108 protein-coding genes and 1 riboswitch (1 of these 109 cut by a window edge) are annotated in these 112,000 nt (G+C 73.6%); of the genes, 48 read left to right on the top strand and 60 right to left on the bottom strand.

Translation table 11 applies throughout. The features are described from left to right. Positions 1-52 carry the 3' portion of a hypothetical protein gene (locus ACIBEC_RS35525; protein WP_360499676.1) on the top strand. 176 nt of this gene lie to the left of the window's left edge, so 52 of the gene's 228 nt are visible here — the last part of the coding sequence; the start codon falls outside the window, past its left edge; the stop codon is at positions 50-52. Between the two features lie 20 nt (positions 53-72). Here ACIBEC_RS35525 and moaA read toward each other — a convergent pair whose 3' ends face one another. The 4 genes from moaA to ACIBEC_RS35505 all read right to left on the bottom strand — a co-directional run bounded on the left by moaA (position 73) and on the right by ACIBEC_RS35505 (position 4,414). After that, the gene (gene moaA, locus ACIBEC_RS35520) at positions 73-1,062 is read right to left on the bottom strand and encodes a GTP 3',8-cyclase MoaA (protein WP_360499674.1); all 990 of its coding nucleotides are present in this window, start codon (positions 1,060-1,062) and stop codon (positions 73-75) included. Between the two features lie 75 nt (positions 1,063-1,137). After that, positions 1,138-2,757, bottom strand: coding sequence for a cation acetate symporter (locus ACIBEC_RS35515; RefSeq protein ID WP_360499672.1), 1,620 nt, complete (start codon positions 2,755-2,757; stop codon positions 1,138-1,140). Continuing rightward, positions 2,754-3,110: a DUF485 domain-containing protein gene (locus ACIBEC_RS35510; RefSeq protein WP_360499670.1), complete on the bottom strand. Its 357-nt coding sequence runs from the start codon at positions 3,108-3,110 to the stop codon at positions 2,754-2,756. Before ACIBEC_RS35510 ends, ACIBEC_RS35515 begins: the two co-directional genes overlap by 4 nt. 260 nt (positions 3,111-3,370) lie before the next feature. Then, on the bottom strand, positions 3,371-4,414 hold the full coding sequence (locus ACIBEC_RS35505; protein ID WP_360499668.1) for a zinc-dependent alcohol dehydrogenase family protein: 1,044 nt from the start codon (positions 4,412-4,414) through the stop codon (positions 3,371-3,373). A gap of 126 nt (positions 4,415-4,540) precedes the next feature. Between ACIBEC_RS35505 and ACIBEC_RS35500 the strand changes: the two genes are divergently transcribed. Continuing rightward, on the top strand, positions 4,541-5,524 hold the full coding sequence (locus tag ACIBEC_RS35500) for a DEDDh family exonuclease (protein WP_360499666.1): 984 nt from the start codon (positions 4,541-4,543) through the stop codon (positions 5,522-5,524). Between the two features lie 31 nt (positions 5,525-5,555). Beyond that, positions 5,556-6,353, top strand: coding sequence for an SURF1 family protein (locus tag ACIBEC_RS35495; protein ID WP_360499664.1), 798 nt, complete (start codon positions 5,556-5,558; stop codon positions 6,351-6,353). Positions 6,354-6,387: 34 nt separating this feature from the next. Here ACIBEC_RS35495 and trxA read toward each other — a convergent pair whose 3' ends face one another. Further along, complete coding sequence (gene trxA / locus ACIBEC_RS35490; RefSeq protein WP_360499662.1) at positions 6,388-6,720, bottom strand: thioredoxin; 333 nt, start codon at positions 6,718-6,720, stop codon at positions 6,388-6,390. 3 nt (positions 6,721-6,723) lie between these two features. Beyond that, a complete protein-coding gene (locus ACIBEC_RS35485; RefSeq protein ID WP_360499660.1) occupies positions 6,724-7,131 on the bottom strand; it encodes a MerR family transcriptional regulator in 408 nt (135 codons plus the stop codon). A 123-nt stretch (positions 7,132-7,254) separates the two neighbouring features. Here ACIBEC_RS35485 and ACIBEC_RS35480 point away from each other — a divergent pair, with 123 nt between their 5' ends. Then, the gene (locus ACIBEC_RS35480) at positions 7,255-8,016 is read left to right on the top strand and encodes an SDR family oxidoreductase (RefSeq protein WP_360499658.1); all 762 of its coding nucleotides are present in this window, start codon (positions 7,255-7,257) and stop codon (positions 8,014-8,016) included. Between the two features lie 31 nt (positions 8,017-8,047). Here the strand turns inward: ACIBEC_RS35480 and ACIBEC_RS35475 are convergent, their stop codons facing one another. From ACIBEC_RS35475 to ACIBEC_RS35435, 9 genes are all read right to left on the bottom strand, one after another. Next, on the bottom strand, positions 8,048-8,692 hold the full coding sequence (locus ACIBEC_RS35475; RefSeq protein WP_360499656.1) for an alkaline shock response membrane anchor protein AmaP: 645 nt from the start codon (positions 8,690-8,692) through the stop codon (positions 8,048-8,050). Further along, positions 8,689-9,369, bottom strand: coding sequence for a DUF6286 domain-containing protein (locus ACIBEC_RS35470; protein WP_360499654.1), 681 nt, complete (start codon positions 9,367-9,369; stop codon positions 8,689-8,691). The genes ACIBEC_RS35475 and ACIBEC_RS35470 overlap by 4 nt, the downstream gene beginning before the upstream one ends. Further along, positions 9,366-9,713, bottom strand: coding sequence for a hypothetical protein (locus tag ACIBEC_RS35465; protein WP_360499652.1), 348 nt, complete (start codon positions 9,711-9,713; stop codon positions 9,366-9,368). Before ACIBEC_RS35465 ends, ACIBEC_RS35470 begins: the two co-directional genes overlap by 4 nt. Beyond that, positions 9,713-9,904 carry a hypothetical protein gene (locus ACIBEC_RS35460; protein ID WP_360499650.1) on the bottom strand — a complete coding sequence of 64 codons (192 nt, stop codon included), beginning with the start codon at positions 9,902-9,904 and terminating at the stop codon, positions 9,713-9,715. Before ACIBEC_RS35460 ends, ACIBEC_RS35465 begins: the two co-directional genes overlap by 1 nt. 73 nt (positions 9,905-9,977) lie before the next feature. After that, on the bottom strand, positions 9,978-10,490 hold the full coding sequence (locus tag ACIBEC_RS35455; RefSeq protein WP_360499648.1) for an Asp23/Gls24 family envelope stress response protein: 513 nt from the start codon (positions 10,488-10,490) through the stop codon (positions 9,978-9,980). A gap of 234 nt (positions 10,491-10,724) precedes the next feature. Continuing rightward, on the bottom strand, positions 10,725-11,531 hold the full coding sequence (locus ACIBEC_RS35450) for an enoyl-CoA hydratase/isomerase family protein (protein ID WP_360499647.1): 807 nt from the start codon (positions 11,529-11,531) through the stop codon (positions 10,725-10,727). 252 nt (positions 11,532-11,783) lie between these two features. Next, positions 11,784-12,017, bottom strand: coding sequence for a helix-turn-helix domain-containing protein (locus ACIBEC_RS35445; RefSeq protein WP_030059940.1), 234 nt, complete (start codon positions 12,015-12,017; stop codon positions 11,784-11,786). A 327-nt stretch (positions 12,018-12,344) separates the two neighbouring features. Further along, positions 12,345-13,943 (bottom strand): ABC-F family ATP-binding cassette domain-containing protein, encoded by a 1,599-nt coding sequence (locus ACIBEC_RS35440; protein ID WP_360499645.1) that lies wholly within the window; start codon positions 13,941-13,943, stop codon positions 12,345-12,347. A 204-nt stretch (positions 13,944-14,147) separates the two neighbouring features. Continuing rightward, a complete protein-coding gene (locus ACIBEC_RS35435) occupies positions 14,148-15,233 on the bottom strand; it encodes a hypothetical protein (protein WP_360499643.1) in 1,086 nt (361 codons plus the stop codon). Between the two features lie 367 nt (positions 15,234-15,600). Here ACIBEC_RS35435 and ACIBEC_RS35430 point away from each other — a divergent pair, with 367 nt between their 5' ends. Next, the gene (locus tag ACIBEC_RS35430; protein ID WP_360499641.1) at positions 15,601-16,815 is read left to right on the top strand and encodes a glycosyl hydrolase; all 1,215 of its coding nucleotides are present in this window, start codon (positions 15,601-15,603) and stop codon (positions 16,813-16,815) included. Between the two features lie 4 nt (positions 16,816-16,819). Here the strand turns inward: ACIBEC_RS35430 and ACIBEC_RS35425 are convergent, their stop codons facing one another. From ACIBEC_RS35425 to ACIBEC_RS35385, 9 genes are all read right to left on the bottom strand, one after another. Further along, on the bottom strand, positions 16,820-17,980 hold the full coding sequence (locus ACIBEC_RS35425) for a GNAT family N-acetyltransferase (RefSeq protein WP_360499639.1): 1,161 nt from the start codon (positions 17,978-17,980) through the stop codon (positions 16,820-16,822). Beyond that, positions 17,977-18,927 carry a Wzz/FepE/Etk N-terminal domain-containing protein gene (locus ACIBEC_RS35420; protein ID WP_360499637.1) on the bottom strand — a complete coding sequence of 317 codons (951 nt, stop codon included), beginning with the start codon at positions 18,925-18,927 and terminating at the stop codon, positions 17,977-17,979. Before ACIBEC_RS35420 ends, ACIBEC_RS35425 begins: the two co-directional genes overlap by 4 nt. 49 nt (positions 18,928-18,976) lie before the next feature. Next, positions 18,977-20,092: a glycosyltransferase gene (locus ACIBEC_RS35415; RefSeq protein WP_360499635.1), complete on the bottom strand. Its 1,116-nt coding sequence runs from the start codon at positions 20,090-20,092 to the stop codon at positions 18,977-18,979. Then, positions 20,089-20,979, bottom strand: coding sequence for a polysaccharide deacetylase family protein (locus ACIBEC_RS35410; RefSeq protein WP_360499633.1), 891 nt, complete (start codon positions 20,977-20,979; stop codon positions 20,089-20,091). The genes ACIBEC_RS35415 and ACIBEC_RS35410 overlap by 4 nt, the downstream gene beginning before the upstream one ends. Beyond that, positions 20,969-22,744, bottom strand: a complete 1,776-nt coding sequence (locus ACIBEC_RS35405; RefSeq protein ID WP_360499631.1) for a lipid II flippase MurJ — start codon at positions 22,742-22,744, stop codon at positions 20,969-20,971. The genes ACIBEC_RS35410 and ACIBEC_RS35405 overlap by 11 nt, the downstream gene beginning before the upstream one ends. After that, the gene (locus tag ACIBEC_RS35400) at positions 22,741-24,105 is read right to left on the bottom strand and encodes an O-antigen ligase family protein (RefSeq protein WP_360499629.1); all 1,365 of its coding nucleotides are present in this window, start codon (positions 24,103-24,105) and stop codon (positions 22,741-22,743) included. The genes ACIBEC_RS35405 and ACIBEC_RS35400 overlap by 4 nt, the downstream gene beginning before the upstream one ends. 5 nt (positions 24,106-24,110) lie before the next feature. Further along, the gene (locus ACIBEC_RS35395) at positions 24,111-25,634 is read right to left on the bottom strand and encodes an exopolysaccharide biosynthesis polyprenyl glycosylphosphotransferase (RefSeq protein WP_360499627.1); all 1,524 of its coding nucleotides are present in this window, start codon (positions 25,632-25,634) and stop codon (positions 24,111-24,113) included. A 394-nt stretch (positions 25,635-26,028) separates the two neighbouring features. Continuing rightward, complete coding sequence (locus tag ACIBEC_RS35390) at positions 26,029-27,183, bottom strand: glycosyltransferase (RefSeq protein ID WP_360499625.1); 1,155 nt, start codon at positions 27,181-27,183, stop codon at positions 26,029-26,031. Between the two features lie 210 nt (positions 27,184-27,393). Then, positions 27,394-27,834, bottom strand: coding sequence for an SRPBCC family protein (locus ACIBEC_RS35385; RefSeq protein ID WP_360499623.1), 441 nt, complete (start codon positions 27,832-27,834; stop codon positions 27,394-27,396). 91 nt (positions 27,835-27,925) lie between these two features. Here ACIBEC_RS35385 and ACIBEC_RS35380 point away from each other — a divergent pair, with 91 nt between their 5' ends. Then, positions 27,926-28,825, top strand: a complete 900-nt coding sequence (locus ACIBEC_RS35380) for a HipA family kinase (RefSeq protein WP_360499621.1) — start codon at positions 27,926-27,928, stop codon at positions 28,823-28,825. A gap of 30 nt (positions 28,826-28,855) precedes the next feature. Here the strand turns inward: ACIBEC_RS35380 and ACIBEC_RS35375 are convergent, their stop codons facing one another. From ACIBEC_RS35375 to ACIBEC_RS35355, 5 genes are all read right to left on the bottom strand, one after another. Beyond that, positions 28,856-29,203 (bottom strand): hypothetical protein, encoded by a 348-nt coding sequence (locus tag ACIBEC_RS35375; RefSeq protein WP_360499619.1) that lies wholly within the window; start codon positions 29,201-29,203, stop codon positions 28,856-28,858. A gap of 158 nt (positions 29,204-29,361) precedes the next feature. Then, the gene (locus tag ACIBEC_RS35370; protein ID WP_360499617.1) at positions 29,362-30,852 is read right to left on the bottom strand and encodes a S8 family serine peptidase; all 1,491 of its coding nucleotides are present in this window, start codon (positions 30,850-30,852) and stop codon (positions 29,362-29,364) included. Positions 30,853-31,135: 283 nt separating this feature from the next. Continuing rightward, positions 31,136-32,254, bottom strand: coding sequence for an amidohydrolase family protein (locus ACIBEC_RS35365; RefSeq protein ID WP_360499615.1), 1,119 nt, complete (start codon positions 32,252-32,254; stop codon positions 31,136-31,138). 3 nt (positions 32,255-32,257) lie between these two features. Further along, a complete protein-coding gene (locus ACIBEC_RS35360) occupies positions 32,258-33,721 on the bottom strand; it encodes a glutamine synthetase family protein (RefSeq protein WP_360499613.1) in 1,464 nt (487 codons plus the stop codon). A gap of 76 nt (positions 33,722-33,797) precedes the next feature. Next, positions 33,798-36,509 (bottom strand): MXAN_6230/SCO0854 family RING domain-containing protein, encoded by a 2,712-nt coding sequence (locus ACIBEC_RS35355; protein WP_360499611.1) that lies wholly within the window; start codon positions 36,507-36,509, stop codon positions 33,798-33,800. A 541-nt stretch (positions 36,510-37,050) separates the two neighbouring features. Here ACIBEC_RS35355 and ACIBEC_RS35350 point away from each other — a divergent pair. The 9 genes from ACIBEC_RS35350 to ACIBEC_RS35310 all read left to right on the top strand — a co-directional run bounded on the left by ACIBEC_RS35350 (position 37,051) and on the right by ACIBEC_RS35310 (position 48,613). Further along, positions 37,051-38,826, top strand: a complete 1,776-nt coding sequence (locus ACIBEC_RS35350; protein WP_360499609.1) for a 3-hydroxybutyryl-CoA dehydrogenase — start codon at positions 37,051-37,053, stop codon at positions 38,824-38,826. A 176-nt stretch (positions 38,827-39,002) separates the two neighbouring features. Then, positions 39,003-39,932 (top strand): TetR family transcriptional regulator, encoded by a 930-nt coding sequence (locus ACIBEC_RS35345; RefSeq protein ID WP_360499607.1) that lies wholly within the window; start codon positions 39,003-39,005, stop codon positions 39,930-39,932. 379 nt (positions 39,933-40,311) lie between these two features. Further along, positions 40,312-41,649 (top strand): crotonyl-CoA carboxylase/reductase, encoded by a 1,338-nt coding sequence (gene ccrA / locus ACIBEC_RS35340; RefSeq protein WP_360499605.1) that lies wholly within the window; start codon positions 40,312-40,314, stop codon positions 41,647-41,649. 10 nt (positions 41,650-41,659) lie between these two features. Next, the gene (locus ACIBEC_RS35335) at positions 41,660-43,708 is read left to right on the top strand and encodes a protein meaA (RefSeq protein ID WP_360499603.1); all 2,049 of its coding nucleotides are present in this window, start codon (positions 41,660-41,662) and stop codon (positions 43,706-43,708) included. A 43-nt stretch (positions 43,709-43,751) separates the two neighbouring features. Beyond that, on the top strand, positions 43,752-44,714 hold the full coding sequence (locus ACIBEC_RS35330; RefSeq protein WP_360499601.1) for a CoA ester lyase: 963 nt from the start codon (positions 43,752-43,754) through the stop codon (positions 44,712-44,714). Positions 44,715-44,717: 3 nt separating this feature from the next. Further along, on the top strand, positions 44,718-45,221 hold the full coding sequence (locus ACIBEC_RS35325) for a MaoC family dehydratase (RefSeq protein ID WP_360499599.1): 504 nt from the start codon (positions 44,718-44,720) through the stop codon (positions 45,219-45,221). 142 nt (positions 45,222-45,363) lie between these two features. After that, entirely contained in the window at positions 45,364-46,566 is a 1,203-nt protein-coding gene (locus ACIBEC_RS35320) for an acyl-CoA dehydrogenase family protein (protein ID WP_360499597.1), read from the top strand. A 489-nt stretch (positions 46,567-47,055) separates the two neighbouring features. After that, positions 47,056-47,748, top strand: a complete 693-nt coding sequence (locus tag ACIBEC_RS35315; RefSeq protein WP_360499595.1) for a phosphatidylserine decarboxylase — start codon at positions 47,056-47,058, stop codon at positions 47,746-47,748. Beyond that, positions 47,735-48,613: a CDP-alcohol phosphatidyltransferase family protein gene (locus ACIBEC_RS35310; protein WP_030059975.1), complete on the top strand. Its 879-nt coding sequence runs from the start codon at positions 47,735-47,737 to the stop codon at positions 48,611-48,613. Before ACIBEC_RS35315 ends, ACIBEC_RS35310 begins: the two co-directional genes overlap by 14 nt. A gap of 87 nt (positions 48,614-48,700) precedes the next feature. Here the strand turns inward: ACIBEC_RS35310 and ACIBEC_RS35305 are convergent, their stop codons facing one another. The 3 genes from ACIBEC_RS35305 to ACIBEC_RS35295 all read right to left on the bottom strand — a co-directional run bounded on the left by ACIBEC_RS35305 (position 48,701) and on the right by ACIBEC_RS35295 (position 52,534). Then, positions 48,701-50,215, bottom strand: coding sequence for a hypothetical protein (locus ACIBEC_RS35305; RefSeq protein WP_396289771.1), 1,515 nt, complete (start codon positions 50,213-50,215; stop codon positions 48,701-48,703). A gap of 386 nt (positions 50,216-50,601) precedes the next feature. Then, positions 50,602-51,738, bottom strand: coding sequence for a prolyl oligopeptidase family serine peptidase (locus ACIBEC_RS35300; RefSeq protein WP_360499591.1), 1,137 nt, complete (start codon positions 51,736-51,738; stop codon positions 50,602-50,604). Positions 51,739-51,850: 112 nt separating this feature from the next. Then, positions 51,851-52,534 (bottom strand): helix-turn-helix transcriptional regulator, encoded by a 684-nt coding sequence (locus ACIBEC_RS35295; protein ID WP_360499589.1) that lies wholly within the window; start codon positions 52,532-52,534, stop codon positions 51,851-51,853. 195 nt (positions 52,535-52,729) lie between these two features. After that, positions 52,730-52,864, top strand: a riboswitch (cobalamin riboswitch). A 167-nt stretch (positions 52,865-53,031) separates the two neighbouring features. On the opposite strand from ACIBEC_RS35295, the gene ACIBEC_RS35290 reads away from it, so the two are divergent. Genes ACIBEC_RS35290 through cpt form a run of 6 tightly spaced genes read left to right on the top strand, consistent with a single transcriptional unit; the run spans position 53,032 to position 60,248 of the window. Then, positions 53,032-54,018 carry a cobalamin biosynthesis protein gene (locus tag ACIBEC_RS35290; RefSeq protein WP_360499587.1) on the top strand — a complete coding sequence of 329 codons (987 nt, stop codon included), beginning with the start codon at positions 53,032-53,034 and terminating at the stop codon, positions 54,016-54,018. Continuing rightward, positions 54,015-55,553: a cobyric acid synthase gene (locus tag ACIBEC_RS35285; RefSeq protein WP_360499585.1), complete on the top strand. Its 1,539-nt coding sequence runs from the start codon at positions 54,015-54,017 to the stop codon at positions 55,551-55,553. The genes ACIBEC_RS35290 and ACIBEC_RS35285 overlap by 4 nt, the downstream gene beginning before the upstream one ends. Next, on the top strand, positions 55,550-57,679 hold the full coding sequence (locus tag ACIBEC_RS35280; protein WP_360499583.1) for a putative cobaltochelatase: 2,130 nt from the start codon (positions 55,550-55,552) through the stop codon (positions 57,677-57,679). The genes ACIBEC_RS35285 and ACIBEC_RS35280 overlap by 4 nt, the downstream gene beginning before the upstream one ends. A 3-nt stretch (positions 57,680-57,682) precedes the next feature. Next, entirely contained in the window at positions 57,683-58,288 is a 606-nt protein-coding gene (gene cobO / locus ACIBEC_RS35275; protein ID WP_360499581.1) for a cob(I)yrinic acid a,c-diamide adenosyltransferase, read from the top strand. 4 nt (positions 58,289-58,292) lie between these two features. Continuing rightward, the gene (locus tag ACIBEC_RS35270) at positions 58,293-59,681 is read left to right on the top strand and encodes a cobyrinate a,c-diamide synthase (protein ID WP_360499579.1); all 1,389 of its coding nucleotides are present in this window, start codon (positions 58,293-58,295) and stop codon (positions 59,679-59,681) included. Positions 59,682-59,711: 30 nt separating this feature from the next. Continuing rightward, a complete protein-coding gene (gene cpt / locus ACIBEC_RS35265) occupies positions 59,712-60,248 on the top strand; it encodes a chloramphenicol phosphotransferase CPT (protein WP_360499732.1) in 537 nt (178 codons plus the stop codon). A gap of 71 nt (positions 60,249-60,319) precedes the next feature. On the opposite strand, the gene ACIBEC_RS35260 is transcribed toward cpt, so the two are convergent. Further along, on the bottom strand, positions 60,320-61,942 hold the full coding sequence (locus tag ACIBEC_RS35260; protein ID WP_360499578.1) for a serine/threonine-protein kinase: 1,623 nt from the start codon (positions 61,940-61,942) through the stop codon (positions 60,320-60,322). A gap of 75 nt (positions 61,943-62,017) precedes the next feature. Continuing rightward, complete coding sequence (locus ACIBEC_RS35255; protein ID WP_360499576.1) at positions 62,018-62,617, bottom strand: TetR/AcrR family transcriptional regulator; 600 nt, start codon at positions 62,615-62,617, stop codon at positions 62,018-62,020. Between the two features lie 117 nt (positions 62,618-62,734). Between ACIBEC_RS35255 and ACIBEC_RS35250 the strand changes: the two genes are divergently transcribed. Then, positions 62,735-63,916: an FAD-dependent monooxygenase gene (locus ACIBEC_RS35250; protein WP_360499574.1), complete on the top strand. Its 1,182-nt coding sequence runs from the start codon at positions 62,735-62,737 to the stop codon at positions 63,914-63,916. 45 nt (positions 63,917-63,961) lie between these two features. On the opposite strand, the gene ACIBEC_RS35245 is transcribed toward ACIBEC_RS35250, so the two are convergent. Both ACIBEC_RS35245 and ACIBEC_RS35240 read right to left on the bottom strand, forming a co-directional pair. Beyond that, a complete protein-coding gene (locus ACIBEC_RS35245) occupies positions 63,962-64,318 on the bottom strand; it encodes a hypothetical protein (protein ID WP_360499572.1) in 357 nt (118 codons plus the stop codon). Further along, positions 64,315-64,776 carry a prevent-host-death family protein gene (locus tag ACIBEC_RS35240; RefSeq protein ID WP_360499570.1) on the bottom strand — a complete coding sequence of 154 codons (462 nt, stop codon included), beginning with the start codon at positions 64,774-64,776 and terminating at the stop codon, positions 64,315-64,317. The genes ACIBEC_RS35245 and ACIBEC_RS35240 overlap by 4 nt, the downstream gene beginning before the upstream one ends. Before the next feature lie 88 nt (positions 64,777-64,864). On the opposite strand from ACIBEC_RS35240, the gene ACIBEC_RS35235 reads away from it, so the two are divergent. Continuing rightward, positions 64,865-65,563 carry a class I SAM-dependent methyltransferase gene (locus ACIBEC_RS35235; RefSeq protein ID WP_360499568.1) on the top strand — a complete coding sequence of 233 codons (699 nt, stop codon included), beginning with the start codon at positions 64,865-64,867 and terminating at the stop codon, positions 65,561-65,563. Between the two features lie 127 nt (positions 65,564-65,690). On the opposite strand, the gene ACIBEC_RS35230 is transcribed toward ACIBEC_RS35235, so the two are convergent. Both ACIBEC_RS35230 and ACIBEC_RS35225 read right to left on the bottom strand, forming a co-directional pair. Then, on the bottom strand, positions 65,691-66,158 hold the full coding sequence (locus ACIBEC_RS35230) for a hypothetical protein (protein WP_360499567.1): 468 nt from the start codon (positions 66,156-66,158) through the stop codon (positions 65,691-65,693). A gap of 201 nt (positions 66,159-66,359) precedes the next feature. Next, entirely contained in the window at positions 66,360-66,872 is a 513-nt protein-coding gene (locus tag ACIBEC_RS35225; RefSeq protein ID WP_360499565.1) for a MarR family transcriptional regulator, read from the bottom strand. Positions 66,873-67,008: 136 nt separating this feature from the next. Here ACIBEC_RS35225 and ACIBEC_RS35220 point away from each other — a divergent pair, with 136 nt between their 5' ends. Both ACIBEC_RS35220 and ACIBEC_RS35215 read left to right on the top strand, forming a co-directional pair. Beyond that, positions 67,009-67,953 carry an EamA family transporter gene (locus ACIBEC_RS35220; protein ID WP_360499563.1) on the top strand — a complete coding sequence of 315 codons (945 nt, stop codon included), beginning with the start codon at positions 67,009-67,011 and terminating at the stop codon, positions 67,951-67,953. 22 nt (positions 67,954-67,975) lie between these two features. Further along, the gene (locus tag ACIBEC_RS35215; RefSeq protein ID WP_360499561.1) at positions 67,976-68,272 is read left to right on the top strand and encodes a DUF1330 domain-containing protein; all 297 of its coding nucleotides are present in this window, start codon (positions 67,976-67,978) and stop codon (positions 68,270-68,272) included. Between the two features lie 70 nt (positions 68,273-68,342). Here ACIBEC_RS35215 and ACIBEC_RS35210 read toward each other — a convergent pair whose 3' ends face one another. From ACIBEC_RS35210 to ACIBEC_RS35195, 4 genes are all read right to left on the bottom strand, one after another. Continuing rightward, entirely contained in the window at positions 68,343-69,164 is an 822-nt protein-coding gene (locus tag ACIBEC_RS35210) for a hypothetical protein (RefSeq protein ID WP_360499559.1), read from the bottom strand. 93 nt (positions 69,165-69,257) lie between these two features. Then, positions 69,258-70,265 carry a TolB family protein gene (locus ACIBEC_RS35205; protein WP_396289802.1) on the bottom strand — a complete coding sequence of 336 codons (1,008 nt, stop codon included), beginning with the start codon at positions 70,263-70,265 and terminating at the stop codon, positions 69,258-69,260. Positions 70,266-70,285: 20 nt separating this feature from the next. After that, positions 70,286-71,650, bottom strand: coding sequence for an MFS transporter (locus ACIBEC_RS35200; protein WP_360499557.1), 1,365 nt, complete (start codon positions 71,648-71,650; stop codon positions 70,286-70,288). Between the two features lie 5 nt (positions 71,651-71,655). Then, complete coding sequence (locus ACIBEC_RS35195; protein ID WP_360499555.1) at positions 71,656-72,606, bottom strand: alkaline phosphatase family protein; 951 nt, start codon at positions 72,604-72,606, stop codon at positions 71,656-71,658. A gap of 282 nt (positions 72,607-72,888) precedes the next feature. Between ACIBEC_RS35195 and ACIBEC_RS35190 the strand changes: the two genes are divergently transcribed. Beyond that, a complete protein-coding gene (locus ACIBEC_RS35190; RefSeq protein WP_360499553.1) occupies positions 72,889-74,226 on the top strand; it encodes a cobalamin biosynthesis protein in 1,338 nt (445 codons plus the stop codon). Continuing rightward, positions 74,223-75,269, top strand: a complete 1,047-nt coding sequence (gene cobC, locus ACIBEC_RS35185; protein ID WP_360499551.1) for an Rv2231c family pyridoxal phosphate-dependent protein CobC — start codon at positions 74,223-74,225, stop codon at positions 75,267-75,269. Before ACIBEC_RS35190 ends, cobC begins: the two co-directional genes overlap by 4 nt. A 35-nt stretch (positions 75,270-75,304) precedes the next feature. Here cobC and ACIBEC_RS35180 read toward each other — a convergent pair whose 3' ends face one another. The 7 genes from ACIBEC_RS35180 to ACIBEC_RS35150 all read right to left on the bottom strand — a co-directional run bounded on the left by ACIBEC_RS35180 (position 75,305) and on the right by ACIBEC_RS35150 (position 81,937). Next, complete coding sequence (locus ACIBEC_RS35180; protein WP_360499549.1) at positions 75,305-76,150, bottom strand: MOSC domain-containing protein; 846 nt, start codon at positions 76,148-76,150, stop codon at positions 75,305-75,307. Further along, the gene (locus tag ACIBEC_RS35175; RefSeq protein ID WP_360499547.1) at positions 76,147-76,683 is read right to left on the bottom strand and encodes a hypothetical protein; all 537 of its coding nucleotides are present in this window, start codon (positions 76,681-76,683) and stop codon (positions 76,147-76,149) included. The genes ACIBEC_RS35180 and ACIBEC_RS35175 overlap by 4 nt, the downstream gene beginning before the upstream one ends. After that, a complete protein-coding gene (locus ACIBEC_RS35170; RefSeq protein WP_360499545.1) occupies positions 76,680-77,258 on the bottom strand; it encodes a hypothetical protein in 579 nt (192 codons plus the stop codon). The genes ACIBEC_RS35175 and ACIBEC_RS35170 overlap by 4 nt, the downstream gene beginning before the upstream one ends. 328 nt (positions 77,259-77,586) lie before the next feature. Continuing rightward, positions 77,587-78,609: a glutamine synthetase gene (glnII, locus tag ACIBEC_RS35165; protein WP_360499544.1), complete on the bottom strand. Its 1,023-nt coding sequence runs from the start codon at positions 78,607-78,609 to the stop codon at positions 77,587-77,589. A 233-nt stretch (positions 78,610-78,842) separates the two neighbouring features. Further along, positions 78,843-79,847, bottom strand: a complete 1,005-nt coding sequence (locus ACIBEC_RS35160) for an SCO1860 family LAETG-anchored protein (protein WP_360499542.1) — start codon at positions 79,845-79,847, stop codon at positions 78,843-78,845. A 143-nt stretch (positions 79,848-79,990) separates the two neighbouring features. Beyond that, on the bottom strand, positions 79,991-80,668 hold the full coding sequence (locus tag ACIBEC_RS35155; RefSeq protein ID WP_360499540.1) for a uracil-DNA glycosylase: 678 nt from the start codon (positions 80,666-80,668) through the stop codon (positions 79,991-79,993). Between the two features lie 177 nt (positions 80,669-80,845). Continuing rightward, positions 80,846-81,937 carry an amidohydrolase family protein gene (locus ACIBEC_RS35150; RefSeq protein WP_360499538.1) on the bottom strand — a complete coding sequence of 364 codons (1,092 nt, stop codon included), beginning with the start codon at positions 81,935-81,937 and terminating at the stop codon, positions 80,846-80,848. 110 nt (positions 81,938-82,047) lie between these two features. Here ACIBEC_RS35150 and ACIBEC_RS35145 point away from each other — a divergent pair, with 110 nt between their 5' ends. Next, a complete protein-coding gene (locus ACIBEC_RS35145; protein WP_360499536.1) occupies positions 82,048-83,133 on the top strand; it encodes an aminotransferase class V-fold PLP-dependent enzyme in 1,086 nt (361 codons plus the stop codon). A 61-nt stretch (positions 83,134-83,194) separates the two neighbouring features. Here ACIBEC_RS35145 and ACIBEC_RS35140 read toward each other — a convergent pair whose 3' ends face one another. The 3 genes from ACIBEC_RS35140 to ACIBEC_RS35130 form a co-directional block, all read right to left on the bottom strand. Further along, on the bottom strand, positions 83,195-84,838 hold the full coding sequence (locus ACIBEC_RS35140; protein WP_360499534.1) for an APC family permease: 1,644 nt from the start codon (positions 84,836-84,838) through the stop codon (positions 83,195-83,197). A 97-nt stretch (positions 84,839-84,935) separates the two neighbouring features. Continuing rightward, the gene (locus ACIBEC_RS35135) at positions 84,936-85,259 is read right to left on the bottom strand and encodes a DUF6087 family protein (RefSeq protein ID WP_360499532.1); all 324 of its coding nucleotides are present in this window, start codon (positions 85,257-85,259) and stop codon (positions 84,936-84,938) included. An 84-nt stretch (positions 85,260-85,343) separates the two neighbouring features. Further along, the gene (locus tag ACIBEC_RS35130) at positions 85,344-85,718 is read right to left on the bottom strand and encodes an ATP-binding protein (protein ID WP_360499530.1); all 375 of its coding nucleotides are present in this window, start codon (positions 85,716-85,718) and stop codon (positions 85,344-85,346) included. Between ACIBEC_RS35130 and ACIBEC_RS35125 the strand changes: the two genes are divergently transcribed. Next, entirely contained in the window at positions 85,669-86,445 is a 777-nt protein-coding gene (locus ACIBEC_RS35125) for a GNAT family N-acetyltransferase (protein ID WP_360499528.1), read from the top strand. The genes ACIBEC_RS35130 and ACIBEC_RS35125 overlap by 50 nt on opposite strands. 13 nt (positions 86,446-86,458) lie before the next feature. Here ACIBEC_RS35125 and ACIBEC_RS35120 read toward each other — a convergent pair whose 3' ends face one another. Continuing rightward, complete coding sequence (locus ACIBEC_RS35120; RefSeq protein WP_360499526.1) at positions 86,459-87,088, bottom strand: hypothetical protein; 630 nt, start codon at positions 87,086-87,088, stop codon at positions 86,459-86,461. 184 nt (positions 87,089-87,272) lie between these two features. Between ACIBEC_RS35120 and ACIBEC_RS35115 the strand changes: the two genes are divergently transcribed. Continuing rightward, positions 87,273-88,862 carry a TauD/TfdA family dioxygenase gene (locus ACIBEC_RS35115; RefSeq protein WP_360499524.1) on the top strand — a complete coding sequence of 530 codons (1,590 nt, stop codon included), beginning with the start codon at positions 87,273-87,275 and terminating at the stop codon, positions 88,860-88,862. A 52-nt stretch (positions 88,863-88,914) separates the two neighbouring features. Here the strand turns inward: ACIBEC_RS35115 and ACIBEC_RS35110 are convergent, their stop codons facing one another. After that, positions 88,915-89,649: a GntR family transcriptional regulator gene (locus ACIBEC_RS35110; RefSeq protein ID WP_396289800.1), complete on the bottom strand. Its 735-nt coding sequence runs from the start codon at positions 89,647-89,649 to the stop codon at positions 88,915-88,917. 459 nt (positions 89,650-90,108) lie between these two features. On the opposite strand from ACIBEC_RS35110, the gene ACIBEC_RS35105 reads away from it, so the two are divergent. The 10 genes from ACIBEC_RS35105 (at position 90,109) to ACIBEC_RS35060 (ending at position 98,483) form a co-directional block, all read left to right on the top strand. After that, a complete protein-coding gene (locus ACIBEC_RS35105) occupies positions 90,109-91,272 on the top strand; it encodes an extracellular solute-binding protein (RefSeq protein WP_360499520.1) in 1,164 nt (387 codons plus the stop codon). Between the two features lie 6 nt (positions 91,273-91,278). Continuing rightward, entirely contained in the window at positions 91,279-92,250 is a 972-nt protein-coding gene (locus tag ACIBEC_RS35100) for an ABC transporter permease (RefSeq protein WP_396289758.1), read from the top strand. Further along, positions 92,250-93,059: an ABC transporter permease gene (locus ACIBEC_RS35095; protein ID WP_396289799.1), complete on the top strand. Its 810-nt coding sequence runs from the start codon at positions 92,250-92,252 to the stop codon at positions 93,057-93,059. Before ACIBEC_RS35100 ends, ACIBEC_RS35095 begins: the two co-directional genes overlap by 1 nt. Before the next feature lie 54 nt (positions 93,060-93,113). Further along, entirely contained in the window at positions 93,114-94,199 is a 1,086-nt protein-coding gene (locus tag ACIBEC_RS35090; RefSeq protein ID WP_360499518.1) for an ABC transporter ATP-binding protein, read from the top strand. A 50-nt stretch (positions 94,200-94,249) separates the two neighbouring features. Then, positions 94,250-94,957: an HAD family phosphatase gene (locus ACIBEC_RS35085; protein ID WP_360499516.1), complete on the top strand. Its 708-nt coding sequence runs from the start codon at positions 94,250-94,252 to the stop codon at positions 94,955-94,957. A 7-nt stretch (positions 94,958-94,964) separates the two neighbouring features. Next, on the top strand, positions 94,965-95,285 hold the full coding sequence (locus tag ACIBEC_RS35080; protein WP_360499514.1) for a multidrug efflux SMR transporter: 321 nt from the start codon (positions 94,965-94,967) through the stop codon (positions 95,283-95,285). A gap of 145 nt (positions 95,286-95,430) precedes the next feature. Continuing rightward, positions 95,431-95,922 carry a hypothetical protein gene (locus tag ACIBEC_RS35075; RefSeq protein WP_360499512.1) on the top strand — a complete coding sequence of 164 codons (492 nt, stop codon included), beginning with the start codon at positions 95,431-95,433 and terminating at the stop codon, positions 95,920-95,922. A gap of 159 nt (positions 95,923-96,081) precedes the next feature. After that, positions 96,082-96,414 carry a WXG100 family type VII secretion target gene (locus ACIBEC_RS35070; protein WP_360499511.1) on the top strand — a complete coding sequence of 111 codons (333 nt, stop codon included), beginning with the start codon at positions 96,082-96,084 and terminating at the stop codon, positions 96,412-96,414. Positions 96,415-96,444: 30 nt separating this feature from the next. Continuing rightward, entirely contained in the window at positions 96,445-97,968 is a 1,524-nt protein-coding gene (locus tag ACIBEC_RS35065) for a hypothetical protein (protein WP_360499509.1), read from the top strand. Next, on the top strand, positions 97,965-98,483 hold the full coding sequence (locus ACIBEC_RS35060; RefSeq protein ID WP_360499507.1) for a hypothetical protein: 519 nt from the start codon (positions 97,965-97,967) through the stop codon (positions 98,481-98,483). Before ACIBEC_RS35065 ends, ACIBEC_RS35060 begins: the two co-directional genes overlap by 4 nt. A gap of 58 nt (positions 98,484-98,541) precedes the next feature. Here the strand turns inward: ACIBEC_RS35060 and ACIBEC_RS35055 are convergent, their stop codons facing one another. The 3 genes from ACIBEC_RS35055 to ACIBEC_RS35045 all read right to left on the bottom strand — a co-directional run bounded on the left by ACIBEC_RS35055 (position 98,542) and on the right by ACIBEC_RS35045 (position 100,572). Beyond that, on the bottom strand, positions 98,542-99,057 hold the full coding sequence (locus tag ACIBEC_RS35055; RefSeq protein WP_360499505.1) for a pyridoxamine 5'-phosphate oxidase family protein: 516 nt from the start codon (positions 99,055-99,057) through the stop codon (positions 98,542-98,544). 178 nt (positions 99,058-99,235) lie between these two features. Beyond that, entirely contained in the window at positions 99,236-99,904 is a 669-nt protein-coding gene (locus ACIBEC_RS35050; protein ID WP_360499503.1) for a phosphatase PAP2 family protein, read from the bottom strand. Next, positions 99,904-100,572 (bottom strand): DedA family protein, encoded by a 669-nt coding sequence (locus tag ACIBEC_RS35045; RefSeq protein WP_360499501.1) that lies wholly within the window; start codon positions 100,570-100,572, stop codon positions 99,904-99,906. Before ACIBEC_RS35045 ends, ACIBEC_RS35050 begins: the two co-directional genes overlap by 1 nt. Before the next feature lie 253 nt (positions 100,573-100,825). Here ACIBEC_RS35045 and ACIBEC_RS35040 point away from each other — a divergent pair, with 253 nt between their 5' ends. From ACIBEC_RS35040 to ACIBEC_RS35030, 3 genes are all read left to right on the top strand, one after another. Next, the gene (locus ACIBEC_RS35040) at positions 100,826-101,278 is read left to right on the top strand and encodes a BlaI/MecI/CopY family transcriptional regulator (protein ID WP_360499499.1); all 453 of its coding nucleotides are present in this window, start codon (positions 100,826-100,828) and stop codon (positions 101,276-101,278) included. Beyond that, entirely contained in the window at positions 101,275-102,393 is a 1,119-nt protein-coding gene (locus ACIBEC_RS35035; RefSeq protein WP_360499497.1) for a M56 family metallopeptidase, read from the top strand. The genes ACIBEC_RS35040 and ACIBEC_RS35035 overlap by 4 nt, the downstream gene beginning before the upstream one ends. Before the next feature lie 175 nt (positions 102,394-102,568). Beyond that, entirely contained in the window at positions 102,569-104,008 is a 1,440-nt protein-coding gene (locus tag ACIBEC_RS35030; protein ID WP_360499495.1) for a GAF domain-containing protein, read from the top strand. A gap of 62 nt (positions 104,009-104,070) precedes the next feature. On the opposite strand, the gene ACIBEC_RS35025 is transcribed toward ACIBEC_RS35030, so the two are convergent. Further along, complete coding sequence (locus ACIBEC_RS35025; RefSeq protein ID WP_360499493.1) at positions 104,071-104,571, bottom strand: SsgA family sporulation/cell division regulator; 501 nt, start codon at positions 104,569-104,571, stop codon at positions 104,071-104,073. Positions 104,572-104,895: 324 nt separating this feature from the next. Here ACIBEC_RS35025 and ACIBEC_RS35020 point away from each other — a divergent pair, with 324 nt between their 5' ends. The 4 genes from ACIBEC_RS35020 (at position 104,896) to ACIBEC_RS35005 (ending at position 109,386) form a co-directional block, all read left to right on the top strand. Next, the gene (locus ACIBEC_RS35020; protein WP_360499491.1) at positions 104,896-106,191 is read left to right on the top strand and encodes a hypothetical protein; all 1,296 of its coding nucleotides are present in this window, start codon (positions 104,896-104,898) and stop codon (positions 106,189-106,191) included. A 233-nt stretch (positions 106,192-106,424) separates the two neighbouring features. Next, complete coding sequence (locus ACIBEC_RS35015) at positions 106,425-107,756, top strand: TerD family protein (protein ID WP_360499724.1); 1,332 nt, start codon at positions 106,425-106,427, stop codon at positions 107,754-107,756. A 128-nt stretch (positions 107,757-107,884) separates the two neighbouring features. Next, positions 107,885-108,850 carry an SGNH/GDSL hydrolase family protein gene (locus ACIBEC_RS35010; protein ID WP_360499489.1) on the top strand — a complete coding sequence of 322 codons (966 nt, stop codon included), beginning with the start codon at positions 107,885-107,887 and terminating at the stop codon, positions 108,848-108,850. 47 nt (positions 108,851-108,897) lie between these two features. Next, entirely contained in the window at positions 108,898-109,386 is a 489-nt protein-coding gene (locus tag ACIBEC_RS35005) for a GNAT family N-acetyltransferase (protein ID WP_360499487.1), read from the top strand. Positions 109,387-109,404: 18 nt separating this feature from the next. Here ACIBEC_RS35005 and ACIBEC_RS35000 read toward each other — a convergent pair whose 3' ends face one another. Then, on the bottom strand, positions 109,405-110,097 hold the full coding sequence (locus ACIBEC_RS35000; RefSeq protein WP_360499485.1) for an RraA family protein: 693 nt from the start codon (positions 110,095-110,097) through the stop codon (positions 109,405-109,407). A gap of 147 nt (positions 110,098-110,244) precedes the next feature. Here ACIBEC_RS35000 and ACIBEC_RS34995 point away from each other — a divergent pair, with 147 nt between their 5' ends. Beyond that, entirely contained in the window at positions 110,245-110,838 is a 594-nt protein-coding gene (locus ACIBEC_RS34995; RefSeq protein WP_360499483.1) for a Uma2 family endonuclease, read from the top strand. Between the two features lie 66 nt (positions 110,839-110,904). On the opposite strand, the gene ACIBEC_RS34990 is transcribed toward ACIBEC_RS34995, so the two are convergent. Continuing rightward, a complete protein-coding gene (locus tag ACIBEC_RS34990) occupies positions 110,905-111,834 on the bottom strand; it encodes a proline dehydrogenase family protein (protein ID WP_360499481.1) in 930 nt (309 codons plus the stop codon). Positions 111,835-112,000: the final 166 nt, after the last annotated feature.

Raw genomic sequence — 112,000 nt, 5'->3', positions numbered from 1 at the left:
GGAGGTCGTCGCCTTCGCCGACTGGACCCCCGAGCCCGGCACCGCTTCCTGACCGCCGAGCCCTGCCCCGCCCTAGCCGCCGATCGCGGACATCGGCCGCTCGGGCTGGTGGAACTCCGGGTCGTCGATCCCGGCCCCGGCCTTCTTGCCCCACATCGCCGCCCGCCACAGCTCGGCCAGCTCGGCGTCGTCCGCGCCCGAGCGCAGCGCGGTGCGCAGGTCGGTCTCGCCCGTCGCGAACAGGCAGTTGCGCACCTGGCCGTCGGCGGTCAGCCGGGTACGGTCGCAGGCGCGGCAGAACGGGCGGGTGACCGAGGCGATCACGCCAACCCGGCCCGGGCCGCCGTCCACCAGCCAGCGCTCGGCGGGCGCCGCGCCCCGGCGGGCGGACGGCTCCGGGGTGAGCGCGAAGCGGGCGCGGAGCAGTTCGAGGATCTCCTCCGCGGTGACCATCGAGGTGCGGTCCCAGCCGTGCTGGGCGTCCAGCGGCATCTGCTCGATGAAGCGCAGCTCGTAGTCCCGTTCCAGGCACCAGGCCAGCAGGTCGGCCGCTTCGTGGTCGTTGACGCCGCGCATCAGCACCGCGTTCAGCTTCACCGGCGCCAGCCCGGCGGCCTCGGCGGCGGCCAGCCCGTCCAGCACGTCCTGGTGGCGCCGGCGGCGGGTGAGGGTGTGGAAGACCTCGGGGTCGAGGGTGTCCAGTGAGACGTTGACCCGGTCGAGGCCGGCCTCGCGCAGCGCGGTCGCGGTGCGGGCCAGCCCGATGCCGTTGGTGGTCAGCGAGAGCTCGGGGCGCGGTTCCAGCTCCGCGCAGGCGGCCACGACGGCGACCAGCCCGGGGCGCAGCAGCGGTTCGCCGCCGGTGAAGCGGACCTCGCGGACGCCCAGGTCCCGCACGGCGACCGTGACCAACCGGACGATCTCCTCGTCGGTCAGCAGGTCCGGTTTGGCCAGCCACTGCAGGCCTTCCTCCGGCATGCAGTAGGTGCAACGCAGGTTGCACCGGTCCGTGAGGGAGACCCTCAGGTCGACGGCCTGTCGTCCGAAGGTGTCGAGCAGCACGTGCGTCCTTCCCGAAATGCGGCCGGCCCGGCCACCGTCACGGCGGGCCGGGCCAGCATAGTCATCACGGGATGATCAATGGGCGCCCAGTCCGGTCAGCGAGCGGACCTCCAGTTCAGCGTACTTCGCCGGGTCGGGACGTTCCCTGGACAGCAGGGTGCCGAGCCAGCCCGCCAGGAAGCCGATCGGGATGGAGACCAGGCCGGGGTTCTCCAGTGGGAACCAGTGGAAGTCGACGCCCTGGAAGAGGGAGTTCTTGGCCCCGGACAGCACCGGGGAGAAGATCACCAGCACGACCGAGGAGATCAGACCGGCGTAGACCGAGCTGACCGCGCCGACGGTGGTGAAGCGTTTCCAGAACAGCGAGTAGAGCAGGGTCGGCAGGTTCGCCGAGGCGGCCACCGCGAAGGCGAGCGCCACCAGGGCGGCGGTGCTGAGCTTGCCCGCGTAGAGGCTGAGCACGATGGCGACCGCGCCGATCGCCACGGCCGCCCACTTCGCCGACCGCACCTCCTCCTTCTCGCTCGCCTTGCCGCGCCGGATCACGTTGGCGTACAGGTCGTGCGCGAAGGAGGCCGAGGAGGCGAGGGTGAGCCCGGCCACCACGGCGAGGATGGTGGCGAAGGCGACCGCCGAGATCACCGCGAGCATGATCGCCCCGCCGGTGGTGCCGGCCCCGCCGCCGAGCTGCTCGGCGAGCAGTGGCGCCGCGGTGTTCCCGGACGGCGTCTTGCCCTCGACGGCCACCATGCCGCTGCGGCCGACCAGCGCCGCCGCGCCGAAGCCGAGTGCCAGGGTCATCAGGTAGAAGACGCCGATGATGCCGATCGCCCAGAGCACCGACTTCCGGGCCGCCTTGGCGGTGGGGACGGTGTAGAAGCGGACCAGGATGTGCGGCAGGCCGGCGGTGCCGAGCACCAGCGCGATCCCGAGGCTGATGAAGTCGAGCTTGGAGGTGTTGGTGGCCCCGTACTTCAGCCCGGGTTCGAGGAAGGCCGAGCCCTTGCCGCTCGCGGAGGCGGCCGCGCCGAGCAGTTCCGAGGGGTTGAAGTGGTACTTGGCGAGCACCAGGACGGTCATCAGCGCGGCGCCGGCGATCAGCAGCACCGCCTTGACGATCTGCACCCAGGTGGTGCCCTTCATGCCCCCTATCACCACGTAGATGATCATCAGCGCGCCCACCGCGAGGATGGTCCACCGCTTGGCGCCCTCCCCGGTGACCCCCAGCAGCAGGGCCACCAGCGCCCCGGCGCCGACCATCTGGGCGAGCAGGTAGAAGATCGACACCACGATGGTGGACACGCCGGCCGCGGTGCGCACCGGGCGCTGGCGCATCCGGAACGCGAGGACGTCCGCCATGGTGAACCGGCCGGAGTTGCGCAGCGGCTCGGCGATCAGCAGCAGCGCGACCAGCCAGGCGACCAGGAAGCCGATCGAGTACAGGAAGCCGTCGTAGCCGTTGAGCGCGATCAGCCCGGCGATGCCGAGGAAGGAGGCCGCGGACATGTAGTCGCCGGAGATGGCCAGGCCGTTCTGGAAGCCGGTGAAGCCACGGCCGCCGGCGTAGAAGTCGGCGGCGCTGCGGTTCTGCCGCCCGGCCCAGACGGTGATGACCAGGGTGGCCAGCACGAAGGCCCCGAACAGGGTCATCGTCAGGCCGCGGTGCTCGGTGGCGGAGCTGGCGAGCAATGTCATTCGGCGGACTCCCGGGGGGCATGGAGGACGGCGCCGTGCGCCTCGCGGATCGCGGTGGCGGCCGGGTCGATCCGCCGGTCCGCGTAGCGGGCGTACCAGGCGGCGATCGCGAAGGTGGTGGCGAACTGCAGCAGCCCGAGTACCAGGGCCACGTTGACGTGCCCGGCGACCTTGGCGCGCATCAGGCCGGGGGCGTAGCAGGAGAGCAGGACGTAGAGCAGGTACCAGAGCACGAAGCCGATGGTGACCGGGAAGGCGAAGCTCCGGAACGAGCGCCGCAGGGTACGGAACTCCTCGCTGTCGTCGATGAGTTGGACTTCCGTGGTGGAAGTGGTGATCGGCGGCGAATCCACTCTTTCTCCTCACTCCTTCGGCGTAGCTGTCACACGGGGGGAACGATCGAGCGTGAGGGGCGTCACATGTCGCGGACGCGCCGCGCAATGCTAGGAGCGTCGTGCCCGCCCCGAAAGGGGTTGACCGCGATCAGCCGGTCGTTCACCCCCTCGCGCCATCCGAATGGCCGAAAACCACCACCCGCGCCACTTCGGACCACCCCCACCCCATGCGAAGAGGGGCGGCACCGACCAACAGTGCCACCCCTCTTGACGATGCGTCAGAAGGCGATCCGGACCTTCAGCGCCGAGCGGTCGTCCATCGCCCGGTAGCCGTCCGGCACGCCGTCCAGGCCGACCGTGCGGTCGAAGACCAGGCCCGGCTCGATGGCCCCGGAGAGCACGTCCGGCAGCAGCTCGGGGATGTACGCGCGGGCCGGCGCGACACCACCGTTCAGCGAAACGTTTCGGCCGAACATCTGACCGATGTCCACGCCCGCGCTGCCGCCGTGCGGCACGCCGACGTACCCGACCGCGCCGCCGTCCCGGGTGATCGAGATGGCCGTCCGCATCGACTCCTCGGTGCCGACCGCCTCCAGCACCGCGTGCGCGCCCTGGCCGCCGGTCAGCTCCTTGACCGCCTCGACGGCGGCGTCCCCGCGCTCGGCCACCACGTCCGTCGCCCCGAAGCGCCGGGCCAGCTCGGTCCGGGCGGTGTGCCGGCCCAGCGCGATGATCCGGCCCGCGCCCAGCCGGTGCGCCGCCAGGACGCCGCACAGGCCCACCGCGCCGTCGCCGACCACCGCGACCGTCGCCCCGGGCCGCACCCGCGCCGAGACCGCCGCGTGGTGCCCGGTCGCCATCACGTCCGACAGCGCCAGCAGCCCGGGCAGCAGCTTCTCGTCGCCCGCCGCCTCCTTCGGCAGCTTCACCAGCGTCCCGTCCGCGAACGGCACCCGCACCGCCTCGCCCTGGCCGCCGTCCGAGCCGACCTGCCCCCAGAACCCGCCGTGCGGGCAGGAGGTCTGCAGGCCTTCGCGACAGAAATCACACGTCCCGTCCGACCAGACGAACGGCGCCACCACCAGATCGCCCTTGGCGAAGCCGCGCACCTCGGCGCCGGCCTCCTCGACCACCCCCAGGAACTCGTGCCCGATCCGCTGTCCGGCCACCCGCTGGGCCACGCCGCGGTAGGCCCACAGGTCGCTGCCGCAGATGCAGGCGTTCACCACGCGGAGCACCACGTCCGTCGGATGCTGGATCACCGGGTCCGGTACGTCTTCGATCCGGATGTCGTTGGGGCCGTGAATCACGGTGGCACGCATGCGCTGTTCCTTCACTGAAACGATCTCGACCAGGTGTACGACACCCCCGCCGACCACTCTATTCCGGCCGGTCGGTCGGAACATTCCGGCCAGGCCCCTCCGCGGCGCCCCTTATCCTGTTGGACCATGCAACCGATCCAGCCCGCGCCGAGGACCGCCCCGGTCCCCGCCCAGCGCTCCGCCGCCCCCGACGAGGGCTTCGCGGTCGTCGACGTCGAGACCACCGGCCTCGGCCGCTCGGACCGCGTCATCTCGGCGGGCGTCTACCAGCTGGACCCGGACGGCGAGGTCACCGACCACTGGTACACCCTGGTCAACCCCGAGCGGGACCCGGGACCGGTCTGGATCCACGGCCTGACCACCGAGCTGCTCTCCACCGCCCCGACCTTCCCGCAGGTCGCCGACGAGCTCGCCGACCGGCTGCGCGGCCGGGTCCTGGTCGCGCACAACGCGCTCTTCGACTGGAACATGATCTCCCGCGAGTTCTCCCGGGCCGGCCTGCGCGCCCCGGTCGAGCAGCGGCTGTGCACCATGGTCCTCTCCCGCGACCTGCGCCTGCCGCTGCCCAACGGCAAGCTGTCCTCGCTCGCCGCCCACTTCGGCGTCCAGCAGCGCCACGCCCACAACGCCCTGGACGACGCCCGGGTGCTCGCCGAGGCCTTCCGCCCCAGCCTGCACCTCGCCCGCCTCGGCGGCGTCCCGCTGCCGCTGCAGAACTGCGTCGCCGTCACCGACCTCGGCGAGGACGAGCCCGCCGCCCCCGGCCGCGCCTCCTGGACCGGCGCGAGCTACCGCCAGGCCAAGAAGCGCCCGCCCTGCCCGTACCCCAACCCCGGGCGCTGGCTGGACGGAAAGCCGCTGGTCCAGGGCATGCGGGTGGCCTTCACCGGCGACACCTCGACCGACCGCGAACTCCTCGAGGACCGCGCCGTCGAGGCCGGCCTGCACATCGCCGGCTCGGTGAGCCGCCTCACCAGCCTGCTCGTCACCAACGAGCCGGACAGCTGGAGCGGCAAGGCCCGCAAGGCCCGCGAGGTCGGCACCCCGGTGGTCACCGAGGACGCCTTCCTCCAGCTGCTGCGCGAGGTCGCCCCGCACCCCGGTACGTGAGCCCGTTGTGAGGTCGGCGTACCGTTCCCATGTGTACCGTTTTCTGCTGACCCGCCAGTGGCTGATCACCATGCTGATCGCTCTGCTGCTGATCCCCGCGACGATCAAGCTGGGCTTCTGGCAGCTGCACCGCCACGAGGCGCGGGTGGCCCGGAACGAGCTGATCGGCAAGGCCCTCACGGCCGCCCCGGTGCCCTTCGACACCCTGTCGCCGACCGCCGGCTTCGCGGTCCCCAGGGACCTGACCTGGCGCGCGGTGACCGCCACCGGCCGGTACGACGTGGCGCACGAGTTCGTGGTCCGCAAGCGGACCGACTCCAACGGGAGCATCGGCTACTTCGTCGTGACCCCGCTGAAGCTCTCCGACGGCAAGGGCACCGTCCTGGTCAACCGCGGCTGGGTCGCCTCCGGCGACGGCGCCACCCAGTACCCGCCCGTCCCGGCCGCCCCGACCGGCGAGGTCACCCTCACCGGCCGTCTGCGCGCCGAGGAGACCTACGGCGCCAGCGGTATCAAGGACCGCGCCGGCCTGCCCGACCGCCAGTTCAACCTGATCAACACGGACGAGCAGGCCAAGGAGAGCGGCACCGCCCTCCTCGGCGGCTACCTCGAACTCGCCGCCACCACCCCGGCCCCGGCCGACCAGCCCGAGCTGATCCCCGAGCCCAACCACTCCGACATCGGCCCGCACATGGCCTACGCCATCCAGTGGTGGCTGTTCACGGCGATGATCCCGGTCGGCGTCTGGATCCTCGCCCGCCGCGAGGCCAAGGACCGTGCCAAGCAGGCCGCCGAACCCGAGACCGTCACCGAACCCGTCCCGGCCTAGCCCACGGGCTCCAGCACATCGCCTGGCCCACGGCCTACAGCACGTCCTCCAGCTCCCGGAGCAGCCGGGCCTTCGCCCGCGCCCCCACCACCGACCGCACCGGCTGCCCGCCCCGGAACACCATCAACGTCGGCATCGACAGCACGCCGTACGCCGCCTGGGTCCGCGGATTGTGGTCCACGTCGACGCTCACCACCCGCAGCCGGTGCGCTTCCTCCCGCGCGACGTCCGCCAGCACCGGCGCCATCATCCGGCACGGCGGGCACCAGTCCGCCGTGAAGTCCACCAGCACCGGCCCCTCGGCCGCCAACACCTCCGCGGCGAACGTCTCGTCCGTCACCGCCGGCACACCCGCGATCTGCACCATCGCCTACTCCTTCGCCAGTTCACACAGTGGTGGTTGCTCGGAAGCCGCGAGGTCGTCCCGCGCCCGCACCGCCCGCTCGAACTGACCGGCCACCCGCGCCCGCACGTCCTGCAGTCGCGCGAGGCAGTCGTCCAACTCGGCGAGCTTGCGCTCGTACACCTCCAGCGAGGCCGGACACGAGTCCCCCTCGGGGTGCCCCGCCCGCAGACACTCCACGAACGGCCGGGTCTCCTCCAGCCCGAACCCGAAGTCCTGCAGCATCCGGATCTCCCGCAACAGCCGCAGGTCCCCCTCGTCGTACGCCCGGTACCCGTTGCCCGCCCGCCGGGCCGGCAACAACCCCAACTGCTCGTAGTACCGCAACGCCCGCGTGGTCGTCCCCGCCCGCTCCGCCAGCTCCCCGATCCGCATGCTGAACCCGCTCCTCCCGCGCTTCCGGCAACGACCGTAAACGTTCCCCCGGACGTCAACGCCAGCCCCCGGAACGACCATCCCCTTCTCCGGCCAGCGACCCCACCCGGCACTATGTCCCTCATGGATCTCGGACTGAAAGACAAGGCCTACATCGTCACCGGCGCCACCCGGGGCCTCGGCCTCGCCGCCGCCCGCGAGCTCGCCGCCGACGGCGCCCGCGTCCTCGTCAGCGGCCGCACCCGGCAAGCCGTCGACCGAGCCGTGGCCGAACTCGGCGCCCTCGGCACCGCCCGGGGCCTGGTCGCCGACAACGCCTCCCCCGACACCCCCGAGCGCCTCCTCGCCGAGGCCCGGCAGCACTTCGGCCGCCTCGACGGCATCCTGATCAGCGTCGGCGGCCCGCAGGCCGGCCCGGTCGAGACGACCCCCGAGGAGGCCTGGCGCGACGCCTTCGAATCCGTCTTCCTCGGCGCCCTCCGCCTCGCCCGCGCGGCCGCCGCCACCCTCTCCGACGGCGGTGTGATCGGCTTCGTGCTCTCCAGTTCGGTCCGCCAGCCGATCCCCGGCCTGGGCATCTCCAACGGCCTGCGTCCCGGTCTCGCCATGGCCGCCAAGGCCCTCGCCGACGAGCTCGGCCCCCGCGGCATCCGGGTGGTCGGCCTGCTCCCCGCCCGGATCGACACCGACCGGGTCCGCGAACTGGACTCCCTCGCCGCCGACCCGGAGGCCGCCCGGGCCTCCGCCAGCGCGGGTATCCCGCTCGGCCGTTACGGCACCCCCGAGGAGTTCGGCAAGGTCGCGGCCTTCCTGCTCTCCCCCGCCGCCTCCTACCTGACCGGCCTGATGGTCCCCGTCGACGGCGGCGCCCTCCGCACCCTCTGACCCACCCCCAGGCCCCCTGCTCCACCCTCGATCACTCCACCCTCGACTGCCTCCGCCGCCGAGTCCGCCGGTGCCGCGGCTCGGCGGGGGCGGCCTGCAACACCCGGATCCGCAGGTCCGCGGGCAGCTCCGGCAGCCCGAGGCTGCGGCACGCATCGGCCCGGGGCCCGTCCTCGAAGTGCTCCACCAGCGCGGCCGGGTCCCCGCCCGGCGTCAACCGCACCGCCCCGCGCAACCGCGGGTGTCCGGGCGCCCGGACCAGCCGGACCCCCGCCCGCTCGACCTCGGGCAGCACCGCCGTCCCGGTCTCCAGCGCCTCCTCCAACGCCCGTGCGCCGACCCGCAGTCGAAGCCCGCTCACCCCCGGCGTGGGCACCGCGATGCTCGACAGCCCGGTGCGCCGCAGCTGCGCCACCAGCCACCACACCATGCCCACCAGCAGCACGGCCAGCCCGCCGATCACCGTCGGCCACCACCACGTCGAGGACACCCACCGCCCGCGCGTCCGCGCGCTCACCACCGGCTGGTCCGGTGACGTCAGCGGCCACGACTCCGGCGGATGCACGCCCAACCGCCGGTACAGGTCGAGTCCGCCCGCCAGCACCAGCACCCCCACACCCAGCAGCACCACCCCCGCCGCGCCCAACAGCACCCGGTTGACGATCACCCGCCTCATCCGACCACCCCCGGTCCCGCCCCTGCGTCCGCCGCCGGGCCCTCCGCCGCAGCGCCGTCCGACTCCGGGCCCTTCCCCGCGTCCCCACCCGCCCGGCGCCCACCCGCCGTCCGCACGTCCAAGCGCAACGGCCGCGCCAACCCCACCCGATCCAACTCCTCCCGCAACTGCCGCTGCACCGACGCCGGATCGGCCGGCCCGGCCAGCGAGACCCGGACCCCCCGCCGCCCGACCCGGATCCGCAGGTGGTCGATCCCGGCCAATGCCGCCGCCCGGTCCGCCAGCAGGTGCCCGATCCCGGCCCGGTCGACGGCCGCAGAGGTGCCCCCGTACGGCCGCAGCACCAGCCACCGCCGCAGCCCGGGCGCGATCGCCAACCACAGCAGCCACCCGCCCAGCAGCGCCGCCGCCCCGGCTCCCACCAGCACCCACAGGTCGTCGAGGTGCCGAGTCGCCAGCTCGTCCACGATCTGCGCCCGCCACCTGCGGGCCGGCTGTCCGGCCCGGACCGCGATCACGTCGTACAGCAGCGCCCCCGCGACCACCAGGACCGCCGTCGCCACCAGCGCGGCAGCCACCGTCCGCGGCGCCCGCAGCCTTCGTAACCTCCCCGAGCCCGCTCCGTCGGCCACCCCGTCGGCCGACCCCTCGACGGCTTCGGTCCTCAGGTCGCTCATGAGGTTCCCCCCGGCACCAGCTTCTCGACCACGATCACCACGTCCGACACGCTGGTCCCGGTCAGCCCCACCACCCGCGCGGCGATCGCCTCCCGCATCGCCACGGCCAACCCCGCCACGTCCGCAGGGAAGGGCAGCTCGACCTCGACCCGGACCGTCACCGTGCTCCCGGGCACCGCCACCGAGACGCGCGGCGGCGCGCCCTTCACCCGCCCGGCGGGCCACGCGCCGGCCAGCACCTCCCGGGCCGCCCGGGCCGCGATCCGGGCGTAGACCCGGTCGGCGACCCGCAGCCGCCCCCGCCGCCCCGAGAACGGGACCGGGCCGGAGGCAGAGGCCGCCATCAGCGGCGCCGGTCGCGGCCGCGGAGCAGGTCCCCGAGCTCGCCCAGCTCGATGTCGCCCTCCAGCAGCCGCCCGACCACGAAGCCGACCAGCCCGAGCGCACCCACCAGCAGGAACGCCGCGAACCCCCCGAAGTACCCGGCGAAGCCGAGGGCCATGCCCACCACCAGGCCGACGATGGCCAGGTTCATCCGCTACTCCCTCGTTCCGCGCTGCCTCGTTCGGCCCTGCCTCGTGCTCCGCTGCCTCGTTCGGCCGTGCCCGCTACTTGAGCTTGGGGCGCTGCCCCGGCGCCGACGCCGGCTCCTCTTCCTCCTCGTACTCCGGTTCGTCCGGGAGGTGGACGTCGTTGACCGCGATGTTGACCTCGACGACCTCGAGGCCGGTCATCCGCTCGACCGCGTTGATGATGTTCTCCCGTACCTGGCGGGCGAGTTCGGGAATGACGACGCCGTACTCGACCACCAGGGCGATGTCGATGGCGGTCTGCCGCTCGCCGACCTCGGCCTTGATGCCCCGCCCGACGCTCGGCCTGCCGCCGGGCACCCGGTCCCGCATCGCACCGAACGTACGGGCGAGCCCGGAGCCCAGTGCGTGGATCCCGGGGACCTCCCGGGCGGCCATCCCGGCGATCTTCTCCACCACGCCGACGGCCAGCGCCGTACGGCCGCGCTCCTCGACCGGCTTCGCTCCGCCGGAGGCGCCCGGCGGCGGGCCGGGGGTCGGGGCACCGCCGGCGTTCTTGTGCAGGGTCGCGGGCGTCGGAGTGTCAGGCATGGGCATATCTCCCGTCGTACGGCTCCAGCTATATCGCAAACCTCCCCAACTCTGGCATTTCGCCACGTTCCGCGCCCGCCGAAGGGCACCCGCCCGGCGCCCGCCCGACCCCGCGACGGACCCGCGACGGACCCGCGACGGACCCGCGACGGACCCGGGAAACGCCGAAGGCCCGCCCCGGACATCCTTGGGGGCAGGCCTTCGATCAGAGACGGGCGGTCGAACGATGCGAGGTCAGTCGTCGATCCCGGCGAGCTCCCGCAGCCGACGGGCCTGCGCCACCCGTTCGGCCGAGCGCTGCTCCTCGAAGGAGCGCCCGGCGGCGCCCTGCAGCAGGGCCTTGGTTTCGATCACCGCGCCGCGCGGAGCCGCCAGCAGGGCCGCCGCGAGGTCCCGGGCGGCGGCGTCCAGTTCCGCGCCCGACACGGCCAGGTTGGCCAGCCCGATCGCGGCGGCCTCCTCGGCGCCGACCCAGCGGCCGGTCGCGCAGATCTCCAGCGCGCGGGCGTAGCCGACGAGTTCGGTGAGCGGCTTGGTGCCGGCCAGGTCCGGGACGAGGCCGAGCGCGGTCTCCTTCATCGCGAACTGGACGTCCTCCGCGACCACCCGCAGGTCGCAGCCGAGGGCCAGCTGGAAGCCCGCTCCGACGGCGTGGCCCTGGACGACGGCGATGGAGATCAAGTCGGGGCGGCGCCACCAGGTGAAGGCCTCCTGGTACGAGGCGATGGTGTCGTCCAGTTCCTTGTCGCTCGCCGCGGCGAGCTGCAGGAAGTTGGGCTCGCCCGGGATGCCCTCGGCGGTGAACATCGCCCGGTCCAGCCCGGCCGAGAAGGAGACGCCCTCGGCACGCAGCAGGACGACCCGGACGCTGCCGGGCAGGTCACGTCCGGCGTCGGTGAGCGCGCGCCAGAGGGCGGGCGACTGCGCGTTGCGCCGCTTGGGCTGACAGAGGGTGACGACGGCGAGTTCGCCTTCGATCTCCAGGCGGACGCCGTCCCGCTCCCAGCTCGGAGCCTGCGGGTCGGTGGCGGGGGCGGTCATGCGGGGACCTCCGGTGGCGGGGGATGTGGCTACCGGAGAGTAACAAAACTGGACGCGCGAGGGCAGGGGGCCCGGCCCGGAAAGATCGACCGGGCCCGCAGGAAAGGAGGACGGGGGCGGACGGCGCCCCGGACATGACGATCGGCGGCCGGTCCACACGACCCGAGGGCACACGTCCAGCTGTCGGCCAGCTGCCGTCTCCTCAGTCGGCGCCCTGCCGCCGCGTCATCCCAGCAAATGGCTGACGAACCGTCAGGAACCGGCCCCGGCAGTCGCCTTGTTCTTGCCCCGCGTGGCACCGCCGCGGCCCCGGAGGATCACTCCGGACTCGCTCAGCATCCGGTGCACGAAGCCGTACGAACGACCGGTCTCCTCCGCGAGAGCGCGAATGCTCGCCCCGGAGTCGTACTTCTTCTTGAGATCGGCCGCGAGCTTCTCACGCGCGGCACCGGTCACCCGGCTGCCCTTTTTCAGAGTCTCGGCCACCCGTGCCTCCTCGTAGCGTTGCTCGGTCAGATTCCCATGATCACCCATCCACCGCGTCCTGGCCACCCATTCGACAAGGTCGATGCCGGAAATGCGTGGTCCTGCGGTGGTGATCCGAGCGCATCAGGGCGCTCACGCAGAGTGCACGCCCCCGGGCGGTTACCGCCATTCGCCGTGAAAGGGCTGATCAGCAGCGTCGGCCCGACCACGATCGAGTGGCGGGCCGACGGGAAGTCCTTAAACGGAATCCGGGTCTACTTCATTCCCGGACACGCCGTAAGGACTAGTTTTTCTGGTCCGAAAAGCGGATGCCGCGTCTACTTCCGGTCAGGCCAGCGAGACCAGATCGGCGTAGGACGGGTTCCAGAGGTCCTCCACGCCGTCCGGCAGCAGGATGATCCGCTCCGGCTGGAGCGCGTCGACCGCGCCCTCGTCGTGGGTGACCAGCACGACAGCGCCGGAGAACTCGCGCAGCGCGCCCAGGATCTCCTCACGGCTGGCCGGGTCGAGGTTGTTGGTGGGCTCGTCGAGCAGCAGCACGTTGGCGGAGGAGACCACCAGGCTGGCCAGCGCCAGACGGGTCTTCTCACCGCCGGAGAGCACCCCGGCCGGCTTGTCGACGTCGTCGCCGGAGAACAGGAACGAGCCGAGGATCTTGCGGATCTGCACCAGGTCGGTGTCGGGCGCCGAGGAGCGCATGTTCTCCAGCACCGTGCGGTCCGGGTCCAGGGTCTCGTGCTCCTGGGCGTAGTAGCCGATCTTCAGGCCGTGGCCCGGGATCACCTCGCCGGTGTCCGGCTGCTCCACTCCGGCCAGCATCCGCAGCAGGGTGGTCTTGCCGGCGCCGTTGAAGCCCAGCACGACGACCCGGGAGCCCCGGTCGATCGCGAGGTCGACGTCGGTGAAGATCTCCAGCGAGCCGTAGGACTTGGACAGGCCGCTGGCGGTCAGCGGTGTCTTGCCGCAGGGGGCCGGGTCGGGGAAGCGCAGCTTGGCGACCTTGTCGTTCATCCGGACCTGCTCCAGGCCGGACAGCAGCTTGTCGGCGCGGCGGGCCATGTTCTGCGCGGCGACCGTCTTGGTGGCCTTGGCGCGCATCTTGTCGGCCTGCGCGTTGAGGGTGGCGGCCTTCTTCTCGGCGTTCGCCCGCTCGCGCTTGCGGCGCTTCTCGTCGTCCTCGCGCTGCTGCTGGTACTGCTTCCAGCCCATGTTGTAGACGTCGATCGCGGAGCGGTTGGCGTCCAGGTAGAAGACCTTGTTGACGACCGTCTCGACCAGGTCGACATCGTGCGAGATGACGATGAAGCCACCCTTGTAGGTCTTCAGGAAGTCCCGCAGCCAGACGATCGAGTCGGCGTCCAGGTGGTTGGTGGGCTCGTCGAGCAGCAGCACGTCGGAGTCCGAGAAGAGGATCCGGGCCAGCTCGACGCGGCGGCGCTGACCACCGGAGAGGGTGTGCAGCGGCTGGGCCAGGATCCGGTCCGGCAGCCCCAGCGCGGCGGCGATGGTGGCGGCCTCGGCCTCGGCGGCGTACCCGCCCTTGGTGAGGAACTCGGTCTCCAGCCGGGCGTACTTCTTCATCGCGTTGTCCCGGGTGGCGCCCTTTCCGTTCGCCATCCGCTCCTCGTTCTCGCGCATCTTCTTCAGCACGGTGTCGAGGCCGCGGGCGGACAGGATACGGTCCTTGGCAAGGACGTCGAGGTCGCCGGTGCGCGGGTCCTGCGGGAGGTAGCCGACCTCGCCCGAACGGGTGACGGTCCCGGCGGCGGGCATACCCTCGCCGGCCAGCACCTTGGTGAGCGTGGTCTTGCCGGCGCCGTTGCGCCCGACCAGGCCGATCCGGTCGCCCGGGGCGACCTTGAAGCTCGCGGACTCGATCAGGATCCGGGCACCGGCGCGCAGCTCGAGGGCGTTGGCGGAAATCATGGCTGGGAACTACTCCTGGGACGTGGGCGGGCGGCCGGGCGGGGACCCGGGGCCGGGCGAGCGGAAAGGGGCTTTCATCGGCGGTCGGCGCAGCACACTGGGCGCCGCCGCCCGCTATTGCCCGGAGGAGATAGCCATGACGGCAAGTCTACCGGGCCGCACGAAACACCCCGGGGGGACTACCGCCCCGGGGTACCCGCCGGCTTACGGCTGCTGCGCGGCCGGCTGGTCGCCCGCCGGAGCGGAGGGGGCCGGGGTGTCGGTCGCGGCCGGGGCATCGGTCGCGGCGGGAGTGTCCGGAGCGGCCGGGGCGTCGGTCGCGGCCGGGGCCACCGGGGCCGTGGGAGCCGCCGGGGCGTCCGCGGCCGGGGCCGCCGACGGGTCGACGCAGTTGCCCTGCGGCCGGACGGCGGCGAAGGGTACGTCGAGGGTGCCGCAGGCCGTCTCGGGCGCGGCCGCCTTGGTGTCGAAGACCTTGGGCGGCATGACCGGGCCGTCGGTGATCTCCACCCGGCTGGCGTCCAGCACCTTGACCGTCGCGGCCGGGCCGGTGCTCATCGCCCAGCCGTTGCTGTCCAGCCGGTAGCCGGTGATGGCGCCCGAGACGGCCTGCCCGCTGCTGTTGGTGCAGGTGCGCGGGATGAGTACGGCGTAGTCGGTGTGCACGGCGCGCAGCGGGTCGAAGGCGCAGCCGTTGGCCGGCTTGTCGTTGTAGCGCAGGTCACCGTCGGCGTCGCGCAGACCCATCGTCAGGTTCGGGGTCATCAGGGCCAGCCAGGGCGAGCCGTTCCGCTGGACGGGGTGCAGCGCGGCCGCGGCCCGCTGCTTGGCGAGCTGCTTGCGCTGGGCGTCGGTCCGCTTGTCGGCGCCGGGCTCGCCGTCGCCGCGCAGCCAGTCCGCCAGGCCCGGCACCGCGCGGTGCCAGCGCACCTCGTGGTCGCCCGGGCGCACCGAGGTGACGATGCCGTCGTCCCAGACCACGATCGCGTTGTCCCCGGCCATCGCCAGATAGAGCGCCTCGGCTCCCTCGCGGCGGTAGGACCAGGCCTGCTCGCCGGTCTGCTTGTGGAAGGCCTCCAGGCCCGGGCCCACCCGCAGGTCCAGGTCGGCCGCGCTGAGCGACTCGGAGTTCACCGGCGTCGCCTCCGCGTCGCCCGGCCCCGCCACCCGGTCGCCGAACGGCACCGGCTTGTTCGCGTGGGCCGCCGCGCCGGCCGCAAGGACCAGCATCACCGCCAGGGCAGGCAGGATCGAGCGGGGGGTCAGTACACGCAGCGGCTTCCGGGACACGGCCGGAGCGTACCTTTCGCCGGGCACGCGAGTCAGCCCGGTTCCGGGCCCCGCCCGTACCGCGAACCGCGCGCCCGGCCGCGCGCGCCCCGCCCGCACGCCCACCCGCCCACCTGCGTCGTCGGCTCCCCGGCCGCTCCGCGGGGCGGGGCGGGCCGGGCCGCGGGGGCCCGGTCGGACCGTTACAGATCTGATACACGGCGGCCGGTCGGCGGCCATTGCGGCAGACGGCGTTCGAATATCGCCCACTTTAGGGTGACATTCGGCTTTTCTGTCCTCCGGCGGCCCTACTGTCGGCGAGCGGGGCGCCACGGTCCGTCCACGCCGAGACCGGGCGCCCCTCCCACGCGACGTCGGAGGAGAGACCATGCGAATCGGCCGCCTGACGCTGGCCGCCGCCGCCCTGCTGCTGATGGCCACGGTCGGCGTCCCGGCCGGGACTCCGCTCAGCCAGACCGAACGGCGCGCCCTCTCCTCGGACGCCTTCGAGCCGCGCGGCGCCGCCCCCCGCCCGCCCGCCCAGCGGCCGAAGCACGAGCCGCCGTTCGGCGCCTTCGTCGGCTCCTGGGACAACTACATCCCGCAGATCGGCCGGTACGCCCAGTGGCTGGGCGACGCGAACCTGCAGGTCGGCCACACCTACCTGGCCGGCAACGACTGGGCCGACATCGACGGCGACCCGGTGGTGCTCGGCATGTGGTCGCAGTGGCGGCTGGCCGACCCGTCCCGGCTGCTCGTGCTCGGTGTGCCGATGCTGGTGCCCAACGAGGAGAACGTGCCGGACGGCGAGGTGGCGAAGCTGCTCGCCCAGGGCGCGCACGGGGACTACGACGCGCACTTCCTCAGGCTCGCCCGACAACTGGTCGCGCTGGGCGGCGCGGACACCGTGCTCACCGTCGGCTGGGAGATGAACGGCACCACCTACACCCACCGCTGCAAGCCCGACCCGTCCGCGTGGAAGGCCTACTGGCGGCGGATCGTCGGAGTGATGCGCTCGGTGCCCGGGCAGCGGTTCCGCTTCGACTTCGCCCCGAACCGGGGCCCGGACGCCATCCCGTGGACCAAGTGCTACCCCGGCGACGACGTGGTCGACATCATCGGCATGGACAGCTACGACCAGCCCGCCGGGGGCACCTTCGACGACTACGTGCGCGAGCCGTACGGCCTGCAGGACCAGGTGGAGTTCGCCGCCAAGCGCGGCAAGCCCGTCTCGTACCCGGAGTGGGGGCTGTTCCGCAACGGCGACAATCCCGAGTTCGTCCAGCGGATGGTCGACTGGATCCGTACCCACGACACCGCTTACCAGACCATCACCGACTACTGCCCGCACGGCTTCTTCCAGTGCGGCAGCAACCCGCGCTCGGCGGCGCGGTTCAAGCAGCTGATGTCCGGGTCGAAGGGGGCGCCGGCCGTGGTGCCGACAGCGCCCCCGGCGCCCACCGCTCCGGCGGTGCCGACCGTACCCGCGGTGCCGAGCATTCCGGCGCTGCCGACCGCGACCGTCCGGCCGAGCGCGACCGCGACGCCGCCGACGGGCCCGGCCGCGAGCCCGTCGGCCGGTTCGACGCCCACCCGGCGTTGAACGGTCAGCTGCGGCGGCGGGCCAGCAGCGCCTCCTTGAGCCTGGGGAAGCAGGTGCGCAGCTGGTGCGCCGCCGCCTGCCGGGCGCGCACCGCCCCGGCCCGGACGAGCACCGCCGGCGCCGGCCCCGACGGGCCCAGCAGCAGCCGCTGGTTGGGCAGCCGGTCCGGGCGCCAGCGCTGCTTGTACGGCTCCTGGCCGCGCAGCAGGCCGAGCAGCGGGATGCCCGCGCCGACCGTCTCGTCCAGTGCCGCGCCGAACAGCAGCCCGGCGATGTCCAGCCGCTCGCGCAGCACCGGGTGCGCGCCGTACAGGTACAGCCCGCCGAAGGAGGGGCAGAGCAGCAGCAGGTTCACCGCGACCACCTGGCCGTCCAGGTGGAACTGGTGGACGGCGGCCCTGCCGGTGGCGACCAGGCCGGTGGTGGACTCGGTCAGATGCCGGGCGAACCGCTCGGTGCGGTGCTCCGGGGTCACACCGCGTACCTGCCACTGCAGGAAGTGCAGCCGCAGCAGTTCCTCCAGCGCCTCCGCCACCTCGGCCGGCGGCGTCGAGCGGACCTGCACCCCGGCCTCGGCGATCTTGCGCAGCTTCACCCGGCTGCGCTGGGCGGTCTTGCCGGGCAGCCGCTTGAGCAGCCGCTCCATCGGGACCGCCGGCAGGTACTGGCAGAGCGAGTCCTCGAAGCGGCGGCGGTCGCCGCGCCAGTGCGCGTACACCCGCTGCACCGCCGCCTCGGGGTGGACCTCGCGCAGCTCCAGCCAGTGCCAGGGTCGGGTGAGCGGGAGCGCGGCGGCGAACTCGGCGGCAGCCCGGTCGGCGCACTCGTCGTCGAGCAGGACGTCGGTGTAGTCGGCCAGCCCGGCGCCCAGGCCGGTCAGGCCGCCGAAGGGGCCGCCGCGACGCCGGAAGGCGCCCGCGCCGACCAGCCGGCCGTCCCGGCGGACCAGCACCACGACCAGGCCGCCCGGGCGGCCGTAGTGGCGCCACCAGGAGCGCTGCCAGGCGGCGGCCTGGAAGAAGGTGGCGGTCCGGCAGCGGGCGGCCAGGTCGTCCCACTCCTCGGCGAGGGTGTCCAGGGCGTCGTCCTCGCAGCGCAGCTCGGTGGTCCAGGACGACGCCGCCGACCGGGCCGTCCGGCCTGCGCTGCGGGTCTCGGTGCTCATCGGCCGCTCCCGGCCGCGCTCTTCTCCTTGGCCGCCGACTTCTCCTTCGCCGCCGATTTCTCCTTCGCCGTCGGCTTCTCCGTGGCCGGGGGCTCCTCCGCCGCTTCGGGCTCGGCCTCGGCCTCGGCGGCGGCTGCGGCCTTCGCGGCGGCCTTCGCGGTGTCAGCCTTCCGGGTGTCGCTCCTCACGGCGTCGCTCTTCGCGGTGGCGGCCTTCACGGCGTCGGCCTTCACGGTGCTGCCCTTCACGGCGTCGGCCTTCGTGTCCGGCCCGGCCTTGGCCGGCTGGTCCTCGCTGCGCGGGCGCGGCGTCGTCGGGGCCTCGGCCGGTCCGGCGGCCGCAGGGGTCTGCGGGGTCCCGGTGCCCTCGGCGGCCTGCGGTGCCTCGGCCTCGCCCCGGCGGCGGGTCATCATCGCCAGCGCGCCCAGCAGCAGTCCGGCCGCGCCGCCGACCGCGACGTCCAGCTTGGCGGAGGGTGTGGTCGGCGTGTCCGGCGCGGCGGCGGGGGCGAGCGTCACCAGCCGGACGTTGGTGTCCTTGCTGCTGGTGTTGGCGAAGGCGACCAGCGAGCGGGCCACCGCGTCGGCGGTCCGGGCGGCCTCCTGGGCGCGCGTCCCGGTGCCGGTGATCTCGATCATCGGGGCGTCCGGGGAGGTCGTCCCGTGCACCAGGGACTCCAGCTCGCCCCGGGTATGGCCGGTCTCGGCGGCCGCCACCGCGAGCACCTGCGGCTGGCCCGCCAGCCGCCCGTACGCCTGGGCGAAGTTGGTCGCGGTCGCGGCCTCGCCGGGGTTCTGTGGGACCACGAGGACGTAGGCGTTGGCGGCGTACGAGGGGTGCGAGACGACGGCGTACCCGGCGCCGGCCGCGGCGCCCAGCGGAACCGCGAGCGCCACCGGCCACCAGCGGCGGACCAGGCGGCGGGCGCTTCGGCGCGGTGTGGTCATGGGTGTGGCTCCTTGGGTATGGGACGGCGGTTCCGGCGGTGGCGGGCGGTCAAGCGCGGGCCAGCCGGTCGTAGAGGGCGCCCAGGTCGGCGGCGACCCGGGCGATGTCGTAGTGGCCGACGGCCGGCGGGTGCGGCAGCGGGTCGGCGGTGTGCTCGCTCAGGTGCCGCAGGTCGCGCAGGGCACCGGCGTAGGCGGCGGGCTCGGACGGGATCCGGCGGGCCTGCGGGGCGGCGCTGGGCGGCAGTTCGTCGAGCGCCGGGCAGGCGCTGTGCCGCACCGGCAGCCCGGCCGCGAGGCCCTCCAGGACGCCGAGGCCGAAGGTCTCCGCGGTGGAGGGCGCGGCCAGCACGTCCAAGGCGGCCAGCAGCTCGGGCACGTCGTCGCGCTCGCCGGTGAGCACCAGCCGCTCCCGGACGCCGAGTGCGGCGGCCCGGCGCTCCAGCGCGGCGCGCTCCGGACCCTCGCCGACCAGCACCAGCCGGGTCGCCGGGTCGAGTTCGGCGAGTGCCTCGACCAGGACCTCGAAGCGCTTGCCGGGGACCAGCCGGCCCACTCCGCCGATCACCCAACTCCCCTCCGGCAGGCCGAGTTCGGCCCGCAGCCGACGTCGGGTGACGGCCCGGTCGACGGGTGGGAGGCGGTAGCGGCCGGTGTCGATGCCGTTGGGGATCAGCTCGATCCGGGCCGGCGGCACGCCCCAGGAGCGCAGCGTCTGGGCGACCTGCCGGGAGACCGCGACGGTGGTGCAGCCGAGCCGCTCGGCCGCCAGGTAGAGGCCCTTGACGCCCCGGGTGACCGGGCGGCCCTCGATCACCCCGGCGTGCAGCGAGTGTTCGGTGGAGACCACCGCGCGCACCCCGGCCAGCCGCGCGGCCAGCCGGCCGTACAGCTGTGCCCGGTAGAGGTGGGTGTGCACCAGGTCGTAGCGGCCGGCCCGGACCAGCCGGACCAGCCGGGGCAGCGCGCCGAGGTCCCGGTTGCCGCGCATGCCGAGGTGGTGGACGGTCACGCCGTCGGCGCGCAGGGCGGCGGCGACCGCGCCCGGGTTGGTCAGGGCGAGCACCTCGCACTGCTGGTGCGCGGGCAAGTGCCGGAGCAGCAGGTGGAGTTGGCGCTCCGCTCCGCCGGAGGCGAGCCCGGTGACGATGTGCAGCACCCTCACGGCCGACGCTCCGTGACCGCCCGCTCGCCTCCGGGGCGCTCGGGGCGCGCCGTGCGCGCGCGGCGCAGCTCGGTGAGGGCGTCGCGCAGTCGGTGCCGGCCCTTCTTGGCGCGCAGCCGCCAGGCGCCGTCGCGGTCGCCGACGTAGCAGCGGGGCAGGGCGAATCGGCCGGTGAGCGGGGAGTGGGCGATGGCGCAGGCGTAGTCGTACCCGGCGTCACGGATGGCCAGGGTGGCGGGCAGGTCGACGGCGCCGTACGGGTAGCAGAAGCCGGTGACCGGGCCGCCGACGACCTCCTCCAGCAGGCGCCGGCTCTCCCGGGCCTGCACCGCGAGGGCCTCGGCCGGCAGACCGGGCAGCGCCTGGTGGCCGAGGCCGTGCGAGCCGATCTCCCAGCCGGCGGCCGCGAGTTCGGTGACCTCCGGGACGGTGAGCAGCTTCTTGCGCGGGCCCTCGGTGTCCCAGTTGTTGTCGCGGCCGAGCAGGTCGGCGACCACGTACGCGGTGGCGGTGAAGCCGTAGGCCTGGAGGATCGGTACGGCGTACCGGGCGAAGTCCGCGTAGCCGTCGTCGAAGGTGAGGCCGACCAGCTTGTCGTCCCGGCCGAGGGCGCGGGCCCGCATCAGCTCGCGGACCGAGACACCCCGCCGGCCGCGCCGGTGCAGCCAGGCGATCTGCTCGGCGAACCGCTCGGGGCTGACGGTGAGCCGGTAGGGGTCCTCCTTCTCGACCGCCACCGAGTGGTACATCAGGATCCACGGTGAGGCGGGGCCGGGAATCGGCGGTTCACCGACCGGGTGACGGCTCCTGGGCAGTCGCGCCCGGTGCGGCGAGGCGTTGCTGACGCCCGCCTGGGCCGAACGAACGGTGCCCCGTTCATTGTCCATGGGGACGCTTCCCTTCTTCGGCGACGGTGGCGACGGTGTGCGGGTTCAGGGCCCGGGCGGCGGCGAGGACCGGACCGCGCACCTCGTGGGCACCGAGACCGGTGCCCAGGGCGGCGAAGGCCAGCGCCACGGTGAGGCCCCCGAGGAGGGTCGAGAGCAGGGGGTCGGCGGCCAGTCCGGCGGCGGCGGTGCCGAGCACGGTGGCCCCGGCGGCGGCGGCCACCAGCCGGCCGTGGCCGCCGAGGACCCGGCGCAGCCGTAGCGGGATGCCGCGCAGCACCAGGCCGCGCAGCAGCAGCGCGGCGGTGGTGGTGATGCCGGCCGCGTTGCCGGCGGCGAGTCCCAGGGCGCCGAAGGTGGGCGTGGCGAGCAGGCCGGTGGCGACGGTGACGCCGAGGCCGAGCACCATCGCGGCGGCCGGGAACCAGTCCAGCAGCCGGCGGCGGCCGTCCTCGGTGCCGGGGTCGTCGGCCCGGCGGACCACCGGGCGCAGCGAGAAGTACGGCCGGATCATCACGCCGATCAGCGCCTGGGCGGGCAGGCCGAAGCTGTACACCCGGATGACGTCGGCGGTGGCGGCGGTGTCGCGGGGGCCGAAGGCGCCGCGCTCGAACAGCAGCGCGACGACGGAGGGGGCGCAGGCCATCAGGAAGGCGGTGCCGAGCAGCACGACGGCCGCCGCCTGGCCGAGGTCCTTCTCCACCCGGTCGCGGGCGCCGGCGAGGTCTCCGGCGGCGAGCGCCCGGGCGACCAGCGGGAAGGTGACGGTGCAGATCAGGATGCCCGCCGTCATCGCGAGTTGGGAGACCTTGGCGGCGTAGTTGAGGTGCGAGATGGTGCCGGGCGGCAGCGCCGAGCCGAGGTAGCGCTCGACGAAGACCTGCGACTGGCGGGTCAGGGTGAAGGCGCCCACCGGCAGCAGCGCGATCGGCATCAGCACCAGCGCCTTGCGCGAACGGCGGGCGCGGCCGGCGCCGCTGCCGCCGCCTGTACCGGTGCCGGTGCTGCTGCTGCCGGGGTGGCCCTGGCGCAGCCCGCGCAGGAACGGGCCGACCAGCAGGCCGGCCATCAGCAGGCTGCCGGCCGCGACGCCGAGGGCGGCGGAGCGCACCCCGAGGGAGGCGTGGAAGCCGAGCAGGACGGCCAGGATGCCGAGGTTGTAGACGACGTAGATGCCGGCCGGGGCGGTGAAGCGGTGGTGCGCGCGCAGCGCGGCGGCCAGGTAGCCGGCCACGCCGAAGGGCAGCACGGTGATCGCGGTGATCCGGGTGCAGGTGACGGCCAGGCCGGGGTCGGGCAGGCCGGGGGCGAGCAGCTCGACCAGCTGCGGGGCACCGAGGGCGGCGGCCAGGGCGAGGCAGCTGAGCGCGAGCAGCAGCCAGGGCAGGGTGGCGCGGGCCAGTTGGCGGACCGGGTCGGGGGCGTCCGGGTCCTCCTCGCGCAGCACCAGGGCGAGCGCGAAGGCGGGCACCATGAGGAAGGACATGGCGTCCTCGATCAGCAGCGGCGCGGCCGTCTCGGGGACGGTCCAGGCGACCAGGAAGGCGTCGGTGCCCTGGTTGGCGCCGAAGTAGCGGGCCAGCAGGAGGTCGCGCAGCAGGCCGAGGCCGGAGCCGGCGGCGCTGAGCACGGCGGTGATGCCGAAGGCCTTGGCGAGGAAGCCGCGCCGGGGCACCGGGTCGGGTGCGGGGGCAGGCTGCTCGGCGGGCGCGCTGCGCGGGGCCGGCAGGGCGGAGGCCAGGGCGGCCGGCCGGTCGGTGGTCACAGGTCCGCCTCCCCGGCGGCGGCGCGGGCGGCGAGGCCGAGGACGACGGAGGTCAGCACGGTGGTGGTGCCGCCGATGTCCGCGTACAGGTAGTCGACCAGCACCCAGGTCAGCAGGGCGAGCGCCGCGAAGCCGAAGCCCCGGGAGCGGCGCAGGCAGCCGAGCAGGAGGGCGAGGAAGAGCGCCGCGTAGGCGGTGATGCCGATCAGGCCCTGCTCGCTGAGGACCAGGAAGTACATGTTGTGCGGGGAGAGCAGCGGCTCGCGCTGGAAGCCGATGGTGGGGTCGGCGGCGTCGCTGCCGGAGGACAGCCGCAGCGGGGCGTGGCTGTCGCGCAGCTGCTGGAAGGCCTTGGGCCCGGCGCCGTGGACGGGGTGGTCCTGCCAGATCCGCCCGGCGGTGGCCCACAGGTCGTAGCGGTCGGAGACGGACTGGTCGGGGGCGGCGGAGACGGAGCCGATCGAGCTGATCCGCTTGGTGACGCCGGAACCGCCGAGGCCGAGGCCGCCGACCAGGACGACCGCGGCGGCCAGACCGAGGACGGCGCTGCGGACGGCCAGCCGGGCGTCGGCGCGCAGCAGCAGCACGGTGGCGGCGACGCCGGTGGCGATCCAGCTGCCGCGGCTGAACGAGACGGCGAGCGGGAAGGTGAGGAAGGCGGCGGCGGCGAACATCGACCGCCGCAGCCGGGCGTCGCCCCGAGGCCCCTGTGTGGCGCCTTCCCTACTCGCCTCCGGTCGCTCGAGCGCGACCTTCGGCTCGCGGGCCCCGAGCGCCAGGGCCAGGGCGGCGAGCAGGCCGAAGCTGACCACCGTGGACATCGCCATGACGTCCAGCGCGCCGAAGGTGCCGACGGCCCGGATCGGCTCACCGGTGTAGGAGGCACCGGTGTGGGTGAGGTACTGCTTCGCGCCGACCATGCCCTGGATCAGCCCGGCGAGCACGAAGGAGCCGAGGACCAGGCGCTGGTCGGTGCGGTCGCACAGCGAGCAGAGCACCGCGGCGGGCACCAGCACGAAGACCTGGACCAGCCGGACAAAACCGGTGACGCTGGTGGCCGGGTCGATCGAGCCGACGGTGGCGACGGCGGCGGCGACCACGATCCCGCCGAACAGCGCGCAGGTGGTCCGGCCGACGGCGGGCAGCCGCCCGCGCAGCAGGTTCAGCGCGGTGAGGGCGACCAGCGCCAGCGAGGCGAGGTCGGCGGCGGTGACGTGGACGGCGGCGGTGACGTCCTTCTCGCCGGTCGGCACGCAGACCAGCAGGACGGTGGCCGCGGCGAGCAGGCTGGGCCGGTCCGCGAGCGCGGGCAGCGCCCTCCGTAAGGCGGGGCGCGGGACGGCGGGAAGGGTCAGGGCCACGCGGGTCAGCTCCCGTCCGGGTGGAGCATCAGGGCCGCGGTGCGGCACAGGATCTTGACGTCCTGCCAGAGGCTCCAGCACTCGATGTAGCGGTTGTCGAACCGGGCCCGGTCCTCGATGGAGGTGTCTCCACGCAGGCCGTTGACCTGGGCCAGGCCGGTGAGGCCGACCGGGACGCGGTGGCGGTCGGCGTACTCGGGGTAGGCCTGGCCGAACCGCATGACGAAGTACGGGCGTTCGGGGCGCGGGCCGACCAGGCTCATGTCGCCGCGCAGGACGTTCCACAGCTGCGGCAGCTCGTCCAGCGAGCTCTTGCGCAGCAGTCGGCCGACGGCGCCCATCCGGTGGTCCTGCGAGATGTTCCAGCGGGTCGCCGACTCGTGCTCGTTGCTCGGGCGCAGGGTGCGGAACTTGAGGACGGTGAAGACCCGGCCGTCCAGCCCGGTGCGCTGCTGGCGGAAGAGCACGCCGGGGCCGGTGTCGAAGCGGACGGCGAGGGCGCAGAGTGCCAGGACGGGGGCGAGCAGCAGCAGGCCGAACGCGGCGGCGGTGATGTCCAGGGCGCGCTTGCCGGCCCAGCCGGGGCGGCGCATCGCCGGGCGGCCGACCCGCAGGCAGGGGAAGCCCCACAGGTGGTCACTGCCGGCGATCGGGGCGGTGGGCAGCGAGCCGAACTCGCGCAGCGCGGGCACCAGCCAGACCTGGCAGCCGAGCCGGGTGGCCTCCCGCAGAGCGGCGGCGGTCTCGGCCTCGTCACCGGCGCCGACGGTGGCGATCACGTGCTGGATCCGGTGCCGGCGCACCTCGCGCTCCAGCACTTCGCGGCCGCCGAGGACGGGCAGGTCGGTGTCGCCGGCGAGCAGCGGCGGGTCGGCGTCCAGGAAGCCGACCGGGCGCATCCCGTACTCGCCGTGCTCGCCGAGGGCGGCGGCGATCCGGCGGCCGAGCCCGCCGGCGCCGAGCACCAGGGCGGGGCTGGGGCGGCTGCGGCGGATCCGCCGGACCAGGCGGTAGAGGACGGCGCGGCCGACGGTCGCGACCAGCAGTTGGGCGCCGAGCAGGACGGTGAGGCGGGCCGGGTCGGCCGGGCCGTAGTCGGGCCAGTGGCCGCTCAGGCAGCCGGACAGGGTGACGGCGAAGGCGGCGGCGACGACCGCCCGGGCGGCCAGGACGGGCAGTTCGTCCAGGACGGACAGGGTGAGCCGGGCCCGGTAGAGGCCGCCGGCCAGGTTGAGCAGGAGCAGCAGGGGCAGGACCGCGGGGACGCCGAGCAGGGGGTCGAGCGGGGCGGACGGGTCGACGGCCCGGTTGGCGATGCCGGTGGCGGAGAACAGCGCGATGGTGTCGGCCTGGACCAGGGCGAGCGGCAGGGCTAGCCGGTTGCGGACCGCCCCACGGTGCCGGCGCTGCGCCGGGACCGTCCGACTGTGTGCCGATCGCGCCGGGCGGTCGAGGAGCCCGGTGCCCGGCCGGCGTGGGCCGGCCAGGGGCAGGCCCGATCGCGGCACACTGTCGTGGTCAATGGTCATCAGCGCACGATCTCCCCTGCTGTGTGCCCGGGGTGACGGTGCCCCGACACCGGTTGGCCCGGGCCGGCCATCCCGGCCCGGTGGGCGCGGTCCTGACAGCACCTGCTGCCGCTGGCGGCTTTCGGATCTCCCGCGGCGGGGCCGATCGCAGTGGGGCCGGTCGAACTGGACTCGGCCGCGAGGGGCTCAGCCGTGAATTCCCGGTATGAAATCTGAACGAAGCAGGCAAAATCCGACAATACCGAACCAGGGTCTACGGACTGTAAGTTGACTTGCCGTTTCATTTCAGCCGCCCATTAATAGGTGTTTCAGATTTGACGCCTCGTCCCATATCCGGTTGAGGGTGCGAATACGACAGCGCCGGAACGGCGGGCATTCACGGCATGTGAAACGATCAGATCCGCTCTGGGACACGGGCCCGGCGCCGCCGCGCCGACGGTCCGGCGCCCAGCAGATGGCGGTAGAGGACGTCCACCTGTTCGACCACGGTGCGCACGTCGTGCCGCACCACCACGTGGTCGCGCAGCCGCGCGCCGCGTCGCTCGCATTCGATCGGATCGGACAGCGCCTCCGCCATTCGGGTGGCGAGGGCCGACGCGTCCTCCGGCGGGACCACCGCGTGCTCCCGCTCCGCCGGCGGCAGGCACTCCCGCGCCCCCGGCACATCGGTCAGCAGCACCGGACGGGCCACCGCCATCGCCTCCAGCGGGGCCAGCGCCATCCCCTCCCAGCGCGAGGGCAGCACCACCAGGTCGGCCGCCGCCAGCCACGGACGCGGGTCCGCCACGTCCCCGACCAGCCGGACCCGGGCCGGCTCGACGCTCTCCCGGACCAGCTCCGCCACCCGGTGCTCCTCCGGCCCGCCGCCGACCAGCGCCAGACGGGCCTGCGGCACCCGGCGCAACACCTCCGGCCAGGCCGCCAGCAGCACGTCCTGGCCCTTCTGCCGGCACAGCCGCCCGACACAGACCGCGAGCGGGGCGTCCAGGTCCAGGCCGAGCGCGATCCGGGCGGCCCGGCGGTCGGCGGGCGCGTAGTGCCGGACGTCCACCCCGTTGGGCACCACCGCCCAGTCGGCGTGCACCCCGGCCGCCACGCCGTCGGCCCGCTCCTGGACGCTGACGCAGAGCAGCCGGTGCGCCCACCGGGTGGCGAAGCGCTCCCAGTGCAGGGTCGCGGCGGCCAGCGCGCCGTCCACGGCGGCGAAGGACCAGGCGTGCGGCTGGAAGACGGTCGGGACGGCGCCGCGCACCGCCAGCCGACCGGCCAGCCCGGCCTTGGCGCTGTGCAGGTGGACCACGTCGGGCGCGGCCGCCCGGACGATCCGGCGCAGCCGCCAGGCCTCGGCGGCGGTACCCGGGCCCGGCGAGCGCCCGGCGGACCAGTCCTGGACCAGCGCGCCCACCGCGGCGGCCTCCTCGGCCAGCCGTCCGCCGCGCGGACAGGCGACCAGCACCCGGTGGCCGGCCTCGCGCTGCCCCCGGACCAGGTCGGCGACGACGCGGGCGACCCCGCCGTCCACCGGTTGCGAAATGTGAAGGATCGTCATATGCACGGCGGCGAGCCTAGGATGGCTCGCCCGTGCCGGGCGGCCCTCGTCACCCGGAGGTGGCGGTTCGGCCACCCGTACGGCTTTCGGCTCGCACGGGTGGCCGAGCCGCTCGAATTCCCGCACGATTCAAGCGCGTTGAAGGATCAACCCGCTCGAATCGCGCCGGTCACCATGCCGGGTCGCGTCGCCGGCGGACCTCGGTGGAGCTCAGCGGACCTCGGCGGCCAGGTTGGCCAGCACCTGGTCGTGGATGCGGTTCAGGCCCTTCGGGGCGAAGGTGCGCTCGAAGAATCCGCCGATGCCGGTCGCGCCCTGCCAGGTGGCGGTCACGGTGACCTTGGAGCGGCTCTCGCCGGCGGCGGAGACGGTCCAGGTGATCACCATGCTGGAGTTGGCGTCCTTCTCCACCAGCTGGTCCGGCGTCGGCGCCGAGACGGTGAAGAGGCAGTCGCGCACACGCTTCTCGGTGGCCTGCAGCCTCCAGTGCACCTGGGTGCCGGCGCCGGTGCCGCCGACCCGGACCTCGTACTCGCTGTACTGCGCGGGCAGCAGCTTCGGGCGGGTCACCTGGTAGTCGGCCAGCGCCTCGTACACCCGCTCGGGGGCGGCATCGTAGTCCCGCTCGGTGGTGGCCTGCACCTGTCCCATGACCTTGCTCTCCTCGTGTGGGGGGTAGCGCTCTCACCGGCAAGCCAATCACAGGGTCACGCCCGTGACGCCTCGGGATAGGGTGACCGGTGTGCTCGATCTGGTGACTGCAGTGCGCTACGTCGACCCGCTGCGGGCCGGCGGCTCCGTTCCCGGCGTGGTGGAGACCGACGACCTGGGAACGTACGTGGTCAAGTTCACCGGGGCCGCGCAGGGCCGCAAGGCGCTGATCGCCGAGGTGATCGTCGGCGAGCTGGCCCGGCGGCTGGGCCTGCGGGTGCCGGAGCTGCGGCTGGTGGACTTCGACCCGGCCGTCGCCGCCGCCGAGCCGGACACCGAGATCCAGGACATGCTCAAGGCCAGCGCGGGCCTCAACCTCGGGATGGACCTGCTGCCCGGGGCGCGGGACTTCCGGCCGGGGATGATCACGGTGGACTCCGTCGAGGCCGGCCGGGTGGTCTGGCTGGACGCGCTCACCGGCAACGTCGACCGCACCGTGCACAACCCCAACCTGGTGGTCTGGCACGGGCGGCTCTGGCTGATCGACAACGGCGCCGCGCTGATCTTCCACCACCGCTGGGCGGGCGCCGAGGCCTCGGTCGGCAAGCGCTACGACCTCAGCGCGCACGCGCTCGGCGGCTCGGCCCCGGACGTCCGGCTGGCCGACGAGGAGCTCGGCCCGCTGGTCACCGTGCCGCTGCTGGAGGAGGTGCTGGCGCTGGTCCCGGACGAGTGGCTGGCCGACGAGCCCGGCTTCGACTCGGCGGACGCCGTCCGGCACGCGTACGTCACCCATCTGGCCGCCCGGGTGGTGCTCGCCGGGGAGTGGCTGCCGGAGGGCTTCGCCACGCCCGAGCAGCTGCGCGAGGCCGAACGGCGGCGGGCGGCCCGGACCCGGGCCGGGCGCCCGGCCTGGCTGCAGGAGGTGCCGGACCTGCACGGCAAGCCGTCGGTGGAGACGGTCTGGGAGCACCACGTCGACGAGGGCTGACCGGGAGTCGGCCGAGTGTCGGCCGCAGGGTCAGCCGAGCGCGGGGCGGATCCAGCCGAAGTACTCGACGGCGGTGCCGAGCAGCAGGCCGAAGCTGACCGCGGGGAACGCGACGTCCCTGGGCAGCCCCTGCAGCCGGACGATCAGGAACGCCACGCCCAGGCCGATCAGCGGGCCGGCGGTGAGCAGCAGGGCGAGGAGCAGCACCGCGGGCGCCGAAGCGCCGGCGGCCAGGCCCATCACCGCGACCACCAGGCCGCCGGTCGCGAGGGTGGCGAGCATCGGGGCGGCGAGCAGCAGTTGACCCACGCCCAGGGCCAGCGCGAGCCGGTTCCGCTTGCCGGGAAGGGCCTGCCGGCCGGTGAGGCTCTGCGCCATGCCGCTCAACTCCTGTGGTGGCTCCGGTGGGTACGGCTCCATCCTGGGCGGCGGGCGCGGCAACGGCCTGAGTACGGGTACTCAAACGCGACCGGGAAGCGGGGCCCACGTGGCCCCGCTCCCCGGCTCAGCGATCAGGTGTGGTCGCGGTCAGCGCCTCAGCGCCACCACTGGACCGCCTTCTCGGCGTTGATGATGCCCGCGCCGTAGAAGCCGTTGTCGTCCGCGCCGCCCTCGCAGGTGGCCTTCCACTGGCCGGCGCCGCCCGGGTTGACCTCGCCGGTCGGGCACGGGTGGGACTCGGCCTGGCTGGTCAGCATCTCGGTCAGCTCGTCCGGGCTGGCCCACGGGAAGGTGCTGGCGAGCAGGGCGAGCACACCGGTGGTGTGCGGGGAGGCCATCGAGGTGCCCTGCATGTAGCCGTACTTGCCACCGGGGAGGGTGGACAGGATGCGGCCGTCCTTGTCCGGGGTGTTCGGCAGCTGGTAGCGCTTGTCGCCACCCGGCGCGGCGACGGTCACGACGCCCTTGCCGTAGCTGGAGTAGTAGGCCTTGTCACCGTTGACGCCCACGGAGGAGACGGCGATGACGCCCGGCAGCTCGGTCGGCAGCGACAGGCAGTCGTTGGTGACCGGGCGGGTGCCGGGGGTGGTGTCGTCCGGGCTCGAGACGTCGGTGGTCTTGTGGGCCAGGTCGATGTTCTCGTTGCCCGCCGCGGCGACGTTGAGGACGCCCTTGCGCTGCGAGAACGCGACGGCCTTGCGGACGGCGGCGGTGATGGCCGCCTGGTCCTTGTCGTTGGGGCAGTTGAACATCCACGGGTCGACGTAGTAGCTGTTGTTCGTCACCTTGAACTGGTGCTCACCGGCCCACACGAAGCCGCAGATCGCGTACTCGGGGTAGATGAAGCCGCCGTCATCGACGACCTTCACAGCGGCGAGCTTGACGTTCGGAGCGATGCCGACGATGCCCTTGCCGTTCTTGGCGGCGGCGATGGTGCCGGCCACGTGGGTGCCGTGGTCACCGTCGGGGCCCGGCTGCCAGGCCTTCCAGTCGGTGTTCGGCTTGCCGCCGTCGATGCAGGAGACCGACTGGGACGCGTCCACGTTGGCGGCCAGGTCCTCGTGCGTGGCGTCGATGCCGGAGTCCAGCACGCCGACGGTGACGTTGCGGCTGCCGAGCGAGATCTTGTGCGCCTTGTCGACGCCGATCTGACGCATGTCCCACTGGTTGGCCTCGTACGGCTCCTGGCCGGCGGCGGCGGTGCCGGTAGGCTCGGCGGCGACCTCGGCCTTGCCCTGGTCGGCGGCGGTGATGCCCTTGGTGCGGCTGGCACCGACGGAGTCGACGCCCTTGGCCAGGCGCAGCTTCTCGGCGAACTTGGTGTCGGTCGAGCGGGCGATCACGACGCCGATCTGCTCGTACGAGTAGACAACGGAGCCGCCGAGGCTCTTGACGGCCTGCTCGACCTTCTGCACCTGACCGTGGTTGGCCTTGGTGTTGACGACGTAGCTGAGCAGCGGACCGGTCGTCGAGTCGGCCGAGGGAGCCGCGACGGCGGTGCCGGCCGGGAGCGCGAGGGCGCCGGCGGTGGCGAGCACGAGGCCCACTGCCGCGTACCGGGTCCGGCTGATCCGAGGAACTCTCATTGGGGTTGGCCCTCCCGAGTCGTCATGCGGCAGCTGCGGTTGGCAGGTGCACTGGCAATGACCGGGACGTTAATGAATATTCGCTGATAAGCGCAAGAGACAGTCATCTAATCGTCACATCTCGATCAACAACGGGGGCCGGAAGTCCGCAGGTCAACAAGGGCAACAGGTTCAAGATTGTTAAAAAGTGATGGTTCGCCGACGTGCGACCCCACGCTTCGGAAGGCTCGCGGCCGACCGGATCGCGCCGCCGCGGCACAGCTGCGGAGCAGCTAGGATGCCGTTACAACCCGTACAGCCGACGGGCGTTGTCGGCGGCGATCAGGCGCGCCAGCCGTCGCGCGTCGGCCGCGGAACACGCACCGTCGGCCTGCCAGCGATCCAGCAACCCACCCAGTCCGTGCCGGAACTGGCAGGTGCCCACCAGGAAAAGTTCGGGCAACCCGTAGGCGTCGGTGGAGAACAGCAATTTGCCGAATGGCGCCAGTTCCAGCATCTCGCCCAGCACGGCCGCCACCCGCGGGCCGGTGTAGGAGGCGGTCAGCCCGAGGTCGGTGAAGACCGTCGGGAAGGCCTGGGCCAGCCAGGCGGCCTGGCGGTGGTACGGGTAGCAGTGCAGCAGCACCAGCGGGACGCCGCTGGGCTCGGCGGCGCGCACGAAGTCCGTCAGCAGGGACGGGTCGGCCCGGTGCAGGGTGAGGTCCGGATCGCCGAAGCCGGTGTGGAGTTGGAGCGGCAGGCCGAGTTCGGCGCAGACGTCCACGGCCGTCCAGAGCAGGTGGTGCAGCAGGACCGGGTCGGTCAGCCGGTCCTGCCCGCCGCGCAGCCGGGCGCCGGCCGCGGCCACCACGGCCGGCCCGGCAGGGCGTTCGGCCGGGGCGGCCAGGCCGTGCCGGTAGGCGAGCACCGACTTCACGGCGACGGCCCCGTCGGCCGCGGCCGCCAACGCCTCGGCGACCGCCCTCGGCCACTCCTCGGCACCGGCCGTGACGGACTCGGCGACCGACTCCAGCCGGATCACCTCACGCACCGACGCCCCGGCGGCCTCGGCCAGTTCGCCCAGCGGCAGCAGCGGCAGGCCCGCGGCGGCGGTCAGCCCGGTGTCCACCAGGCAGGTGTCCAGCCCGGCCGCGCCGAGCAGCCGTCCGGTCGCCTCGGCGGCGCCCAACTCGCGCCGCCGGGCCAGGTAGTCGGCGGCCGGGGCGTGCGCCGGCAGGCCGAGCGCGGGCGGGCACCAGCGCCGCACGGCGAGGCCGAGCGCGCTGTCGAAGGGCGAGCAGCCGGGCGCGGGCGGGCGGTCGGACTCGGTGAGCAGCCCGGCCAGGGCGTCGTCGGCGAGGTCGGCCACCACCACGCTGTGGCAGTGGTGGTCGACCAGCGTGGGCGGCTCCGGCCGGGCCACCGGTCAGTACCGCCAGCGGGCGGCCGCGGCCACCTCCTCGGGCGTGGCGGCGGCGTACTGCTCGCTCTCCGCGCGGCGCACCGCCAGCACCGCCTGGTACAGCGGCTCGCCGAGCGCCTCGCGCAGCACCGCCGAGCGCTCGTACGCGGCCAGCGCCTCCGTCGGGCTCTCCGGCAGCCGGGGCACCGTGCCGGGCTCGGCGGCCGCCGGGTCTCCGGTGAACTCCGGCGGGAGCGCCCGGCGTTGGTCCAGCCCGGCGAGGCCGGTCGCGATCACCGCGCCGACCGCGAGGTACGGGTTGGCGCTCGCGTCGAAGCACTTGACCTCGGCGTTGGCGGCGGCGGCCCGCTCCCCGGTGGAGCCGGTCACCAGGCGCAGCGCGGCTTCGCGGTTCTCCAGGCCCCAGCACTGGTAGGCGCCCGCCCAGTGCGAGGGCACCAGCCGCAGGTACCCGGCCGGGCTGGAGCAGCCCAGCACCAGCAGTTCGGGCAGCGCGTCGAGCACCCCGGCGAGGAAGCCCTCGGCCTCGGCGGTCAGTCCGTGCGGCCCGGGGCCGCCGTGGCCGAGGTTGCGCTCCTCCCGCCAGAGGCTGAGGTGCAGGTGGCCGCCGTTGCCGACCGCGCCCGCCTCGACCACCGGCGCAAAGGAGACCCGCAGGCCGTGCCTGGCGGAGACGGCGCGGATGGTGTGCCGGACCAGGACGGAGGTGTCCGCGGCGCCGACCGGGCCCTCGGGGGCGACCGAGACCTCGAACTGGCCCGGGGAGTACTCGGGGTGGATCTGCAGCACGTTCAGCCCCTGCTCGCCGAGGGCCCGCAGGACGTCCCGCAGGTAGTCGGAGAGGTCGGTGAGCCGGTGCATCCCGTACGCGGGGCCGTGCGTCGGGTACCGCGGCTCCTCCTGTGGGGAGCCGGCGAGGGCGACCACCCACTCGACCTCGATGCCGGCCTTGATGCCCAGCCCGCGCGCGGCCGCCGCGGCCTCCGCCCGGCGGGCGAACAGTCGCTGGCAGCCGGGGTGCGGGGCGCCGGCCTGGGTGTACCTGTCCCCCGGGGCCCAGGCCCAGCCGGGCTGGGCGGCCAGCGGGACGACCCGCTCCAGGTCGGGGTAGAGCCTGAGGTCCCCGGTGGGGCCGCCGATGATCGGGCTGGTGGTGATCGCGTCGTCGGCGAGGAACACGTCGAAGCACGGCGCGGTGCCGACGCCCCACTGCGCGGCGTGCGTCAGGGCACCGAGCGGCACCGCCTTGACCCGGGTGATGCCCGCGTTGTCCACCCAGGTGACGGCCACCGCCTCGACGGCGGCGGTGCGCAGCCGGTCGGTGGCCGCCTCGGCGCGCTCGGCCCGCTCGGCGCGCGGGGGCAGCGCGACGGCGGCCGCCCCGGCGGAGCCGAGCGGCCCGGCGGCACCGGACGGCTGGGCGGGACCGGGCGCGGTGGGGCCGGCGGTGGCGGTTCCGATGGTCATGTCCCCATGCTGCCCCGCCGGTCGGGCTTCCGTAACTCCCCTATCGGGTGGTCCAAACGGAAGGCCGTCCATCCGTTCACCCGTTCGGGGCGAACCGGGCCACCAGCTCCCCCGCGGTGATCCGCTCCAGGGCGTCCGGGGCGGCGTCCGTCCGGCCCGGGTAGAGCCGGTAGAACGTCCCGTGCGCCCCGGCCGGGGCCTGCACGTCGGCGTGCACCAGCGCCACGAACGCCTTGGAGTCGGTCAGGCGTTCGGCGATCAGCCGGGCGGTGTCGTCCGGCCGCTCCTCGGTGCGCCGGTCGCTCACGTGGCGTCCGCGCAGCCGCTCGGCGAAGTCGGCGACCGGCTCGTCCGCGCCCCGGCGGTAGACGTCCAGCCCGCAGCCCGTCCGGTCGCGGACCAGCACCTCGTCGCTGCCGGCCGCGGCGGCCGCGCAGGCGAGGTCCCAGAGGGTGGCCCGGGCGCCGGGCGCGAAGTGCGCCAGCACGTCCTCGGCCAGCGAGCCGATCCTGTCGTGGTGCCGGCCGAGGTTGTGGAAGCCGCTGCCGGAGCCGGGGTTGAGGTCGGTCCAGGTGTACTCGCGGGTCTGGAGGTCGACGATCATCGGCACGCAGATCTTGGCGTCCCCGGCGAGGTCCAGCCGCTGGCGGACGCTCTGCGGGTGGAAGCTTCCCTTCCGCTGCCGGGCCGCCTCGGACGGGGTCAGGGTCATGAAGCCGGCGAAGGCGTCGGTGAGGTCCTCGAACGGGACGTCGTTGTAGCTGAACACCACCACCACGGCGTACCGGGCACGGGCCTTGCCCAGCCTCTGCACGTCGAGGTCGACGAACTCGGTGGCGCCGTGCGGCGGCGGGGCGGTGGTGTAGTCCCCGGAGTGGACGGCGGCTCGCCCACCGAGGACCAGGCGGGTGTAGTCGCACAGCCCGACGAACTGCCACTCCTCGTCGTAGAAGGCGACCGACAGGTCGAGGTCGACCCGCTGGTGCGGGCGCTGCATCCAGTGCACGAACAGCCGCAGGTGCTCCCCGTTCGGGAGCCGCTGCACGCTGCCGCGCGGCACGGCGACCAGGGTCTTGGCGCTCGCGCGCTCGGCAAAGGGCACCACCAGGTCGGCCAGGCCGTCGTCCAGCACGGCCACCTCGTAGCGCCCCGCCTCCCGCACCGACCGCTCGGCCCGGCGCAGCAGTTCGGCCTCGATCAGGGCGCAGACCGGCGCGCTGAGCCCGGCCGGGACGCGCGTGCCCCAGTCGGAGCGGGCCTTCGCCGAGGCGACCCGGCCGCGCGGGAAGTACAGCCGTCGCTCGCCGAGCGCGCGCGGGGCTCGCAGCCGCCCGTACGCGCCGAGCAGCGGGCCGGGCGCGACCGCGCGCAGCGCTCCCGGCAGCGCCTCGGCGAGCTCGGCGGGCAGCGGCCGGCCGGGGAACCAGGTCTCGTGCACCCGCAGCAGGTGGTGCAGCCGGCGCACCAGCTCGCCCGGGCGGCGGGTCAGCAGCCGGACGGCGGCGGGCAGGTCGCCCTGCTCGAGGGCGTGCTCGACCCCGGCGGCGAAGGTCTCGACGGTCAGCCGGGTGTGCCCGCCCGGCGTCTCGCGCACCCGCAGCGGGGCGGGCGCCTCGCGCAGTTGCGGGCCGAGGCCGTGCAGGTCGAGGTCGCTCTGCCGGAGCACGGCGAAGGCGGCCGCCGCGTACGGGAAGCGGGCGCGGTGCTCGTACGGGTGGAGCAGTTCGCCGACCCGCAGCCAGGGCTCACGGTGGCGGCGCAGGTCCTCGGCGAGGGTGCCGACCGGGAACGCGTCCAGGACGGCGAGCAGTTCGCGCCGCAGCGGGCGGGGCAGGCCCCGCAGCCGCAGGGTGCGGGCGGTCCCCGGCAGCAGGTCCGGTTCGGCGCCGGACCACGCCCAGATCAGCCGCAGCACGTCGGTGGCGGTGGTGAGGTGGCCGGCGAGCAGCGGGCGGGCGCGCTCCGGGTCGCGGCGCAGCAGTGCGGCCAGCACGGTGGCGCGGCTCTCCCGGACGGGGATCTCGGCGGGCAGCCAGGCGGCCGGGTCGGCCGGGGTGTGGTCGAGGAGCAGCGTGAGGTCCTCGCGGTCCTGCGGGCTCAGCGGGGTCTGCCGGGCGAGCAGGGCGGCCAGCGCGGTGCCGGCGAGTTCGGTGAGCGTGACGGCCTCGGCGAGGCGCAGCGGCTTGAGGAGGTTGCCGGGCGGGAGGCCGTCGGCGACGGCGCGGGCGCCCTTGGTGTCGGGCCTCAGGTGGCGCGGCCGCTCCAGCGGGGCGTCGCAGATCGGGCAGCTGCGGCCGTGGCCCTCCTCGACCAGTTCCTCGTAGCACTCACCGCACAGCAGGTGGGCGCACGGGGCGAGGGCGCCGACGCCGGCCTCGACGCTGCCGCGCGCGCACAGCAGGCAGATCTGGCTCGCCTGGCAGAGCAGGAAGCCCCGGATCATCGCGGAGTAGGAGGCGTGCGCGTGCGAGGGCACGCTGTCGGGGAAGCGGCGGAACAGCGGGTCGTGGCGGCGGTCGGCGCCGAGCATGGCGTCGATCTCCCGCAGCAGCCGGTTTCCGGTCGCGGCCAGGTCCGCCGGGCGCAGTCGGCCGAGGGCGGTGCGCAGGTCGCGGGTCAGTACGTACCCGCTCTGCGCCAGGTCGGCCTCGAGGGCGACCAGGCCCTTGGCCGTCCACGGCTGCGGTTCCTCGGGCGGGGCCCCGGCTTCGACCGGGAACATCCCGTGGCGGCGCAGCAGGTAGGTGGCCAGGGCCGTCCCGGCCGCGGCGGTGTTCTGCTTCTTCACTGCTCTTCCCCCGGTGGATACGACAAAGCGGGGGCGGAGAGTGGGCGCACTCGGTTCATTGGAAGATGAGGAGAAGGAAGCACGCCGCGGAGCCGCCCCCGCGTCGATCACCCTAGCGAAGGCCGGGCCCGCGCCCGAACGGGTTTCCGCGCACGCCCCCTTCCTACCGGTGAGTAGCTTCGCTACAGTGGCCGCACGCACCATCGCCGGGCTTCGGGAGCCGCACCGGCGGGAGCCTGCGATCGCCGTGTCTGCGGCGCTCGCGCGGTGCGTTTTCACCGGCCGGCGCCGCGAACCGCGGCGGGCCGGGTTTCTCCTCGCATCAGAGCCGCTTCCTTCACCTTCGAGCGCCTGAGTACCACGGCACACCCGCAGTTCGGCCGGAGCGGACCGGCCGCTGCCCTGGTGGGCCGAACCCCGTCATCTCCCCAAGCCCCCGCGCGTGAACCCTCCTCCGGCGGCGGCCGCCCCCGGTGTCCGGGCGCGGCGGCGTGCCCGCCGGAGCACGCGCGGGCCCTTCATGACTAGGAGTTCAGGACAGATGGAGCGTCCCTTCCCCACTGTTGCCGTCGTCGGCCTCGGCACGATGGGTGCCGGCGTCGCGGTGGCGGTCGCCAAGAGCGGCCGCCGGGTGATCGGCATCGAGGCCACCGAGGACTCGGCCGCCCGGGCGTTGGCCCGGATCGAGGAGGCGACCGCGCACGCGGTCGACCGGGAGCGGCTCACCGCCGAGGAGCGCGCCGGGCTGCTGGCCCGGATCTCGGTCGGACACGAGCTGGCGGCCGCCACCGGAGCGGACCTGGTGATCGAGGAGGTGCCCGAGCAGCTGGAGCTGAAGCGGGAGATCTTCGCCGAGCTGGACCGGATCTGCCCGCCGGCCACCGTGCTGGCCACCGGCACCACCGCGCTCTCGGTGACCCGGATCGCCGCCGCGACCGCCCGTCCGGAGCGAGTGCTGGGCCTGCACTTCTTCAACCCGGTGCACACCATGAAGCTGGTCGAGGTGGTCCGCACCGTGTTGACCTCCCCGCAGACCGCCGAGGACGCCGCCGCCTTCGCCCGGGACCTCGGCAAGGAGCCGGTGGCAGCCGGCGACCGGGCCGGCTTCGTGGTGAACGGCCTGCTGTTCGCGTACCTGAACCAGGCCGCCTCGATGTACGAGTCCAAGTACGCCTCACGGGAGGACATCGATGCCGCGATGCGGCTCGGCTGCGGACTGCCGATGGGCCCGCTGGCGCTGCTCGACCTGATCGGCGTCGACACCGCGCGCACCGTCCTGGAGGCGATGTACGAGCAGTCCCGGGACCGCCTGCACGCCCCCGCCCCGATCCTCGGCCAGCTGGTCGCGGCCGGGCTGCTCGGTCGCAAGACCGGCCGCGGCTTCTACACCTACGAGGCGCCGGGCTCCTCGAAGGCCGTGGACGCGGCCACCGGGCCGGCGCTGCCGAAGGTGCCGGGCCGCGAGGTCCGCACCGTCGGTGTCTGCGGCTCGGGCACCATGGCCACCGGCATCGCCGAGGTGTTCGCCAAGGCCGGACACCCGGTGCTGCTGGCCGCCCGCAGCCAGGAGAAGGCCGACCGGGCCAAGGCACAGCTGGCCAAGTCCCTGGAGCGCTCGGTCGCCAAGGGCCGGATGTCCGCCGAGCAGCGGGACGCCGCGCTGGCGCTGGTCACCCCGGTCGGCCGGTACGCCGAGCTGGCCGACGTCGACCTGGTGGTCGAGGCGGTGGCCGAGGACCTGGAGGTCAAGCGGGAGCTGTTCGCCACCCTGGACAAGATCGTCAAGCCGGGTGCGGTGCTCGCCACCACCACCTCCTCGCTGCCGGTGATCAGCTGCGCGACCGCCACCTCGCGGCCGCAGGACGTGATCGGCATGCACTTCTTCAACCCGGCGCCGGCCATGAAGCTGGTCGAGGTGGTCTCCACCGTGCTGACCGCGCCGGACGTCACCGCGACCGTGCTGGAGCTGACCGCCAAGGTCCGCAAGCACCCGGTGGAGTGCGGCGACCGGGCCGGCTTCATCGTCAACGCGCTGCTCTTCCCCTACCTGAACGACGCGGTGCGGATGCTGCAGGAGCACTACGCGACGGTGGACGACATCGACACCGCGATGAAGCTCGGCTGCGGCTACCCGATGGGCCCGTTCGAGCTGCTGGACGTGGTCGGCCTGGACGTCTCGCTGACCATCGAGCAGGTGCTGCACCAGGAGTTCCGCGAGCCCGGCCTGGCCGCCGCGCCGCTGCTGGAGCACCTGGTCGCGGCGGGCTGCCTGGGCCGCAAGACCGGCCGCGGCTTCCGCGACCACGCGCGCCGGTGACCACGCCGCAGCCGGGGGGCGGCGACCCGTACGGGGCGGCGCCCGCCGCGCGGCCCGGCTGGAGCCCGGGGACGGTGTCCGCGCGCTGGCCACGGCCGGCCGTGGCCGGCCCGGTCGCCCCGGTGCGCCGGGGAAGGCCCGCGGCCGCGCCCGCGGGGCCGTGTAGCGTTCCGGACATGGATCGGGTTCAGTCAGCCTCCCCGCAGCACCCCGCCGGTTCGCACGGCGCCGACCGCGCCGACCGGACGGCCCCCTCGACCGGGGGCACCGGGCCGGAGGCCGGGCCGGGCAGCCGCCGGGCGGCGGCGCAGCGTCAGCAGATGCGTCAGGACCTGGCCACGGCCGCGATGGAGCTGTTCGCCTCGCAGGGTTACGAGGAGACCACGGTCGACCAGATCGCGGCCGCCGCCGGGGTGGCCCGGCGCACCTTCTTCCGGTACTTCCGGTCGAAGGAGGAGGCGATCTTCCCGGACCACGACGACACCCTCGTGCGGGTGGCCGACCTGCTCGCCAGCGCCGAGCCGGAGGAGCACCCGCTGGACGTGGTCTGCCGCGGCATCAAGGAGGTGCTGCGGATGTACGCCTCCACCCCGGGGGTGTCGGTCGCGCGGTACCAGCTGATCCGTCAGGTCCCGGCACTGCGCGAGCGGGAGATCGCCGTGGTGGCCCGCTACGAGCGGCTGTTCACCCGGTACCTGCTGGGCCGGTTCGACACCAGCGAGTCCATCCCGTCCGGCTGGCAGCGCGGCGGCGAGGACGACTCGATGCTGGCCGAGGTGTCGGCGGCGGCGGTCGTCGCGGCGCACAACCACGTGCTGCGGCGCTGGCTGCGGGCCGGCGGCCGGGGAGACGTGGAGGCGCAGCTGGACCACTCCTTCGAGGTGATCCGGCGGACCTTCTGGGCGGCCAGTGCCCCGGGGGCCAGACGCCGGGGATCCCTGGTGGCACCCGGTGCCAGTGGGGCACCCGGTGACATCGTGGCGGAGAGCGTACTGAGTGCCAGCCCCGGGGGTGAGGTGCTCATCACAGTCGCCCGGACGGATGCCCCGCTGGATGTCGTGGTGGACAGCATCCGGGCCGCACTGAGCGGCGCCCGGGAGTCGTAAGCCCGGCATTCTCGCAGGTCAGAGCAGCATCGAAGGCCCGCGTCGATTCGTCGGCGCGGGCCTTTCGGCTACTCGCGCAACGCGCGTCACGCGCCGTTTCGGCCCGTTCCGAGCCTCGGGAATTCCTGGCACCCGGTGTCTTTACGAGTGGCACAGGGTGCCACTACCTTGTTACTCACCAGTCGCGGCGCCGCGGCTCCCCACCTCGGCGCGCCGTCGTCCGGTGTTCCCACACCCCGGGAGCAGTGCCAGCCCGGCCCGGTCCACACCGGGCGCCCAGCCTGACCCGCCCACCACCCAACTCAGCGAAGCCGGTGTCCGCTCCCGGTTCCCCCAGACGCCCTGTGACCCTCACACAGGTACGCCTTCGGAGGCAGCCATGCAGGAAATCCTCGACGCGATCCTCAGCACCGACAGCACGTCGGCGGACTTCGCAGCGATCAAGCTCCCCGAGTCCTACCGAGCGGTGACGCTCCACAAGGACGAGGAGCAGATGTTCGCGGGCCTCGACAGCCGCGACAAGGACCCTCGCAAGTCCCTTCACCTCGACGAGGTCGCCCTGCCCGAGCTGGGCCCGGGCGAGGCCCTGGTCGCCGTCATGGCCAGCTCGGTGAACTACAACACCGTCTGGAGCTCGATCTTCGAGCCGGTCTCCACCTTCGGCTTCCTGGAGCGCTACGGCCGGCTGTCCCCGCTCACCAAGCGCCACGACCTGCCGTACCACGTCCTCGGTTCCGACCTCGCGGGCGTCGTGCTGCGCACCGGCGCCGGGGTCAACGCCTGGAAGCCCGGCGACGAGGTCGTCGCGCACTGCCTCTCGGTCGAACTGGAGTCCCCGGACGGCCACAACGACACGATGATGGACCCGGAGCAGCGCATCTGGGGCTTCGAGACCAACTTCGGCGGCCTGGCCCAGGTCGCGCTGGTGAAGACCAACCAGCTGCTGCCCAAGCCGAAGCACCTCACCTGGGAGGAGGCCGCCTCCCCCGGCCTGGTCAACTCCACCGCCTACCGCCAGCTTGTCTCGCGCAACGGTGCCGGCATGAAGCAGGGCGACAACGTGCTGATCTGGGGCGCCAGCGGCGGCCTCGGCTCGTACGCCACCCAGTACGCACTGGCCGGCGGCGCCACCCCGATCTGCGTGGTCTCCAGCGAGGCCAAGGCGGACATCTGCCGCGCCATGGGCGCCGAGGCGATCATCGACCGCTCCGCCGAGGGCTACCGGTTCTGGAAGGACGAGAACAACCAGGACCCGCGCGAGTGGAAGCGCCTGGGCTCCAAGATCCGCGAGTTCACCGGCGGCGAGGACGTCGACATCGTCTTCGAGCACCCGGGCCGCGAGACCTTCGGCGCCTCGGTGTACGTCACCCGCAAGGGCGGCACCATCGTCACCTGCGCCTCCACCTCCGGCTACATGCACCAGTACGACAACCGCTACCTGTGGATGTCGCTCAAGCGCATCGTCGGCTCGCACTTCGCGAACTACCGCGAGGCCTTCGAGGCCAACCGCCTGGTCGCCAAGGGCAAGATCCACCCGACCCTGTCCAAGGTCTACTCCCTGGAGGAGACCGGCCAGGCCGCCCTCGACGTGCACCACAACAAGCACCAGGGCAAGGTCGGCGTGCTCTGCCTGGCCCCCGAGGAGGGCCTCGGCGTGCGCGACCGGGAGCTCCGCGAGAAGCACCTGCCCGCCATCAACCGCTTCCGGAACGTGTGAGACCGATCCGATGACCGAACCCCAGAAGCGGGACCGGCCCTGGCTGATGCGTACCTACGCCGGCCACTCCACCGCGAGCGACTCCAACGCGCTCTACCGGCGGAACCTGGCGAAGGGCCAGACCGGCCTGTCCGTCGCCTTCGACCTGCCGACCCAGACCGGCTACGACTCCGACCACATCCTCGCCCGCGGCGAGGTGGGCCGGGTCGGCGTCCCGGTCGGCCACGTGGGCGACATGCGCGCCCTGTTCGACGGCATCCCGCTCGAGCAGACCAACACCTCCATGACGATCAACGCCACCGCGATGTGGCTGCTGGCGCTCTACCAGGTGGTCGCCGAGGAGCAGGGCGCCGACATCGCCAAGCTCACCGGCACCACCCAGAACGACATCGTCAAGGAGTACCTGTCGCGCGGGACGCACGTCTTCCCGCCCGGCCCGTCGGTGCGGCTGATCACCGACATGATCGCCTACACGGTCGGCAACATCCCCAAGTGGAACCCGATCAACATCTGCAGCTACCACCTGCAGGAGGCCGGGGCCACGCCCGTCCAGGAGATCGCGTACGCGATGTGCACCGCCATCTCGGTGCTCGACGCCGTCCGCGACTCCGGCCAGGTGCCCGCCGAGCGGATGGGCGACGTGGTCGCCCGGATCTCCTTCTTCGTGAACGCCGGCGTGCGCTTCGTCGAGGAGATGTGCAAGATGCGCGCCTTCGCCCGGCTGTGGGAGAAGGTCACCCTGGAGCGCTACGGCGTGACGGACCCCAAGCAGCGCCGCTTCCGCTACGGCGTCCAGGTCAACTCCCTCGGCCTGACCGAAGCCCAGCCGGAGAACAACGTCCAGCGGATCGTCCTGGAGATGCTGGCCGTCACCCTCTCCAAGGACGCCCGCGCCCGGGCCGTCCAGCTGCCCGCCTGGAACGAGGCGCTCGGCCTGCCCCGCCCGTGGGACCAGCAGTGGTCGCTGCGGATCCAGCAGGTGCTGGCGTACGAGTCGGACCTGCTGGAGTACGGCGACATCTTCAACGGCTCCGAGGTGATCGAGACCAAGACCGCCGAGCTGCTGGCCGGCGCGGAGGCCGAGATCGCCAAGGTGCTGGAGATGGGCGTCAAGGCCGGCAACCGAGGCATCATCCCGGCTGTGGAGTCCGGCTACCTGAAGTCCAACCTGGTCGCCTCGCACGCCGCCCGCCGGGCCCGGATCGAGTCCGGCGAGGACAAGATCATCGGAGTCAACTGCTTCGACACCACCGAGCCGAGCCCGCTCACCGCCGACCTCGACACCGCGATCATGGTCGTCGACCCGGCCTCCGAGCAGTCCGTGCTCGCCGCCCTGGAGGCCTGGCGCGGACAGCGCGACGAGGTCGCCGTCCAGGAGTCGCTGGCCGAGCTCAAGGCCGTCGCCGCCACCGAGGCCAACCTGATGCCGGCCACGCTCGCCTGCGCCCGGGCCGGCGTCACCACCGGCGAGTGGTCCTTCGCCCTGCGCGAGGTCTTCGGCGAGTACCGCGCCCCCACCGGCGTCGGCGGCGCGCCCGTCGCGGTCGCCGCCGAGCCCGGCGGGGAGCTGGAGCAGGTCCGCGCCGCGGTCGCCGCGACCGCCGCGGAACTGGGCGCCGGCAAGCTGCGCCTGCTGGTCGGCAAGCCCGGCCTGGACGGGCACTCCAACGGCGCCGAGCAGATCGCCGTCCGGGCCCGCGACGCCGGGTTCGAGGTGGTCTACCAGGGCATCCGGCTGACCCCGGAGCAGATCGTCTCCGCCGCCGTCGCGGAGGACGTCCACTGCGTGGGCCTGTCGATCCTCTCCGGCGCGCACTGCGAGCTGGTGCCCGACGTCCTGAAGCGCCTGAACCGCGCCGGGGTGCAGGATGTCCCGGTGATCGTGGGTGGCATCATCCCGGCAGCGGACGGCGAGGCCCTCAAGGCCGCCGGCGTCGCCGCCGTGTTCACCCCGAAGGACTTCGGCATCACGACCATCATCGGCCGGATCGTGGACGAGATCCGGCTCGCCAACAAGCTCCAGCCGTGGACGCCCGCACCGACCTCGGCCACGAACTGACCAGCTGACCAGCTGACCACTGGGAAGGAACAGACCCACCCTCATGACGAACGTGAACCGCCTGCGCCCGCGCCGCTCCTGCCTCGCCGTACCGGGCAGCAACCCGCGCTTCCTGGAGAAGGCCCAGGGCCTCCCGGCCGACCAGGTCTTCCTCGACCTCGAGGACGCCTGCGCCCCGCTGGTCAAGGAGAGCGCCCGCCACACCATCGTCGACGCCCTGAACAACGGCGACTGGGGAAACAAGACCAAGGTCGTCCGGGTCAACGACTGGACGACGCACTGGACCTACCGCGACGTGATCACCGTCGTCGAGGGCGCCGGCCCCAACCTCGACTGCATCATGCTGCCCAAGGTCCAGGACGCCGAGCAGGTCAAGGCCCTCGACCTCCTGCTCACCCAGATCGAGAAGACCATGGGCTTCGAGGTCGGCAAGATCGGCATCGAGGCGCAGATCGAGAACGCCAAGGGCCTGATCAACGTCGACGCCATCGCCGAGGCCTCGCCCCGGCTGGAGACCATCATCTTCGGCCCCGCCGACTTCATGGCCTCCATCAACATGAAGTCCCTGGTCGTCGGCCAGCAGCCGCCCGGCTACCCGGCCGACGCCTACCACTACATCCTGATGCGCATCCTGATGGCCGCCCGCGCCAACGACCTGCAGGCGATCGACGGCCCGTACCTGCAGATCCGTAACCAGGAGGGCTACCGCGAGGTCGCCGGCCGCTCCGCCGCCCTCGGCTTCGACGGCAAGTGGGTGCTCCACCCGGACCAGGTCGCCGCCGCGAACGAGATCTACTCGCCCTCGCAGGAGGACTACGACCACGCCGAGCTGATCCTCGACGCCTACGACTACTGCACCTCCGAGGCGGGTGGCGCCAAGGGCTCCGCGATGCTCGGCGACGAGATGATCGACGAGGCCAGCCGCAAGATGGCCCTGGTCATCTCCGGCAAGGGCCGGGCCGCGGGCATGGAGCGCACCACCAAGTTCGAGATCCCGGAGGCCTGAGCCATGCAGTTCGGACGCACCTACGAGGAGTTCGAGGTCGGCGCGGTCTACAAGCACTGGCCCGGCAAGACGGTCACCGAGTACGACGACCACCTCTTCTGCCTGCTCACCATGAACCACCACCCGCTCCACATGGACACCAACTATGCGGAGAAGACGACGGACTTCGGCAAGAACGTCGTCGTGGGCAACTACGTCTACTCGCTGCTGCTCGGCATGTCCGTCCCGGACGTCTCCGGCAAGGCGATCGCCAACCTGGAGATCGAGTCGCTGCGCCACATCGCGCCGACCTTCCACGGCGACACCATCTACGGCGAGACCACCGTGCTCGACAAGTGGCCGTCCAAGTCCAAGGACGACCGCGGCATCGTCTACGTCGAGACCAAGGGGTACAAGCAGGACGGCACGGTCGTCTGCATCTTCCGCCGCAAGGTGATGGTGCCGACCGAGACGTACATCAAGGAGCGGGGCGGCGAGCAGCCCGGCCGCCCGACCCCGCTCTCCTGACTCCCCTCTCCCCTGGAGACCCCGGACGGGCAGGCCGCCGTCATCGGCCGACCCCCACCCGGTAACGGGGGCCCTGCTGCCACGCCGGCAGGGCCCCCGCAATCCCCCCCCCCGCCCTCTTAGACCTTTCCGGAGCCGCACGATGGGACGCCTCGCACAGACCGACGGCCTCACCGAGATCCAGCGGGACATCCTCGCCACCGTGCGGGATTTCGTCGACAAGGAGATCATTCCGGTCGCGACCGAGCTGGAGCACAAGGACGAGTACCCGACCGCCATCGTCGAGGGCATGAAGCAGCTCGGCCTCTTCGGGCTCACCATCCCCGAGGAGTTCGGCGGCCTCGGCGAGTCGCTGCTCACCTACGCCCTGGTGGTCGAGGAGATCGCCCGCGGCTGGATGTCGGTCTCCGGCATCGTCAACACCCACTTCATCGTGGCGCACATGATCAACGCCCACGGCACCCAGGAACAGAAGGACTACTTCCTGCCGAAGATGGCCGCCGGCGAAATCCGCGGCGCCTTCTCGATGTCCGAGCCCGGCCTCGGCTCCGATGTTTCGGCCATCTCCACCAAGGGCGTCAAGGACGGGGAGTTCTACGTCCTCAACGGCCAGAAGATGTGGCTCACCAACGGCGGCACCTCCACCCTCGTCGCGGTCCTGTGCAAGACCGACGAGGGCGGCAGCAGCCCGTACAAGAACATGACCACCTTCCTCATCGAGAAGGAGGCCGGTTTCGGCCCGAACCCCTCGGTTCCCGGCCTGACCGTGCCCGGCAAGATCGAGAAGATGGGCTACAAGGGCGTCGACACCACCGAGCTGGTGCTGCAGGACGTCCGGATCCCGGCCGACCGCGTCCTCGGCGGCGTCCCGGGCCGCGGCTTCTACCAGATGATGGACGGCGTCGAGGTCGGCCGCGTCAACGTCGCCGCCCGCGGCTGCGGCGTCGCCCGCCGCGCCTTCGAGCTGGGCATCTCCTACGCCCAGCAGCGCTCCACGTTCGGCAAGAAGATCGCCGAGCACCAGGCCATCCAGTTCAAGCTCGCCGAGATGGCCACCAAGGTCGAGGCCGCCCACCAGATGATGGTCATGGCCGCCCGCAAGAAGGACAGCGGCGAGCGCAACGACCTCGAGGCCGGCATGGCCAAGTACCTCGCCTCCGAGTACTGCAAGGAGGTCGTCGAGGACGCCTTCCGCATCCACGGCGGCTACGGATTCTCCAAGGAGTACGAGATCGAGCGCCTCTACCGCGAGGCCCCGATGCTGCTCATCGGTGAAGGTACTGCGGAGATCCAGAAGATGATCGTCGGACGCCGGCTCCTGGAGGAGTACCGGATCGCCGAGTGATCCCCGGGCCGCCCGCCGACGGACCACGTCGCGGGCGGCCCCCTCGAACCGCCGGTCGACGGGCGTGCGGGTCCGTCCCGGCGGAGCGCCGTGCCCCGTCACGGACCCGGCCTGGTCCGCCTGGGTCCGGCACGGCCCTCCGGAAGCGGCCGCAGGGCGTACAGCTGCGACAACACGCCCGGCGGCCGCTTCCGCACACCTTCTTCCGGCCACTACGGCCGTTTCCCCCACCGGGTTTCGCCGGGGCACCTCTTGAGACAAGTCTCACCAGCTCTGTCAGGTCCCTTGGGAACCGGACCGGGGCGAGCTACGGTCGTAGAGGTGGGACGCGCACACGCGCTCCCACCGGACACATGAACGAGCAGGCGGGTTGCCCACCCACCGTGTGCTCCCGATAGCATCCACCGGGACAGCAAGCCGTCCCTTCTATTACCGATCCCGCGGTGGCCCCCGTCCAGCGGCCATGATCCCCCGCGACAAAGGTCTTCGATGCCCATCAGCCCGTCCCCTCGCACTTCCGTCACGGACCGCGATGCCCTCGCAGCCCCGACGGCCGGTCGGCGACCCCGCGTGACCATCGCGCGCGGAGCCACCCCCTGGTTCGTCCCCACCCTCGCCACGGCCGCCGTGACCACCGCCCTCACCCGGCGCAGCGGCAAGTGGGCCCTGGCGGCGGTACCCGCCTGTGCGCTCAGCGCGGGCATGCTGTGGTTCTTCCGCGACCCCGAGCGTGAGATCGCCACGGGCAGAGTGATCTCCCCCGCCGACGGCGTGGTGCAGAGCATCGACGCCTGGCCGGACGGCCGCACCCGGGTCGCGATCTTCATGAGCCCGCTCAACGTCCACGTCAACCGCGCGCCCCTGCCGGGCACGGTGACGTCCGTCGAGCACGTCGCGGGCGGCTTCGTCCCCGCGTTCAACAAGGACAGCGACCAGAACGAGCGGGTCGTCTGGCACTTCGACACCGAGCTCGGCGACATCGAGATGGTCCAGATCGCGGGGGCCGTGGCCCGCCGCATCGTGCCGTACGTGGCCGCCGGAACCAAGGTCGAGCAGGGCGACCGGATCGGCCTGATCCGGTTCGGGTCCCGGGTCGACACCTACCTGCCGGCCGGCGTCGAGGTCGGCGTCGAGGTCGGCCAGAAGACCACAGCCGGGGTGACGCGCCTTGACCGTGACTGATCCTGAGACAATCGTCGGCCTGGACGACGAGGAGACGGCCCTGCGCCGCCGCCGCTGGGCGCGCGACCGCGAGCTGCGCGCCCCGCGCTCTCCCCAGCACCTGTCCACCGCCGACTTCCTGACCCTGGGGAACGCCGTCTGCGGCTTCCTGGCGATCTACTCGATCACCACCGGGGTCCTCGTCCCGCACATCACCAATCCGGACGCCGCTCCGGACCGGCACAGCGCCGCCACCGCGGTCACGCTGCTGCTGATCGGCTCCATGTGCGACCTCTTCGACGGCCTGGTGGCGCGCAAGCTGCGCTCCTCCGCCCTCGGAGCGGAACTGGACAACCTGGCGGACCTGATCAGCTTCGGCATCGCGCCGGCCTACTTCGTCGCGGTCTGGGGCATGGTCTCCCAGGGCTCCAACAGCAAGCTCTCGGCGCTCATCGCGATCACCGTGCTGCTCGCGGTCGTCCTGCGGCTGGCCCGCTTCTCGGCCGTCAAGATGCGGCCCGGGGTGTTCCAGGGCATGCCCTGCCCGATGGGCGCGATGACGGTCATCGCCATCGTGCTGCTCGACCCGCCGTTCCTGCCCGGTCTGCTCGCCATCTTCGGCGCCGCGTACCTGATGGTCAGCCGGATCGAGTACCCGAAGCCGCAGGGGCTGCTGGCCACCGCCACGCTCTGCTGGATCGTGGTCTCCATCGGCTGCCTGGCCGCCTGGGCCACCGGCCTGCCCGGCGGCGACGCGCTGATGCACGTCGGCGCGTTCGCCCAGATCACGCTCGCCGCGATGGCGCCGCTGCTGGTCATCCGCCGCAAGGTGGGGCAGAAGGTCGGCGACGTCCGCGCCCGGCGGGCGGAGTCGCGGCTCGGCTGAGGCCGCTCGTTCGACCCACGCGGAAGGGCCCGGAACCGATCGGTTCCGGGCCCTTCGCCGTGCTCCGTTCCAGCGAGCCCGCGGTGGCTACGCCCCGCCGGTGTGGACGCTGAAGGCCGAACGGCGGGCCGCCCGCGCCACCCCCGGGTCCGGGTGCACGCCCGAGACCGCCGTCAGCACCGAGGCCGCCCTCGGGTGCCCGGACTGCCGGGCCCGGGCGAACAGCCGCACCGGGTCGCCCGCCGAGGCACCCTCGACATGGCCCACCAGCAGCTCCGTCTCGCCGTGGTCGAGCACCGCCGCCGCCGTGTCCACCCAGAGCCAGGCCGCGTCGTCCGCGCCCAGTACGTCCGCCGGGGAAACCCCCTCGTCCGCGCGCTCCGCCAGCCACAGCAGCGCGTACGGGCGCAGCACCGGCGCGTCCACCGCCGCCCGCACCGCCTGCTCGGCCGGCCCTCCGGCCACCCGCAGCGCCTCGAAGGCCAGCCCGCGCACCAGCGCGTCGTCTCCCCGTGCCGCCTCCAGCAGCTCGGCCACCGCCCGGTCCGCCGGACGGGCCGCCACCCAGGCGCGGTACTCGGCGCGGGCCGGGCCCGGCGAGTAGTCCGCACAGGCGTTCAGCAGCTCGAAAGCGCTCTGCTCGATGTGCCCGGCCGCGGTCTGCGCGACCGTGCAGATCTCCTCCAGCTTCGCCCGCACCGCCCAGTGGCCGAGCGGCGACAGCTCGGCGGCCTCGTTCCTGCGCGTCAGGGCGCCGACGGCCGCCAGGCCGTCCAGCATCCAGTCCAGGACGGCGGCCACGTCCGAGGGCGAGGCCGGGGTGTCGATCTGCGGCTCCCGGCAGGTGCCGCGGACCGCGGACACCGCGGAGGCCGCGTGCGGCACGGGCGACAGGCCCGGACCGCCGGCCCCGCCGACCCGGCGCTCGTCCAGGCCACGGCGCAGCAGCTCCAGCAGCTCGCTCTCGGCCACCGGACCGTCCACCAGGTGCAGGAAGGAGAGCAGCTGCGGAGCCTGGTCCACGGCCTGCCCGGCCAGTACGGCGAACACCCCGCGCAGCGCGGCGGGCGGCACCGGGGCGAGCAGGGTCCAGGCGTCGAACAGCGCCGACCAGCCGCGCACCACGGCCTCGTCGTCGTGCTCCCAGGCGTGCAGGCGCCAGCCTGGACCGGCCCCGGTGTCCCGGGCCTCCACCAGGCCCACCAGGAGCGCCTGCCCCCAGGCCTTGGCGGCGGCACCGACCGTCATGGCCAGCGCCCGGCCCGCCGCACGGGCGTCCTCCGGGAGCAGTTCACCACGCTTGTCGATCTCCGGCAGCTCCCCGGCCCAGCGGGCGATCCGGACGGCGTCCACCAGCATCCGGCGGGCCAGCGGCGCCAACTCGGCCGGCGCCGGAAAGCCCTCCGGCACGGGAACCCGGCCCCGTCCGGGCGCCGGCGCGGGTCCCCGTCGCCGGGGTACGCCGTTACGGGGTACAACCGCCCCGCTCGGCCTGCCACCGGCTGGCCGGTGGGCCGTACCGGGGAGACGGGTCACCGTCGCACCGGTACCGATCGGAGGCGGGAGCGGGGCATCACGGTCGCGCGGGTTCCGAGACGTCACGTCGAGCAGTCTTCCCCTTGTACCGGCCTTCTGTCACATCCGGTTGTCCGTACGACCGGGCGCCCGGTGGCGACACCTCCGCAAGATCGGGCAACAGAGGCAAACCGCCTGGCCGGAAACGTGTGGCCTGCTCATGCCAGGTCAGTCGCGACGGTTGCTGCCGTCGTTCGAGCAGTCACGGAACGTGAGGGAGAGAGTGGTGTGCGGGGCCAAAAATGTTCCCCTCACGGCGCGGCGATCGCTGCTGGCCGCGCCGAAGCCGTCGGCGGGCGGCAGGGCTGTCGAGCCCGGATCCGGACGGATGGGCGCGCGGGACGGGCCGATCTTGGAGCACGAGAAGTCGGCGGGTCCGACTTCCCGCGCTCCGCACGGGCGGTGGCTCCCGGTCAGAGGAGCGGGGTGAGCCAGCGACGGAGGATTTCGGTGTAGTGGTCGGGGGCGGAGTTCCAGAGGGTGCCGTGGTCGGCGCCGGGGAAGGGCTGGAGGCCGACCACGTCGGGGCGGGCGGCGGCGAGGCGCTCGGCACTGCGGAACGGGGAGACCCGGTCGGCCGGACTGTGCAGGAGGAGGGTCGGGACGCGCAGGTCGGTGCCCTCGGCAATGCGGGAGAAGTCGGCGAGGTCGACGCCGGTGCGGCCCTGGGCGGCGAGGGCGCCGAGTTCGACGGCCGCACCCCGGAAGCCCAGCCGTTCGGCGTCGCCGCGGGCGGTGGCCGGCAGGTCGAGGACCGGCGAGTCGAGGATCAGGCCGCTGACGGCGTACGCCCAGGCGGAGCGGGCCGCCGTCAGCAGGACCATCGTGGCGCCGACCGACCATCCGTAGAGGATCACCCGACCCGCGCCGTGGGCGAGCGCCAGCCGTACCGCCGCCTCGACGTCACGCCACTCGGTCTCGCCGAAGTGGCTGTACCCGTCCGGGGAGGCCGGGGCGCCCTCGTCGCCGCGGTAGGTGACGGCGAGGGCGGGCAGGCCGAGACGGTCGAGGACGGGCAGGACCGGAAGGGTCTGCTGGCGGTCGGCCTCGGGGCCGTGGACGAGGATCACCCACGTGCCGCGCTTGCCGTCGAGATACCAGGCGGGGAGGGCGCCGAGTTCGCCGTCGACCGCGGTCTCGGTGTAGGCGAGGCCGAGCGCCCGGGTGGGGTCGCCGACGTGGACGCGCGGGGTGAAGCGGACCTCGGCGCCGGGGACGAGGGTGCCCCGGTCGGCGCGGACCAGCCGACGGGTGACGCCCTCCTCGTCGCTGTGCAGGACCTCCTCGACGACCGCGTGGCCGCCGTCGTCCCACTCGACCGCCCAGCGGCCGGGACGCAGGCTCTCGGGGCCGCGGCTGAAGGTGATCCGCCCGACGCCGAGGCCGCGGACCAGGACCGGCCCGGACTCCTGCACGGCCGTGACCGGGCGGACCATCCGCTCGGAGGCCCGGCGGCCGATCACCAGGACGACGGCCCCGGCTCCGACGGCGGCGGCCGCCACGACGGCGGCGGTTCCCCAGCGCATATCGATCCCCGCTCTGTTGGTCACGGACCGGACGGTGTTCGTGCACCAGTCCACCGGCGCCCCGGCCGCCCGGCCACCGGGCTGGGCCGTCCGGGTCACTCGGCGCGGGGACAGGGGCCGGCGTCGGGGCGCGGGGTCAGTCCGTGGCGGCGTCGAGGAGGTGCCAGAAGCGGGGGGTGAGGGAGTCGGTGGTGGGGGGTGGGGCGGCGCGGGTGGTGGCACCCCAGTGGGTGGGGACGTGGTGTTCCTGGTGGAGGACGGTGAGAGCGGCGGCGAGGGTGTCGGCGGGGGCCGGGACGATGCGGGCGAGGGCGCGGAGGTGGGGTTGCCAGCGGCCCGCGACGCACTGGCGGAGGAGCCGGCCGAGGGCCTCCCGGCGGCCGGTGGCCTCCACGAGCTCGGGCAGGGTCAGGTCGAGGACCTCGGCGAGGGCGCGGGTCTGTTCCTCGTCGCCGTCCCATTGGCCGGTCAGTTCGGCCTGCCGGTAGGTGTCGAGGATGGTGCCGGTGCGGTCGGCGACGGCGGCCTGGCCGAGTTCACGGGCGACGCGGTGGTCGCGCAGCCGTACCGGGCGGGTGTCCATCAGCTTTGCGGTGGGGCACCAGAGGGCGCGGGCGAGGGCGATGAACTCCGGTTCGCTGGGGCGCAGCTCGCCGGCCTCCCAGGCGAGGACGTGGGTGGGCAGCAGCCGGACGCCGTGCGCGGCCATGCCCTCCGCGACCTGCTCGGGGGTCAGGCCGAGGCCGGCCCGGTGGGCGCGGGCGGCCGCGGGGGAGAACGGCACCGGAGGCGGGACAGTGGGGGTCTTTCTGCGACGCATGCCACCGAACGGTAGGCGCGGACCGCGGTGCGCCCCAGCGACCGAACCCACGAAGCGGCCGGTCCGGGGGCGGTGCTCCGCTGGGCGATCCCACAGCGCGTCGGGGCGGTGCCCGGTGTGACCAACCCCTCCGTGACCTCGGTTGACTCCCGGTTCGGCCGCGTGATGGGATCCTGGGGCCAATCGGAGGCATGGAGAGGAAGCCGGTGCGAGTCCGGCGCGGTCCCGCCACTGTCACCGGGGAGCACGCTCGGAATGATCGCCACGGCGGGCCGTCAGAAGCCGCTGGAAGGCCCCGGGGGTGTGTCCGACCCGGAAGCCAGGAGACTCTCGCCCCCGCTACGTCGATCCAGGGCGCGGACCCTGAGTGAGGACACGCACGCGATGCAGGCTGCCCCGCCCCACCGGACTCCGAGCGGCCTTCCGCCGAGCTGTCTCCCGGTGAGTTGTCTTCCGATCAGCCCCCTTCCGGCGTTCGTGCTGTGACCGTTCGTCCTGTGACCGTCCGTCCTGCGACCGGACGCCCCCTGGCCCGCGCCGCCGCGTTCGCGCTGGGCGCCGTCGCGGGCTACGCCGCCGACGCCCGCTTCGCCGACCCGCGCCGAGGCCACCCGGTGGCCGTCTTCGGCAGCGCGGCGACCCGGTTGGAGCGGCGCCTGTGGCGCGACGACCGTACGGCCGGGGCCGGGTACACGGCGCTGTGCGTGGGCGCGGTCGCGGCGGGCGCGCTCGCCCTGGACCGTACGGTGGGCCGGCGCCCGCTGGGCCGGGCGGCGCTGGCGGCGGCCGCGACCTGGACGGTCCTCGGCGGCACCTCGCTCACCCGGGAGGCCCGCGCCATCGGCCGCTCGCTGAAGGACGGCGACCTGCGGGCCGCGCGGGAGCGGCTGCCGCACCTGTGCGGGCGGGATCCGAGCGCCCTGGACGGGCAGCAGATCGCCCGCGCGGTGGTCGAGTCGGTGGCCGAGAACACCGCCGACGCCGTGGTGAACGCGCTGGCCTGGGGCGCCCTGGCGGGCACGCCCGGGCTGCTGGCGTTCCGTGCGGTGAACACCCTGGACGCCATGGTGGGACACCGTTCGCCGCGCTACGCCCGGTTCGGCTGGGCCTCGGCCCGGCTGGACGACGTGGCGGGCTGGCCGGGCGCCCGGCTGACCGCGCTGCTGACGGTGGCCGCCGCCCCGCAGCCCCGGACGGCCTGGCGGGTCTGGCGGCGCGACGGCTCCTCGCACCCGAGCCCGAACGCGGGCCAGGCGGAGTCGGCGTTCGCCGGCGCGGTGGGCGTGCGGCTGGGCGGCACGCTGCAGTACGGCGAGCGCGTGGAGCACCGTCCGGTGCTGGGCACGGAGCTGCGGCCGGTGACGGTGGACGACATCGAGCGGGCCTGCGCGCTCTCCCGGCGGGTGGGCGCGCTGGCACTGGGTACGACGGTCGCGGGGCATCTCGTGATCAGGGCGTTCGGTAAGAGGAGGGGTGGGGCATGAGCAACGCGCTGCTGGTCGCCGGGACGACCTCGGACGCGGGCAAGAGCGTGGTGACGGCCGGTATCTGCCGCTGGCTGGCCCGCCAGGGTGTGCGGGTCGCGCCGTACAAGGCGCAGAACATGTCGTTGAACTCCTTCGTCACCGCCGACGGCGCCGAGATCGGGCGCGCCCAGGCGATGCAGGCGCAGGCCGCCCGGGTGGAGCCGGAGGCGGCGATGAACCCGGTGCTGCTGAAGCCCGGCGCGGACGGCCGCAGCCAGGTGGTGCTGCTGGGCAGGCCGGTCGCCGAGGTCGGTGCGCTGGACTACCGCGAGCGCAAGCCCGTCCTGCTGGAGCGCGCCCTGGAGTGCCTGGCCGACCTGCGCCGCCGCTACGACGTGGTCGTCTGCGAGGGCGCCGGCTCGCCCGCCGAGATCAACCTGCGCGACCGCGACATCGCCAACATGGGCCTGGCCACGGCCGCCGGGCTGCCGGTGGTGGTGGTCGGGGACATCGACCGCGGCGGCGTGTTCGCGGCGATGTACGGGACGCTGGCGCTGCTGTCGGCGGAGGACCAGCGGCACGTGGCCGGCTGGTTCGTCAACAAGTTCCGCGGCGACGCGCGGCTGCTGGCGCCCGGGCTGGAGATGCTGCACGAGCTGACCGGCCGTCCGGTGCTGGGCACCCTGCCGATGCTGCCCGGACTGTGGCTGGACGCCGAGGACTCGCTGGACCTGTCGACGGTGGTGGACCGGGTCGACGGGCGCGGGCCGCTCGGGGCGGACGTGCTGCGGGTGGCCGTGGTGCGCTTCCCCCGGCTGTCCAACTTCACCGACCTGGACGCGCTGGCGCAGGAGCCGGGCGTGCTGGTGCGCTGGGCCACCAGACCCGAGGAGCTGGCCGACGCCGACCTGGTGGTGCTGCCCGGCACCCGGGCCACCGTGGCGGACCTCGCCTGGCTGCGCGAGCGCGGCCTTGAGCCGGCGCTGAAGGCGCGGGCGGCGGCCGGGAGGCCGGTTCTCGGGGTGTGCGGCGGCTACCAGATGCTGGCGCGCGGGATCGTCGACGAGGTGGAGTCCAAGGCGGGCGCCGTCGACGGGCTCGGCCTGCTGCCGACGCAGGTGCGGTTCGGCGCCGAGAAGGTGCTGGCGCGGCCGGTCGGCGAGGCGTTCGGGCACCGGGTCGAGGGCTACGAGATCCACCACGGGGTGGTGGCCGTGGAGGGGGGCCAGGCGTTCGTCTCCGATGGCCGAGGGCAGAGTCTGGACGGCTGCCGGGTGGGCTCGGTCTGGGGCACGACCTGGCACGGCGTGCTGGAGAACGACGACTTCCGTCGCGAACTCCTGCGCGAAGTCGCCGAGTTGGCGGGCCGGGCGTTCGTCCCGGCGCCGGACACCTCCTTCGCCGAGGCGCGCGAGGCCCGGCTGGACCGGCTGGGCGACCTGATCGAGGAACACGCGGACACCGACGCGCTGTGGAAGCTGATCGAGGGCGGGGTGCCGGCGGCCGGATCGCTGCCGTTCCTGGCGCCCGGGGCACCTGGGAGTGACGCATGACTGACGTCCGCTATCCGTTCACCGCGATCGTCGGCATGGCCGACCTGCGGCTGGGGCTGCTGCTGAACGCGGTCTCCCCGGCCGTGGGCGGCGTGCTGGTCCGCGGCGAGAAGGGCACCGCGAAGTCGACCATGGTGCGCGCGCTGGCCGGCCTGCTGCCGTCCATCGCCGCCGTGGACGGCTGCCGCTTCGCCTGCGACCCGGCCGCGCCCGACCCACAGTGCCCGGACGGGCCGCACTCCGCCGCCGGGAGCCACGAACGGCCGTCCCAGCTGGTCGAGTTGCCGGTCGGCGTGGCCGAGGACCGGATCGTCGGCTCGCTCGACCTGGAGCGCGCGCTGGCCGAGGGCGTCAAGGCGTACGAGCCCGGGCTGCTCGCCAAGGCACACCGCGGCGTGCTCTACATCGACGAGGTGAACCTGCTCCAGGACCACGTGGTGGACCTGCTGCTGGACGCCGCCGCGATGGGCCGCTCGTACGTCGAGCGCGAGGGCGTGTCGGTGCGGCACGCGGCCCGGTTCCTGCTGGTCGGCACGATGAACCCGGAGGAGGGCGAGCTGCGGCCGCAGCTGCTCGACCGGTTCGGCCTGACCGTCGAGATCGCCGCCACCCGGGACCCGGCCGAGCGCGCCGACGTGGTCCGCCGCCGGCTCGCCTACGACGCCGACCCGGCCGGCTTCGCCGCGCGGTTCGCCGAGGAAGAGCGGGCACTCGCCGAACGCATCACCGCCGCACGGGAGTTGCTACCCAAGGTCGAGCTGACCGAAGTGGCGCTTCGTCAGATCACCGCCGTGTGCGCCGCGTTCGAGGTGGACGGCCTGCGAGCGGACATCGTGATGGCCCGCACCGCCGTCGCGCTCGCCGCCTGGGACGGGCGCACCGAGGCGCTGGAGGAGGACGTCCGCAAGGCCGCCCAGCTCGCGCTGCCGCACCGGCGCCGCCGCAACCCCTTCGACGCGCCGGGGCTGGACGAGGAGCAGCTGGACCGGACGCTGGAGGAGCACGCCCAGGGGGACGAGCCCGACCCCGAGCCCGAGGGCGACGGCCCGGGGCCGGACAGCGACGGCCCCGGCCCCGAGGGCGGCCCGGACGGCGGCGGCCCGGACGGCGGCGGCCCGGACGGCGGCGGTCCGGACGGCGGCGGGGCGCCCGAGCCCTCCGACGGCGGCGCCCCGGAGGCGTCCACGACCGGCGGGGACGACCAGCCACAGTCGCCGGTCCCGGCCCAACACCCGGCCCCCGCAAGGGAGTCGACGCCGGCCGCGGCCGGGGACCCGTACCGGACCAAGCTGTTCACCGTCCGCGGCACCGGCCACGGCGCCCAGGGCCGCCGCTCCCCCGCCGAGACCACCGGCGGGCACACCATCCGCGCCCGCCGCCCGCAGGGCGCGCTCGGCCGGCTGCACCTGACCGCGACCCTGCAGGCCGCCGCGCCGCACCAGGCGGCACGCGGACGCAGCGGCCGGGCGCTGGTGCTGCGGAAGGACGACTTCCGCGAACAGGTGCGCCAGGGCCGGGAGTCCAACCTGGTGCTGTTCGTGGTCGACGCCTCGGGCTCGATGGCCGCCCGGCAACGGATGACCGCCGTCAAGGGCGCCGTGCTGTCACTGCTGATGGACGCCTACCAGCGGCGCGACAAGATCGGCATGATCACTTTCCGCGGCGCCGGCGCCGAGCTGGCGCTGCCGCCCACCTCCTCCGTGGAGGTCGGCGCGGCCCGGCTGGAGTCGCTGCCCACCGGCGGACGGACCCCGCTGGCCGAGGGGCTGCTGCGGGCCCACGAGGTGCTGCGGGTCGAGCGGCTGCGCGACCCGAGCCGCCGCCCGCTGCTGGTCGTGGTGACCGACGGCCGGGCCACCGGCGGCCGCGACGCACTCGCCCGCTCCCACCGCGCGGCCGCGCTGTTCGCCGCGCAGGGCACGGCGAACGTGGTGCTGGACTGCGAGTCCGGCCCGGTCCGGCTGGGCCTGGCCCGCACCCTGGCCGGGCAGCTCGGCGGCACCGCCGTCAGCCTGGACGAGCTGCGCGCCGAGGGCGTGGCCTCGCTCGTCCGCGAGAACCGCGGGGACAACCGTTCCTCGACCGTCCGCGACAACCGCGCGACCACCATGCGAAAGGCGGCCTGACCCATGCCCAAGGGCGTCCCCGAGAGCGTTCCCGACGACGGCCTGACGACCCGTCAGCGACGTACGCAGCCGATCACCGCCGTGCACACCGGCCCCGGCAAGGGCAAGTCCACGGCCGCGTTCGGCATGGCGCTGCGGGCCTGGAACCAGGGCTGGCCGGTCGGGGTGTTCCAGTTCGTGAAGTCCGCCAAGTGGAAGGTCGGCGAGGAGAACGCGCTGCGCGTGCTCGGCGCCTCCGGCGAGGGCGGCACCGTCGACTGGCACAAGATGGGCTCCGGCTGGTCCTGGATCCAGCGCTCCGCCGAACAGGAGATGACCAGCGAGGAGGCGGCCAAGGAGGGCTGGGAGCAGGTCAAGCGCGACCTCGCGGCCGAGACCTACCGCTTCTACGTGCTCGACGAGTTCACCTACCCGATGCACTGGGGGTGGATCGACGCCGACGAGGTGGTGGCCGTGCTCAAGGACCGCCCGGGCAGCCAGCACGTCGTCATCACCGGCCGGTACGCGCCCGAGGCGCTGACCGGCTTCGCCGACCTGGTCACCGAGATGACCAAGGTGAAGCACCCCATGGACGCCGGCCGCAAGGGCCAGCGCGGTATCGAGTGGTAGACCGTTGAGCACCGTCCCCCGCCTCGTCATCGCCGCGCCCTCCTCCGGCGCCGGCAAGACCACCGTCGCCACCGGCCTGATCGCGGCACTCGCCGCGCGCGGGCTGGCGGTGTCCCCGCACAAGGTCGGCCCCGACTACATCGACCCGGGCTACCACGCGCTCGCCGCCGGGCGCCCGGGCCGCAACCTCGACGCCTTCATGTGCGGTCCCGAGCGGATCGCGCCGCTGTTCCTGCACGGCGCGGCGGGCGCGGACGTCGCGGTGGTCGAGGGCGTCATGGGCCTGTTCGACGGGGCCTCCGGGCGCGGGGAGTTGGCGTCCACCGCGCACGTCGCCAAACTGCTGCGGGCACCGGTGGTGCTGGTGGTGGACGGCTCCTCGCAGTCCCGCTCGGTGGCCGCGCTGGTGCACGGCTTCGCCTCCTGGGACCCGCAGGTGCGGCTCGCCGGGGTGATCCTCAACCGGGTCGCCTCCGACCGGCACGAGCACCTGCTGCGCGAGGCCCTGGAGGAGGGCTCCGGCGTGCCGGTGCTGGGCGCGCTGCGCCGCTCGGCGGCGGTCGCCACGCCGTCCCGCCACCTCGGGCTGATCCCCGCGGTGGAGCGCTCGGCGGAGGCGCTGAAGGCGGTCGCCGACATGGGCGAGCTGGTCGGCTCCTCGGTCGACCTGGACGCGCTGCTGGAACTCGCCCGCACGGCACCCGATGTGGACGCCGAGCCGTGGGACCCGTCGGCCGAGGTCACCCCGGTGGCCGGTCGGCCGCGGCTCGCGGTGGCGGGCGGCCCGGCGTTCTCCTTCTCGTACGCCGAGAACGCCGAACTGCTCGGCGCGGCCGGGGCGGAGGTGGTCCCGTTCGACCCGCTGCACGCCACGGCCCTCCCGGCGGGAACCGCCGGGCTGGTCATCGGCGGCGGCTTCCCGGAGCTGTACGTACGGGAGTTGAGCGGGAACACCGAACTGCGCTCGGCGATCGCCTCCTTCGCCGCGTCGGGCGGGCCGATCGCCGCCGAGTGCGCCGGACTGCTCTACCTGGGGCGGGAGTTGGACGGCCTGCCGATGTGCGGCGTGCTCGACACCGAGGCCCGGATGACCGAGCGCCTCACCCTCGGCTACCGGGAGGCCGTCGCCCTGCACGACTCGCCGCTCGCGGCGGCCGGCACCCGGGTGCGCGGGCACGAGTTCCACCGGACGGTGTGCGAACCGGGCGCGGGCGAACGCCCCGCCTGGGGCTGGCGCCTGCCGACCGGGCCCCGCACGGAGGGCTTCGCCGCGGGCCGGGTGCACGCCTCCTACCTGCACCTGCACTGGGCGGGGGCGCCGGCGCTGGCAGCGTCCTTCGCGGCCGCGGCGGCGGCCTACGACGGCACTCCGCGCGGGGCGACCTCCGCGTAAGGGGCGACTGCGTAGGATGCGCGCATGCATGTGATCGTCCTCAACGGCGGCTCCAGCTCCGGCAAATCCAGCATCGCCCACCGTCTGCAGGAACTGCTGCCGCAGCCGTGGCTGCACCTCGGCGCGGACACCATGGTCGGCGCCCTGCCGCCCTCGCTGCGCAGCGGCGGGGAGGGCATCGGCGGCCTGGAGGACGGGACCGGCACGGTCGAGGTCGGGCCGGCCTTCGCCGCGTTGGACGCCGCCTGGACGGTCGGGGTGGCGGCGATGGCCCGGGCCGGCGCCCGGATCGTGGTGGACGAGGTGTTCCTCGGCACCACCGCCTCGCAGGCCCGCTGGCGGGCGGCACTCGAGGGCCTGGACGTGCTCTGGGTCGGCGTGCGCTGCGACCCGGCGGTGGCCGCGGCCCGGGAGGCCGCGCGCGGCGATCGGGTGGCCGGAATGGCCGCCGCGCAGGCGGAAGCGGTGCACGAGGGGGTCGCGTACGACCTGGTGGTGGACAGCTCCCGGACCTCGGCGGACGAGTGCGCCGAGCTGATCCTCGCGCGGGTGTCCGCCTGCGGCTGACTGCCCGCGCCCCGCCGCCCCGGGTGCCGGTCGCGGGCCGCCGCCCCGGGTGCCGGTCGCGGGCCGAGCCGCTACAGGACCAGGGTCCGCCAACCCCGGGTGATCTGGTCGTCGACGGCCACGGGGTCCGACGTCGTCGGCTGGGCCGCCGCCAGCACTGCCAGCAGGGTGGCGCCGTCCGCCGGGCGCTGCGCCGGGTCGATGGCCAGCGCGCGGGTGACGACCGCGGCGAGCGCCGGGTCGAGAGCCCGGACCGCCGCCAGCGCGGTCGGTTCGGGCCCGGTGTCCACGATCCGGCGGATCACCGCGCCGGTGCTGGTCGCCGCGAACGGGCTGGCCCCGTGCGCCGCGCACACCACGCAGCACGCCCAGGCCCACACGTCGGCGGCCGTACCGACCCGCTCATCGCCGAACTGCTCCGGCGCCATGTACGTCAGGGTGCCGGGCCCGCCGCCGGTGGCGGTGAGCCGGGTGCCGTCCACGATCGCCGCGATGCCGAAGTCCAGCAGGCGCGGGCCGGCCGTGGTCAGCATGATGTTGGCCGGCTTGAGGTCCCGGTGGATCAGCCCGAGCCGGTGCACCCCGGACAGCGCCACGGCCAGCGCCAGCGCGAGCGCACGGAGCGCCTCGGCGGAGCGGATCGGCCCCTGCTCCCGCAAGTGGACGTCCAGCGGGCGGCCGTCCAGCAACTCCATGGCCAGGTACGGACGTCCGGCGTCCACGCCCGCGTCGAGCACCCGGGCGGTGTAGGCGCCGGGCACCATGGCCAGCACCTCGGACTCACGCTGGAAGCGGCGCAACAGCTCGGCGTCGTCGAGGAGTTCGAGGTTGATGGTCTTCAGGGCGACCTGGGTGGCGGAGCCCTGGCGCTGGGCGAGGTAGACCGTGCCCATCCCGCCGGAGCCGATCCGGCCGAGGAGCTGGTAGCCGCCGATCGTGCGGGGCTCGTGGACACGGAGTGGACCGTGGGCCACGGGCGGGGCAGGTGATACGGGCGGCGCGAACTGCGGCACCGGCGGGGCGGCCGGAACGTGCTGCGTCGGAACGTACGCCTGCGGCGCCGGGGTGGTCGCGGCCGCGTTCGGCGCAGGGGTGGCCGGTGCGGCGGTGTTCGACCCGGTGACGACCGGCTCGTGCCGCCTGCTGGTGACGACCGCACCGATCTGGAACAGCAGCACGGCGAAGACCAGCCAGTACGGCAGGGCGAACACGCCGATCACCGCGCGCAGGGCGAGCAGGCCGAGGACCCGGCGCCAGGTGGCACGTGCCGACCGGACCTGCTCCGGCATGCGGACGGTCAGCAGGTTGCGCTGGGTCAGGAACCAGAACAGCAGCCAGAGCACCAGGGCCGAGATCACGGGAACGAGGTACCAGAGCCTCGCCGTGTGGAGGGCCAGGTGCGCCTCCCTGCTCAGGTAGCGCACGTTGTCGGTGTCGATCGGCTCCCGCAGCATCCGGAGGGTGTCGGTGTCGCCGAGGAACAACAGGGCATCCAGCCCTGCCGCGCAGACGAGCCCCACCAGCGGCGCGGCGATGAACGGCACCCGACTGACCGGGGCGCCCGCACCCACGGCCGCCGCCGCCCGTTGGCGCGTCGCCCGTTGAAGCCACAGCAGCAGCGGAAGTGTCACCACCCGCACCACCAGCAGCACGAGCAGGAGGAACACCGGTGCGACGAGGCTGACCACGCTCATGTCTCCCCCTTGGCCGATCGAGCACACGGAGTAACGGAGTATAAGCGGGACGACCCGGGCCTCTCCCCCGGGCTCCTACTCTGCCGCCGTGAGCAGCGCGTCGAGGTAGCGCGCCGCATCGTCGCGCAGCTCCTCCGGCATCGGCGTGCGCCAGTGCCCGCTGCCGGCCGTCGCGTTGAACAGCACGCCGTCGCACCAGCGGACCAGCCGTCGGGCGTCGGCCGCCGGGTCGGTCGAGCCGCACCGGGCGAGCAGGACGGTGGCGGCGTCGGCGAAGCGCGCGCCCAACCGGTCGTAGACGGCGCGCAGTTCGGGCCGCCTGGTGGCTTCCAGGGCGAGTTCGAGCCGGGCCAGGGTGAGCCGGCGTCCGGTGGTGAGCGCCTGGAACAGCAGATCGGCGGCGACCCGTACGAGCAGCTCGCGCGGCGGGGTGTCGGCCGGCGGCTCACCGGTGAGGACGGGGTGCTCCCGGGTCTCCCGCTCGACGATCCGGGTGAGCGCGACCTCGAGCAGGGCGGCCCTGGTCCGGGCGAGGTTGGAGGTCGAGCCGGCGGGCAGCCCGGCCTCCTCGTCCACGGCGCGGTGGGTCAGCCCGCGCAGGCCGCGTTCGGCGATCAGGGCGATGGCTGCGTCGGCGATCAGGGTCGGGCGCGGGGGCGTCATGGGTCCGATCATGGCCTTTCTCCTCGGGCGATCCCAACCTACTACGGCAGTAGTCTGCGGCACTACATCCGTAGTACGGTGTGCGGGCAGCGCTAACTACAGCCGTAGTGCGAGATGAGGAGCCCACCCATGGACAGGCACCAGGCGATCGTCATCGGCGGCGGCATCGGCGGGCTCACCGCCGCCCTCGCCCTCCACCGGCAGGGCATCCCCGTGGCCGTCCACGAACGCGCCGCCTCGCTCGAACCCGTCGGCGCCGGACTCGCCCTCGCCCCCAACGCCCTGCGCGCCCTCGACCGGCTCGGCGTCGGCGAACGCCTGCGCGCCCTCGCCACCCCGCACCCCGCCATCGGCCTGCGCCACCCCTCCGGCCGCTGGCTCGCCCGCACCGACACCGCCACCTTCGAGGCCCAATTCGGCGACCCGATCGCCGCCGTCGCCCGCGCCGATGTCATCGCCGCCCTGGTCGACGCCCTCCCGGACGGCACCGTCCGCACCGACTCGCCCGCCTCGCTCGTCACCCCCGGCAGCGCCACCGAACCCGCCGTCGCCCGGACCCCGGACGGCGACCGGCCCGCCGGGCTGGTCGTCGCCGCCGACGGCATCCGATCCGCCACCCGCGGCCTGCTCTTCCCCCAGCACCCCGGCCCCCGCTACAGCGGCTTCACCACCTGGCGCACCATCGTCACCCCCACCCGCCGACCGGACGCTGCCGGCGAGATCTGGGGACGCGGACGGCTCGCCGGGATCGTCCCGCTCGCCGACGGCCGCGTCTACGTGTACGGCGCCGCCCTCGCCCCGGCCGGCGCCCGCGCCGCCGACGGCGACGAGAAGGCCGAACTCCTGCGCCGGTACGGCACCTGGTGCGCGCCCGTACCCCAACTCCTCGCGCTCGCCGAGCCGGAGCGCGTCCTGCGCCACGACGTCTGGGACCTCGCCGACCCGCTGCCCGCCCACCACCACGGCCGGGTCGCCCTCCTCGGCGACGCCGCCCACGCGATGTGCCCCTTCCAGGGCCAGGGCGCCTGCCAGGCCATCGAGGACGCCGTCGTCCTCGCCTCCCTGCTGACCCCGTCCACGGACCCCGCCGCCGCCCTCCCCGCCTACACCGCCGCCCGCCTCCCCCGCACCACCGCCATCGTCACCGGCTCCCGCCGCATCGGCGACCTCGTCGCCCTCCGCACCCCCGTCGCCGCCCTCCTCCGCACCACCGCCCTCACCCTCGCCGGCCTCCTCCCCGCCCGCGCCCTCCTCAGCCGCTCCGCCCCGATCTACGACTGGCAGCCGCCGGCCCTGGACGCGACGGCCTGAGGGCGCCGCAAGGCACCGGAGACGGCGCGGACCGGGCCGCCCGGACTACGCGTCCGTGTCCTTCGGATGCCGGGACGAGGCGTAGACGACATGCACGGCCCGGCCCGCCTCGTCCACCAGGTAACGCACCCGCCCCCCTGCGGTCACCTCGTACTCCCACTGCGGCAGCTCGGCACCTCCGAACACCCGGGTCGCCAGACGCCCCCGAAGGCGATGCTGCCGATCCGGATCGCTCCTGGAAAGGGGGTCCGCCCGCAACGCCTCGAAGCAGCGCCGGGCGTTCCCCGGCGCTTCGGCACACAGCTCGCTCCAGCCCTTGGCGGCCTCGCTCGTACCGAACCGCAGCCGCCACTCGTCACCAATGGGCGGCGGCGGGACGTCGTCACCGCGCTTGGGGCTCACGGCTCGACCACCTCGCCGTGGTCGTCGCCGGGGAGCGGCCTGGTGAGCTCCGCCACCAGCGCCGGATCCGCGAGGACTCTCGCGGTGGCGCGCCATTCGGCTATCACCCGGTGCAGATTGGCGTGGACGTCCAGCTCGACGACATCGCGGGTCGAGTCGACGAGGTCGACGACGAACTGGCGCACCTCCTCAGCCGACAGGTGCCTGGTCCAGGGAAAGACGGCGGGCAGGGCCAGGAGTACCGCCCGTGCGCCCTCATCGCTGCTGATCAGTGCGGCGAACAGGCGCGCCGTGACATCTGCGGTTTCCTCGCGTTCGCGATCGTGGCGTTCGGTCGTGAGGTAGAGGTCCTCGCCGTCCCGGCGCGTCACGTGCACTCGGTGGGCTCGCTCCACGGCGTCCGCGACGCGCTTGGAGTGCTTCGACAGGTCGGAGAACGACACGGTGAGGGTCGACATGACTTGAAGCTAGTTCGGAATACATTCCGAAGTCAATCGCAAAACCGCTTCACGGCCGGTGTCAGTGGCGGTGGGGACAATGCCCGGCATGAGCGACTCCGACGACTCCAGCGAGCCCGCCTCCGACCCCGGCTCCGGCTCCGGCCCCGACGTCGCCGAGTACTGGGACGCGGCCGCCGAGGCCTTCGACGAGGAGCCCGACCACGGGTTGCGGGACGCCTCCGTCCGGGCGGCGTGGGTGCGGCGGGTTCGGGGGTGGGTGCCGGGTGAGGCCTGCGACGTGCTCGATGTCGGGTGCGGCACGGGCTCGCTGTCGTCGCTGCTCGCGGCGGACGGGCACCGGGTGACCGGGGTGGACCTGGCACCGCGCATGGTCGAGCGGGCGCGGGCGAAGCTCGCGGCGGCGGGGCTGCCGGGCCGGTTCCTGGTGGGTGATGCGGCGGCACCGCCGGTCGGGGGCGAGGGTTTCGACGTCCTGTTGTCGCGCCACCTGATCTGGACGCTGCCCGAGCCCGAGCGGGCCCTCCGCGCCTGGGTGGGGCTGCTGCGCCCGGGCGGCCGGCTGGTCCTGGTCGAGGGCCGGTGGCGCGAGGCCGGGCAGGCCGTGGCACCGTACGCGGCCGGGGCGGAGCGGCTGCCATGGAGCGGCGGCATCGGGGCGGACGAACTCGCCGGTGCCGTACGACCGTTGGTGGCCGAGCTGCGGGTCGAGCCGCTCAGCGGGGACGACGAGCTGTGGGGTGGCCCGGTGTGCGACGAGCGGTACGCGCTGGTCGCGTACCGCTGAGCGGCGCGTCCGCCTGAGCCTCGCGTACGGCCGGGCGGCACGTACAGCCGGACGGCACATACAGCCGGGCGGCACGTACAGCCGGACGGCACGTACAGCCGGGCGGCGCGTACGGCCGGGCAGTCCGTCAGGCGCCGCTGCCGAAGGTGCCGCGCCGGGGGTCGGCGCGCTGGGGGTCGGCGCGATGGCAGGCGGTGCAGCGGAGGCGGGTGTAGATCGACACCGCGCCCATGAAGACGTCCTCGCGTCCGTCGACCGGGGACGCGGAGGCGGCGGGCTCGCCGCAGTCCAGGCAGGTGCGGTGGGGGCGGGCGGCGACGGAGCAGGTGCGGCAGATCAGGTGGGTGGGGTCCTCGGCGTGGACGACGACGGGCTGGGGGCCGCCGTGGAGCAGGTGGTCGCACCAGGTGCAGGACTTGTCCTGCTGCGCCGCCAGCATCCGGGCCCGGGTCTCCTGCTGCCACGTGGCCGCGTTCTGCAACGGCACCGTCACCGGCAGGCCCCACCCGGAGGCGGTGAGCCACTGGGCGCCCTCCTCGCCGGCCGCCCGGAGCTGGTCGTGGACGGCGATCTCCCTGGGCGTCCTGTCCTTCATCGGGCTTCTCCTCCGGTGCGGTTCCGCAGGGTCCGCGGGTGCGGTTCCGCCGGAGTCAACGCGGGCGGGCGGGCGCCGGACACGCCCGCCTCCGCGCCGGCCTCCGCGCCGGCCTCCGCGCCGGCCTCCGCGCCGGCCTCCGCGTCACGCTCCCCTCGGTCCTCCCCGCCGGCCCTCCCCCTCGTCGACCGGAGTCGCCGCTCAGCCGAGGAGGGGTTCGGTGTCCCCGTGCGCGATGAGGAGCTTGCGCAGCAGGCCGTCGAGCTGGGTGCGCTCGTCGTCGTCGAGCGCGGCGAGGATACGTTCCTCGTTGCGGACGTGGCCGGCCAGGGCGCCGTCGATCAGCTCCTTGCCGACCGGGGTGAGGCGGACCAGGACGGCGCGGCGGTCGTCGGGGCAGGGGTTGCGCTCGACCAGGCCCTTGGCCACCAGCCGGTCGACCCGGTTGGTGATGGCGCCGGAGGTGACCATGGCGGACTTGAGGAGGGCGCGGGCGTTGAGCTCGTAGGGCTCGCCGGAGCGCCGCAGGGTGGCCAGGACGTCGAACTCGGAGGAGTCCAGGCCACAGGAGGTGAAGTACTCGCGCAGGGCGGCGTCGACCCGGACGTTGAGTCGCCGCAGCCGGCCGATCAGGGCCAGTGCCCTCGGATTGAGGTCGGGACGGGTCCTCGCCCACTGCTCGACGATGTCGTCGACGGTGTCGCGCTGCTCCATGGTCTGCCGCCTTCCTGGTTCTGCTTCCCGGACCCCCGTCCAAATATCTTAGCCTTCACATACTTGACGTTCACCTACCTGGGGGCGTAGAACTTATCTCAACGTTCAGATAATCAACGTTCAGGGGATGGCCGTCATGGACCGCAAGCGCGCAGCAATCGCCGCCACCGCCGCACTCGCCCCGGCCGCCTGGGGCACGACCTACCTGGTCACCACCCAGCTGCTGCCCGAAGGCCGCCCGCTGCTGCTCGCGGCACTGCGCGCCCTGCCAGCCGGACTGCTGCTCCTGCTGATCGGCCGCAAACTGCCCAAGGGCCGCTGGTGGGGGCGCGCGGCCGTGCTCGGGATGCTCAACATCGGGCTGTTCTTCCCGCTCACCTTCGTCGGCGCGTACCGCCTGCCCGGCGGGGTCGCGGCCACCATCGGGGCGATCCAGCCACTGCTCGTCGCCGGGCTCTCCATCGGCGTCCTCGGCGTACGGCCCGGACGGCGCGCACTGCTCGCGGGACTGATCGGAGTCGGCGGCGTCGCCCTCCTGGTGCTCAAGAGCGGCGCCCGGCTGGACGGTGTCGGGATCGCCGCGATGGTCACCGCGATCGCGCTGATGGCCACGGGCACCGTCCTCACGCGCCGCTGGGGCCGCCCCGAGGGCGCCACCCTGCTCGACCTCACCGCCTGGCAGCTCCTCGCCGGCTCGGTCTTCCTGGTGCCGCTCGCGGCGCTCGTCGAGGGCGCACCGCCCGCCCTGAGCGCCGCCAACCTGGCCGGCTTCGCCTACCTCGGCCTCTTCAGCACCGCCCTCGGCTACATCCTCTGGTTCCGCGGCATCGAGCGGCTGGGCGCCGGACCGACCTCGTTCCTCGGCCTGATCAACCCGGTGGTCGCGACCGTGGGCGGTCTCGTCGTCCTCGGCCAGACCCTCACCGGGTGGCAGCTCCTCGGCCTGACGCTCGCCCTCGGCGCCATGTTCGCGGGTCAGGCCCCTGCCCGGCGGCCCAAGGCCGTCACCGCCCCCACCACCCCCGCCGACCCTGTCGCTCCTGCCACCACTGCCATCCCTGTCGTTTCTGCCACCCGCTGACCACTACCGCACGGAGTACGCCATGCACTACATCGTCATCACCCGCACCGACAGCACCCCCGACGCCGACCTCGGCCACTACCTCGCCAATGTCGGCGCCACCATGGAGCCCCACCAGGGCCGCCTGCTCGCCTTCGCCGCCCCGGCCCGGCTGGAGGGAGACACCGCCTACACCAAGACCGCCATCCTCGAGTTCCCCACCGAGGCCGACGCCCACGGCTGGTACCACTCCCCCGCCTACCAGGCCCTCGCCACCTGGCGCATCAGCACCATGGGCCACCCCGTCACCATCGCCGCCGTCCCCGGCCTGCCCGGCTGACGCCGCCTCCCGAACCGTCCAGGCCCCGCCGCGCACCGGCGGGGCTTCGGCATGCGCGGCGGCGGCGAGGTCAGCCGGTGGCGCGGATGTAGATGTCGGCGGCGCCGGAGAGGCCGCCGGGGATGGCGGCCACGTAGATGCGGCGGGCGGTGGGGGTGTGGGTGGGCGTCGGGGTGGGGGCTGGAGCCAGGGTGGGGACGGGGGTGGTGACGACGGGCTCGTCGTCGGGGGTCGCCTCGGGGGTTGCTTCGGGAGCAGCTTCTGGGGCGGCTTCCGGAGCTGCCTCCAGGCCGGCGTCGCCATCGCCATCGCTATCGGCATCGCCATCGGGGGCCAGGACGGGCGTGTCCTCGGCGGGAGCGGGGGAGGCCGAAGGGGACGGAGAAGCGGAGGGGACGGCCGACGGGGAGAAGGTCGGGGCGGGGGAGGTGATCGGCCTGTCGGGGAGTTCCGGGGCCTCGGCCGGCTCGTCGCCGCCGAGGGCGGCGACGAGGTCGGGCGGGAGGGGGGCGGCCGGGCCGGGGGCGGGGAGGTCGTAGGCGCTGAGGAAGTCGCCGACGCCCGGGGCCTTGCCGCCGCCGAGGCGGTAGTGGAGGTAGGCGACGGGGGCGCCGTCGGAGGTGTGGGTGTAGACGGCGCCGACCGGGACGTAGTACCGGCCGACGCCCGGGTGCTGGGAGGGGTGGAGGCCGGCCAGGCGTTCGGCGCGGTCGCGGTCGGTCTCGTGGCCGGTGCGGCCGACGGTGAGCGCGTTGACGCCGCGCACCACGAGGGCGGCGGCGACGGACACGCACAGCACCAGCCCGACGGCGACGGTGCGCCGCAGGACGGGGCGGCCGTGCAGGGCGGGCCAGGAGTCGGTCACCATGCGCTCGGGTGGGATGCCGTCCATGGTTGCTCGCTCCCCATCGGTCAGGACGTTCGATCCGGACATTCGATCAGGACGTCGCACTGTGCTCGACGTGGGACCGTATCCGAGAGTTCCTCAGCCCAGGTAGGCGGGGGCCACGGCGGCCTTGGTGAGTGACTGCGGGCTGCCCGAGCCGTCGGCCGGCACGGTCCACAGGTCGGCGCCGTAGTCGCCGGGCAGGGCGTAGACCAGGGTGCCGTTGCCGTCCCAGAGCGCCTGGTCGTCGATGTTGCGCTGCTCGGCGGTGGCGGTCTCGGTCATGGTGGCGAGGTCGAGCACGTACAGCCGCCAGGGTGCGTCGACGGGGAGGCCGGGGACGCGCTTCTTGTACGCGATGCGGGTGCCGTCCGGGGAGAGCGAGGGGCACTCGACGTTGTCGTGCAGGGCGGTGAGGGTGCGGGCGGTGAGGTCTCCGCGGACGAGGTGGGTCTGCCCGGAGCTGGCGACGGTGGCGTAGAAGGTGTTGTCGTCGGCGAAGGTGACGCCCCAGATGTTGGTGTCGTGCGCCTGGTACGGGTGGCCGTCCAGGATGACCGCGAAGTCCTCCAGGTTCTCCCGGAGGTTCCAGTCCCGGACGTCCACGATCGAGGTGCGGGTGGAGAAGTCGCTGCCCGCGTACGAGTCGCCGCTGACGAAGACCGTCCAGGCGGCGAGGTGCCCGGACGGTGAGACCCGGGAGCGAGTGGGGATGCCGGCGGCCGGGAAGGAACGCCGCTCGCGCAGGTGGTCGTCGAGGATGACGGCCCGGTAGGTGTCCTCCAGCGCACCGTGCTGGGCCTGCAGGCAGATGCCGGTGCCGGCGGCGGCGTGGAAGCGCAGACACTGGACGCCGGAGGCGGTGCGCGGGCCGTCGGGGCGGTCGGCGGGGACGGTGGTGATCTCGTCCCGGTGCGGACCCCAGGCCATGTTGCGGAACAGCAACCGGCGTCCGCTGCCGGGCACCTGGAGGGAGACGGCGCCCGACTCGACGGACGGCCCACCGGGCTGGACCTGGTCCCGGCGGGCGGTACGGCCGGCCGCGTGCAGGACGGCCCCGGTGCCGACCGCGCCGAGCAGCACGACGGCGACCAGCAGGATGATCATCCTGGTCCGGTTCGGCAGGTTCACGAGCTCTCCTCGGCGGCGACGGGTGCGGCATCGCAGTCAGCAGCAGGTCCGGCAGGTCCGCCGTCGGCCACGGCCAGGGGTTCGGACGGGCGCAGCACCGCCGCCGCGCCGAGCACGCACAGCGCCAGCGCCCCCGTCGACCAGCCCAGCGCCGCCGGGCCGCCGACCGCGCCCCACAGCGCGCCGAACAGCAGCGAGCAGGCGAACCGGGACAGCGCCTGCCCGGTGCCGACCAGGGCGAGCCCGGCGCCGCGCTGCTCGGCCGGTACGGCGTCGGCGGCCGCGGCGGCGAGCACGCCGTCGGTGGCCGCGTAGAACGCGCCGTGCAGCGCCAGGACGCAGATCACCGCCGGCAGTCCGCGCAGCGGCGAGAGCAGCAGCCCGTACGCGAGCAGCAGCACGCCGTGTCCGGCGAGGAAGAGCCGGTGGCGGCCGATCCGGTCGGCGAGCGCGCCGAGCGGGACGGCGAGCAGCAGGAAGGCGGCGGCGGTGCCGAGCGGCAGCAGCGGGAAGAGGGTGACGGACAGGCCCAGCCGGCGCTGGATGAGCAGGTAGAGGAAGGAGTCGCTGACGGTGGTCAGCCCGAGCAGGACGGCGCAGAGGGCGAGCCGCCGGAGCCCGGGAAGGCGCAGCAGGGTGAGGCTGTCACGCATCGAGGGAGCCACAGTTGACGGATCGTCGGATCGTTGCCGGTTCGGCACGAACAGCAGCAGGATCAGGACGCCCAGGGCGGCGACGCAGGAGCTGACCGTGAACACCGCGTCGTAGCCGTGCCGTTCGCCGCCGTCGGCGAGCAGCGGGCCGCCGGCGAGTCGCAGCACCAGAAAGGCGGTGAGCGGTCCGAGCAGGGCGCCGGCCGTGTCCATCGCCCGGTGTACGCCGAACGCCCGTCCGCGGTGGGCGGGTTCGGTGGCGAGCGAGATCATCGCGTCCCGGGGTGCGGTGCGCAGGCCCTTGCCGGTGCGGTCGACGGCGATCACCGCGCCGATCAGCGGCACGGTGTGGACGAGCAGCAGCAGCGGCCGGCAGAGCGCGGAGAGCCCGTACCCGACGGCCGCGACGGCCTTGTGCCGGGCGGCGCCGTCGCGGCCGCGGCGGTCGGCGAGGTGGCCGCCGACGAGGCGGACGAGGGCGCTGAAGCCGTTCTGGATGCCGTCGAGCAGGCCGAAGCCGAGTGGGGAGAGGCCGAGCCCGGTGAGCAGGTAGAGGGGGAGGACGGCGGTGACCATCTCGGAGGAGACGTCGGTGACCAGGCTGACGGCGCCGAGGGCGAGCACCGTGCCGGGGACGGCGCCCCGCCGCACCGGGCCGGTGGCCGGTGCGGCGGGCGCCTTCGAGCTGCGGGAGTCCGCGACGTACACGGGCGTCAGTTCCAGATGCCGGTGATGTCGACGGCGCCGGCCGAGTTGCCCGCGTGGGCGTCGAGGCCGGCCAGGTCCTCCAGGGTGTGCAGCACGTCGTAGTGGTTGTAGGTGGTGGCGGTGCTGCTGCCGGGGGCGACGTGGGCGCCGTAGACCAGGGTCGGGATGCGGTTGCCGGACAGCCTGTTGTCCTCGTCGAAGGTGACGACGAGGAGGCTGTTGTGGCTCTTCGCCCACTGCGCGTAGGCGTCGAGGTTGCTCTGCAGCCAGGAGTCGCCGGTGCCGACGGAGCAGTCGTGCATGTCGTCGCAGAGGTCCGGGACGACGAAGGAGACCTTGGGCAGGGTGCTGTAGTCGGCCGGGAACGCGTCCATGCCGTAGGCGCTGTCGGTGGGCACGTTGCCGAAGCCGAACCACGGGTTGTGCTTCTGCGCGTAGTTGTCGACGCGGCAGTCGGTGGCGCCCTGGGCGGGCAGGCCCTCGTTGTAGCTGGCCCAGGTCTGGCCGGCGGCGAGCAGTTCGGAGGCCAGGTTGGGCCCCTGCAGCGCGCCGACGTCCACGCAACTGTCGTCGACGATGCCCTGCGAGCTGCCGGAGAACAGCATGTAGTAGTTGGGCTGGCTGGGGTGGGTGAGCGCGTGGGACTGGGTCAGCCGCGCGCCGCCGGCCACCAGCGTGCCGTTGATGTACGGGGCGCTGGAGCTGCCGATGACCTGCGAGTAGGCGTGGTTCTCCAGGACGACGACGACCACGTGGTCCGGCGCGGGCAGGCCGGTGGCGGTGTCGGCGAGGGCGGTGTCGGCGGCCGCGCTGCCGCCCGCGGCCCAGAGGCCGAGCGAGCCGGCGATCAGGCCGAGCCCGGCGGCGAGGGCGGTCAGCGGGCGGGCCGTGCGGAGTCTGCGCTGGGGGCGGTGGGGGGTGGGGGTTCCGGGGGTGCGGGGTCGTGCGAAGGCCATGGGTCCTCCGTGCGTCGGGCTGCCTGGCTGGAGCGCCGAGAACAGTAGGATCGCGCCGGTGTCGTGTACGGCACAAGACAGGTGAAGAACAGACGAACAGCTGTCTCCCCCTCGGCCGTCGGGCCCGGCTGCACGACCTGTACGACCTGTACGGCCCTGCGCGGCCCTGTATGCACGGCTTGAGCCGCGTCACACCCTCCGCGATTGACCCCCTCCGGCCGCCCGTGGTGGGATCGCGGGGGCCCGCTGCCGGAGGGCCGGGAACGGCAAGGAGTGCGGTACGTGATCGGACTGGTCGCCATCGACGGGCCGGGCCGCCCGCTCGCCGACGAGTTGCACGCGCGCTGGCCGGAGAGCAGCCACGTCCACCAGGCCTACCGCGGCAACTGCTCCCAGCCGCCCGACGTCCTGGACTTCGCCCTCCTCCGGTACCGGTTCGTGGTCGCCGTCGCCCCGCTCCCGACCGTCGTCTCCCTGCTGACCGGCGGCCTCGTCGACCTTCCGCGCGGCACCGCCCTGCTCTGCGTGGACCCGCAGCGGCGCTGGGTGATCCCGATGGCCGGCGGGGACGCCGCGGAGGAGCTGTCCGTCGAGGTGGCGGCCGCCCTCGGTGTCACCCCCGTCCCCACCGGCCACGCGCCACCGGCAGGGCCGCCCCCGGGGGTCCGGGCCGAGCCGGCCGACGTGCCCGAGGCGGCCGACGCGCCCGAGACAGCCGATCTGCCCGAGGACGCCCCGATCCTGCGGGTCACCGACCGGGAGGACCCGGGTTACGGCGACGTGCTGGTGCTCCCGCGCACCCTCGTCGTCGGGATCGGCGCCACCGGCGGTGCCGGGCGGACCGAGGCGATGCGGCTGCTGGCGGCCACGCTCGTGGAGGCCGGCCTGGCCCGCTCGGCGGTGGCCCGGCTGGCCACGGTGGCCGGCAAGGCGGACCACCCGGCGGTGCGCTGGGCCGCGTTCTGCCTCGGCGGGGTGCCGGTGGACGAGTACCCGGCGGAGGAGCTGGCGGAGGTGGCGGTGCCGAACCCGTCCGAGGCGGTCGGGGCGGCCGTCGGCACGGCGAGCGTCGCCGAGGCGGCGGCGCTGGCCGGCGCGCCGGGCGGCCGGCTCGTGGTCGCCAAGCGGAAGTCGGCGACCGCGACGGTGGCGATCGCCCGGGCGACGCTGCGCGGGCGGCTCGCCCTGGTCGGCCTCGGGTCAGACGATCCCGATCTGCCGACGCCGGGCGCGCTCGCCGAACTGCGCGGCGCCTCGGCGGTAGTGGGAACACCCGAGGCGTTCGAGACGCTCGCAGCGGTCGAGAAGCTCGCAGCAGCCGAGGCGGTGGCCGGGCTGCTCCGGCCGACGACCCGGCGGATCGCGGTGGACGTCGCCGCCGGGACGACGGCGGACGGCTCCGGGGCACCCCTGGACCCCGCCGGAGCCGCCGCGCACCTCGCCGCCCACGGACACACCGTCGCACTGGTCGTCCTCGGCGACGGCGCCGGACTCACCGTGCCGCCCGGCCCGTACGAGCTCCACCGCCTGCCCGGACCGCCCGCCGTCACCGCCGACGGCACGGCCGGCGCCACCACCGCCTCCGCCCACCCCACTCAGTACCAGGGAGACCCCGCGTGACCGCCCCCGAACCCGACCTGCGCCACCACGGCGACGCCGAGGTCCGCGCCGATGGTCTCGGCCTGGTGGACCTCGCCGTCAACGTCCGCACCGGCACGCCCCCGACCTGGCTGCGCGAGCGCCTCGCGGCCACCCTCGGCGACCTCGCCGCCTACCCCGACCAGAGCACCGCCCGCGCCGCGGTGGCCGCCCGGCACGCCCGCCCGGTCGAGGAGGTGCTGCTCACCTCGGGTGCGGCGGAGGCCTTCGTCCTGCTGGCCCGCACTCTGACATCCCGTCACATCGTGGTCGTACACCCGCAGTTCACCGAACCGGAGGCGGCACTGCGGGATGCCGGCCACCGGGTACACCGGGCACTGCTCTCCCCCGAGGACGGGTTCCGACTCGGCGCCGTCCCCGAGGAGGCGGACCTGGTCGTCCTCGGTAACCCGACCAACCCGACCTCCGTGCTGCACCCGGCCGAGGCCGTGGCCGCGCTCGCCCGGCCGGGGCGGACCCTGGTGGTGGACGAGGCGTTCATGGACACCGTGCCGGGCGAGCGGGAGTCCCTCGCCTCCGTGCGGGACCTGCCCGGCCGGGTCGTCGTCCTGCGCAGCCTCACCAAGACCTGGGGGCTGGCCGGGCTGCGCATCGGCTATGTGCTCGGGCCCGCGCCACTGATCGCCGAACTCGCCGCCGCCCAGCCGCTCTGGCCGGTCTCCACCCCGGCGCTGGCCGCCGCCGAGGCCTGCAGCGGCCCGGCGGCGCTCGCCGAAGCGGACCGGGCCGCCGCCGAACTCGTCCTCTGGCGCGACCACCTGGTGAAGGGCCTGGCCGCCTTCCCGCAGGTGCGGATGTACGGAGAACCGGCGGCCTCCTTCGTGCTGGTCCGGCTGCCGCACGCGGCGGCCGTCCGGGAGCGGCTGCGCGAGCACGGCTTCGCCGTCCGGCGCGGCGACACCTTCCCGGGGCTCGGCGAGGAGTGGCTGCGGATCGCCGTCCGGGACCAGGACACCACCGACCGGTTCCTCAAGGCCCTTGGGGCAGTACTCAGTTCAACCTGAGCTCGTTCAGCCCCGCTCCTTCAGCCTCAGCTCCTTCAGCCACTCTCCTCCAGCCTGAGCCCCTCCAGCCTCAGCTCGTCGCCCGTCCGGATCCGCCCGGGCACCAGCACCTGTGCGTACACCCCCGCGCAGGGCAGCTCCGGCATGCCCTCCAGCGGGACCACCCGGTTCCGCTCGGCCGGGATGCGCAGGGCCTCGGTACGGCGGGGCAGCGGGCCGTGCCGCAGGGTGGGGACGGCGCAGCGCGGGGTGGCCGCCAGGACGCGCAGGCGCAGCGTCGGGCCGATGGCCAGCTCCCGCCCCACCCAGGCGTTCTCGACGAAGCCCTCACCCTCGGTGCGGATCACCAGGTTCGGCCGGTAGCGTTCGGCCTCGGAGCCGGTGGCGCGCAGTGTCGAGGTGGTGATCAGGTGCAGCGGAGCGAAGTCGAAGAACCCGCCGTCGGGCGCGGCGCGGCCCAACTCGTTGACCGTGACGTCGACTTCGGCCGCGATGCCGTGCGCCAGCACCTCCTCCGGCACGGCCCGCTCGACCGTCGCGCCGGGTGGGCGTTCGGCGACCAGCGCAACCTTGCGGCCGAGCGCCTCGGACAGCTCCGCCTCGTCCGCGCCGCGCCCGTCCGGACCGGTGATCGCCACGCCGCCGTCCGCCGTGGCCGCCGCCGCGTACCCGAGCAGGCCCGACCAGAGCCGGGGGTGCTTGGCGCTGGCCACCCGCCCGGTCGCCAGGTCGAGCAGCGCGCGCTCCCGGTCACCGGCCAGCCCCCGGCCGGTGATGTCGGCCGCGTCCAGCTCCTCCCCCAGCAGGGACTTCACGGGGTAGCGCCGCAGCCGCTCGACCGTGCCGATGCCACCCCCGACGCGCATGCCGGTACCGCTCACTGCTCCTCCTCCGCCCATTCCCGCAGCGCCTCGAAATGCAGCTCGCGCAGGCCGAACCGGGGATCGATCCAGAGCGCCACGGCCGGTCCCGGGTGGTTCGCCGCGATCCACTCGATGTCCTGCGGGCCGAGTTCGTCGTCCACCCAGACGAACGGCCGCCCGGCCGCCCAGGCGACCAGGTCCCGGGTCTTCCAGTGCAGCCCGTCCGGATCCTCGCCGAACATCTCCGTCCAAGGGATGTACGGGAGTTCGGGCAGCCCGATGCGCGGCCCGATGAAGGTGTTGGCCTCGTCCATCCAGGTGGTCGCCCACACCAGTTCGTACGGCAGCGCGAGCAGTTCCGGCCCGTGCGCCGGATTCAGCCACACCCGCAGCGGCTTCACCCGCCCGCGCGGCTGCGGCGCGTGGCGGGCCACCCACGACTCGGGGAGCAGCCGGTGGGTCCGGTAGCCCTCCGGGCGACGGGTCTTGGGCGCGGCGTAGGGGTTGAGCGGTCCGTCCACGTCGAGGAGGAGCAGCGGCTGCCCGGTCATGCGGCGGCCGCCCACTCCCGCAGGGCCGCGAAGTCGTCGGCCAGCAGGCCTATGCGGGGGTTGACGTGCAGGGTGAGCGCCGGTCCCGGGTGGTTCGCCGCGATCCACTCGGCGTCCTGCGGGCCGAGTTCGTCGTCCACCCAGACGAAGGCCCGCCCGGCCGCCCAGGCGACCACGTCCCGGGTCTTCCAGTGCAGCCCGTCCGGATCCTCGCCGAACATCTCCGTCCAGCGGATGTACGGGAGTTCGGGCAGCCCGATGTGCGGCCCGATGTGGGTGTTCGCCTCGCTCATCCACCCGGTGGCCCACACCAGTTCGTACGGCAGCGCCAGCAACTCGGGCCCGTGCGCCGGGTTCAGCCACACCCGCAGCGGCTTGACCCGGCCGGCCGGGCGCTTCGCGTGCTTCGCGCGCGTCGCCAGCCTGGCCTGCGCGGCCGCCTGCCGCTCCTGCTTCGCGACCCACCAGCCGGGCAGCAGCCGGTAGGTGCGGTAGCCGTCCGGCCGCCGCTTCGGCGCGGCGAAGGGGTTGAGCGGTCCGTCCACGTCGAGGAGGAGTAGCGGCTGCTGGGTCATGCCATGAATTCTCGGTCCGGCAAGGGCGGTTGACCAGCGATTTGCCGGTCACGATCGGGCCCTGCCTGCCTGCCCGCCTGCCACCTTCCGCCTGCCACCTGCCGCCGCCCTCCGGCCGCGTGCACCGGGCGTGCCGGGCGTACCGGCCGTGCTGGGCGTCACAGTGGCCAACCGAGTTCAACGATCCTGCGACCGTCACCCCGGCCACCCCCGGGTGCCACGCCTCGGCAGCCGGGAAGCCCGCCGACGCCCGAGTGCGCGAACGCCCGCAGGCCCTCCCCGGCGGGGGAGGGCCTGCGGGCGTCGTGCGTGCCTCTGGGGCGGTGGATCAGACCTGGCCGGCCTTCTCCAGGGCCTCGCAGCAGGTGTTGATCAGGAGGCGGGTGACCACGTAGGGGTCGATGTTGGCGTTCGGGCGGCGGTCCTCGATGTAGCCCTTCTGCTCCACCTCGACCTGCCACGGGATGCGGACGGAGGCACCGCGGTTGGAGACGCCGTAGCTGTAGACGTTCCACGGGGCGGTCTCGTGCTTGCCGGTGAGGCGGGACTGGATGTCGTCACCGTACTGGCTGACGTGCTCCAGCACCTTCTCCTGGGAGGCGCCGAGCGACTCGCAGGCGGTGATGATGGCGTCGTAGCCCTCGCGCATCGCCCGGGTGGAGAAGTTGGTGTGGGCGCCCGCGCCGTTCCAGTCGCCCCTGGCCGGCTTGGCGTCGAGGGTGGCGTCGATGCCGAACTCCTCGGCGGTGCGGTAGAGCAGGTAGCGGGCGATCCACAGGTCGTCGGAGACGGTCAGCGAGTCGACCGGGCCGATCTGGAACTCCCACTGGCCGGGCATGACCTCGGCGTTGATGCCGCAGATGGCGAGGCCGGCGTCGATGCAGCGGTCCAGGTGCAGCTCGACGATCTCGCGGCCGAAGACCTCCTCGGCGCCGACGCCGCAGTAGTAGCCGCCCTGCGGGGCCGGGAAGCCGCCCTCGGGGAAGCCGAGCGGGCGGGAGCCCTTGAAGAAGGTGTACTCCTGCTCGATGCCGAAGATCGACTCCTGAGCGGCGAACTTCTCGTGCACCTCACGGAGCAGCGCGCGGGTGTTGGACTCGTGCGGGGTGCCGTCCGTCTCCAGGACCTCGCAGAGGACCAGGATGTTGTCGCCGCCACGGATCGGGTCCGGCACAACCTTCACCGGGTCCAGCACGCGGTCCGAGGCGTGGCCCTCGGCCTGGTTGGTCGAGGAACCGTCGAAGCCCCAGGTCGGGATCTTGTCGGCGTTCGGCAGGACGCGAGTCTTGGAACGGAGCTTCGCGGTCGGCTTGGTGCCGTCGATCCAGATGTACTCGGCCTTGATTGCCACGGCTTGTCCCTCGCGTTACTGGGTGGTGGGTGCCCGCGTAGCGTCGCAAGCCGCCGTTTCCCGGTTGTTCCTCTCATGTAACGCGCATGTGAACCAACCGTCCGCGTTGGCACGGTCACGGTGCGGGAGTGCCGGGGGTGGCACTCCCGCGTCGCGCGGTGCCTCCGGTGCCTGCGGTGCCCGGGTACTGCGGCGTTCCTGGCGCCCCGACACCGCCCCGACACCGCGCCGACTCAGGGCCGTCGGGCGTGCGCGGCCCGGCGGCGCCGGGTGGCCCACAGTGCGGCCGCCCCGCCCGCGACCAGGGCCGCGGCCCCGGCTGCCAGCGGGCCGGTGGCGCTGCTGCCGCCGGTGGTGGCCAGCCGTTCCGGCTGCGCGGACCTCACCGCCCCGGCCTGCGGGACGGCGGCGCGCGAGGTGGTGGCATCGGCCACCGGCTGGGCGGTGGGCGCGGTGCTCGGGGCGTTCGGGGTGTTCACGGCGGACGGGCCGGCCGACGGCGCCGTGGGCTTCTCGCAGCCCACCGAGGCGACGGTGACCTTCCCGGTGACCTTGGCGACGTTCAGGTTCAGCGGGTTCACCTCCACCTGCACCTCCAGGGCCGAGGCGGCGGCGGTGGTCGTGGTGGTGGTCTTCTTGGAGAACTCCACCGACACGCTGCCGATCAGCGGCACGTCCACCCTGGTCGGCCCGTACAGGCCGACGGTGACCGGCTTGCCGAGCACGGTCAGCTTGGCAGGCGCGACCACGTCCGCCGTCGGCGGCCCGTCCACCGGGCAGGTCACCTCGGCGCTCATGGCCTCCAGGCCGAGCAGCGCGGTGGCGGGCAGGCCGGGGGCGTGCACGTCGGCGTTGACCAGCTTGACGGAGGCCGCGGCGCCCTTGGCGTCGACGCGGGTCACGGACTTGCCGACGTCCGCCTTGACCAGGGTGACCGGACCCTGCTGGTCGACGCCGTCCACAGTGGCGGTGAGTACGGAGCCGTCCCTCTGGGCCGGCGACTCCACCTTGTTCAGCGCGATGTTCACCGGGACGTCCACGGCGTTGTTCAACAGCTTGACGTCCAGGGCGAGTTCGGCGGTGACGGCGCGCGCCTTGCCCGGGGAGGGCGCGGTGGACGGGACGGCCGAAGCAGCCGGGGCGGCAGGAGCGACAGGAGCCGCTTGGACGGGCCCGGCGGTGAGGGCGGTGCTCACCAGCACGACGGCGGTTGCGGAAACAATTCGGCGAGAAGACATGGCGGTACCCCCACACAGATGAAACGATGAGCCGCCAGTCTTCTCGAACAATCCGTCACATCTGCAACACAGAACGTCATTTCACCCGTTGGAGTGAGATTGACGTTCCGGGCTGACCCGACTCTGCTACAGGGGCGGCACCCCTACGGCAGCCGCCAGTCCACCGGCTGCGCCCCCTGCCGCACCAGCAGCTCGTTCGCCCGGCTGAACGGCCGCGAGCCGAAGAAGCCGCGGTCGGCCGACATCGGGCTCGGGTGCGCCGACTCGATCGCCGGGACCTGTCCGAGCCCCGGCCGCAGCCTGCGGGCATCGGCCCCCCACAGGATCGCCACCAGCGGCCCCCCGCGCGCCACCAGCGCCCGGATCGCCTGCTCGGTGACGTCCTCCCAGCCCTTGCCCCGGTGCGCCGCGGGCTTGCCCGGCGCGGTGGTCAGCGCGCGGTTGAGCAGCAGCACGCCCTGCTGCGTCCACGGCGTGAGGTCGCCGTTGGACGGCTGCGGCAGGCCGAGGTCGGTGCCGTACTCCCGGTAGATGTTGATCAGGCTCGCCGGGATCGGCCGCACCTCCGGCGCCACCGAGAAGCTGAGCCCGACGGCGTGGCCGGGGGTCGGGTACGGGTCCTGCCCGACGATCAGCACCCGCACGTCGGCGAAGGGCTGCTGGAAGGCCCGCAGCACGTTCGGGCCGGAGGGCAGGTAGGTGCGGCCGGCGGCCAGCTCGGTGCGCAGGAAGTCGCCCATCGCGGCGACCCGTCCGGCGACGGGTTCCAGGGCGGTGGCCCAGCCGGGCTCGACGATCTCATTCAGTGGACGCGGTGCCATGGTCGCCACCCTATCGGCCTACACCGACAGGGCGTTCAGCGGATGATCATGTGATCAAGGGCCCGCCGGAGGGCCCTCACGGCAGCCCTCCCGGCAGCCCTCCCGGCAACCGGACCAACCGGTCAACGAACCAGCCGACGAACCAGCCGACCAACCGGTCGACCAACCGGTTGACCGTCAGCCGACCGGCCGCCCCCGCAGCACCACCAGACGCGGGTCTGCCAGCACCCGGACGTCCGCCCGGGGGTCCTCCGCGTACACCACGAAGTCCGCCGGCGCGCCCTCCTCCAGGCCCGGCCGCCCCAGCCACTGCCGCGCACCCCAGCTCGCCGCTGACAGCGCCTCGGCCGGGCTCAGCCCCGCCTTCACCAGCTCCGCCACCTCGTCCGCGACCAGCCCGTGTGCCAGCGAGCCGCCCGCGTCCGTGCCGACGAACACCGGGATGCCCGCGTCGTGCGCGGCGCCCACGGTGTCGTACCGGCGCTCGTGCAGCCGCCGCATGTGCGCGGACCAGGCCGGGAACTTGGCCTCGCCGCCGGCCGCGAGGTCCGGGAAGGTGGCGATGTTGACCAGGGTCGGGACGATGGCTACGCCGCGCTCGGCGAAGACCGGGATCAGCTCCTCGGTCAGCCCGGTGGCGTGCTCGACGCAGTCGATCCCGGCCGCCAGCAGGTCCGGCAGGGACTCCGCGGAGAAGCAGTGCGCGGTGACCCGCGCGCCCTCTTCGTGCGCCGCCGCGATCGCCTCGGCCAGCGCGTCGCCGGGCCAGCAGGCGGTGAGGTCGCCGCGCTCGCGGTCGATCCAGTCGCCGACCAGCTTCACCCAGCCGTCCCCGCGCCGGGCCTCGGCCCGGACGTACGCGGCCAGGTCGCCGGGCTCGATCTCGTGCGCGTAGTTGCGGATGTAGCGGCGGGTGCGGGCGATGTGCCGCCCGGCGCGGATGATCCGGGGCAGGTCCTCGCGCTCGTCGATCCACCGGGTGTCGGCGGCCGAGCCCGCGTCGCGGATCAGCAGGGTGCCCGCGTCACGGTCGGTGAGCGCCTGCTTCTCGCTGGTCTGCGCGTCCACCGCGCCGTGCGCGTCCAGTCCGACGTGGCAGTGCGCGTCCACCAGGCCCGGCAGCACCCAGCCGGTCACCGTGCGCACGTCCCCGGCGGACGGCGGACGGGTGAAGCTCACCCGGCCGTCCACCACCCAGAGTTCGTCCCGGACGTCCTCCGGGCCGACCAGCACCCGACCCCGCACGTGCAGCACCGCACCATCACTCATGGCCGCACTCTATCGACGGGGGGCGCCACGTGTAAGCAGCAAGAATGCGGCACACTCGTTCCGGCACCCACCACCCCGTAGACGAAAGCCCCGCGAAAGGCCGTGAAGCCGTGAGTCCCTTCCTCGACCTCCCCCCGCTCAGCGCCGCCGAGTTCGCGGCGATCGAGGACCAGGTGGCCGCGCTGCTGCACACCGAGGCCGACGTCATCGTCACCCAGGGCGAGGCCCTCCTCCCCCTGGAGGCCGCGATCCGCGGCGCCGCGCACCCGGGCTCCACCGCGCTCAACATCGTCACCGGCCCGTACGGGCAGACCTTCGGCAACTGGCTGCGCTCCTGCGGCACGACCGTCGTCGACCTCGCCGTCCCCTTCGACAGCGCGGTGAGCGCCCGGCAGGTGGCCGAGGCCCTGGACGCCGATCCGGCGATCGACTTCGTCTCGCTCGTCCACGCCGAGGCCGCCACCGGCAACACCAACCCGGTCGCCGAGATCGGCGCCGTGGTCCGCGAGCACGGCGCCCTGCTGATGCTCGACGCGGTCGCCTCCGTCGCCGCCGAGCCGCTGCTCACCGACGCGTGGGGCATCGACCTGTGCGTGATCGGCGGCCAGAAGGCGATGGGCGGCCCGGCCGGGGTGTCCGCCGTCTCGGTCTCCGAGCGCGCCTGGGAGCGGATCGCCGCCAACCCGGCCGCGCCGCGCCGCTCCTACCTGTCGCTGCTCGACTGGAAGGAGCGCTGGACCGACGCCGGTCGCGCCGTACTCCCGCACGCCCCGGCCCAGTTGGAGATGCTCGCGCTCGGCGCCTGCCTGGACCGGATCGCCGCCGACGGCCTGCCCGCCGTCATCGCCCGCCACCGCGCCGCCGCGGCCGCCACCCGGGCCGGCGTCCGCGCGCTCGGCACCCTGACCCCCTTCGTCACCGAGGACGCCCACGCCGCCCCGGTCGCCACCACCCTGCGCATCCCGGACGGCCTGCACGCGGCAGAACTCGCCGCCCGCCTCGACCCGGCCCTGCCCGTCCAGCCGGGCGGCGGCGCGCTGGCCGCCTCCATGCTCCGGATCAACCACTACGGCCCGGCGGCCACGCTGGACACCGTCCGCGCCTGCCTCACCGGCCTGGCGACGGCCACGAACGCCGCCGCGGAGCCGGCCCTGGCCGCCGCCGAGGCCGCCTGGAGCGCGACCGTCGACGCCTGAGGACACAGCACTGCGGCCCCCGGAGGACGTCCTCCGGGGGCCGCACCCGCTCCGGGACGCCTCAGTGCCCGCCGGCGTCCACCACCTCGACGCCCCGGATGTTCCGCTCGATCTCCTCCGTGGGCAGCGCGACTGCCAGCGCCCAGTAGTAGACGACCAGCGAGAACACCACCACGACGCCGATGTCCCACCACAGCGGCAGGTTCCCCTGCGAGCCCGCGCCGAAGGTGCCCTGCCAGGAGACGATCCCCATCCCGACCAGGTAGACCGGCAGCCACTGCCCCGCCTTGAAGTCCATCCGCGGCGCGTTCGGCACTCCCTTGGACGCGGCGTACGCGGAGTAGCCGCCGAGCAGCACGTACCCGATCACGATCGCCAGGCCGAGGCGCCACAGGGTGTCCCAGCCCGACCAGTAGATGACCAGGCTCGCCACCACGAAGGCCAGCGGCGAGATGATCGTGCCGCCGGGCAGGTGGTACGAGCGCTCCATCCCCGGCAGCCGCTTGCGCAGCACGCCGAAGGCCAGCGGCGCACCCGCGTACATCAGCACGACGGCCGAGGTGATGAAGCCGACCAGCCGCTGCCAGCTCGGGAAGGGCAGGAAGCAGATCACCCCGGCGACCCAGGCGATGATCAGGCCCAGCCAGGGCACCGAGCGCTTGTCGGTGTACTGCAGGGCCTGTGGGGCGTAGCCGTTGCGGCTCAGGCCGTACGTCACCCGCGAGCTGGAGGTCATGTAGACCAGCCCGGTGCCGGCGGGCGAGATGATCGCGTCGATGAACAGGACGGTGGCCAGCCAGCCCAGGCCGATCAGGGTGGCGAGGCCCGCGAACGGTCCGCTGATGCCGGGGTAGGTGAGCGTGCCCCAGCCGCCGGCGAAGGTGTCCGGCGGCAGGGCGCCGATGAACACCACCTGGAGCATGACGTAGATGATCGTGCCGATCACCACCGACCCCAGGACGGCGCGCGGGATGTCCCGCCGGGGGTTGCGGCTCTCGCCGGCCCACTGGATGGCCTGCTCGAAGCCGAGCAGCGCGAAGATCACCCCGCTGGTGCTGATCGCGGCGAGCACGCCCTTGGCGCCGTCGGGTGCGAAGCCGTGGACGCTGAAGTTGGAGCCGTGGAACTCGGTGATCCCGAGCGCGAAGATGGTCAGGATCGGGACGGCGACCTTCCACACGGTGGCCACGCTGTTGGTGTGGGCGAGGAGCCTGACGCCGAGGAAGTTGATCGCGACGAAGACACCCATCAGCGCGGCCGCGACCACGAACCCTGCGGCGGTGAGCGTCAGGTTCTTGTTCAGCAGGCCGTCCGCCCAGGACCAGTGCTGGGCGTAGTTGATCATCGCCTGCACCTCGATCGGCGCGATCGTCGCCGCCTGCAGCCAGGTGAACCAGCCGAAGGACATCCCCGCGAACCCGCCGAAGGCGTAGTGCGGATAACGCGCCGTCCCGCCCGCCACCGGGAACAGCCCACCCAGCTCGGCGTGCACCAGCGCCAGCAGGATGATCGCCACCGCGCCGACCCCCCACGACACCAACGCCGCCGGCCCCGCCGCCACCGCCGCCTTCTGCGCCCCGAACAGCCACCCGGAGCCGATGATCGCGCCGACCGAGGCCCACAGCAGCCCGGCGACCCCGACCTCGCGCTTGAGCCCGGTATGCCCGGAGGCTCCCGTACTCGAATTCGTATCGGCATGAGCCATGCCCGGCCGCCTCTCACCTATCAGGACAAAATCCATCCCGACACTGCCGCAACACGCCGAACTCCCCCACGCCAAAACGCGCTCCGACCCGCACCTGTCAGCCAGACGGAGGAAGCGACCGCCGATGACGACCGCTCCCCTTCCGCAACAACGCCACCGGCGTATCGTCCTGCGCCTCGACCAGTTCCCCGCCCCGCCGCACGATCAGCGGATAAGCCTCCGAGAAGTCAGCCGCCACCGCCACCGGCCGCCAGACCCGCCCGTCCCACTCCACCACCAGCCGCGGAACGTCCTCGAACGGATGCCGTTCCCGCCGGTCCCCCGGTACGAGCACGATGGCATCCCGCGTCCCCTCCGGCCGGCCCCGCTCGGCCCGGGCCGCGTACCACTCCGCGAGCGACTCGTCATCGGGAAAGATCACGTTCTGACCCCCAGCTCGGCATCACGCCGACGTTAGCCCGCCGAGGACCGGGGTGCGGTTGTCATGGATGGACGGCGTAGGGGATCAGTCGGGCGGCACACGGAGATCGGCGTGCACCGTCTTGCCGAACTCGTCCGGGGTCACACCCCATTGGCCGCGCGTGAGCTTGTGGACCAGGGCAAGGCCCCGGTGGCATTCCTCGTCCTCGCCCGCCTCGATGAGGACCGGCATGCTGCGGGAGCCGTCCCGCACCGAGATCCGCACGATTCGGGCCGCGACCCGACGGATCCTGACCGTCATGAAGGTGAGGCAGCCCGTCTTGACGGCGTTCCCGACCAGCTCGGACACAATCAGCTCGGCGTCATCGGCCAGGACGCACAGCGCCCCGGCGAGCGGGCACCATGAGGACGTGGATCGTCGACAGTTCGTCGTGGATGTGGGCGCGATTCTGGGCGCCACCGCCCTTCCTTCTGTTCGGGGGCGGCGAATCGCGGCTTCGGACGTGCAGTTCCTGCAGTCACAGGTGTCCGGCCTTTATGCCATTGACCATTCCCAGGGCGGCAAGGTCGCGCAGAAGGCGGCCTTGCACGTCCTGCGGCAGGTCGAGAAGGCGATGACCGTCGGTTCGTATCTCGAACGGGTTGGGCGGGAGTTGCACACGCTGTCCGGCACGTTGCACTCCCATCTCGGGTGGATCGAGTTCGACGCAGGCCGCCCGGCGCAAGCCCGGGCGGCCTGCACCGAGGCACTGGCTTCGGCACGGCTGATCGGCGATCCGTTGCTGGAGGTGAGATCACTGGACAAGCTGTCCATGCTTGCCGTCGAACAGCGACGCCCTTGGGAAGCAGTGGCTGCGGCTACTGCCGCCAGGGATCTGGCCCAGGCGCACGGCGGCCCCAAGGTGAGATCGGTGCCCGTCCCCGAGGAGCTTCGCCACGAGGACGGGAAGCGGACCTTCGGCCTGTTCGAGCTGGCCGTACGCCCCGCCTGGCGCAGGCGGGGCGTCGCCACCGCGATGCACCGCGCGCTGGTGGACGGGTTGGAGAGCCGGCGCGTGATGCTGAACAGCCGACCGGAGGCGACGGCGGCCCAGGCCGCCTATCGGGGGTGGGGTTACCGCAGGGTGGGCGCGGCGGTTCCGTGGGAGGGCGCGGCGGAGCACGATGTCCTGGTGCTGGAGCTGTGAGGCGCCGGCCCTGCTAGGACGGGACCTCGGCGAGGTGGCGGAACGTGCGGGCGTGGTCGGCGAGGGTGTCGCTGTCGAGCGTGATGTCGTCGTAGTGCTCGATGTAGATGGCCGCCATGCTGCCGTCGACCCAGGTACAGAACCCGAGGTCCTGGGGCTTCCCGGCCTTCTTCATGTCGGTGCCGTGACCGCATCTCATGACGCCGTCGCGGTCACCCGGATCGACGGTGCGCAGGCCCACGACGTGCTGGCCGGTGCTCGCCAGTGTGGTCATGTGGTCGATCTCGGCCGAGGGCGCAATGGAGGGGAGCTCGCGAACAGCCAGGAGGACGGTCCGCGTCCTGTCCGCGGCCTGGTAGCCGCTGACCTTCGCATCGGCCAGGAGCGGCGAGATCTTGGGGAGCCGTTCCGCGGGGACGCTCGGCAGCCCCAGGAAGTCCTTCGGCGGGCTGTAGCGGTACGCACCGAAGGCGGCGATGTTGTCGGCGAAGACCACAGCGAGGGTGGTGACTCCGGCGACCCCGAGTGCGGCCAGGGTCAGCCAGAGCCTGCGGCGGGAGCGCGGCGGTGGGGGCGGGGTCGGGGCGGCGGGGGTGACGTCCACCAGGACGTCGCCGGGCGGGGTCTGATCTTGATCGAGCACCGGCATATCCGAGCAGGTCGGGGCCATGGGCACAAGAGATTTGGCGGCGGTCTCGACGGACAGTTCCCCGGACGTTCATCCGACGGGCACGCGGAACTCACCGGGGAGCGGCAGGCTTCCTGCCGGAGGCCGAGTTGGCTATACAACTTTACCGGCAGGGCTGCCGCCGAGGAGGAGACCACCGATGACCGAGCTGCCGCCGTACTGGCTGCGCGACAACTGCCCCTGCGCCGAGTGCCGGGATCCCCGGAACGGGCAGAAGCTGTTCCGGATCGGCGATCTGCCGGAGGACCTGAGCATCGCGGCGAGCACCGAGACCGACGGGCACCTGAAGGTGCTCTGGTCGGACGGGCACCGGTCCCGATACGCGCCGGAATGGCTCGACGAGGCGGACGAGGGCGACGGGCGCACCGAGGACGGCAAGCGGCTCTGGGCGGCGGGAGACTTCGCCCGCGGCATCCCCGAGGCGGAGTGGGCGGCGTACCTCGCCGACCCCGCCGAGCAGGCCGCCGTCCTGAGCGCCGTCCGCCACAGCGGGTTCGCGGTGCTGCGCGGGGTGCCGGTCTCGGCGGGGCAGGTGCTGCGGGTGGCGGAGAGCTTCGGGTACGTCCGGGTCACCAACTACGGGGAGCTGTTCGACGTCCGGGTCGAGCCGGACCCGAACAACCTCGCCTTCACCAGCGCCGCGATCGCACCGCACACCGACAACCCGTACCGCGACCCGGTGCCGACGCTGCAGCTGCTGCACTGCCTGGAGAACTCGGCGACCGGCGGGGACTCCGGGCTGGTGGACGGGTTCAAGGCGGCGGCGGTCCTCCGGGCGGAGTCACCGGCGGACTTCGCGACGCTGACCCGTACGCCCGTCCCCTTCGTCTTCCGCGACCGCCGCACCGAGCTGCGTGCCGACCGTCCGCTGATCGACGTGGACCCCCTCGGCCGGATCCGCGAGGTCAGGTTCAACAACCGCTCGATCGGCACCCTCCGGGGAGGCGACCGGGAAGCCTTCTACGCCGCCTACCGCCGCTTCGCCGCGATCACCCTGCGCCCCGAGTTGCAGCTCGCCTTCCGCCTCGGCCCCGGCGACTGCCTGATCTTCGACAACACCCGTCTCCTGCACGCCCGTACGGCGTTCCGACAGGACGGTCACCGGCACCTCCAGGGCTGCTACGCCGACCTGGACTCGCTGTCCTCCACCCTCGCCGTGCTGCACCGCCGCACCGCCGCCCTGGACGCGATCGCCGGGCTGTTCACGGGCGAGGGCGCCGGGGAGTACCTGGGCGAGGAGGTCACCATGGCCGAGCACATGCTGCAGGCCGCCGCTGCCGCCGAGGCCGCCGGCGCGCCGGACCACCTGGTCGCCGCCGCCCTGCTGCACGACGTCGGCCACTTCTTTGACGAGCACGGCCAAGATGCCCTGCAGGGAAGGGATCTGATGCTGGGTCATGACAATCGGCACAGCCACACCGGCGCCGACTGGCTGGCCCGCTGGTTCGGCCCGGAGGTCACCGAGCCGGTCCGGCTGCACGTGGCCGCCAAGCGCTACCTGTGCGCGGTCGAGCCCGGATACCGGGAGCGGCTGTCCGAGGCCTCCGAGTACACGCTGGCCGGCCAGGGCGGCCCGATGTCCGACCGGCAGGCCGCCGAGTTCGCCGAACTCCCGGGCACCACGGACGCGGTGGCCGTGCGGCGCTGGGACGAGCAGGCGAAGGTGGCCGGCGCCGCGACCCCCGGCTTCGAACACTTCCGCCCGCTGCTCGCCTCCCTCATGCGCTGACCCCGGAGAGCGCGCGGAGCGCACGGAGCACGCGGAGCCCACGGGAGGTGGCTCAGTCCATCTCCCGCGCGTGCCGCGAAAGAGCCGAGGTGGCCAGGGAGTTGTGCACGCTGAAGGCCACCGTCCCGGGCAGGTAGCGGTCCTGGGACCATTCCACGGGCGTGCCCGTCGGGTCGGTGGTCCGGCGCCGTTCGCGCAGCAGCGGGCTGCCCCGGCGGCAGCCGAGCAGTCGGGTGTCCTCGGCGTTGGCGGCGACGATGTCGATGGTGTGGTCGGCGTCGGTGAACAGGATGCCGTGCTCGCGCAGGACTTCGGTGTGGGAGACCACGTCCGGGGGCAGTTCGGCGACGATCTCGCCGACCCTCGGCGGGTAGACGGTGCGCTCGACCATCACGGGCGTGCCGGAGAGCGTGCGCAGTCGGACCGTCACGTACACCTCGGCGCCCGGTTCCAGGCGCAGTTGCTCGCGTTCGGCGGCGTCGGCCGGGCGGCGCACCAGCGAGTCGAGGATGCCGCCGGGCTCCTCGCCCATCGAGTAGGCCCAGTGCGTGAAGCTGAGCAGTTCGGAGAAGCTCTGTACCCGGGCGCCGCCGAGCACGACCCGGCGGGTGCCGCGGCGGGAGGTGACCAGTCCGTCGGAGCGCAGTACGGCGAGCGCCTGGCGGACGGTGCCTCGGGAGACGCCGTACTGCTCGGCCAGCGCGCCTTCGGCGGGCAGCCGGCCGGCCTCGCCGTACGCGCCGGTGGTGATGGCCTCGCGCAGGTCGGCGGCCACCTTCCGGTACAGGGCTCCGGAGGTTCGCTCCTCGGTCGCGGCGGGGCGCTGGGGCTCGGTCGCGGCGGGGCGCTGGGGCTCGGTCGCGGCGGGGCGCTGGGGCTCGGTTGCCACGTCAGTCAATGTCCCTCCTGGGGCAGTGTCCTGCGCAGCCGTACCGGCGCGGACAGCCCGACCTTATCCCGCTGCGCTTTCGAAGCATGGCACCGAACGGATCACGCTCCGGTGGCCGGATTCCACCGTTCCCGCAGCCGACCCCGGTTCTGGGCCGTCTGTTCACCTTCCCGTCACCGGACTGCGGCGTACTTACCCCCGTCAGCGAAGTTGGCTAGTCAACTCGGACGGTTCCGAACAGCCCCCGTAGCCCGGACGACTCCGGAAACGACTCCGGAAACGACTCCGGACCGCCACTCGCCAGATCCCCCGATCGAGACGCCCACTCGCAGTTCCCCCTTCTCAGGAGACTGACCCGTGTCCGTGCACCGCGCCCGCTCCGCCGCCTTCGCGGCCGTCCTGACCGCTGCCGCGCTCTCCCTCACCGCCTGCGGCTCCGCCGGCTCCTCCTCGAAGTCCGGCGACGCCGCGGGCGGCAAGAACGCCAAGACCGCCACCTCGGTCGCCGACTTCGGCGGCATGGACGGCCTGGTCGCCGCCGCCAAGAAGGAGGGCAAGCTGCACGTCATCACGCTGCCGCGCGACTGGGCGAACTACGGCAAGCTGATGGACGACTTCAAGGCCAAGTACGGCATCGAGATCGAGGACGAGAACCCGGACGGCTCCAGCCAGGACGAGATCAACGCGGTCACCTCCCGCAAGGGCCAGGACCGCGCCCCCGACGTCGTCGACCTCGGCTCCGCCTTCGCGATCAGCGCCGGCAAGCAGGGCCTGCTGGCCCCCTACAAGGTGACCGACTTCGACAAGATCCCGGCCACCATGAAGGACGCCAACGGCCTGAGCTACAACGACTACGGCGGCTACATGTCGATCGGCTGCGACGCCAAGAAGGTGTCCGTCTGCCCGAAGACCTTCGCCGAGCTGCTGAAGCCCGACTACAAGGGCATGGTCGCCCTGAACGGCAACCCGACCAAGGCCGGTGCCGCCTTCGGCGCCGTGTACGCGGCCGCGCTCGCCAACGGCGGCTCGCTGGACAACATCCAGCCGGGCATCGACTTCTTCGGCAAGGTCAAGCAGACCGGCAACTTCAACCCGGTCGAGGTCACCCCGGCGACCATCGAGAAGGGCGAGACCCCGATCAGCATCGACTGGTCGTACCTGAACGCCGGCTACGCCGACAAGTTCAAGGACAAGGGCATCGACTGGCAGGTGGCCATCCCGTCGGACGGCTCCTACGCCCAGTACTACAACCAGGCGATCAACAAGGACGCCCCGCACCCGGCGGCCGCCCGCCTGTGGGAGGAGTACCTCTACAGCGCCCAGGGCCAGAACGGTTTCCTCGGCGGCTACGCCACCCCGGCGCTGTTCGACGCCATGAAGGCCGCCGGCACCCTGGACGCGGCCGCCTCGGCCAAGCTCCCGCCGGTCGAGAAGCCCTTCACCACCTTCCCGACCCAGGACCAGACGGACGCGGCCAAGAAGGTCGTGACCGAGAACTGGGCCAAGGCGATCGCGGGCTGACCTGAGATGACCACGGCACCCACCCCGGTGCCGGCCTCCGCCTCCGCCGCCCAGAGCGGCGGAGGCGCCATCGCCGGCTCCGTCACCCCCGTCACCACGGCCGCCAAGGCCCCCCGCCCCGGCAAGCGCCGGGCCGGCGGCAGCCGAGCCTGGCTCGCCGCCCTCCCCCTCCTGCTGTTCTTCGTGATCGGCTTCGGCCTGCCGGCCGTGGCGATCGCCATCGGCGCGTTCACCACCTCCTCGGACGCGCCCGACGGCGGCGGCACCTTCACCACCGCCAACCTGACCGGCTCCCTCCAGGGCGCCTACTGGACCGCCCTGTGGGGCAGCGTGAAGCTCTCGCTGCTGACCGCGCTGATCGCCACCGTGGTCGGCCTGCCGCTGGCCCAGGCCGTGGCGACCTCCCGGTTCCGGATGTTCCGCGAGGCGGTGATGTCGGCCTCCGGCGTGCTCGCCAACTTCGGCGGCGTGCCGCTCGCCTTCATGTTCGTCGCCACCCTCGGCAACTCCGGCGAGGTCACCAAGAAGCTCGGCCTGACCAAGCACGGCTGGAGCCTCTACACCTTCTCCGGCCTCTCGGTGGTCTACCTCTACTTCCTGGTCCCGCTGATGGTCATCACCATCACCCCGGCCCTGGAGGGCCTGCGCGTCCAGTGGCGCGAGGCCGCCTACAACAACGGCGCCACCTCCCTGCAGTACTGGCGGCACGTGGCGCTGCCCGTCCTGCTGCCCTCGCTGCTCGGCGGCTTCGTGCTGCTGTTCGGCGCCTCCTTCGCCGCGTACGCCACCGCCGAGGCCATGGTGGGCAGTTCGGTGCCGCTGATCTCGATGCAGATCGGCGACGCACTGTCCGGCAACGTCCTGGTCGGCCAGGGCAACCTCGCCCTCGCCCTCGGCCTCGACATGATCGTGGTCGCCTGCCTGGTGATGGCCGTGTACCTGCCCCTTCAGCGCCGGAGTGCCAAGTGGCTCGCCTGATCGATCGCATCCGTTTCGGCCGCGGCCTGGTCCTGCTGGTCTGCGCCGTCTACTTCGCCGTGCCGATGGCCGCCTCGCTGTGGTTCAGCATCGACGACAACAAGGGCGGCACCACCTTCCGCGCCTACACCGAGCTGCTGAACGCCCCCGGCTTCACCGACAGCCTGGTGCTCAGCCTCGAACTGGCCGGCGTCACCGTCGCGGTGCTGCTGCTCCTGCTCGTCCCGGCGATGCTCGCCGCCCGGCTCGGCGCGCCCAGACTGCGCCCGGTCATCGAGGTGATGTGCTCGATGCCGCTGGTCGTCCCGGTGGTGGCGCTCACCACCGGCATCATCGGCGTACTGCGCTGGGGCCCGGACTACCTGCAGGACACCCCGCTGTTCCAGACCATCGTGGCGATCCAGAACCCGGACTTCCCGATCGTCCTGGTCATCGCGTACGTGCTGATGGCGCTGCCCTTCGCCTACCGGGCGATCGACGCCGGGCTGCGCGGCGTGGACGTCGTCACCCTGGTCGAGGCCGCCCGCAACTGCGGCGCCGGCTGGCTGCGCGCGGTGTTCACCGTCGTCCTGCCGAACCTGCGCAGCGCCCTGCTGAACGCGGCCGTGCTCACCGTCGCCCTGGTGCTCGGCGAGTTCACCACCGCCTCCATCCTCGGCTTCGCCCCCTTCTCGGTGTGGATCAACTCCAACGGCAAGAGCGACGGCCAGATGTCCGTCGCGGTCTCGATGCTCAGCCTGCTGATCGTCTGGGTCGTCCTGCTGCTGATGTCCGCCGTCGGCCGCGGCCGCAAGGCCGCGCGCTCCTGAGCGCACCGCCCGTACGGTCCTGAACCGCCCCACGTTTTCCAGGAGTCACCAGCCATGACCACGGCCACCGCCCCCGTCACCGGCGTCGCGCTCGCCCCCGGCAGCGCCACCGTCGAGTTCCGCTCGCTGCGCCGCTCGTTCGGCGCCACCACCGCCCTCGACGGCCTGGACCTCACCGTCCACCCCGGCGAACTGCTCGCCCTGCTCGGCCCGTCCGGCTGCGGCAAGACCACCGCGCTGCGCATCCTGGCCGGCTTCGAGCAGCACGACTCGGGCGAGGTCCTGGTCGACGGCGAGGACATCACCGCGATCCCCGCGCACAAGCGCGACGCGGGCATGGTGTTCCAGTCGTACAGCCTCTTCCCGCACCTGACCGCGCTGGACAACGTCGCCTTCGGGCTGCGGATGCGCGGCGCCGGCAAGGCCGACCGCCGCAAGCGCGCCCAGGAGCTGCTGGAGCTGGTCGGCCTGCCGCACCGCGCCGAGCACTACCCGCACCAGATGTCCGGCGGCCAGCAGCAGCGCATCGCGCTCGCCCGCGCGCTCGCCCTGCAGCCGCGTGTGCTGCTGCTCGACGAGCCGCTGTCCGCGCTGGACGCCAAGGTCCGGCTGCAGCTGCGCGAGGAGATCCGACGCCTGCAGCAGGAGTTGGGCATCACCACCCTGTTCGTCACCCACGACCAGGAGGAGGCGCTGTCGATGGCCGACCGGGTCGCGGTGCTGCGCGCGGGCAGGCTGGAGCAGTGCGCCACCCCGTCCGAGCTGTACGGCAGGCCGGCCACCGCCTTCGTCGCCGAGTTCGTCGGCACCATGAGCCGCATCCCGTGCACCCGCACCTCGGACGGCGTCGAGGTGCTCGGCCGCCGCCACACGGTGGACGGCGAGATCCCGGCCGACGGCGAGCTGCAGGTGCTGGTCCGCCCGGAGAACGTCACCCTGACACCCGCCGAGGACGGCCCCGCGCTGGTGGTCTCCGCGTCCTTCCTGGGCGCCGTCACCCGGCTCACCGTCCGCCTCGACGACGGCACCGAGGTCAAGGCCGACCTGCCCACCGAGGCCACCGCCGCGCTGCCGGCCGGCTCGCGCGCCGAGCTCACCCTGCCCGAGCGCCCCGTGCTGGTGGACCGCCGCCCGGCCTGAGAGCCTTGCACGTCCCTGCTCCGACGTTGAGAACCACCGAAGGTACCGCCATGCCTGAATCCGTCCTGCCCGAATCCGCTGCCTCGTCCGAGGCCGCCCTGCCCGCCGCCGTCCTCTTCGACATGGACGGCACCCTGGTCGACACCGAGCAGCTGTGGTGGCAGACCGCCGCCGAGATCGCCGAGGAGCTCGGTCACCCGCTCACCGACGAGGACGCCCCCGAGGTGCTCGGCCAGGCCGTCGAGCACACCGCCGCCCACCTCCACCGGGTCAGCGGCACCACCCTCGACGAGGCCGAACTCGCCGCCCGGCTGGGCGAGTCCTTCGCCGGCAAGGTCGCCGCCGAGACGGTGCCGCGCCCCGGTGCGCTCGCCCTGCTCGCCTCGCTGCGGGACGCCCGGGTGCCCACCGCGCTGGTCTCCGCCTCCCCGCGCCGGGTGGTCGACCTCGTGCTGTCCGCCATCGGCCGGGACTGGTTCGCCGTCACCCTGGCCGCCGAGGACACCGAGCGCACCAAGCCCGCCCCCGACCCGTACCTCGCCGCCGCCGAGCGGCTGGGCCTGGACCCGGCCGTCTGCCTCGCCGTCGAGGACACCCCGACCGGGGTCGCCTCCGCGAGCGCGGCCGGCTGCGCCGTGCTCGCCGTGCCGTCCACCGCGACGCCGATGCCCGACGGGGAGCGGATCACGCTGCTCGCCAGCCTGGAGCAGGCCGACCTCGCGCTGCTCGGGAAGCTCACCGCCGCCCCGGCGGTTTGACACCGACATGCCCTACGTCCTGCTCGCCCTCGCCATCCTGAGCGAGGTCTGCGCCACCAGCTGCCTCAAACTCACCGACGGGTTCACCCGCCTCTGGCCGAGCCTGGCGGTCGGCATCGGGTACGCGCTCTCCTTCCTGCTGCTCGGCCGCGCGCTCAAGCACATCCCGGTCTCGGTCGCCTACGCGGTCTGGTCGGGGGCCGGGACGGCGGCGGTCGCCGGGATCGGCGTGCTCGCCTTCGGCGAGTCGCTCGGGCGGGTGCAGTGGCTGGGGATCGCGCTGGTGATCGTCGGGGTGGTCGTGCTCAACCTCAAGGGCAGCCACTGACCGTCGATCTCCGAACAGATCCCGACGGACCATGACGGACTCTGACGGATCGTCATGTCACAAAACAGCTGGTCAACTCGCCTACCGGAGCGGGAAGTCGGACGGGCCGACTTCCCGCTCCGAGCCGTTCGCTACGGTGTTGCCCATGACGAACCCCCGGCCCCACCACTACCGCTTCGTCCACCGCGAGCTCGCCCGCCAGGTACTGGAGTTCGGCCCGCGCGTGGCCACCCCGGCCCCGGACGGCGGCAGCCTGCTGCCCGTCGTCACCAAGATCTGGGACGACCTCGGCGGGACCCTCCCGCCCGAGGACCGCCTGCCCACCCACGGCCTCGACTGCCGCCACCTGTCGGTCGACGGCCACCACATGCTGCTGGTCACCCTGCCCAGCCCGGTCGGCGCCACCGAGGCCCACTTCGTGGCCGCCGTCCACCCCCAGGGCAGCCGGACCGTCCGCTACGTGACCCTGGAGCACGCACTCGACCCCTTCGACGGCAGCCCCGGCACCGTCCTCGGCGAGTGGACCACCGAGAGCCACCTCAACCACGGCCCGGGGCCCTCCCCCGTCGCCGAACTCTTCGTCACGTCGGTCGTGCAGCTCGTCACCCCGAAGAAGCGCGGCTTCTGGCGCCGCTGACACCCGGCCACCGCAAGGGGCCGCCACCTCAAGGGCCGGCCAACGACCTGCCAGGCCATGGCAAAGTGTCCATCATCACACGAACCATCAGAAGCCCACCCACCCCGCTGGCCCTTCTCCCTGATTGCACGTCATACGGAGGGGGACGGGGGAGACACCATGGTGGATGACGGGGCGAAAGCCGGCGGGCCGGAGTTCAAGATCCGGCCGGGGGACCTGAAGGACGCCGCGCCGACGTTCGAGAACCAGGGCAAGGCGCTCAAGGAAGCGCTCGACAAGCTCAAGCAGAGCCTCACCGAGGCCGGCAGCCCGTGGGGCGGCGACAAGCAGGGCAACGAGTTCGCCCAGGCCTACAACGGCCCGCACGACAAGGTGCTCTCCGCGCTCGACGTCCTGGTCAAGGGGCTCACCAGCATCCACGACGGTCTGGTCGTCCATGCCGACAACCACACCGGCGCCGACAACCACGCGCGGAAGAACATGACGCCATGATCGCCGCCTCCTTCCGGACGGGGGCGGCGGGTGGGTGAGTCCACGGCGGCGAAGGCCGTCCGCAAGCTCACCGGGATGTGGTGGCCCGACGCCGATCCGGACAAGCTCCGCAAGGTCGCCGACGCGTGGGAGGCGATGGCCACCGCCATCGACAACGTCACCGCGCCCACCAACCAGGCCGCGGCCGCGATCGTCGCCAACAACCACGGCCCGGCGATCGACGCCTTCGGCAAGTTCTGGGCCCAGTACTACGGGGGCCAGGACAGCGCGGGCAAGGGCAAGGGCTGGCTCCCCGACACCGCCGACGCCTGCCGCAGCCTGGCCAAGGCCCTGCGCGACTTCGCCGCCGAGGTGGACAAGGCGATCAAGAAGCTGGAGGAGGAGGCCGCGATCGTCGGCGCGACCCTGGTCGCCGGCACCGCGCTCGCCTTCTTCACCGTCGGAATCTCCGAAGGCGTCGCGGTCACCGCTGCCGCGGGCATCGTCGCCACCGCCGCCGGCCTCGGCGTAGCCGTCTCCGAGACCATCGCCATGATCGCCGCCACCGTCCTCACCGGCGTCGTGTTCGGTGCCGTCGAAGCGATCGTCGTGGACGTCGCCGTCGCCCAGCCCATCCGCGTCGAGTTCTACGACGACGGCGGCTACAGCCTCAAGGAGGCCGTCGACGCCGAGAAGACCGGCGGCATCATGGGCGGCGCCGGTGCCGGTCTCGGCGCCGGCGGCCGGGTCGTCGCCAACGCCGCCGAACGCGCGGAGAGCGCCTCCGTCGCCCTTGCCGGCCTGGCCAAGGTCGCCAACGCCGCCGACACCCTCCCCGGCCGCATGGTCACCGGCGCCGGCCTCACCTACGGCTACGACACCGCCTTCAAGACCGGCCCGGTCATGCCGCTGGACCTCGTCCTCGGCGCCGTCGGCGGCGCCGCCGCACCCGGGAGCAGCAAGACTCCGTTCCCCGACACCGAGGGTTGGGGCGGCGCCGGATGGGTTCATGAGCCGTCGGAGTTCGCCGGCGGGGTGTACGAGAAGGTCCGCGCGACCCCCAACAAGGTCGACCTCCCGAAGATCTCCGAGAACACCGGCATCGACCCGTCCGTCCTCCGCCAAGTCAAGTCCCACCTGTTCCGGGAGCAGCACACGGTGGCGGTCGGCCCGCTGGACACGAAGCGAGGGCTCTTCACTCCACGCGACGACATCGCGGAGATCTGGCAGGACGCTCACGCGGGCAAACTCGACGCCGCCGGCCTGAAGGAGTTCCGCTCCCTGATGGCCCATGAGTACATCGAGAGCGAGCTGATGAGGGGAGGGCTTCCCTACGTATCGGAGCATCCGGACGTCTGGAACGAGGCGCACGACAAGCTGTTCCCGCAGGACGTGAGCAAGGCCGGCGCCCATGATCTGGCGCCGCATTCCGTCGAGGGCCATTTCCGCCCCTGGGAGACCCGCTTGGGGCTGACGCCGCCCAAGACGCCGCTCGCGGACGACCTTTCGAACATTGATACCGTGGTCTCCGAGATCAAGCAGGAGCTGCGCAGGAACGGGGTGAACGTCAAGTGACGAATCCGTCGCGTCTCATTCTGGATCGCCTGCGTGCGGTCGAGTGGAGCGACTGGGACGGCGCACAGCCCCACCTCCGCTCCCGGGCCGCTCTGATGCGCGAGTACCTGCGGCGGTCCGCCCTCTGGGCCGACGCCTTCGACGCCGCAGGCCTCTGGCCGTTCTTCGACATCGCCCTGCACATCGACCCCACCATCCGCGCCGATTCCGACGTTGCCGCCGACCTGGAGGCCTACCTCTCCGGCGCCGTCCGGCGTCGCACCATCCGGGAGACCTGCCGAGGCGCCGTGCACTGGCCCACGTTCCGCCGCGAGACGAAGGTCGTCCTCCCCGAGCTGCCCGACCCCTACGACCCGCTCCTGCTCCTCTACGGGCGCGGAGGCGGTTTCTACGTCGAGGAGCACATCGACCTCGACGGCATCTCCGTCCCTCTGGGCCAGTTGTCGGACCATCTGTCTCGCGTCCCGGTCGTCGACCTCGATCCGGCCACGCTCGACGCGCTGGACGCGACCTGAGCGGCAGTGCCGTCGGCGGCTCGGCCCGGCCGGAGCCGCCGACGAAGGCCCGCGCGGCCTACGACCGCACCACCCGCGCCCGCAGGTAGTTGCGCCGGCCGAAGTTCGGTTCGTCCACCGCCGTCAGCTCCTCCACCTGGAACCGGTACAGCGCCGCCGCCCCGCCGCCGGTGAGGAACTGGCGCCGGACCTCCTCGTCCTGCGCGAAGGACGGGTAGCGCCCCTGGTACGCGGCCAGCGCCGCCTGCGCCTGCCGCCCCCAGGCCTCGCCCGCGCTGCCGGTCAGCTGCAGTCCGCGCAGCTGCTCGCCGAAGGCGGGCGGCGGCAGGAACACGGTGGCGGCGGCCCGGGCCTCCTCGGCGAGATGGTGGCTGTGCCGGGTGGAGCGCTCGCTGACGAAGTAGAGGACGAGGTCGTCGTCGTGGGCGAAGAAGGCGAGGTTGGCGTGCGGTCCGTGTTCGTGGCCGGCGGTGGCGAGGGTGAGCACCATGGCCTCCGCAAGCAGGCCCTCGACGCCCTTGTGCAACAAGTCGCCCGGCCAGTCCCCCTGTGTGATGTCGAGTCTGTACGGCATTCGGCACTCCCTCCGCTGGCACGCCCGGCGCCCTCGCGCCCCGAGCACGACTGAGCCGGGCGGGCGCCCCCTGAGGAGGCCCCACGCCCGGCTCACATGCTCTACCCGCCACCCCGGCCGAACAAGGGTCGCGGAACGGGTGGAACGAGCGCGATCAGCGCCGCCGCACCCGACGGTCTCAGTGCCGCTGCGCCCCGTACGCCGAGTGCCCGTGGCTCACCAGCGGCGGCACCCCCGGGCCGAGCAGCGGCCGCAGCGCGCCGGTCCGCATCCGGTCCACCAGTGGCCCGCAGCGCCCGGCGACCGGTGCCAGCACCACCGCGACCAGCAGGCCGACCAGCGCGCCCACCGCCACGTCGTGCGGGTAGTGCACGCCGACCCAGACCCGGGAGGCGGCCATCAGCACCGCGAACAGGCCGGCCACCCAGCCGAGCCGCCGGTTGACGAACCAGAGCGAGGCCGCGGCGGCGACGGCGATCACCGAGTGGTTGCTCGGGAAGGACCAGTCCCCGGTGCCCGGGCAGGTCTCCAGCGAGACGCTGCCGGGGATCTGCGCGCAGGGCCGGACCTCCTCGACGATGCCCTTGAGCCCCGAGTTGACGACGTAGGCGATGACCACGATCACCGGCGAGGCCAGCACCTTGGCCATCACCGCGGAGTCCGCGCCGCGCGCCCGCCACCACGCCCAGAGCATGAAGATCGCGAACAGGCCGAGACCGATCGCCGACCAGACCTTGATCAGCTCGTCCAGCCAGTGCGGGGCCGACTGCGCCCACCCGTTGACGCGGGTGTAGAAGCTGCCGTCGATGCCGCTGCCGTCATAGACGGCGAGGGCCCGTGAGGACATCACGCGTCACCTCCGTGACGTGGCGCCTTACGGGCGCGGAACAGTTCGAGAACAATGGGGAACACGGAGACAACTACTACCAGACCGATGATGGGCAGCAGATACTGGTCGATCCCGGGTACCGACGATCCGAGCGCGTACCCGGCGAGCACCACGCCGACCGTCCAGACCGCACCGCCGACGACCTGCCAGAGGGTGAACGAGCGGACCGGCACTTCGAGCACGCCGCACAGCGGATTCAACACCGTTCGGACCACCGGGATGAACCGGGCGAGCATGATCGCCTTGCCGTGGCCGTACTTCGCCAGCAGTTCCTCGGCCCGCGCGGCGCCCTTCAGCAGGCTCTTCCGCCTGGTGCGGCGCAGCAGCGACCGGCCGCCGCGCCGGCCGATCAGGTAGCCGACCTGGGCCCCGCCCAGTGCTCCGACCAGGGCGGCGGGCAGCACCTGCCACAGTTCCAGCTGGGGCCCCTTGGTCGCGCCGGGCACGCAGAGCAGTCCGGCGGTGAACAGCAGCGAGTCGCCGGGCAGGAAGAAGCCGATCAGCAGGCCGGTCTCGGCGAACAGCACCACGGCGATGCCGAGCGCGCCGAAGGCGGCGAGCAGTGAGGACGCGTCCAGCGGGTTCACCGCGAGGTGAACGGCCGGATCGCCGGGGAACTGGAGCAAGGCTGGCGGACCTCCCGTACGTTGGAGGGCGGTTCACGGCGTATTCCGCCGGAACCGACCGGTTCACAGCGGATCCGCTCAGGCCGGCTGTTCACGGCGAACCCGCCGGGACAGCGGTTCACAGGGACCCGCCCGGACCGGGAGGTTCACAGCCGGACTTCACTGCCGGGCTCTTCAGCCGGACCCGCCCGACCGTCTACAGTCACGTAGACGGTCTACATGACTGTAGACGAAACTTGGAGGAATCGCCGCCATGTCCGACGTACCGTCCGCCCGCCGGCCCGCCGGGGAGCTGGAGGCCGAGGTGCTGGCCGCCCTCTGGTCGGCCCGGCAGCCGATGACGCCGCAGGACGTCCAGGCGGCGCTCGGCGGGGACCTCGCCCGCACCACGATCGCGACGATCCTGGCCCGGCTGCACGACAAGGGGACGGTCGAGCGCACCCGGGCCGGCCGCGCCTACGCCTACACCCCGACCGTCCAGGACACCGCCGGACTGGCGGCCCGCCGGATGCACACCGAGCTGGGCCGCGAGGCCGACCGCTCCACCGTGCTGGCCCGCTTCATCTCCGACCTCTCCGCCGAGGACGAGCAGCTGCTGCGCGACCTGCTCGGTGACGGCCCCGCCGGCCCCGACGCCGGAGCCGCCACCAGAACCGTCGGCGACGACCACCCGTGGCCGGGCAGCAGGGGAGCGGCCGGCCGATGATGATCGCCGTCTGGGCCCCGCTGCTGCTGCCGTTCCTGGCCGCCCCGCTGGCCCGCCGCCTCGCCGAACTGCTGTCACCGCGAGCCGCCGCCTGGATGCTGGCCGGCAGCGCCGCCGTCCTGGCCGGCGGCACCCTCTGCTCGCTCGGCCTGCTCGCCGCCGCCGGGCTGCTCCAGCTGCCGCCGGTCGCCGCCCTCGGCCACCTCTCGCTGCCGTGGCTCACCGCGGCCGCGCCGGCCGCCCCGCTCGCCGCCGTGGCGGCGGCCCTGGCGCTCGTCGCGCTCGCCGCGCTGGCGGTGCGCACGGCCCGCCGCCGACGGCTGGAGCTGCGAACGGCCCGGGCCTCCCTCCCGGCCGATGACCGGCATCCGGATACGCGCCTCCCGCGCGCCACCGTGCGCCGGGCTCGCACCCCGGATCGCCGCACCGCCCCGCCGAGGCCCGCCGAGCCCTCGTTCTCCGCCCTCCTGCGGCCCGCCGGATCGGTGCTCACGGCGCTTCTGCGGCCCGCCGAGCCCCCGCTCGCCGTCCTGGACGACGAGCGCGCCGACGCATTCGCCCTGCCCGGCCGTCTGCGCCGCCCCGGCCGACCGGGCGAGCCCGGCCGGATCGTGGTCACCTCGGGGATGCTGCGGGCCCTCAGCGGCCCCGAGCGCTCCGCCCTGCTCGCCCACGAGCGCGCCCACCTGGCCGCCCGCCACCACGTCTTCCTCGCCCTCGCCGAGCACGCCGCCGACGTCCACCCGGCGCTCCGCCCGCTGCGCGCACCGCTCGGGTACCACCTGGAGCGGTGGGCCGACGAGGTGGCGGCGGCCCGGGTCGGCGACCGCACCGTGACCGCCCGCGCGGTCGGCCGGGCCGCCCTCGCCGCGAGCCGCTCCCCCTGGCCGGACCGGCCCAGGCTGGCCCCCGCCGCCCACTCCGGGCCGGTCCCGCGCCGGGTCGCCGCGCTGCTCCAGCCCCGCCCGGCGGCCACCCCCGGCACCCGGCTGCGGGCGGTCGCGCTGGCCCTGGCCGCCTGCCTGGCGCTGAGCACCGGCGCCACGCTGGAGGCCACCGCCGACCTGCACCACACCGTCGAGGCGGCCCAGCAGGGCGTGGGCGCGCAGCGCTGAGACCCACCCGGGCCCGGGGGTCGCCCGGGCCCGGGCCCGGGCCCGGGGCCGCTCCCGCGTACCGTCCGGTATGCCGAGTTGGCAGACCCCATCCCCATGGGCCCAGCTCACCCGTACGCTTTCGTCAGCGCGTCGGCCCCGGCGCGACCTCGAACGGCGGCGAGGAGCGGACCGAGTGCGGCAGACCGGACGGCAGTCCCGACGACCAGAGCGCCGCACCCCGCCGACCGCGACGGAGCTGGCCAAGGTCCACGAGCGCACCCTCGCCGACGCCGCCGCCCGGGAACTGACCGGTCCCGCCTCCCCCGAGGAGGGCGGCGTCCCCGGCCTGCTCGAACCCCGCCCCGAGATCGGCGACTCCTGGGCCCGGCTGCGCCGGCTCGGCCTCGACCCCGACACCGGTGCCGCCGCCGCCCTGCTCGGGCCGGCCGAAATCGAACAGCGCCGCCGCGCCAGTGGGCTTGACGCAGTCATGCCAGTCCTGCGCCAGACCCTGCTGGAACCGACCGACGCACTCCCGCTGATCCTCGCCATCGCCGACGCCGAGGGCCACGTGCTCTGGCAGGAGGGCGAGCGCGGCCTGCGCCGCAGCGCCGACCGGATCGGCTTCATCACCGGCGCCCGCTGGATCGAGGAGAGCGTCGGCACCAACGGCATCGCCGTCGCCCTGCGCGCCCGCCGCCCGATGCACGTCCACTCCGCCGAGCACTACCTGCGCAGCCACCACTCCTGGACCTGCGTGGCCGCGCCCGTGCACGACCCCGGCACCGGGCAGCTGGTCGGCGCCATCAACCTGAGCGGCCCCGCGCACAGCATCCGCCCGTACCTGCTCCAGCTCACCGCCACCGCCGCCCGGCTCGCCGAGACCGAGCTGCGCGCCCACCGGCTGGAGGCCCTGCACCAGCTGCGCACCCTGGCCGCCCCGCTGCTCGCCCGGGTCGGCGGCCCGGCCCTGGTGGTGGACGCGGCCGGCTGGACCGCCGCCGCGGCCGGGCTGCCGCCGCCCAACCGGCTGCGGGTGCCCAGCGAGGGCTGGGCCCCGGCCGCCGTGCACTGGGTGCCCGGCCTCGGCGAGTGCGTACTGGAACCGCTCGCCGACGGCTGGCTGGTGCGCCCGATCCGGCCGCCCGGGGAGGACGGCTCCGGCACGGTGAGCGCCGAACAGGCCGAGGGGGCCCGGCTCCGACTCGACCTGCGCCGGGCGGACCGGCCCGAACTGTCCGTCCGGGGCGCGGTCGGCAGCTGGTCCCACCCGCTCAGCCCGCGCCACGCCGAACTGCTGCTCCTGCTCGCCACCGGACGCCAGGGCAGCACCGCCGCCCAGCTCGCCGAGGCGCTGTTCGGCGACGCGGGCCGGACGGTGACGGTCCGCGCGGAGCTGTCCCGGCTGCGCCGCTACCTGGGCGGGCTGCTGGCCCACCGGCCGTACCGGATCGCCGAGTCGGTGCTGGTCACCGTGGAGGGGCCGGACGACCCATACGACCTGCTGCCCGCCTCCACGGCCCCGGCCGTCCGGAGACTGCGGGCCGCGCTGGCGACGGGGGCGGTGCGGCTGCCCGGAGCGGTACCCGTCCCGCCGCCGCGCGCACCCGGCGACCAGCCGCTCGGCCGCTGAGGCCGCGGCCGACCGCCGACCGCTCACCGACCGTCGACCCCCAGCCGCTTGCCCGCCGCCCCTCAGCCGCCCGCGAGCAGCGCGGCCAGGTCGTCGTCGGTGGGGCCGCAGTCGCACTCCCGCGCCTCGGAGACCAGCGCGTACGTCCGCTCCAGCCAGGCCTGCACCCGGGGCTTGGGAGCCTCCAGCAGGGCGCTGCCGTGCGGGGATTCGAGCGCCAGGTGCAGCGTCGAGCCGTGGCACGGGCAGTACGCCGGCCACAGCTTGACGTCACCCTGGCCGCTCAACATGCCCAGGCCGTCGCGCAGCAGCTCGCGCGAGAACACCCAGTCGGCCTCGTCCGGCCGCCCCAGGTGGAACGTCAACAGCACCTCGTACGGGCGGGCGGCATCGAACCGGAACCGGGTGCGCACCTCGCCGACCACCTCCTCGCCCAGCGAGATCCGGAGCGTCAGCACCTCCTCCACCGCCGCCGGAGCGGCGGTGGAGCCGTCCCCATCGCCGCCCGTGGGGGTGGCGGCGAGGGGTGCACTGGAGGCTGCGGACAGCGGGTCGGGCGGCATGACGGTCTCTCCGGGGCGGCGTGGGATGGACCCAGCCTGCGCCACCCCGTGCCGGGCGGCAAGGGTTGCAAGGGGGTTGCAACAACCGCCACCATCCAGGCCAACCACCCCTTACTTCCCTGTCGGACGGAGCGTCAACTTCCGGACATCGAACGGGTGTCCACGAAATGGATCGAACCCGTCCACGGTATGACCGCCCGCTGGTACGCTCTCCCCCTCCCCGGCGCGGGCCCGCGGCGGACCGGCCCGCGACGGCCGGAACCAGGCCCGGCGGCAACGCGTGGGAGAATACGGCGACGCGACTTCGGGGAGGGAGGGGGTCCGGTGGCTGTGCGCGAGGACACCGCGCGGGACGTGCGGCACGAGCCCGAGCGGCACGGCCGGCACGGCCGACCGCGCCCCTTCGGCGGCCGACTCCGACTGCCCACCCTGCGCTTCTCCGGCGCCGCGATGGCGATGTCCACCGTCGTCGGCATCAGCATCGCCACCACCCTCCTGCTCAACGAGCAGCAGGGGATCGGCCGTCGGGCCGGCGTGGCCCGGGTCGGCTCCACCCCGCCGCCTACCCCGGGCGCCACCGACCAGGCCGAGGCGGCCTCCGCGCAGACCCCGACCGCCACCCCGGCCGGCGGACCGTCCGCCACCCGGCAACCGGCACACCCGTCCACGCGCCCCGCGGCCCACCCCTCGGGAGCGGCACCGGTCCTGGCCACCCCGCCCGGCGACCGCTCGGCGCACCCGGGCTCCTCGGCCCCGACCGGGGGTCAGACCACCACCGGGCAGGACTCGCAGCCCCCCGGCACCCAGCTCGCGGGCACCCAGCCGGGCGTACCGGCTCCGGCCGGGCCCTCGCCCGCCGCCCCGACCCCGCCCGCCGGACAGCCCGACGGCCAGCCCACCGACGGCGCGCCACCGAAACTGCCCGGCATCAGGCCCACCGCGCCCACCCGCCCCGTGCCGCCGCCCACCGAGACCGCCCCCGGCACCGGCGGGTCCCCGGACGGCCAGGCCCCGACGGACCCGGGCGGCGACGGCGGCACACCGACGGACACACCCGGCCCCACCGCACCCGCTCCCACCGCGCCCGGCCCCGGTACGCCGGACCCGAGCACCGACCACGCCCTGTCCGGCATCTCCCTGGTCGCCCCGCTCGGCCGCGACGGCCTGCGGCACGAGCTGGGCCTCACCGTGACCGAGCCGGTCACCGCCCTGCAGGCCGAATTCCGGCTCGCCCCGGGCGAGTCCGCCGCCGGCACCGGCACCGCCTGGACCGACCTGCCCGGCGCCGTGGTCACCGTCCAGCAGGAGCGCGGCACCCTGGTCTACCGCTTCACCACACCGCCCGGCACCGACGTCCGGCCCGGCCACTACACCTTCGGCGCGCGCGGCGCCCGTCCGGCCGCCGCCGACCCGTCCGCGGTCCGCAAGTCGGCCCCGGCGGAGAGCTGGAGCGCCTCCGCCTTCGCCCTCGACCACCCCCGCGCGGTCGCCGCGCTCGGCGGCTTCGACCCCATCCCGCCACTGCCCACCCCGGCACCGCCGACCCCGTCACTGCCGGCCGCGCCGCCGCCCTTCGCGCCCCAGGCCCCCGGTGTCCCGGCGGCCCCCGCGCCCCGCTGACGGCCCGGGCGGTGCAGGCCGTCCGGTGGCCACGCTCCTCCAACGGCCACGCTCCTCCGACGGCCCATCGTCACAACATTCCGACAGTCCGACGATCCGACAGCTGAGCTGCTCGGACGGGCGCATCCCCGCACCCTCGTTCGTTACTGTGGGCAGCACCCGGCCGGGCGCCCCCAAAGGCCCCCGACCGGGGCCGTCGTTCCGCACCCGAGGAGGAGTCCGTGCCCACCGTCCTGACCCAAGGCGGCAACGCACCGCTGACCGCCGCGCGAGTGACCGTCGAGGTCACCGCGCCCAAGGCGCTGGACGTCTCCGGCCTGCTGCTGACCGACGCCGGAAAGGTGCGCTCGGACGACGACTTCGTCTTCTTCAACGCCCCGAACGGTCCGGGGGTGAGCCACCGCCCGGCCGCCGCCGGTACTCCCGACGCGATCACCGTCGACACCCGGGCCGTCCCGGCGGACATCACCACGATCGCGGTCACCGCCAGCCCCGCCGACCAGGTCTCCACCTTCGCCGGGACCGAGCCCACCGCCACCGTCCGGGACGCCGACACCGGCGAAGTCCTGGTCACCTTCACCCCGCCCCGGCTGGGCCTGGAGACCGCGCTGGTCGTGGTCGAGGTCTACCTGCGCAACGGCGCCTGGAAGGTGCGCGCGGTCGGCCAGGGCTACGCCAACGGCCTCGCGGGCATCGCCACCGACTTCGGCGTCAGCGTCGACGACACCCCGGCCCCGGCCGCCCAGGCCGCCCCCGCCCCGAGCACCCCGCAGGCCACGGCCGCTCCGGCCGACCCGACCCTCCAGCTCCCCACCCCGCCCGTCGCACCGCCCGCCCCGCCCGCTCCCCCGGCGACTCCCCCGGCCCCCGCGACCCCACCCGCCGCCGCCGCGGTCGACCCCCGGATCGCCCTCGCCACCGGCTCCCACCCGCTGCCGCCGGCCCCGCCCGCGCCGCCCTCCGTTCCCGCGACCCCGGGCGCGCCCGCGAAGATCACCCTGGACAAGGGCCGGGTCAGCCTGGTCAAGGGCAGCTCCGTCTCCCTGGTCAAGAACGGCCGCCCCTTCCTCTCCTCCGTCCGGATGGCCCTCGGCTGGGAGCCCGCCGCCCGTGGCCGCAGCATCGACCTGGACGCCTCCTGCCTCGCCTTCGACGCCCGCCACAAGCGGCTGGAGACGGCCTGGTTCATGAAGCTGAACATCTTCAACGGCGCCATCGCCCACTCCGGCGACAGCCTCACCGGCGGCGGCGACGGTGACGACGAGCTGATCACCGTCCACCTGGAGGGCCTGCCGGCCGAGGTCCACGGACTGGTCTTCGTCGTCAACTCCTTCTCCGGCCAGAAGTTCACCGACGTGAAGAACGCCTACTGCCGCCTGCTGGACGCCGGCACCAACGAGGAGCTGGTCCGCTTCGACCTGACCCACTCCGAGTCGCGCACCGGCGTGGTGATGTGCAAGCTGGTCCGCCGACCGGGCGGCGAGTGGGAGATGACCGCGCTCGGCGAGTACGTGGACGGCAAGACCGCCCGGGCGATGATCGAGCCCGCCGCCGCGCTGCTCTAGCCCACCGCCCTCATCACGCCAACGCCCACGAATTCACCCTCCTGAGGCATCAAGTCGTCCACACACCGACTCGATTGACTCTCAGGGGGGTGAATCGCACTCTCCCCCGCACTTGCTGAGGAGAGACCGTGCCACGCTTCCTGTCCCGCCTCGCCGTCGCCGGCACCGCCGCCGTCCTCGCCGCCGGACTGACCACCCCCACCACCGTGCAGGCCGCCGCCGAGCCGTCCGCCCGCGCCCGGGCGCTGACCTGGGTGGCCATGGGCGACTCCTACACCGCGGGCGTCATCGAGGCCACCGGCGACCTGACCGAGCCCCGCGACGGCTGCGCCCGGACCGTCGGGTCCTACCCCGAGATCATCCGCCGCGACCTCGGCTCCCTGGTCGACCAGCGCAACGTCAGCTGCAGCGGCGCCACCACCGAGAACATCCACGCGACCAAGCTCTCCCCGCTCGGCCGCCCCCTCCCGCCGCTCGGCACCGACCCCGGCGCCCCCTACCCGCCCGTCCCCCCGCAGATCGACGCCGTGGGCCCGGCCACCGACCTGGTCACCGTCGGCATCGGCGGCAACGACCTCGGCTTCGCCGAGATCCTCAAGAACTGCATCGAACTCGGCGCCACCCACCTCGGCCAGGGCACCCCCTGCAAGGACACATACGACGCCGGCCTGCCCGACCGCCTGGCCGCGCTGCGCAGCGGCTACGACACCATGCTCACCGCGCTGCACGTCAGGGCACCGTTCGCCAAGGTCCTCACCGTCGGCTACCCGCACCTCATCCCGGAGAACGTCAACCTCTGCACGTACGGCGACCTGCTGCAGTTCGCCACCTTCACCATCGGCGATCTCGCCTGGGCCCGGACCGCGATCCTGGAGCCGCTCAACGCGGTCATCGCGCAGAACACCGCCGCCCACGGCGACACCTTCATCGACCTCTACCCCTCCACCGCCGGCCACAGCGTCTGCGACCCCGACCACTGGCTGGACGGCGTCCTGACCAGCGCGATCCCGCTGAAGTACGCGGTGGTGCACCCGAACGCCCGGGGCCAGGCCAACGCCGCCGCCGTCGTCGAGGACGCCGTCCTCGGCGGCTGAACGGAAAACCGGTGGCCCGCCGGCCCGCCGACGATCATGCTGAGCGGATGATCATCCGCGAAGCCACCCCCGAGGACTGGCCGGCCATCTGGCCCTTCTTCCAGGCGATCGTCACCGCCGGCGAGACCTTCCCCTACCCCCTCGACATGCCCTCCGAGCTCGGCCAGGAGTGGTGGCTGCTCGCCGCCCCCAACCGCACGGTGGTCGCGGTGGACGAGGACGGGCGGATCGTCGGCACCGCCAACATGAACCGCAACCGACCCGGCAACGGCTCGCACGTCGCCAGCGCCGGCTACATGGTCGACCCGGCCCATCACGGCAAGGGCATCGGGCGGGCCCTGGTCGAGTACACCCTCGACTGGGCCCGCCGGGCGGGCTTCCGCGCCATGCAGTTCAACGCGGTGGTCGCCAACAACCACCACGCCGTGAAGCTCTACGAGTCGCTCGGCTTCGAGATCGTCGGCACCGTCCCCGAGGCCTTCCACCACCCGGTCGACGGCTACGTCGGCCTGCACGTCATGTACCGCCCGCTGTAAGGGACTTCACTTCCCGCGCTACTCCTCGATCGCCCCGCCGACCCGCCGCAGATGCTGCCGGAAGCTGTACGACGGGTCGGCGGCGCGGCGCTCCAGGTACGCGTCGAAGGCGGTCTGCGCGCGCAGCGTGTCACCGGCGGCGATCCGCCCGGCCTGCGCGCGCTCGGTCCGGGCGATCGTGCCGGCCGCCTCCAGCACCTCCCCGGCCCGGTCGGCCGGGACGAACAGCACCCCGTCCGGGTCGGCGAACACCACGTCCCCGGCCGTGACCGTGTGCGGGCCGACCCGCGCCGTCCGCAGCGCCTCCGGCTCCCGGTCGTCCAGCCGCATCGGCCCGAGCGGCAGCGCGCCGTAGCTGAACACCGGCAGCCCGATCTCCAGCAGCTCGGGGGTGTCCCGGTGCAGCCCCCACACCACGATCCCGGCCACCCCGGCGGCCCGCGCCTCCAGCACCGCGAGGTCCCCGACGCAGGCCTCGTCCGTCCGCCCGCCGTTGTCGATCACCAGCACGTCCCCGTCCCGGGCGGCCCCGTACGCCTCCAGGAACACGTCCACACTCCCGTAGTGCCGCACCGGCAGCACCCGCCCCGCCACCCGCGCCCCGGCCCCCACCGGACCGACTCCCACCGGCGCCGCCCGCACCCCCACCCCGAGCCGCACACACGCATCCGCCACCACCGGCGTCGACAGCCCCGCGAACTCCTTCAGCATCCCCAACTCCTTCCGCCGAGACCCCAGTTCACAGCACCGGGATCCTACGCCCGCCCCAAACTCACACCATCGGGTGAAAGCTCACCGTGGACTGCGCTTCCCGCCCCGACCGTGCATAGCGTGACGCCCATCTGAAGGAGGGGCACCATGAGTGCTGTGGCGCATGAGCAACCGATCACGGACTCCCCATCGCAGGCAGACATCCTGCTGGAGGGCTTCCTGAGCCTGCACTCCCCCGAGGGCTTCCGAGCCGAGCTCATCGAGGGAGAGATCATCGTGGCACCACCGTCGGACGGCGATCACGAGGACTACATCGATCTGCTGATCGACCAGGTGAAAGCGCGGTCCAGGGTCCGCATGCAGGTGTCCGGCGGCAAGGGCCTCCGTCTGATCAGCAGCGGACCCTGCCCGAAGAACCATGTCGTCCCGGACGCAACGTTCGCTCCACGGGAACTCCGCCTCTTCCGCGGCGCCCCGCCGTGGATGGAACCGGACGGTGTGGCCATGGTCGCCGAGGTCACGTCGAGCAAGCCCGACCAGGACCGCATCACCAAGCGGCACGGCTACGCCCGGGCCGGAATCCCGCTCTACCTCCTCGTCGACCGCGAGAGGTCCCGGATCAGCCTGTTCGGCGAGCCGCACCGCGAGGAGTACACCGAGGTCCACCTGGCCGCGTTCGGTGAACCGCTGCTGCTCCCGGCTCCCTTCGAGTTCGAGCTGGACACCAAGGACTTCCTCTAGGAACGCGAAACGGCTCGTACCCCCTCCCACACAGGGGGTACGAGCCGTTCCACCGGGCCGGCAGCGTCAGCTGCGGGTGGCCATGGCCCGCAGGAAGAAGGTCAGGTTGGCCGGGCGCTCGGCGAGGCGGCGCATGAAGTAGCCGTACCACTCCTGGCCGTACGGGAGGTACACGCGCATCGTGTTGCCCTCGCCGGCGAGGCGCAGCTGCTCCTCGGGGCGGATGCCGTACAGCATCTGGTACTCGAAGGAGTCCCGCTTGCGGCCGTTCCACTGGGCCAGCTGGCCGGCGATCTTGATCATGTTGGGGTCGTGCGAGGCGATCATCGGGTAACCCTCGCCCGCCATCAGGACCTTCAGCGCGCGGACGTACGCGAGGTCGACCTCGTGCTTGCCCTGGAAGGCGACCGACTCGGGCTCCTTGTAGGCGCCCTTGCACAGGCGCACGCGGGAGCCGGCGCCGGAGAACTCGCGGCAGTCGGCCTCGGTGCGGCGCAGGTAGGCCTGAAGCACGACGCCCAGCCAGGGGAAGTCCGCCCGCAGCTCGCGCGCGATGGCGAGGGTGGAGTCGGTGGTGGTGTGGTCCTCCATGTCGAGGGTCACCGTGGTGCCCGCGTCGGCGGCGGCCTCGCAGATGCGGCGGGCGTTCTCCAGCGCGATCTTCTCGCCGTCCACCGGAAGGAACTGGCCGACGGCCGACAGCTTGACCGACACCTCGGCGCCGGCCGCCAGGCCGGTCTCCTTGAGGGCCTTGAGCAGGTGCTCGTAGGCCTCGGCGGTACCGGCGGCCTGGGAGGCGTCCTGGGTGTCCTCGCCGAGGTGGTCCAGGGTGACCTTGCGGCCGGTGGCGACCAGGTCGTCGCAGGCGGTGACCGCGTCGTCGAGGGCTTCGCCCGCGACGAAGCGCTCGACTATCGCGTGGGTCGGGGGGAACTTCTCGACCACGGTGCGGACCTGCGGGGACCGGGAGGCCGCGAGAAGGGCGGAACGGAGCATCGTGACTCCTGGAGCTGGTGTTTCCAAGGGTGGCAGAAGGGGGGCCGGGGCGGCGGGCACGGGGGTGGAGCACGCCGCCCCGGCGGGGGGGGGGCCGCCCAACCCCGCGGCACGCGGGCGCCGGCGGGGGGGGTGGGAGGGGGGGAGACGCGGCCCCCAGGGGGCG

This window comes from Kitasatospora sp. NPDC051164, assembly GCF_044455625.1.
Lineage (GTDB): Bacteria > Actinomycetota > Actinomycetes > Streptomycetales > Streptomycetaceae > Kitasatospora.
The sequence above is the reverse complement of the archived record's forward strand: the minus strand, read 5'-3'. Positions and strand labels throughout refer to the sequence as shown.

Bases quoted from the DNA above. Each gene is read 5' to 3' on its own strand.
- ccrA (WP_360499605.1), top strand. From the start codon at position 40,312: ATGCAGGAAATCCTCGACGCGATCCTCAGCACCGACAGCACGTCGGCG.
- ACIBEC_RS34990 (WP_360499481.1), bottom strand. From the start codon at position 111,834: ATGCTCCGTTCCGCCCTTCTCGCGGCCTCCCGGTCCCCGCAGGTCCGC.
- ACIBEC_RS35115 (WP_360499524.1), top strand. From the start codon at position 87,273: ATGACCGAGCTGCCGCCGTACTGGCTGCGCGACAACTGCCCCTGCGCC.
- ACIBEC_RS35505 (WP_360499668.1), bottom strand. From the start codon at position 4,414: ATGCGTGCCACCGTGATTCACGGCCCCAACGACATCCGGATCGAAGAC.
- ACIBEC_RS35040 (WP_360499499.1), top strand. From the start codon at position 100,826: ATGTCCGACGTACCGTCCGCCCGCCGGCCCGCCGGGGAGCTGGAGGCC.
- ACIBEC_RS35325 (WP_360499599.1), top strand. From the start codon at position 44,718: ATGCAGTTCGGACGCACCTACGAGGAGTTCGAGGTCGGCGCGGTCTAC.
- ACIBEC_RS35315 (WP_360499595.1), top strand. From the start codon at position 47,056: ATGCCCATCAGCCCGTCCCCTCGCACTTCCGTCACGGACCGCGATGCC.
- ACIBEC_RS35425 (WP_360499639.1), bottom strand. From the start codon at position 17,980: ATGAGCACCGAGACCCGCAGCGCAGGCCGGACGGCCCGGTCGGCGGCG.
- ACIBEC_RS35215 (WP_360499561.1), top strand. From the start codon at position 67,976: ATGCACTACATCGTCATCACCCGCACCGACAGCACCCCCGACGCCGAC.
- ACIBEC_RS35370 (WP_360499617.1), bottom strand. From the start codon at position 30,852: ATGAGAGTTCCTCGGATCAGCCGGACCCGGTACGCGGCAGTGGGCCTC.
- ACIBEC_RS35055 (WP_360499505.1), bottom strand. From the start codon at position 99,057: ATGCCGTACAGACTCGACATCACACAGGGGGACTGGCCGGGCGACTTG.
- ACIBEC_RS35035 (WP_360499497.1), top strand. From the start codon at position 101,275: ATGATGATCGCCGTCTGGGCCCCGCTGCTGCTGCCGTTCCTGGCCGCC.
- ACIBEC_RS35195 (WP_360499555.1), bottom strand. From the start codon at position 72,606: ATGGCCTTCGCACGACCCCGCACCCCCGGAACCCCCACCCCCCACCGC.
- ACIBEC_RS35100 (WP_396289758.1), top strand. From the start codon at position 91,279: ATGACCACGGCACCCACCCCGGTGCCGGCCTCCGCCTCCGCCGCCCAG.
- ACIBEC_RS35440 (WP_360499645.1), bottom strand. From the start codon at position 13,943: ATGATTTCCGCCAACGCCCTCGAGCTGCGCGCCGGTGCCCGGATCCTG.
- ACIBEC_RS35360 (WP_360499613.1), bottom strand. From the start codon at position 33,721: ATGACCATCGGAACCGCCACCGCCGGCCCCACCGCGCCCGGTCCCGCC.
- ACIBEC_RS35515 (WP_360499672.1), bottom strand. From the start codon at position 2,757: ATGACATTGCTCGCCAGCTCCGCCACCGAGCACCGCGGCCTGACGATG.
- ACIBEC_RS35390 (WP_360499625.1), bottom strand. From the start codon at position 27,183: ATGACGATCCTTCACATTTCGCAACCGGTGGACGGCGGGGTCGCCCGC.
- ACIBEC_RS35150 (WP_360499538.1), bottom strand. From the start codon at position 81,937: ATGAGTGATGGTGCGGTGCTGCACGTGCGGGGTCGGGTGCTGGTCGGC.
- ACIBEC_RS35000 (WP_360499485.1), bottom strand. From the start codon at position 110,097: ATGCTGAAGGAGTTCGCGGGGCTGTCGACGCCGGTGGTGGCGGATGCG.
- ACIBEC_RS35070 (WP_360499511.1), top strand. From the start codon at position 96,082: ATGGTGGATGACGGGGCGAAAGCCGGCGGGCCGGAGTTCAAGATCCGG.
- ACIBEC_RS35085 (WP_360499516.1), top strand. From the start codon at position 94,250: ATGCCTGAATCCGTCCTGCCCGAATCCGCTGCCTCGTCCGAGGCCGCC.
- ACIBEC_RS35230 (WP_360499567.1), bottom strand. From the start codon at position 66,158: ATGAAGGACAGGACGCCCAGGGAGATCGCCGTCCACGACCAGCTCCGG.
- ACIBEC_RS35250 (WP_360499574.1), top strand. From the start codon at position 62,735: ATGGACAGGCACCAGGCGATCGTCATCGGCGGCGGCATCGGCGGGCTC.
- ACIBEC_RS35460 (WP_360499650.1), bottom strand. From the start codon at position 9,904: ATGAACCTGGCCATCGTCGGCCTGGTGGTGGGCATGGCCCTCGGCTTC.
- ACIBEC_RS35140 (WP_360499534.1), bottom strand. From the start codon at position 84,838: ATGGCTCATGCCGATACGAATTCGAGTACGGGAGCCTCCGGGCATACC.
- ACIBEC_RS35350 (WP_360499609.1), top strand. From the start codon at position 37,051: ATGGAGCGTCCCTTCCCCACTGTTGCCGTCGTCGGCCTCGGCACGATG.
- ACIBEC_RS35450 (WP_360499647.1), bottom strand. From the start codon at position 11,531: ATGACCGCCCCCGCCACCGACCCGCAGGCTCCGAGCTGGGAGCGGGAC.
- ACIBEC_RS35430 (WP_360499641.1), top strand. From the start codon at position 15,601: ATGCGAATCGGCCGCCTGACGCTGGCCGCCGCCGCCCTGCTGCTGATG.
- ACIBEC_RS35205 (WP_396289802.1), bottom strand. From the start codon at position 70,265: ATGATCATCCTGCTGGTCGCCGTCGTGCTGCTCGGCGCGGTCGGCACC.
- ACIBEC_RS35050 (WP_360499503.1), bottom strand. From the start codon at position 99,904: ATGTCCTCACGGGCCCTCGCCGTCTATGACGGCAGCGGCATCGACGGC.
- ACIBEC_RS35395 (WP_360499627.1), bottom strand. From the start codon at position 25,634: ATGACCATTGACCACGACAGTGTGCCGCGATCGGGCCTGCCCCTGGCC.
- ACIBEC_RS35420 (WP_360499637.1), bottom strand. From the start codon at position 18,927: ATGACCACACCGCGCCGAAGCGCCCGCCGCCTGGTCCGCCGCTGGTGG.
- ACIBEC_RS35345 (WP_360499607.1), top strand. From the start codon at position 39,003: ATGGATCGGGTTCAGTCAGCCTCCCCGCAGCACCCCGCCGGTTCGCAC.
- ACIBEC_RS35375 (WP_360499619.1), bottom strand. From the start codon at position 29,203: ATGGCGCAGAGCCTCACCGGCCGGCAGGCCCTTCCCGGCAAGCGGAAC.
- ACIBEC_RS35075 (WP_360499512.1), top strand. From the start codon at position 95,431: ATGACGAACCCCCGGCCCCACCACTACCGCTTCGTCCACCGCGAGCTC.
- ACIBEC_RS35410 (WP_360499633.1), bottom strand. From the start codon at position 20,979: ATGGACAATGAACGGGGCACCGTTCGTTCGGCCCAGGCGGGCGTCAGC.
- ACIBEC_RS35285 (WP_360499585.1), top strand. From the start codon at position 54,015: ATGAGCAACGCGCTGCTGGTCGCCGGGACGACCTCGGACGCGGGCAAG.
- ACIBEC_RS35175 (WP_360499547.1), bottom strand. From the start codon at position 76,683: ATGACCGGGCAGCCGCTGCTCCTCCTCGACGTGGACGGACCGCTCAAC.
- ACIBEC_RS35240 (WP_360499570.1), bottom strand. From the start codon at position 64,776: ATGTCGACCCTCACCGTGTCGTTCTCCGACCTGTCGAAGCACTCCAAG.
- ACIBEC_RS35470 (WP_360499654.1), bottom strand. From the start codon at position 9,369: ATGAGCGACCTGAGGACCGAAGCCGTCGAGGGGTCGGCCGACGGGGTG.
- ACIBEC_RS35320 (WP_360499597.1), top strand. From the start codon at position 45,364: ATGGGACGCCTCGCACAGACCGACGGCCTCACCGAGATCCAGCGGGAC.
- ACIBEC_RS35255 (WP_360499576.1), bottom strand. From the start codon at position 62,617: ATGATCGGACCCATGACGCCCCCGCGCCCGACCCTGATCGCCGACGCA.
- ACIBEC_RS35225 (WP_360499565.1), bottom strand. From the start codon at position 66,872: ATGGAGCAGCGCGACACCGTCGACGACATCGTCGAGCAGTGGGCGAGG.
- ACIBEC_RS35170 (WP_360499545.1), bottom strand. From the start codon at position 77,258: ATGACCCAGCAGCCGCTACTCCTCCTCGACGTGGACGGACCGCTCAAC.
- ACIBEC_RS35090 (WP_360499518.1), top strand. From the start codon at position 93,114: ATGACCACGGCCACCGCCCCCGTCACCGGCGTCGCGCTCGCCCCCGGC.
- ACIBEC_RS35155 (WP_360499540.1), bottom strand. From the start codon at position 80,668: ATGGCACCGCGTCCACTGAATGAGATCGTCGAGCCCGGCTGGGCCACC.
- ACIBEC_RS35295 (WP_360499589.1), bottom strand. From the start codon at position 52,534: ATGCGTCGCAGAAAGACCCCCACTGTCCCGCCTCCGGTGCCGTTCTCC.
- ACIBEC_RS35260 (WP_360499578.1), bottom strand. From the start codon at position 61,942: ATGAGCGTGGTCAGCCTCGTCGCACCGGTGTTCCTCCTGCTCGTGCTG.
- ACIBEC_RS35485 (WP_360499660.1), bottom strand. From the start codon at position 7,131: ATGCGGATCGGGGAGCTGGCGGAGCGGGCGGGGACGACCACGCGGGCG.
- ACIBEC_RS34995 (WP_360499483.1), top strand. From the start codon at position 110,245: ATGAGTGCTGTGGCGCATGAGCAACCGATCACGGACTCCCCATCGCAG.
- cobO (WP_360499581.1), top strand. From the start codon at position 57,683: ATGCCCAAGGGCGTCCCCGAGAGCGTTCCCGACGACGGCCTGACGACC.
- ACIBEC_RS35455 (WP_360499648.1), bottom strand. From the start codon at position 10,490: ATGCCTGACACTCCGACGCCCGCGACCCTGCACAAGAACGCCGGCGGT.
- ACIBEC_RS35335 (WP_360499603.1), top strand. From the start codon at position 41,660: ATGACCGAACCCCAGAAGCGGGACCGGCCCTGGCTGATGCGTACCTAC.
- ACIBEC_RS35220 (WP_360499563.1), top strand. From the start codon at position 67,009: ATGGACCGCAAGCGCGCAGCAATCGCCGCCACCGCCGCACTCGCCCCG.
- ACIBEC_RS35280 (WP_360499583.1), top strand. From the start codon at position 55,550: ATGACTGACGTCCGCTATCCGTTCACCGCGATCGTCGGCATGGCCGAC.
- ACIBEC_RS35480 (WP_360499658.1), top strand. From the start codon at position 7,255: ATGGATCTCGGACTGAAAGACAAGGCCTACATCGTCACCGGCGCCACC.
- ACIBEC_RS35210 (WP_360499559.1), bottom strand. From the start codon at position 69,164: ATGGACGGCATCCCACCCGAGCGCATGGTGACCGACTCCTGGCCCGCC.
- ACIBEC_RS35500 (WP_360499666.1), top strand. From the start codon at position 4,541: ATGCAACCGATCCAGCCCGCGCCGAGGACCGCCCCGGTCCCCGCCCAG.
- ACIBEC_RS35475 (WP_360499656.1), bottom strand. From the start codon at position 8,692: ATGAGGCGGGTGATCGTCAACCGGGTGCTGTTGGGCGCGGCGGGGGTG.
- ACIBEC_RS35005 (WP_360499487.1), top strand. From the start codon at position 108,898: ATGATCATCCGCGAAGCCACCCCCGAGGACTGGCCGGCCATCTGGCCC.
- ACIBEC_RS35025 (WP_360499493.1), bottom strand. From the start codon at position 104,571: ATGCCGCCCGACCCGCTGTCCGCAGCCTCCAGTGCACCCCTCGCCGCC.
- ACIBEC_RS35160 (WP_360499542.1), bottom strand. From the start codon at position 79,847: ATGTCTTCTCGCCGAATTGTTTCCGCAACCGCCGTCGTGCTGGTGAGC.
- trxA (WP_360499662.1), bottom strand. From the start codon at position 6,720: ATGGTGCAGATCGCGGGTGTGCCGGCGGTGACGGACGAGACGTTCGCC.
- ACIBEC_RS35330 (WP_360499601.1), top strand. From the start codon at position 43,752: ATGACGAACGTGAACCGCCTGCGCCCGCGCCGCTCCTGCCTCGCCGTA.
- ACIBEC_RS35235 (WP_360499568.1), top strand. From the start codon at position 64,865: ATGAGCGACTCCGACGACTCCAGCGAGCCCGCCTCCGACCCCGGCTCC.
- ACIBEC_RS35465 (WP_360499652.1), bottom strand. From the start codon at position 9,713: ATGGCGGCCTCTGCCTCCGGCCCGGTCCCGTTCTCGGGGCGGCGGGGG.
- ACIBEC_RS35080 (WP_360499514.1), top strand. From the start codon at position 94,965: ATGCCCTACGTCCTGCTCGCCCTCGCCATCCTGAGCGAGGTCTGCGCC.
- ACIBEC_RS35385 (WP_360499623.1), bottom strand. From the start codon at position 27,834: ATGGGACAGGTGCAGGCCACCACCGAGCGGGACTACGATGCCGCCCCC.